The 106602-nt window shown below is 62.4% G+C and carries 125 protein-coding genes and 1 tRNA gene (1 of these 126 only partly in view); 75 read left to right on the top strand and 51 right to left on the bottom strand.

What is annotated here, in order from left to right:
- Positions 1-209: 209 nt before the first annotated feature.
- The 3 genes from NKJ28_RS23740 to NKJ28_RS23750 form a co-directional block, all read right to left on the bottom strand.
- Positions 210-632 carry a lysozyme inhibitor LprI family protein gene (locus tag NKJ28_RS23740; protein WP_352637179.1) on the bottom strand — a complete coding sequence of 141 codons (423 nt, stop codon included), beginning with the start codon at positions 630-632 and terminating at the stop codon, positions 210-212.
- 169 nt (positions 633-801) lie between these two features.
- Positions 802-1290: a GNAT family N-acetyltransferase gene (locus NKJ28_RS23745; protein ID WP_023678327.1), complete on the bottom strand. Its 489-nt coding sequence runs from the start codon at positions 1288-1290 to the stop codon at positions 802-804.
- On the bottom strand, positions 1283-2104 hold the full coding sequence (locus NKJ28_RS23750) for a lytic transglycosylase domain-containing protein (protein WP_023678328.1): 822 nt from the start codon (positions 2102-2104) through the stop codon (positions 1283-1285). Before NKJ28_RS23750 ends, NKJ28_RS23745 begins: the two co-directional genes overlap by 8 nt.
- 162 nt (positions 2105-2266) lie before the next feature.
- Here NKJ28_RS23750 and NKJ28_RS23755 point away from each other — a divergent pair, with 162 nt between their 5' ends.
- Complete coding sequence (locus tag NKJ28_RS23755) at positions 2267-2836, top strand: methylated-DNA--[protein]-cysteine S-methyltransferase (protein WP_352637181.1); 570 nt, start codon at positions 2267-2269, stop codon at positions 2834-2836.
- 52 nt (positions 2837-2888) lie between these two features.
- Here the strand turns inward: NKJ28_RS23755 and NKJ28_RS23760 are convergent, their stop codons facing one another.
- Positions 2889-3215 (bottom strand): hypothetical protein, encoded by a 327-nt coding sequence (locus tag NKJ28_RS23760; protein WP_352637183.1) that lies wholly within the window; start codon positions 3213-3215, stop codon positions 2889-2891.
- Positions 3216-3513: 298 nt separating this feature from the next.
- Between NKJ28_RS23760 and NKJ28_RS23765 the strand changes: the two genes are divergently transcribed.
- The 3 genes from NKJ28_RS23765 to NKJ28_RS33040 all read left to right on the top strand — a co-directional run bounded on the left by NKJ28_RS23765 (position 3514) and on the right by NKJ28_RS33040 (position 4454).
- Entirely contained in the window at positions 3514-3726 is a 213-nt protein-coding gene (locus NKJ28_RS23765) for a cold-shock protein (protein WP_023678332.1), read from the top strand.
- 276 nt (positions 3727-4002) lie between these two features.
- The gene (locus NKJ28_RS23770) at positions 4003-4203 is read left to right on the top strand and encodes a hypothetical protein (RefSeq protein ID WP_352637184.1); all 201 of its coding nucleotides are present in this window, start codon (positions 4003-4005) and stop codon (positions 4201-4203) included.
- An 86-nt stretch (positions 4204-4289) separates the two neighbouring features.
- The gene (locus NKJ28_RS33040; protein WP_502898318.1) at positions 4290-4454 is read left to right on the top strand and encodes a hypothetical protein; all 165 of its coding nucleotides are present in this window, start codon (positions 4290-4292) and stop codon (positions 4452-4454) included.
- A 114-nt stretch (positions 4455-4568) separates the two neighbouring features.
- On the opposite strand, the gene NKJ28_RS23780 is transcribed toward NKJ28_RS33040, so the two are convergent.
- The 3 genes from NKJ28_RS23780 to NKJ28_RS23790 form a co-directional block, all read right to left on the bottom strand.
- Positions 4569-5177, bottom strand: coding sequence for a glutathione S-transferase family protein (locus tag NKJ28_RS23780; RefSeq protein ID WP_352637187.1), 609 nt, complete (start codon positions 5175-5177; stop codon positions 4569-4571).
- A gap of 117 nt (positions 5178-5294) precedes the next feature.
- Complete coding sequence (locus NKJ28_RS23785) at positions 5295-6149, bottom strand: EAL domain-containing protein (RefSeq protein WP_352458413.1); 855 nt, start codon at positions 6147-6149, stop codon at positions 5295-5297.
- Positions 6146-7039, bottom strand: coding sequence for an EAL domain-containing protein (locus tag NKJ28_RS23790; RefSeq protein ID WP_352458412.1), 894 nt, complete (start codon positions 7037-7039; stop codon positions 6146-6148). The genes NKJ28_RS23785 and NKJ28_RS23790 overlap by 4 nt, the downstream gene beginning before the upstream one ends.
- A 203-nt stretch (positions 7040-7242) precedes the next feature.
- Here NKJ28_RS23790 and NKJ28_RS23795 point away from each other — a divergent pair, with 203 nt between their 5' ends.
- Positions 7243-8445 (top strand): pyridoxal phosphate-dependent aminotransferase, encoded by a 1203-nt coding sequence (locus NKJ28_RS23795; protein ID WP_023678337.1) that lies wholly within the window; start codon positions 7243-7245, stop codon positions 8443-8445.
- A gap of 6 nt (positions 8446-8451) precedes the next feature.
- Here the strand turns inward: NKJ28_RS23795 and NKJ28_RS23800 are convergent, their stop codons facing one another.
- Together NKJ28_RS23800 and NKJ28_RS23805 are read right to left on the bottom strand one after the other, a co-directional pair.
- The gene (locus NKJ28_RS23800; protein ID WP_023678338.1) at positions 8452-8847 is read right to left on the bottom strand and encodes a (R)-mandelonitrile lyase; all 396 of its coding nucleotides are present in this window, start codon (positions 8845-8847) and stop codon (positions 8452-8454) included.
- Positions 8848-8877: 30 nt separating this feature from the next.
- The gene (locus tag NKJ28_RS23805) at positions 8878-9474 is read right to left on the bottom strand and encodes a methyltransferase family protein (RefSeq protein ID WP_023678339.1); all 597 of its coding nucleotides are present in this window, start codon (positions 9472-9474) and stop codon (positions 8878-8880) included.
- A gap of 147 nt (positions 9475-9621) precedes the next feature.
- On the opposite strand from NKJ28_RS23805, the gene NKJ28_RS23810 reads away from it, so the two are divergent.
- From NKJ28_RS23810 to NKJ28_RS23820, 3 genes are all read left to right on the top strand, one after another.
- Entirely contained in the window at positions 9622-10488 is an 867-nt protein-coding gene (locus NKJ28_RS23810) for an alpha/beta fold hydrolase (protein WP_023678340.1), read from the top strand.
- A 163-nt stretch (positions 10489-10651) separates the two neighbouring features.
- Entirely contained in the window at positions 10652-12703 is a 2052-nt protein-coding gene (locus tag NKJ28_RS23815) for an elongation factor G (protein ID WP_023678341.1), read from the top strand.
- 819 nt (positions 12704-13522) lie between these two features.
- Positions 13523-14020 carry a methyltransferase family protein gene (locus NKJ28_RS23820; RefSeq protein ID WP_023678342.1) on the top strand — a complete coding sequence of 166 codons (498 nt, stop codon included), beginning with the start codon at positions 13523-13525 and terminating at the stop codon, positions 14018-14020.
- Positions 14021-14039: 19 nt separating this feature from the next.
- Here the strand turns inward: NKJ28_RS23820 and NKJ28_RS23825 are convergent, their stop codons facing one another.
- Positions 14040-14792 (bottom strand): SDR family oxidoreductase, encoded by a 753-nt coding sequence (locus NKJ28_RS23825; RefSeq protein WP_352586852.1) that lies wholly within the window; start codon positions 14790-14792, stop codon positions 14040-14042.
- Positions 14793-14913: 121 nt separating this feature from the next.
- Here NKJ28_RS23825 and NKJ28_RS23830 point away from each other — a divergent pair, with 121 nt between their 5' ends.
- Positions 14914-15558 carry a TetR/AcrR family transcriptional regulator gene (locus NKJ28_RS23830; protein ID WP_023678344.1) on the top strand — a complete coding sequence of 215 codons (645 nt, stop codon included), beginning with the start codon at positions 14914-14916 and terminating at the stop codon, positions 15556-15558.
- Positions 15559-15798: 240 nt separating this feature from the next.
- Entirely contained in the window at positions 15799-16572 is a 774-nt protein-coding gene (locus tag NKJ28_RS23835; protein ID WP_156937381.1) for a hypothetical protein, read from the top strand.
- On the opposite strand, the gene NKJ28_RS23840 is transcribed toward NKJ28_RS23835, so the two are convergent.
- Both NKJ28_RS23840 and trxB read right to left on the bottom strand, forming a co-directional pair.
- The gene (locus tag NKJ28_RS23840; RefSeq protein ID WP_023678345.1) at positions 16569-17465 is read right to left on the bottom strand and encodes a LysR family transcriptional regulator; all 897 of its coding nucleotides are present in this window, start codon (positions 17463-17465) and stop codon (positions 16569-16571) included. The genes NKJ28_RS23835 and NKJ28_RS23840 overlap by 4 nt on opposite strands.
- Positions 17466-17563: 98 nt before the next feature.
- On the bottom strand, positions 17564-18538 hold the full coding sequence (gene trxB, locus NKJ28_RS23845; protein WP_023678346.1) for a thioredoxin-disulfide reductase: 975 nt from the start codon (positions 18536-18538) through the stop codon (positions 17564-17566).
- 255 nt (positions 18539-18793) lie between these two features.
- Here trxB and NKJ28_RS23850 point away from each other — a divergent pair, with 255 nt between their 5' ends.
- A complete protein-coding gene (locus NKJ28_RS23850; protein ID WP_023678347.1) occupies positions 18794-19270 on the top strand; it encodes an Lrp/AsnC family transcriptional regulator in 477 nt (158 codons plus the stop codon).
- Positions 19271-19553: 283 nt separating this feature from the next.
- On the opposite strand, the gene NKJ28_RS23855 is transcribed toward NKJ28_RS23850, so the two are convergent.
- From NKJ28_RS23855 to NKJ28_RS23865, 3 genes are all read right to left on the bottom strand, one after another.
- On the bottom strand, positions 19554-20129 hold the full coding sequence (locus NKJ28_RS23855; protein ID WP_352586848.1) for a D-sedoheptulose-7-phosphate isomerase: 576 nt from the start codon (positions 20127-20129) through the stop codon (positions 19554-19556).
- A 7-nt stretch (positions 20130-20136) separates the two neighbouring features.
- The gene (rfaE1, locus tag NKJ28_RS23860) at positions 20137-21615 is read right to left on the bottom strand and encodes a D-glycero-beta-D-manno-heptose-7-phosphate kinase (protein ID WP_352637189.1); all 1479 of its coding nucleotides are present in this window, start codon (positions 21613-21615) and stop codon (positions 20137-20139) included.
- A gap of 139 nt (positions 21616-21754) precedes the next feature.
- Positions 21755-22387, bottom strand: coding sequence for a LysE family translocator (locus tag NKJ28_RS23865; RefSeq protein WP_023678350.1), 633 nt, complete (start codon positions 22385-22387; stop codon positions 21755-21757).
- A gap of 177 nt (positions 22388-22564) precedes the next feature.
- Between NKJ28_RS23865 and rfaD the strand changes: the two genes are divergently transcribed.
- The 3 genes from rfaD to waaC are packed head-to-tail and all read left to right on the top strand — an operon-like array spanning position 22565 to position 25475.
- The gene (gene rfaD / locus NKJ28_RS23870; RefSeq protein ID WP_352517064.1) at positions 22565-23515 is read left to right on the top strand and encodes an ADP-glyceromanno-heptose 6-epimerase; all 951 of its coding nucleotides are present in this window, start codon (positions 22565-22567) and stop codon (positions 23513-23515) included.
- Complete coding sequence (gene waaF, locus NKJ28_RS23875; protein ID WP_352637191.1) at positions 23488-24495, top strand: lipopolysaccharide heptosyltransferase II; 1008 nt, start codon at positions 23488-23490, stop codon at positions 24493-24495. The genes rfaD and waaF overlap by 28 nt, the downstream gene beginning before the upstream one ends.
- The gene (waaC, locus tag NKJ28_RS23880) at positions 24492-25475 is read left to right on the top strand and encodes a lipopolysaccharide heptosyltransferase I (RefSeq protein WP_352637192.1); all 984 of its coding nucleotides are present in this window, start codon (positions 24492-24494) and stop codon (positions 25473-25475) included. The genes waaF and waaC overlap by 4 nt, the downstream gene beginning before the upstream one ends.
- Before the next feature lie 207 nt (positions 25476-25682).
- On the opposite strand, the gene greA is transcribed toward waaC, so the two are convergent.
- Together greA and NKJ28_RS23890 are read right to left on the bottom strand one after the other, a co-directional pair.
- Entirely contained in the window at positions 25683-26156 is a 474-nt protein-coding gene (greA, locus tag NKJ28_RS23885) for a transcription elongation factor GreA (RefSeq protein WP_023719113.1), read from the bottom strand.
- 328 nt (positions 26157-26484) lie between these two features.
- Complete coding sequence (locus NKJ28_RS23890; protein WP_352637193.1) at positions 26485-27048, bottom strand: tetratricopeptide repeat protein; 564 nt, start codon at positions 27046-27048, stop codon at positions 26485-26487.
- A 235-nt stretch (positions 27049-27283) separates the two neighbouring features.
- On the opposite strand from NKJ28_RS23890, the gene NKJ28_RS23895 reads away from it, so the two are divergent.
- The 4 genes from NKJ28_RS23895 to NKJ28_RS23910 all read left to right on the top strand — a co-directional run bounded on the left by NKJ28_RS23895 (position 27284) and on the right by NKJ28_RS23910 (position 30423).
- Complete coding sequence (locus NKJ28_RS23895) at positions 27284-27709, top strand: DUF3775 domain-containing protein (RefSeq protein WP_023678354.1); 426 nt, start codon at positions 27284-27286, stop codon at positions 27707-27709.
- 427 nt (positions 27710-28136) lie between these two features.
- Positions 28137-28682, top strand: coding sequence for an extensin-like domain-containing protein (locus NKJ28_RS33045; protein ID WP_023678355.1), 546 nt, complete (start codon positions 28137-28139; stop codon positions 28680-28682).
- A 112-nt stretch (positions 28683-28794) separates the two neighbouring features.
- Positions 28795-29649, top strand: a complete 855-nt coding sequence (locus tag NKJ28_RS23905) for an extensin-like domain-containing protein (protein ID WP_352637194.1) — start codon at positions 28795-28797, stop codon at positions 29647-29649.
- 66 nt (positions 29650-29715) lie between these two features.
- On the top strand, positions 29716-30423 hold the full coding sequence (locus NKJ28_RS23910; RefSeq protein WP_352637195.1) for an LssY C-terminal domain-containing protein: 708 nt from the start codon (positions 29716-29718) through the stop codon (positions 30421-30423).
- A 41-nt stretch (positions 30424-30464) separates the two neighbouring features.
- Here the strand turns inward: NKJ28_RS23910 and NKJ28_RS23915 are convergent, their stop codons facing one another.
- A complete protein-coding gene (locus NKJ28_RS23915; protein ID WP_352637197.1) occupies positions 30465-31484 on the bottom strand; it encodes a zinc-dependent alcohol dehydrogenase family protein in 1020 nt (339 codons plus the stop codon).
- A 127-nt stretch (positions 31485-31611) separates the two neighbouring features.
- Here NKJ28_RS23915 and NKJ28_RS23920 point away from each other — a divergent pair, with 127 nt between their 5' ends.
- From NKJ28_RS23920 to NKJ28_RS23930, 3 genes are all read left to right on the top strand, one after another.
- The gene (locus NKJ28_RS23920; RefSeq protein ID WP_352637198.1) at positions 31612-32553 is read left to right on the top strand and encodes a LysR family transcriptional regulator; all 942 of its coding nucleotides are present in this window, start codon (positions 31612-31614) and stop codon (positions 32551-32553) included.
- 59 nt (positions 32554-32612) lie between these two features.
- Positions 32613-33923, top strand: coding sequence for a hemolysin family protein (locus tag NKJ28_RS23925; RefSeq protein WP_352456966.1), 1311 nt, complete (start codon positions 32613-32615; stop codon positions 33921-33923).
- 76 nt (positions 33924-33999) lie between these two features.
- A complete protein-coding gene (locus NKJ28_RS23930; protein WP_352456965.1) occupies positions 34000-34737 on the top strand; it encodes a class I SAM-dependent DNA methyltransferase in 738 nt (245 codons plus the stop codon).
- A gap of 133 nt (positions 34738-34870) precedes the next feature.
- Here NKJ28_RS23930 and arr read toward each other — a convergent pair whose 3' ends face one another.
- On the bottom strand, positions 34871-35278 hold the full coding sequence (gene arr / locus NKJ28_RS23935; protein ID WP_352456964.1) for an NAD(+)--rifampin ADP-ribosyltransferase: 408 nt from the start codon (positions 35276-35278) through the stop codon (positions 34871-34873).
- Positions 35279-35468: 190 nt separating this feature from the next.
- Here arr and NKJ28_RS23940 point away from each other — a divergent pair, with 190 nt between their 5' ends.
- Complete coding sequence (locus NKJ28_RS23940; RefSeq protein WP_352456963.1) at positions 35469-35762, top strand: hypothetical protein; 294 nt, start codon at positions 35469-35471, stop codon at positions 35760-35762.
- A 52-nt stretch (positions 35763-35814) separates the two neighbouring features.
- Here NKJ28_RS23940 and NKJ28_RS23945 read toward each other — a convergent pair whose 3' ends face one another.
- Complete coding sequence (locus NKJ28_RS23945) at positions 35815-36105, bottom strand: hypothetical protein (RefSeq protein WP_352456962.1); 291 nt, start codon at positions 36103-36105, stop codon at positions 35815-35817.
- A gap of 428 nt (positions 36106-36533) precedes the next feature.
- Between NKJ28_RS23945 and NKJ28_RS23950 the strand changes: the two genes are divergently transcribed.
- From NKJ28_RS23950 to NKJ28_RS23960, 3 genes are all read left to right on the top strand, one after another.
- Positions 36534-38531, top strand: coding sequence for an ABC transporter ATP-binding protein/permease (locus tag NKJ28_RS23950; protein WP_352456961.1), 1998 nt, complete (start codon positions 36534-36536; stop codon positions 38529-38531).
- Between the two features lie 258 nt (positions 38532-38789).
- A complete protein-coding gene (locus tag NKJ28_RS23955) occupies positions 38790-39263 on the top strand; it encodes a VOC family protein (protein ID WP_352450557.1) in 474 nt (157 codons plus the stop codon).
- 84 nt (positions 39264-39347) lie between these two features.
- Positions 39348-40127, top strand: a complete 780-nt coding sequence (locus NKJ28_RS23960) for a class I SAM-dependent methyltransferase (RefSeq protein ID WP_352637200.1) — start codon at positions 39348-39350, stop codon at positions 40125-40127.
- Between the two features lie 42 nt (positions 40128-40169).
- Here the strand turns inward: NKJ28_RS23960 and gcvA are convergent, their stop codons facing one another.
- Positions 40170-41063, bottom strand: coding sequence for a transcriptional regulator GcvA (gene gcvA / locus NKJ28_RS23965; RefSeq protein WP_352637201.1), 894 nt, complete (start codon positions 41061-41063; stop codon positions 40170-40172).
- A gap of 208 nt (positions 41064-41271) precedes the next feature.
- Here gcvA and NKJ28_RS23970 point away from each other — a divergent pair, with 208 nt between their 5' ends.
- The 4 genes from NKJ28_RS23970 (at position 41272) to NKJ28_RS23985 (ending at position 43444) form a co-directional block, all read left to right on the top strand.
- Positions 41272-41457 (top strand): DUF1127 domain-containing protein, encoded by a 186-nt coding sequence (locus NKJ28_RS23970; protein WP_352637203.1) that lies wholly within the window; start codon positions 41272-41274, stop codon positions 41455-41457.
- A gap of 72 nt (positions 41458-41529) precedes the next feature.
- Positions 41530-42015, top strand: a complete 486-nt coding sequence (locus tag NKJ28_RS23975) for a VOC family protein (protein WP_352456958.1) — start codon at positions 41530-41532, stop codon at positions 42013-42015.
- 34 nt (positions 42016-42049) lie between these two features.
- Positions 42050-42775, top strand: a complete 726-nt coding sequence (locus tag NKJ28_RS23980) for an SDR family oxidoreductase (protein WP_352567972.1) — start codon at positions 42050-42052, stop codon at positions 42773-42775.
- A 234-nt stretch (positions 42776-43009) separates the two neighbouring features.
- Entirely contained in the window at positions 43010-43444 is a 435-nt protein-coding gene (locus tag NKJ28_RS23985) for an FKBP-type peptidyl-prolyl cis-trans isomerase (protein WP_352456956.1), read from the top strand.
- On the opposite strand, the gene NKJ28_RS23990 is transcribed toward NKJ28_RS23985, so the two are convergent.
- The 3 genes from NKJ28_RS23990 to NKJ28_RS24000 form a co-directional block, all read right to left on the bottom strand.
- Entirely contained in the window at positions 43432-43995 is a 564-nt protein-coding gene (locus NKJ28_RS23990; protein ID WP_352637204.1) for a hypothetical protein, read from the bottom strand. The two genes, NKJ28_RS23985 and NKJ28_RS23990, sit on opposite strands and share 13 nt — an antisense overlap.
- Positions 43985-44299: a Panacea domain-containing protein gene (locus tag NKJ28_RS23995; protein WP_352637249.1), complete on the bottom strand. Its 315-nt coding sequence runs from the start codon at positions 44297-44299 to the stop codon at positions 43985-43987. Before NKJ28_RS23995 ends, NKJ28_RS23990 begins: the two co-directional genes overlap by 11 nt.
- Positions 44300-44360: 61 nt before the next feature.
- Positions 44361-44437, bottom strand: a tRNA-Thr gene (locus tag NKJ28_RS24000).
- Between the two features lie 289 nt (positions 44438-44726).
- On the opposite strand from NKJ28_RS24000, the gene NKJ28_RS24005 reads away from it, so the two are divergent.
- The gene (locus NKJ28_RS24005; RefSeq protein WP_352637205.1) at positions 44727-45524 is read left to right on the top strand and encodes a hypothetical protein; all 798 of its coding nucleotides are present in this window, start codon (positions 44727-44729) and stop codon (positions 45522-45524) included.
- A 2-nt stretch (positions 45525-45526) separates the two neighbouring features.
- On the opposite strand, the gene NKJ28_RS24010 is transcribed toward NKJ28_RS24005, so the two are convergent.
- Positions 45527-45757, bottom strand: a complete 231-nt coding sequence (locus tag NKJ28_RS24010) for an RNA-binding protein (protein WP_352637206.1) — start codon at positions 45755-45757, stop codon at positions 45527-45529.
- A 2-nt stretch (positions 45758-45759) separates the two neighbouring features.
- The gene (locus NKJ28_RS24015) at positions 45760-45945 is read right to left on the bottom strand and encodes a hypothetical protein (protein WP_352637207.1); all 186 of its coding nucleotides are present in this window, start codon (positions 45943-45945) and stop codon (positions 45760-45762) included.
- 156 nt (positions 45946-46101) lie between these two features.
- On the opposite strand from NKJ28_RS24015, the gene NKJ28_RS24020 reads away from it, so the two are divergent.
- The gene (locus NKJ28_RS24020) at positions 46102-46830 is read left to right on the top strand and encodes an HAD family acid phosphatase (RefSeq protein WP_352637251.1); all 729 of its coding nucleotides are present in this window, start codon (positions 46102-46104) and stop codon (positions 46828-46830) included.
- A gap of 49 nt (positions 46831-46879) precedes the next feature.
- On the opposite strand, the gene NKJ28_RS24025 is transcribed toward NKJ28_RS24020, so the two are convergent.
- Positions 46880-47860 carry a quinone oxidoreductase family protein gene (locus NKJ28_RS24025; RefSeq protein ID WP_352637208.1) on the bottom strand — a complete coding sequence of 327 codons (981 nt, stop codon included), beginning with the start codon at positions 47858-47860 and terminating at the stop codon, positions 46880-46882.
- Positions 47861-47958: 98 nt separating this feature from the next.
- Between NKJ28_RS24025 and NKJ28_RS24030 the strand changes: the two genes are divergently transcribed.
- Positions 47959-48351, top strand: a complete 393-nt coding sequence (locus NKJ28_RS24030; RefSeq protein WP_352637209.1) for a winged helix-turn-helix transcriptional regulator — start codon at positions 47959-47961, stop codon at positions 48349-48351.
- Positions 48352-48425: 74 nt separating this feature from the next.
- On the opposite strand, the gene NKJ28_RS24035 is transcribed toward NKJ28_RS24030, so the two are convergent.
- Complete coding sequence (locus NKJ28_RS24035; RefSeq protein ID WP_023678377.1) at positions 48426-49031, bottom strand: NADPH-dependent FMN reductase; 606 nt, start codon at positions 49029-49031, stop codon at positions 48426-48428.
- A gap of 91 nt (positions 49032-49122) precedes the next feature.
- Between NKJ28_RS24035 and NKJ28_RS24040 the strand changes: the two genes are divergently transcribed.
- Positions 49123-49491: a winged helix-turn-helix transcriptional regulator gene (locus tag NKJ28_RS24040; protein WP_023678378.1), complete on the top strand. Its 369-nt coding sequence runs from the start codon at positions 49123-49125 to the stop codon at positions 49489-49491.
- 49 nt (positions 49492-49540) lie between these two features.
- Here NKJ28_RS24040 and NKJ28_RS24045 read toward each other — a convergent pair whose 3' ends face one another.
- From NKJ28_RS24045 to NKJ28_RS24060, 4 genes are all read right to left on the bottom strand, one after another.
- Positions 49541-49861 (bottom strand): hypothetical protein, encoded by a 321-nt coding sequence (locus tag NKJ28_RS24045; protein ID WP_352456951.1) that lies wholly within the window; start codon positions 49859-49861, stop codon positions 49541-49543.
- A 143-nt stretch (positions 49862-50004) separates the two neighbouring features.
- Positions 50005-50400 (bottom strand): acyl-CoA thioesterase, encoded by a 396-nt coding sequence (locus NKJ28_RS24050; RefSeq protein ID WP_023678380.1) that lies wholly within the window; start codon positions 50398-50400, stop codon positions 50005-50007.
- Between the two features lie 138 nt (positions 50401-50538).
- Positions 50539-51201, bottom strand: a complete 663-nt coding sequence (locus tag NKJ28_RS24055; RefSeq protein WP_352637211.1) for a hypothetical protein — start codon at positions 51199-51201, stop codon at positions 50539-50541.
- Positions 51202-51326: 125 nt separating this feature from the next.
- Complete coding sequence (locus NKJ28_RS24060) at positions 51327-52280, bottom strand: LysR family transcriptional regulator (protein WP_352637213.1); 954 nt, start codon at positions 52278-52280, stop codon at positions 51327-51329.
- Positions 52281-52385: 105 nt separating this feature from the next.
- On the opposite strand from NKJ28_RS24060, the gene NKJ28_RS24065 reads away from it, so the two are divergent.
- The 7 genes from NKJ28_RS24065 (at position 52386) to NKJ28_RS24095 (ending at position 58419) form a co-directional block, all read left to right on the top strand.
- Positions 52386-53177: an alpha/beta fold hydrolase gene (locus NKJ28_RS24065; RefSeq protein ID WP_352637214.1), complete on the top strand. Its 792-nt coding sequence runs from the start codon at positions 52386-52388 to the stop codon at positions 53175-53177.
- A 127-nt stretch (positions 53178-53304) separates the two neighbouring features.
- On the top strand, positions 53305-53877 hold the full coding sequence (locus NKJ28_RS24070; protein ID WP_352637215.1) for a GNAT family N-acetyltransferase: 573 nt from the start codon (positions 53305-53307) through the stop codon (positions 53875-53877).
- The gene (locus tag NKJ28_RS24075) at positions 53877-54515 is read left to right on the top strand and encodes a hypothetical protein (RefSeq protein WP_352637216.1); all 639 of its coding nucleotides are present in this window, start codon (positions 53877-53879) and stop codon (positions 54513-54515) included. Before NKJ28_RS24070 ends, NKJ28_RS24075 begins: the two co-directional genes overlap by 1 nt.
- Before the next feature lie 153 nt (positions 54516-54668).
- Positions 54669-54845 (top strand): hypothetical protein, encoded by a 177-nt coding sequence (locus tag NKJ28_RS24080; protein WP_352637217.1) that lies wholly within the window; start codon positions 54669-54671, stop codon positions 54843-54845.
- Positions 54832-55452, top strand: a complete 621-nt coding sequence (locus NKJ28_RS24085) for an SMI1/KNR4 family protein (protein WP_352637218.1) — start codon at positions 54832-54834, stop codon at positions 55450-55452. The genes NKJ28_RS24080 and NKJ28_RS24085 overlap by 14 nt, the downstream gene beginning before the upstream one ends.
- Before the next feature lie 142 nt (positions 55453-55594).
- Positions 55595-57211, top strand: coding sequence for a GMC family oxidoreductase (locus tag NKJ28_RS24090; protein WP_352637219.1), 1617 nt, complete (start codon positions 55595-55597; stop codon positions 57209-57211).
- Entirely contained in the window at positions 57208-58419 is a 1212-nt protein-coding gene (locus NKJ28_RS24095; protein WP_352637220.1) for a mandelate racemase/muconate lactonizing enzyme family protein, read from the top strand. Before NKJ28_RS24090 ends, NKJ28_RS24095 begins: the two co-directional genes overlap by 4 nt.
- Positions 58420-58518: 99 nt before the next feature.
- Here NKJ28_RS24095 and NKJ28_RS24100 read toward each other — a convergent pair whose 3' ends face one another.
- Positions 58519-59457, bottom strand: coding sequence for a diacylglycerol/lipid kinase family protein (locus NKJ28_RS24100; protein ID WP_352586809.1), 939 nt, complete (start codon positions 59455-59457; stop codon positions 58519-58521).
- 737 nt (positions 59458-60194) lie between these two features.
- Here NKJ28_RS24100 and NKJ28_RS24105 point away from each other — a divergent pair.
- The 3 genes from NKJ28_RS24105 to NKJ28_RS24115 all read left to right on the top strand — a co-directional run bounded on the left by NKJ28_RS24105 (position 60195) and on the right by NKJ28_RS24115 (position 62442).
- Positions 60195-60629 carry a DUF4383 domain-containing protein gene (locus tag NKJ28_RS24105; RefSeq protein ID WP_023719157.1) on the top strand — a complete coding sequence of 145 codons (435 nt, stop codon included), beginning with the start codon at positions 60195-60197 and terminating at the stop codon, positions 60627-60629.
- A gap of 6 nt (positions 60630-60635) precedes the next feature.
- Positions 60636-61766: a hypothetical protein gene (locus NKJ28_RS24110; RefSeq protein WP_352637222.1), complete on the top strand. Its 1131-nt coding sequence runs from the start codon at positions 60636-60638 to the stop codon at positions 61764-61766.
- Between the two features lie 160 nt (positions 61767-61926).
- Positions 61927-62442 carry a hypothetical protein gene (locus NKJ28_RS24115; protein ID WP_352637224.1) on the top strand — a complete coding sequence of 172 codons (516 nt, stop codon included), beginning with the start codon at positions 61927-61929 and terminating at the stop codon, positions 62440-62442.
- 8 nt (positions 62443-62450) lie between these two features.
- On the opposite strand, the gene NKJ28_RS24120 is transcribed toward NKJ28_RS24115, so the two are convergent.
- Complete coding sequence (locus NKJ28_RS24120; protein ID WP_352637225.1) at positions 62451-64073, bottom strand: FAD-binding oxidoreductase; 1623 nt, start codon at positions 64071-64073, stop codon at positions 62451-62453.
- A 118-nt stretch (positions 64074-64191) separates the two neighbouring features.
- On the opposite strand from NKJ28_RS24120, the gene NKJ28_RS24125 reads away from it, so the two are divergent.
- Positions 64192-64686, top strand: coding sequence for a YegJ family protein (locus tag NKJ28_RS24125; RefSeq protein ID WP_352637226.1), 495 nt, complete (start codon positions 64192-64194; stop codon positions 64684-64686).
- Between the two features lie 15 nt (positions 64687-64701).
- Here NKJ28_RS24125 and NKJ28_RS24130 read toward each other — a convergent pair whose 3' ends face one another.
- Positions 64702-65673 (bottom strand): DUF3137 domain-containing protein, encoded by a 972-nt coding sequence (locus NKJ28_RS24130; protein WP_352637228.1) that lies wholly within the window; start codon positions 65671-65673, stop codon positions 64702-64704.
- A 61-nt stretch (positions 65674-65734) separates the two neighbouring features.
- On the bottom strand, positions 65735-66775 hold the full coding sequence (locus NKJ28_RS24135; protein WP_352637230.1) for a CapA family protein: 1041 nt from the start codon (positions 66773-66775) through the stop codon (positions 65735-65737).
- A gap of 143 nt (positions 66776-66918) precedes the next feature.
- Here NKJ28_RS24135 and NKJ28_RS24140 point away from each other — a divergent pair, with 143 nt between their 5' ends.
- The 4 genes from NKJ28_RS24140 (at position 66919) to NKJ28_RS24155 (ending at position 72548) form a co-directional block, all read left to right on the top strand.
- Complete coding sequence (locus NKJ28_RS24140; protein ID WP_352637232.1) at positions 66919-68172, top strand: hypothetical protein; 1254 nt, start codon at positions 66919-66921, stop codon at positions 68170-68172.
- Positions 68173-68285: 113 nt separating this feature from the next.
- A complete protein-coding gene (gene uvrB, locus NKJ28_RS24145) occupies positions 68286-71576 on the top strand; it encodes an excinuclease ABC subunit UvrB (RefSeq protein ID WP_352637233.1) in 3291 nt (1096 codons plus the stop codon).
- Between the two features lie 51 nt (positions 71577-71627).
- A complete protein-coding gene (locus NKJ28_RS24150; protein WP_352637235.1) occupies positions 71628-71963 on the top strand; it encodes a hypothetical protein in 336 nt (111 codons plus the stop codon).
- 12 nt (positions 71964-71975) lie between these two features.
- Positions 71976-72548 carry a hypothetical protein gene (locus tag NKJ28_RS24155; RefSeq protein WP_352637236.1) on the top strand — a complete coding sequence of 191 codons (573 nt, stop codon included), beginning with the start codon at positions 71976-71978 and terminating at the stop codon, positions 72546-72548.
- Between the two features lie 27 nt (positions 72549-72575).
- Here NKJ28_RS24155 and NKJ28_RS24160 read toward each other — a convergent pair whose 3' ends face one another.
- Complete coding sequence (locus tag NKJ28_RS24160; protein WP_352637237.1) at positions 72576-73037, bottom strand: hypothetical protein; 462 nt, start codon at positions 73035-73037, stop codon at positions 72576-72578.
- A 43-nt stretch (positions 73038-73080) separates the two neighbouring features.
- On the opposite strand from NKJ28_RS24160, the gene NKJ28_RS24165 reads away from it, so the two are divergent.
- From NKJ28_RS24165 to NKJ28_RS24180, 4 genes are all read left to right on the top strand, one after another.
- Entirely contained in the window at positions 73081-73470 is a 390-nt protein-coding gene (locus tag NKJ28_RS24165; RefSeq protein WP_352637252.1) for an ATP-binding cassette domain-containing protein, read from the top strand.
- Between the two features lie 104 nt (positions 73471-73574).
- A complete protein-coding gene (locus NKJ28_RS24170) occupies positions 73575-73748 on the top strand; it encodes a hypothetical protein (RefSeq protein ID WP_352637239.1) in 174 nt (57 codons plus the stop codon).
- Positions 73749-73876: 128 nt separating this feature from the next.
- Positions 73877-74305: a VOC family protein gene (locus tag NKJ28_RS24175; RefSeq protein WP_023678402.1), complete on the top strand. Its 429-nt coding sequence runs from the start codon at positions 73877-73879 to the stop codon at positions 74303-74305.
- 77 nt (positions 74306-74382) lie between these two features.
- Positions 74383-74736, top strand: coding sequence for a DUF1428 domain-containing protein (locus NKJ28_RS24180; protein ID WP_023678403.1), 354 nt, complete (start codon positions 74383-74385; stop codon positions 74734-74736).
- On the opposite strand, the gene NKJ28_RS24185 is transcribed toward NKJ28_RS24180, so the two are convergent.
- The 3 genes from NKJ28_RS24185 to NKJ28_RS24195 form a co-directional block, all read right to left on the bottom strand.
- Positions 74723-76378, bottom strand: a complete 1656-nt coding sequence (locus NKJ28_RS24185) for a tetratricopeptide repeat-containing sulfotransferase family protein (protein ID WP_352637241.1) — start codon at positions 76376-76378, stop codon at positions 74723-74725. The genes NKJ28_RS24180 and NKJ28_RS24185 overlap by 14 nt on opposite strands.
- A gap of 184 nt (positions 76379-76562) precedes the next feature.
- Positions 76563-76829, bottom strand: coding sequence for a DUF1488 family protein (locus NKJ28_RS24190; protein WP_023678405.1), 267 nt, complete (start codon positions 76827-76829; stop codon positions 76563-76565).
- A 10-nt stretch (positions 76830-76839) separates the two neighbouring features.
- The gene (locus NKJ28_RS24195) at positions 76840-77022 is read right to left on the bottom strand and encodes a hypothetical protein (protein ID WP_023678406.1); all 183 of its coding nucleotides are present in this window, start codon (positions 77020-77022) and stop codon (positions 76840-76842) included.
- Between the two features lie 367 nt (positions 77023-77389).
- On the opposite strand from NKJ28_RS24195, the gene NKJ28_RS24200 reads away from it, so the two are divergent.
- On the top strand, positions 77390-77656 hold the full coding sequence (locus NKJ28_RS24200) for a hypothetical protein (protein ID WP_023678407.1): 267 nt from the start codon (positions 77390-77392) through the stop codon (positions 77654-77656).
- Positions 77653-77898, top strand: a complete 246-nt coding sequence (locus NKJ28_RS24205) for a hypothetical protein (protein ID WP_023678408.1) — start codon at positions 77653-77655, stop codon at positions 77896-77898. Before NKJ28_RS24200 ends, NKJ28_RS24205 begins: the two co-directional genes overlap by 4 nt.
- A gap of 138 nt (positions 77899-78036) precedes the next feature.
- Here NKJ28_RS24205 and NKJ28_RS24210 read toward each other — a convergent pair whose 3' ends face one another.
- Complete coding sequence (locus NKJ28_RS24210) at positions 78037-78438, bottom strand: Kazal-type serine protease inhibitor family protein (RefSeq protein ID WP_352637242.1); 402 nt, start codon at positions 78436-78438, stop codon at positions 78037-78039.
- Between the two features lie 489 nt (positions 78439-78927).
- Here NKJ28_RS24210 and NKJ28_RS24215 point away from each other — a divergent pair, with 489 nt between their 5' ends.
- The 3 genes from NKJ28_RS24215 to NKJ28_RS24225 all read left to right on the top strand — a co-directional run bounded on the left by NKJ28_RS24215 (position 78928) and on the right by NKJ28_RS24225 (position 80181).
- Positions 78928-79140, top strand: coding sequence for a cold-shock protein (locus NKJ28_RS24215; RefSeq protein ID WP_006202520.1), 213 nt, complete (start codon positions 78928-78930; stop codon positions 79138-79140).
- Between the two features lie 227 nt (positions 79141-79367).
- Complete coding sequence (locus NKJ28_RS24220) at positions 79368-79580, top strand: cold-shock protein (protein ID WP_006202521.1); 213 nt, start codon at positions 79368-79370, stop codon at positions 79578-79580.
- Positions 79581-79770: 190 nt separating this feature from the next.
- Entirely contained in the window at positions 79771-80181 is a 411-nt protein-coding gene (locus NKJ28_RS24225; RefSeq protein WP_023678410.1) for a BA14K family protein, read from the top strand.
- Between the two features lie 69 nt (positions 80182-80250).
- Here the strand turns inward: NKJ28_RS24225 and NKJ28_RS24230 are convergent, their stop codons facing one another.
- The 3 genes from NKJ28_RS24230 to NKJ28_RS24240 form a co-directional block, all read right to left on the bottom strand.
- The gene (locus tag NKJ28_RS24230) at positions 80251-80892 is read right to left on the bottom strand and encodes an MBL fold metallo-hydrolase (RefSeq protein ID WP_023678411.1); all 642 of its coding nucleotides are present in this window, start codon (positions 80890-80892) and stop codon (positions 80251-80253) included.
- Between the two features lie 176 nt (positions 80893-81068).
- A complete protein-coding gene (locus tag NKJ28_RS24235; RefSeq protein ID WP_023678412.1) occupies positions 81069-81380 on the bottom strand; it encodes a hypothetical protein in 312 nt (103 codons plus the stop codon).
- Positions 81381-81525: 145 nt separating this feature from the next.
- Complete coding sequence (locus NKJ28_RS24240; RefSeq protein WP_023678413.1) at positions 81526-82419, bottom strand: branched-chain amino acid aminotransferase; 894 nt, start codon at positions 82417-82419, stop codon at positions 81526-81528.
- Between the two features lie 249 nt (positions 82420-82668).
- Here NKJ28_RS24240 and NKJ28_RS24245 point away from each other — a divergent pair, with 249 nt between their 5' ends.
- The 4 genes from NKJ28_RS24245 to NKJ28_RS24260 all read left to right on the top strand — a co-directional run bounded on the left by NKJ28_RS24245 (position 82669) and on the right by NKJ28_RS24260 (position 86597).
- On the top strand, positions 82669-83196 hold the full coding sequence (locus tag NKJ28_RS24245) for a MarR family winged helix-turn-helix transcriptional regulator (protein WP_023678414.1): 528 nt from the start codon (positions 82669-82671) through the stop codon (positions 83194-83196).
- Positions 83183-83902 carry a response regulator gene (locus NKJ28_RS24250; protein ID WP_023678415.1) on the top strand — a complete coding sequence of 240 codons (720 nt, stop codon included), beginning with the start codon at positions 83183-83185 and terminating at the stop codon, positions 83900-83902. Before NKJ28_RS24245 ends, NKJ28_RS24250 begins: the two co-directional genes overlap by 14 nt.
- Before the next feature lie 51 nt (positions 83903-83953).
- Entirely contained in the window at positions 83954-85369 is a 1416-nt protein-coding gene (locus NKJ28_RS24255; RefSeq protein WP_023678416.1) for an ATP-binding protein, read from the top strand.
- Positions 85370-85574: 205 nt separating this feature from the next.
- On the top strand, positions 85575-86597 hold the full coding sequence (locus tag NKJ28_RS24260; RefSeq protein ID WP_352568002.1) for a glycosyltransferase family 4 protein: 1023 nt from the start codon (positions 85575-85577) through the stop codon (positions 86595-86597).
- Positions 86598-86609: 12 nt separating this feature from the next.
- Here the strand turns inward: NKJ28_RS24260 and NKJ28_RS24265 are convergent, their stop codons facing one another.
- The 3 genes from NKJ28_RS24265 to NKJ28_RS24275 form a co-directional block, all read right to left on the bottom strand.
- A complete protein-coding gene (locus NKJ28_RS24265) occupies positions 86610-86969 on the bottom strand; it encodes a tRNA-binding protein (protein ID WP_352568003.1) in 360 nt (119 codons plus the stop codon).
- Between the two features lie 6 nt (positions 86970-86975).
- Positions 86976-87476, bottom strand: coding sequence for a type III secretion system chaperone family protein (locus NKJ28_RS24270; protein WP_023678420.1), 501 nt, complete (start codon positions 87474-87476; stop codon positions 86976-86978).
- A 331-nt stretch (positions 87477-87807) separates the two neighbouring features.
- Entirely contained in the window at positions 87808-88110 is a 303-nt protein-coding gene (locus tag NKJ28_RS24275) for an accessory factor UbiK family protein (protein WP_352469829.1), read from the bottom strand.
- A 131-nt stretch (positions 88111-88241) separates the two neighbouring features.
- Here NKJ28_RS24275 and lgt point away from each other — a divergent pair, with 131 nt between their 5' ends.
- From lgt to NKJ28_RS24305, 6 genes are all read left to right on the top strand, one after another.
- Entirely contained in the window at positions 88242-89093 is an 852-nt protein-coding gene (lgt, locus tag NKJ28_RS24280) for a prolipoprotein diacylglyceryl transferase (protein ID WP_352450498.1), read from the top strand.
- Positions 89090-90178 carry a class I SAM-dependent methyltransferase gene (locus NKJ28_RS24285; protein ID WP_352568004.1) on the top strand — a complete coding sequence of 363 codons (1089 nt, stop codon included), beginning with the start codon at positions 89090-89092 and terminating at the stop codon, positions 90176-90178. The genes lgt and NKJ28_RS24285 overlap by 4 nt, the downstream gene beginning before the upstream one ends.
- A 70-nt stretch (positions 90179-90248) precedes the next feature.
- The gene (pgeF, locus tag NKJ28_RS24290; protein WP_352586942.1) at positions 90249-91121 is read left to right on the top strand and encodes a peptidoglycan editing factor PgeF; all 873 of its coding nucleotides are present in this window, start codon (positions 90249-90251) and stop codon (positions 91119-91121) included.
- The gene (locus NKJ28_RS24295; RefSeq protein ID WP_023678425.1) at positions 91121-92272 is read left to right on the top strand and encodes a M24 family metallopeptidase; all 1152 of its coding nucleotides are present in this window, start codon (positions 91121-91123) and stop codon (positions 92270-92272) included. Before pgeF ends, NKJ28_RS24295 begins: the two co-directional genes overlap by 1 nt.
- Positions 92273-92326: 54 nt before the next feature.
- Entirely contained in the window at positions 92327-92947 is a 621-nt protein-coding gene (locus tag NKJ28_RS24300; RefSeq protein ID WP_352568005.1) for a hypothetical protein, read from the top strand.
- 253 nt (positions 92948-93200) lie between these two features.
- A complete protein-coding gene (locus tag NKJ28_RS24305) occupies positions 93201-94136 on the top strand; it encodes a ribose-phosphate pyrophosphokinase (RefSeq protein WP_023678427.1) in 936 nt (311 codons plus the stop codon).
- Positions 94137-94233: 97 nt separating this feature from the next.
- Here the strand turns inward: NKJ28_RS24305 and NKJ28_RS24310 are convergent, their stop codons facing one another.
- Positions 94234-95115, bottom strand: a complete 882-nt coding sequence (locus tag NKJ28_RS24310) for an AraC family transcriptional regulator (protein WP_023678428.1) — start codon at positions 95113-95115, stop codon at positions 94234-94236.
- Between the two features lie 128 nt (positions 95116-95243).
- On the opposite strand from NKJ28_RS24310, the gene NKJ28_RS24315 reads away from it, so the two are divergent.
- The gene (locus NKJ28_RS24315) at positions 95244-96494 is read left to right on the top strand and encodes an MFS transporter (protein ID WP_352568006.1); all 1251 of its coding nucleotides are present in this window, start codon (positions 95244-95246) and stop codon (positions 96492-96494) included.
- A gap of 121 nt (positions 96495-96615) precedes the next feature.
- Here the strand turns inward: NKJ28_RS24315 and NKJ28_RS24320 are convergent, their stop codons facing one another.
- Both NKJ28_RS24320 and NKJ28_RS24325 read right to left on the bottom strand, forming a co-directional pair.
- On the bottom strand, positions 96616-97806 hold the full coding sequence (locus NKJ28_RS24320) for a glycerate kinase family protein (protein ID WP_051406170.1): 1191 nt from the start codon (positions 97804-97806) through the stop codon (positions 96616-96618).
- A 1-nt stretch (position 97807) separates the two neighbouring features.
- A complete protein-coding gene (locus NKJ28_RS24325; protein WP_245274752.1) occupies positions 97808-99232 on the bottom strand; it encodes an SLC13 family permease in 1425 nt (474 codons plus the stop codon).
- A 206-nt stretch (positions 99233-99438) separates the two neighbouring features.
- Between NKJ28_RS24325 and NKJ28_RS24330 the strand changes: the two genes are divergently transcribed.
- Together NKJ28_RS24330 and NKJ28_RS24335 are read left to right on the top strand one after the other, a co-directional pair.
- Complete coding sequence (locus NKJ28_RS24330) at positions 99439-101043, top strand: sensor histidine kinase (protein ID WP_352568008.1); 1605 nt, start codon at positions 99439-99441, stop codon at positions 101041-101043.
- Positions 101021-101701, top strand: coding sequence for a response regulator transcription factor (locus NKJ28_RS24335; protein ID WP_023678433.1), 681 nt, complete (start codon positions 101021-101023; stop codon positions 101699-101701). Before NKJ28_RS24330 ends, NKJ28_RS24335 begins: the two co-directional genes overlap by 23 nt.
- Positions 101702-101913: 212 nt before the next feature.
- On the opposite strand, the gene NKJ28_RS24340 is transcribed toward NKJ28_RS24335, so the two are convergent.
- Positions 101914-102591, bottom strand: a complete 678-nt coding sequence (locus NKJ28_RS24340) for an ArsR/SmtB family transcription factor (RefSeq protein ID WP_031212133.1) — start codon at positions 102589-102591, stop codon at positions 101914-101916.
- A 95-nt stretch (positions 102592-102686) separates the two neighbouring features.
- On the opposite strand from NKJ28_RS24340, the gene NKJ28_RS24345 reads away from it, so the two are divergent.
- The 5 genes from NKJ28_RS24345 to corA all read left to right on the top strand — a co-directional run.
- Positions 102687-103181, top strand: coding sequence for a DUF2938 domain-containing protein (locus tag NKJ28_RS24345; RefSeq protein WP_023678437.1), 495 nt, complete (start codon positions 102687-102689; stop codon positions 103179-103181).
- Between the two features lie 244 nt (positions 103182-103425).
- Positions 103426-104070 carry a 50S ribosomal protein L25/general stress protein Ctc gene (locus NKJ28_RS24350; protein ID WP_023678438.1) on the top strand — a complete coding sequence of 215 codons (645 nt, stop codon included), beginning with the start codon at positions 103426-103428 and terminating at the stop codon, positions 104068-104070.
- Between the two features lie 23 nt (positions 104071-104093).
- Positions 104094-104819: an aminoacyl-tRNA hydrolase gene (gene pth / locus NKJ28_RS24355; RefSeq protein ID WP_023678439.1), complete on the top strand. Its 726-nt coding sequence runs from the start codon at positions 104094-104096 to the stop codon at positions 104817-104819.
- A 110-nt stretch (positions 104820-104929) separates the two neighbouring features.
- A complete protein-coding gene (gene ychF / locus NKJ28_RS24360) occupies positions 104930-106033 on the top strand; it encodes a redox-regulated ATPase YchF (protein WP_352637245.1) in 1104 nt (367 codons plus the stop codon).
- Between the two features lie 217 nt (positions 106034-106250).
- A protein-coding gene (gene corA / locus NKJ28_RS24365) for a magnesium/cobalt transporter CorA (RefSeq protein WP_352637247.1) crosses the window boundary here: on the top strand, positions 106251-106602 show its 5' end (the start). It continues 623 nt past the right edge of the window; the window shows 352 of its 975 coding nt (coding positions 1-352); it begins with the start codon at positions 106251-106253; its stop codon lies beyond the right edge, outside the window.

Genomic DNA, 106602 nt, shown 5'->3' on the forward strand with positions numbered 1-106602 from the left:
CCGATTTTTTTTGCGGCGGGCGGAAGAAGACCCCCTCACCCGTAGGCCCACCCGAATTGTGAAGGGCAATTCGGGGCAATCCGACCTCTCCCCGAGGGGAGAGGAGGTCGTCGGCGTTGATGCCAGCCTCTTCTCCCCGGCGGGGAGAAGGTGGCCGCGAAGCGGCCGGATGAGGGGGACCCCCATATGCGATTGCCAATCGCCCGACGCTACTGCGCCGGCACCGGGCAGCTGACCTCGCCTTCCGGGCAATTGAGATAGTTCTCGAAATCCCTCACCCGGTCGTTGGTGAGAGCCGTCTGGCAATCGTAGACGACCATCGGATACATGCTGCCGGCGCCCTCGCGCGGGCCGCCCTGGAAAGCGCATTCGGCGTCGCGGAAAGCAACCCAGTTGCGTTGAGCATCGACCAGCAGCTTCTTGGTCTCCGCATCGCCCTTCAGCCGCCCTTCGATCTGCTTGTAGGCATCGTTGAGCTTCTTGTCGGCCTTGTCGAACGCATTCCCTGCGCATTCGTTCAAGGTGCCCTGGTCCTGCGCATTGGCGCAATCGTCGGCCCGCGCCACGCCCGCGAACAGCGGAACGGCGAGGATCGAGGTGGCGAGGCCGGTTCTGGAAAGCAAACGCCGCATGTTTCTCCGGTTTCGTCAAAACCCCCGCGCGAATCGCAACGTCGCAGCTTGACGCCCGGACCGGCAAGACGCGACCTGCCGCCTTGGTGGCCATTTCCTTTCCGGATCCTGCGCTCGGTCCCTGCCCTCCACCATGGCTCCGGGCGTTCGTCGGCTTGTCGACCGCGCCTCACCCCGCCCAGTCGACTTCGAACATCCCCAGCCGTTCGTAGAGCCGGACGGCGGCGGCGTTCTCGACCGTGTTGGTCTTGAGATCGACATGCTCGGCGCCCCGCGCGCGAAACACCGCAAACGCGTGCCGCATCAGCGCCTCGGCGATGCCCTTGCCGCGCGCCTCCGGGTGGACGGCAAGATCCTTGACGAAAGCCCGCGTCCAGCAGAGCGCCGCGCCCGCCAGCCGGCCCTTGCCGTCGATGACCAGGAAACACAAAGCTGGGTCGAATTCCGCGTCGGCCGAAATGCGCGGCCACCATTCGTCGAACGGCCCGTCGGCGCCGTCGTCGAACACCGCGGTCAACAGCGTATGCAAAGCGAGTGCATCGGCGGCTTCGAAGCCGCGCATGAAAAAACCTTCGGGCCAGCGCGGCGCCAGAAGCGTGTCGTCGAGGATCTTGCGCAGGCGGATGTCGTTTGGCGCCGGCGGGCGCGGCTCAGGCATCGGGCTGCATGCGGCGGCGCAGGCTATCGCTGCCGAGGCCGGTTTCGCCCAGCATCCCCTTGCGCTTGGCGTCGTAATAATAGCCGCTCTGGTAGAGCCGGTCGGCGCGCTTGGGGTTGCCGCCTGAGACCAGCCAGGCGCCGCGCAGATATTTCACCGCATATTTCAAATTGGTCTCGGCATCGAACAGGCCGCTTGCCGGCCCGTCATAGCCCATGCCGCGCGCCGTCGCGTGCTTGATCTGCATCAGCCCCCAATGGCCGTGATTGTAGGCTTTCGGGTTGAAGGTGCTCTCGCGGTTGACGACATGGCGCACCAGATCGACCGGCACCTGGTAAAGCGCGGAATATTTCTCGATCAGCCGCTCGATCTCGCTGCGGCCGCCGGCGTTCGACTGCCCCTCGGTGGGGTCGGTCGCGGCCAGAACGGCCGGGTTCTGCGGCACCGTGTAGGAAACCGGCTGAACGCCGGGCATGGCCGCGGTCTGTTGGGTGACCGGCATGGCGACGGCTGGCGTCGCGGTAACAGGCTGGGCATTGGCGGTCATGACGGCAGGGGTGGTTGCCGCCAGCGGCGTCGGCCCGGCAAAGGCGGCGGCCGGCTCGATCGGCAGCGCCGCCGTCTGGACCACGCCGGACGGCTCCGGCAGCACCGAAACCGTGTCGGGCAGCGCCAACGTAAAGCCGGCATCGGTATTGGCCGCATTTTCGGTGAAGGCCGGCGTCGGGGTCACCGGCGAAGTCGAGGTGCAACCGCTGAGAGCGGCCACGGCCAACACCGCCGCAAGGACGGGAAAGAGGAATTTTGCTGGCAAGCGGCGCTCGGGTCCGGTTCGTCGGGTGTTAAGAAGTCCTTACACCAGCATCTTTCCTCGGGCAATCCGCGGTAGCCGGCGGTTTTCGGGTGGCGAGCCGGGCCGGGAAATGCGATATTGTTCTGGATTTGTACTTCGAAGGATTCCGGAAAGGAGCACGCCATGGACGCCTCTCATGCCACCGCCGGCCACGCGGTCTTCGAAACCGTGCTCGGCTTCATGGGCATCGCCTGGAGCGATGCCGGACTGACCCGGCTCTGCCTGCCGCAGCGCAATCGCGACGCGGTCGAGCGCCGGCTGCTACGCCATGCCGCCGCCGAGCAGCCTGCGAAGCCCGAACCGCAATGGGTTGCCGAGCTGATCGCGTCGATCAAGGCCTATGCCGCCGGCGAGGATATCGATTTCTCCAACGTGCCGGTCGATCTCAGCGGCGTCGACGAGTTCCGCCTGGCAATCTATGACGCGGCGCGAAAACTCGCCTTCGGCGAAACCACCACCTATGGCGAATTGGCCAAACGCGCCGGCCATGCCGGGCTGGCGCGCGAAACCGGTGCCGCACTCGGCGCCAACCCGGTGCCGCTGGTCATCCCCTGTCATCGTATCCTTGCCGCCGGCGGCAAGATCGGCGGCTTTTCCGCCCCCGGCGGCTCGGCCACCAAGGAAAAGATGCTGGCCATGGAAGGCGTACGCGTCGGCCCGCCGCCGCCGGCGCAGGTGTCGTTCGGGTTTTAAGTGTGCTGATATTCAGGCGAGGCCGGCACCCGGCGCACCATTTCGTCCCACTCTAATCCGGAAGCAGGCGCCGGCGGAAGCGCCGGTCGATCTCCACCCGCTTGCACTTGTAGACGATGCAGGAATTCGTGTCGGTGCTCGGCACCGAGGCCCGCGCCCTGACCTCGCCGATGTCGCAGAATTGCTGGCTCCGCACGTAGCGGTCGTAGAGCGCCAGGCCCGGCACGCGCGCCGATCTGTAGCGCAGGATGACCGCACCCTCGCGCGCGATCGTCGCCTGCACCTTGCCGCAGCTCATGCGGGTCGGGTCGTAGCGCGAGACCGCCTGCGCCTCGGCGGCCACCAGCGTCAGGCAAGCGGCAAGCAGAACGATTTTCATGGCCCCTCTCCCCAAAACCCGGTCGCGCCCGAAGCCGGCGCGATCCTCCCGCGTCAGGCGCGCAGCGACGACGCTCACGCGATTGGGGCGGCCGTTGGGCAGCGTTGCCGCCGCGCCATTTTCCGCCCTGCCTTGTTTTTTGCGCGAAAGCATATTATATGCGGTCCATTGATATTTCGGCCGATCGATCCGGGCCTCGCGATCTTCGCGTTTGCTGACGTTCTATCTCCAAAATCTCGATACAAACCGGCTGGGTTTCGGTCCAGTCAAACTAAAGCAAACGTAAAGGACTATCGAAATGGCTACAGGTACGGTCAAGTGGTTTAATTCCACCAAGGGTTTCGGCTTCATTCAGCCTGACAGCGGCGGCGCGGACGTTTTCGTTCACATCTCCGCAGTCGAGCGTGCTGGACTGTCGACCCTGGTCGAAGGCCAGAAGATCAACTTCGAGATCGAGCAGGACCGCCGCACTGGCAAGTCGTCCGCTGGATCTCTGAGCAAGGCAGCCTGATTTTGCGAATGGCGGGCGCCGGGCTATAGCGCGGGGCGCGCGGCAAGTCACGGATGTACTGGCGGTCGCGCGAGAAGCGCGCCGGAGCGAAAGACCCCGACAAGCCGAAGCAGCAGATTGCTGCCGGCCCGGCCAAAACGCTCCCGATCAGGCTACCAAGCATGGGAAGGCGGGATTTTGTCCCGCCTTTTTGCTGTCTGCTCTCCGGTGAACCGCCACCTTGGTCCTATGGGACCACTTTGTGGTGTTTTTACCCAGATATGGTACCATCAACCCATGAGCAAGCTTGAACAGATTGAGAAATCCGTCGCCGAACTAAGCCCCGAAGAGCTCAAGGCGTTTGCCGCATGGTTCGAGGCGCTGCAGGCCGACATGTGGGACCGTCAGTTCGAAGCCGACGCCAAGGGCGGCAGGCTGGACAAGCTTGCCGAGCAGGCCTTGGCTGATCATCGCGCCGGCCGGACCCGGCCTCTGTGAATCATTTTGCCACTCCCTCGTTTTGGGAGGCTTACGCAAAACTGCCCTCAGTGATCAGAGCTAAGGCGAACAGACGTTTCGCCAAATTGAGTTCTGACCCGTTCCACCCTTCGCTGCATTTCAAACAGGTCGGCCGCTACTGGTCGGCACGGGTTGATCTCAACTACCGCGCCCTGGCTGTCCGCGACCATGATGACGTGGTCTGGTTCTGGATAGGCATCCATTCCGAGTATGACCGCCTGCTGAAATAGCATTATCCGGATTTCACGCCACCGGCCGAAAGCCGCAAGCCCGACCGGGCGTCGCGCCTTTGGTGCGCCCGTCCCGGAGCGAGCCGCGAAGCGGTGATAAGCGTGAGGACAGAACTACCCCACCCACTCCAGCGGCACATGCCCCTTATCGGCCTCGACCCGTTTCAGCCAGGCGGCGACCGCCGGATAAGCGTCGAGCTGGAAGCCGCCCATCTCGGCCGTATGCGTATAGGCATAGAGCGCGATGTCGGCGACGCTCAGCGCATTGCCGGCGAAGAAGCGGCTCTCGGCCAGGTGCTTGTCCATGACGCCGAGCGCCTTGTTGCCGCGCTCGAGCGTCAGCGCCAGCCGCTCGGGCGTTGCGTCCTTGGCTCTTTCAGGGAAGGTCAGCAGCGCCCTGCGCACCGCGATATAAGGCTCATGGCTGTATTGCTCGAAGAACAGCCACTGATAGGCCAGCGCGCGTTCGTATTTGTCCGCCGGCAGAAAACGCGTGCCTTCGGCGAGATGGAGCAGGATGGCATTGGATTCGGCCAGCCGCCGGCCGTCGTCGAGTTCGAGCAGCGGCACCATGGCGTTCGGGTTTTTCGCGACATAGTCGGGCTTGCGCGTGTCGCCGGTGTGCGAGCTGACCTCGACATTGGTGAAAGCGATGCCGAGCTTGGCCATCAACAGGCGCGGCTTGTAGCAATTGCCGCTGTCGATCATTCCATAGAGTATCATCGGTACTGCCCCTTGCTCGCAACCACCCGTCTCAGGGCTTGATCCAGCCTCTATCGCGGCAGCGGCGGCTTCATCCAGTGATTTGTTTTGGCGTAACCATCAGCGCCGCTGATGCATTCATCCGAACAAGGGAATGACGTTGTTATCCCTGCCAAGCAGCCTGTCGATCGACAGAGGCTCCTCGTCGAACAGCGTACCGGCCAGCGCCGGCCGGGCAAGGTAAAAGCCCTGCAGCAGGTCGACGCCGCCATCCAGCGCGACGCGCAGATGCGTGGCGTTCTCGACGCCTTCGACCAGCACCTTGGCGCCACGGTCGTGCAGCGTCGAAACCAGCGGCCGGAAAAACCGCTCGGCGGCGGCATGGCGGCAGAATTCTGCGAACCAGGTGCCGTCGATCTTGACGATGTCGGGCTGCACCAGCGCTACCCTTTCTTCGGTCGAATGCCCGGTGCCGAAATCGTCGATGGCGATGCGGACGCCGTCGCGCCGCATCTCGCGCGCCAGGCTGACAAGCACCTTGTCGCCGGCCGCCTGCTCGGTAATCTCGCAGACCAGCATGCCGGGATGCAGGCCGAAATCCGTCAGATGCCTGGTCATCAGCCTGATTTCGGCCAGCGCCCGTGCGGGGTCATCGTTGATCAGCGGATTGTAGTTGAAGAAGAGGTCGAGCCCGTCGACGCCGATGTTGCGGAAGTTGCGCAAATGCAGCACCCGGCACATGGTTTCGACAAACAGCCGATCCGCTGCCGGCACGCCTTTGAAGAAGATTTGCGGTGCCACCGGCCTGCCTGCACGATGCGGCTCGATCAGTCCCTCGACCGCGACGGCGGCGAGAAACCTGCCGCGCGGCGCGAAGACCGGCTGGTAGGCGCTCCTCAGCCGGAATGCGCCGTAGACGCCATATTCAATGCCGACCTCGTCGGCAAAGATCGCTTCGCCGACCTTGCGCCGCATGTCGGCCCGCCCGGTCACGATGCCACCCTGCGGCCAAAGGCCCGCATCGGCCGCCGCGATGGCGAAACGGCCGCGGGAACTTTGTCCTTATCGGGCGACACCGCTGATGCTTGCCCGGCCTTGTCGAAGACGTGAAAGCTGGTCGGTGCAAGCTCCGGGCGTGCCAGCACGAAGCCTTGCACCATCGAGGCGCCCGACTTTTCGGCGAGCTCGAGCTGCCAGCCCGTCTCGATGCCCTCGAATACCGTACGGATGCCTTGCTCTTCGAAGCTTGTCACCATAGCGGTCAGCAAGGCGAAGCCGGCACCGGACTCCATCAGCGTCATGATCCAGTCGGCGTCGAACTTGACGATGTCTGGCCTGAGTTCCTTGATGCGATTGATGTCGGATTCGTCCGCGCCGTAATCGTCGACGGCAATGCGTAAACCATTGCCCCTGAGCGCCTCGACGAAATTGTAGAGCGTTTCCTGCGACGCCGATTTCTGCTCGGTGACCTCGCAGACGACGCGGCGCGGATCGATGTCGGCCTCGTGCAGCACCAGCCGCATGTCGCGCAGCGCCTTGTCGGCGATGCTGCGGTCGGTGAACACCGATGGATCGAAATTGATGAAGATGGAGGCGTCTCGCGGCAGGCAGGCGCCGGCGTTCAGAAGGTGCAGCGTCCGTGTCAGCGCCTCGATATGCAGGCGGTCGACCGCCGGGCAGCTGTTGAAGAAACTCATTGGCGGCTGCGGCTCGCCTTCGCGGAACGGCCGGATCAGCCCCTCGAACGCGACGACGGAAAGCTTGCCCTTGTTGAAGGCGAAGATCGGCTGGAACGCGCTTTGCAGCGTATAGACCCCCCAGACACCGCTGGCGGTGCCGTCATCATGGCGGATGATATGGGCAAGCCCGATGCTGCGTGTCACGGTTCCTCGCTGTGCGAGACTGGCGGACCGGCCACGGTCCTGCCGTTCAAGCTTTTACCGATCGTTGATGAATTTATTGTTGCCAGCATTGCGCGCTGGCTCATTCGACAATGCCTGCGCTGGGCTTGCGCTTGGCAAGACGATGCGACATGAGAGGCGCCGCGGCGCCTTCGCCGCGCCGGTCCTTTCTGGAGATATTTCTCATGGCCTTTCTTGCCGACGTCCTTTCCCGCGTAAAGCCTTCCGCGACCATCGCGGTGACGCAGAAGGCTCGCGAGCTGAAAAACGCTGGCCGCGACGTGATCGGGCTGGGCGCCGGCGAGCCGGACTTCGACACCCCCGACAACATCAAGCACGCCGCGATCGAGGCGATCCGCCGCGGTGAGACGAAATATCCGCCGGTATCCGGCATTGTGCCGCTGCGCGATGCGATCGCAAAAAAATTCAAGCGCGAGAACAATCTCGACTACCGGCCGGAGCAGACCATCGTCGGCACCGGCGGCAAGCAGATCCTGTTCAACGCCTTCATGGCGACGCTGAACCCCGGCGACGAGGTGATCATCCCGCGCCCCTATTGGGTCAGTTATCCCGAAATGGTGGCGATCTGCGGCGGCACCTCGGCCTTTGCCGACACCTCCATCGACAACGGCTTCAAGCTGACGGCGGCCGTGCTGGAAAAGGCGATCACGCCGCGCACCAAATGGCTGTTGATGAACTCGCCGTCGAACCCCTCGGGCGCAGCCTACACCGAAGCGGAACTCAAGAGCCTGGCCGACGTGCTGTTGAAGCACCCGCATGTCTGGGTGCTGACCGACGACATGTACGAGCACCTGACTTATGGCGACTTCGTCTTCAAGACCATCGCCGAGGTCGAGCCTAAGCTCTATGAGCGCACGTTGACGATGAACGGCGTGTCGAAGGCCTATGCCATGACCGGCTGGCGCATCGGCTACGCGGCAGGCCCGGTGCCGCTGATCAAGGCGATGGACATGATCCAGGGCCAGCAGACCTCCGGCGCCTGCACCATCGCCCAATGGGCGGCGGTCGAAGCGCTGAACGGCCCGCAGGATTTCATCCCGAAGAACAAGGCGATCTTCCAGGGCCGGCGCGATCTCGTCGTCTCGATGCTCAACCAGGCGCGCGGCATCACCTGTCCGTCGCCGGAGGGTGCGTTCTACGTCTATCCCTCCTGTGCCCAGCTGATCGGCAGGAAGACCAAGAGCGGCAAGGTGATCGACAGCGACGAAACCTTCTGCTCGGAACTGCTCGAGGCCGAGGGCGTGGCGGTTGTTTTCGGCTCGGCCTTTGGCCTCGGCCCGAACTTCCGCATCTCCTACGCCACGTCGGAGGCTCTGCTCGAAGAGGCCTGCACGCGCATCCAGCGCTTTACCGCCGCGCTGGTCTGAGACGTTTCAGCCGCCATACTGCTCGTCGTTCACCTTCTCCAGCCAATCGACATGCACACCCTCGAGCGCCTCCTGCATGGCGATGTGGGTCATCGCCGATTTGGGCGCGGCGCCGTGCCAGTGCTTTTCGCCGGCCGCAAAGGAGATGACGTCGCCGGCCCTGATCTCCTGCAGCGGCCCGCCCCAGCTTTGCACGAGACCGGCACCGGATGTGACATAGAGCGTCTGGCCGAGCGGATGCGTGTGCCAGTGGGTGCGAGCGCCGGGCTCGAAGCTGACCAGCGTGGCTCTGAGCCGCGCCGGCGCCTCTTTCTCGATGATCGGCGTCTGCAAAACCCGGCCAGTGAAGTATTTTTCCGGCGCAACAATCGTCGGCACGCTGCCGCAGGCAATAATCTTCATCGTCGCAAGTCCTCGATTCAATCCAGTGTCTTAGACCCTACCACTTTCGTCCGATGCCGGCTGCATCTCCTGCCGGCTGCGGGCAAAACGCGGCCAGAACAGACCGGTCCGCGTGCGGTAAGCGTCGTAGGCATCGGCCAACCTTGTCCGCGAAAATTTTCGCTCTTCGTCCAAGGCTGCGATCACGTAGATCGTAACGATGCCGGCGACCGGAACCACCGCCCAGACCGACCAGGTCGCGATACCCCATCCGATCCAGAAGATGATGTAGGACGTGTAGAACGGATGCCGGACATGGAGATAAGGGCCTTCGGTCACCAGGCTGTCGGGATTGTCAGGATCGAATGCGAACCGCAGCCGCGCCTTGCGGGAGACCGAGATCGCCCACCAGAACAGCGCCGAGCTTGCCAGTTCGATGGCGAGCCCGCCGATCTTCGCCGCCACCGGCTGCCGCTCGATCCACAGCAGCGCAAGAAAGAACAGCGCCGTGCCGACCACGACGGCCGAAATGATCATCGCGCCTTGAGACATGGTCTGCGACTGGAAATGCGCGCGCATCGACCAGGCATATTGCCCGAGCGTCGCGATGCTGCTGATCGAGAGGAGAAGGTCGAGCGTGGATTCCATCATCAGGGTCCCGGGGTTAGCTGTGGTGGATTCGTTCATCATACCCGGCGCAAGCCGAGAAATCATTTCTTAACCACCGTTCTAAACAACATGGTGACCTCGGCATGCGATGTTGACCTGGAGACAATCCCAAGGTCCAAACCAGATATGGCCGTTTCCCACCGCACGATCCGCACGCCGCAAGCGGATTTGCGCCTCAGCCAGTCGTCGGGACCCGGCATCCCGCTTGTCCTGATCCACGGCTCGGGCAGTTCGCGCGCCGTATTCGCCCGTCAGTTCGACAGCCCGTTGGCCGCTGCCCATCGGTTGATTGCTTTCGACCTGCCCGGCCATGGCGAATCGTCGGACGCCCGCGATCCGGCGACGGACTACACCATCGCCGGCCTTGCCCAATCGGCGGCTCAGCTCCTCGATGTTTTGGGGATCGGCCGCGCCGTCGTCTTCGGCTGGTCGCTTGGCGGGCACGTGGCAATCGAACTCGCAAGTTTTCACCGCGCCGTCGGCGGGCTGATGCTGACCGGCGCGCCGCCGGTATCGAAGGGTCCTTTCGGCATGCTGCGCGGCTTCCACGCGCATTGGGACATGCTGCTGGCGTCCAAAAAGACGTATTCCGAACGCGATGCCGAGCGCTTCGAGACGCTGTGCTTCGGCGACACCGCCGATCCGTCCTTTCGCCAAGCCATCCTGCGCACCGACGGCCGGCTGCGCGCCGCGGTGACGCGCGGCATGCTCACCGGCAAGGGCGCCGACCAGAGACAGGTGGTCGAGCAAGCCGCGTTTCCGGTCGCTATCGTCAATGGCGAGAACGATCCGTTCGTCCGGCTCGGCTATTTTGAGACACTCGCATACGGCTCGCTGTGGGAGCATTGCCACATCATCTCTAGCGCCGGGCATGCGCCTTTCTGGGAGCGTGCGGACCTGTTCAATCCGTTGCTCGCGCGCTTTGCCGAGACGGTGGCGGTGCAGCGCGTCGACGCACCCTCGCTGGCGTCGCGCCTAACCGGCACCGGCTGAACCGGCCCCAACTTCAAATCCCTTCAACCTCAAATCCCTTGCCCTCCCGGCCTGCCCGTGGGACGATGCCCTTTGGGTAGGTGGCAAATTGAAAAAAGCCTCGCCCGCGACGGCCGACAGGCCGGCCGCCGCTCACAGGGAAACGCCTGAGTGGAGGTCAGCCATGGGTACTCGCGCCGGAGGACGACGCACGGGACCGAAATGCATTGCCATAGTCGGTCCCTTCGCAAGCGGTAAGACGACACTTCTCGAAGCCATACTCGCCCGTACAGGCGCCATTCCCCGCCAGAATCCCGTTTCGTCCGGAAATACCGTTTCCGATCATTCGCCCGAGGCGCGCGCTCACGGCATGAGCGTCGAGGCGACCTTCGCCACCACCGATTTCATGGGCGAGCCGTTCACCTTCGTCGATTGTCCCGGCTCCATCGAATTCTCCTTCGAAGCCGAGCCGGTGCTGGCCGCCTGCGACGTCGCCGTGGTCGTTGCCGAGGCCGACGAGAAGAAGATCCCTGCCCTGCAGCTGATCATGCGCAAGCTCGACGATCTCGGCGTGCCGCGCATGCTGTTCCTGAACAAGGTCGACAAGGCGATAGCAGGTGTGCGCGACACGCTGAAGATGCTGCAGCCGGCAAGCTCGGTGCCATTGCTGCTGCGCCAGATCCCGCTGCGCAAGGACGGCGTCGTCATCGGCTCGATCGACCTCGCTCTGGAGCGTGCCTACATCTACCGCGAATATGCCGAGAGCGAGGTCGCCCAGATCCCGAGCGACGACAAGGCGCGCGAGCTCGAGGCGCGCTTTTCCATGCTGGAGACGCTCGCCGACCATGACGACCGGCTGATGGAGCAATTGCTGGACGAGATCGAACCGCCGAAGGATGCGATCTTCGACGATCTTGCCGCCGACCTGCGCGACGGCATGGTGACGCCGGTGCTGATCGGCACCGCCGAGAAGGGCAATGGCGTGCTGCGCCTGTTGAAGGCGATCCGTCACGACGCACCCGACATCGAGGCGACGCGCCAGCGCCTCGGCGCTCTCGATGGCAATGCCACCGTGGTCCAGGTGATGAAGACCATCCACACCGCGCATGGCGGCAAGCTGTCTGTGTCGCGCATCCTGTCCGGCCAGGTCGCCGACGCCGCCGAGCTGTTCCTTTCCAATGGCGAAACGGCAAAGGTCTCCGGCATCTACAAGATGCTCGGCAAGGACCAGGTCAAGCTGACTTCGGCCAAGGCCGGCGACACGGTCGCGCTCGGCAAGCTGGACGCCGTCAGGACCGGCCAGACGCTGAGCTCGACCAAGGGCGGCATCCAGCCGCTGGTCACGCTGGCGCCGCCGCAACCGGTCTTCGCCTTCGCGCTGCGGCCGAAAGAGCGCAAGGACGAGGTCAAGATGTCGGCGGCCATCCAGCGCCTGGCCGAGGAAGATCCCTCGCTCAACCTGCATCACAACCAGGATTCGGCCGAAACCGTGCTGTCCGGCCATGGCGAGATGCATCTGCGCGTCGTGCGCGAGCGGCTGGAAGGCAAGAACCAGATCCCGGTCGAAGGCCATGTGCCGGCCGTGCCCTACCGCGAGACGATCCGCAAAGCGACGCAGCAGCGCGGCCGCCACAAGAAACAATCAGGCGGCCACGGCCAGTTCGGCGACGTCGTGATTGAGATCAAACCGCTGCCGCGCGGGTCAGGCTTCCAGTTCACCGATACGATCACCGGCGGCGTCGTGCCGAAGACCTACATCCAGTCGGTCGAGACCGGCGTGCGCGATTACCTGAAATCCGGCCCGCTCGGCTTCCCGGTCGTCGATGTTGCCGTCAACCTTTCCGACGGCTCCTACCATGCGGTCGATTCCTCCGACATGGCCTTCCAGATGGCAGCGAAGCTGGCGATGAAGGAAGGCATGGCCGCGTGCTCGCCGGTGCTGCTCGAGCCGGTGATGAAGGTCGAGATCGTCACGCCGTCGGATGCGACGTCGAAGATCATCGCTCTGATCCCGCAGCGGCGCGGCCAGATCCTCGGCTACGACGCGCGGCCCGACTGGCCCGGATGGGACGTCGTCGAGGCGACCATGCCGCAAGCCGAGATCGGCGACCTCATCATCGAGCTGCGCTCGGCCACGGCGGGTGTCGCCAGCTACCGGGCCGTCTTCGACCACATGGCCGAACTCACCGGCCGGTTGGCCGACGAAGCGCTGAACGCCAACGGCAAGGCCGCCTGATCTGCCTTTGCGGCCCACCAGGAAACGGCGCCCGGATGATCCGGGCGCCGTTTCTTGCGGACCGTCTTCGTGGGAGGCGAAACGGCAGGTCCGCCGCATGCTTGCCGCCGGTGCCTGGCAGCGGAGGAAGGTTCGGACGCGGTAGCTGCCTGAGCCCGGGTCGTCCGAGTGATGCCCCCATCCCCCGGACGAGCCACACCGCGTCCTGTGCTCTGCTTAATCGATTTGGCGCGCCCGCGGCATGTTACCCGAGGTTACATGTCACTGTTACGCGACCGCTCCGGCCGATTTTCTGGCGATGTGTTGGTTTCGGGCAACAAAAAAGCCGGATCAATGAAGACCCGGCTGAGTTTGATTGGAAGTGCCTGTTAAGGCTAACCTCCAGAGGGGAACACTCGAGAGCGCTAATGGGAGGAGAACGCGCTCAGGAGATGATCTATATATGTGCTCTTCATGCCCAAGAAACAAGCATCTATTTTGCAACACTCACATGCAAAAAGGCGCCGGCTGTGGTCTAATCCGTCCCGAAGCGCAATAGGACCAGTTGAATCGCTGAAATACAGCCTACGGCAAGGCAAAAATCGATCCGCGGCCGCGAATCAGCAGCGATTCCTGCTCGGAAAGTCGAAAAACGCAGGATGACGTGGAATCGTGCAGCACGCGTTTGTTTTTTCGGCAGCCAGACCTTGCTGGTGCATGCCGCCCAAAAGCCCGCCATCGAGCTTGACCTGAGGGTGCAGCGGTTTGGGTTACATGCCGGACAAGACCTGAAGCGCGTTGCAGGAGACCGTTCAAGGCCGCGCCCGTAAGGAGAGCTATATGCGAGCCACTTCGGCGATCGCCGGCAGCGTCATCTTCCTTGCTGTAGCGCCCGGCGTGGTCGCCGGGCTGTTGCCTTGGCTGCTGACCGATCGCTATCGCCTGCCCTGGTCGAGACTGCCCGGTTTCGTTCCTGTGGGCTGGCTGCTGGTTGTCGCCGGCACAGCCATACTGCTGCACGCCTTTGCCCGGTTTGCCCTAGAGGGCCTGGGTACCCCCGCCCCGGTCGCGCCGACCGAAAGGCTGGTCGTCGGCGGCATCTACCGCCATGTGCGCAATCCGATGTACGTCGCCGTGCTGTCGATCGTCCTCGGCCAGGCACTGCTGTTTTCGAGCTGGACGGTCGCCGCCTATCTAGTCATCGCCGCGGCCGCCATGATCTCCTTCGTGAGACTATATGAGGAACCGACGCTTGCCCGCCGCTACGGCGACGAATACGAGGCCTACCGCCGTGCCGTACCAGGCTGGCTGCCCCGCCTGACACCTTGGCGCGGCTGAAGCAGGCTCCAACGCTACGTCACCACGGCAGCGGGCCGTCCTCGTTCGAGAACGTGCCCGTCGGACCGCTCGCGTCGAGAAGCGCGAGGCGCACGGGCTCCCGCGCGGCCTGTTCGACGGTGCGCGGACCTTCGAAGTTGTTCAGCTCCGTCGCGGTGTAGCCCGGGCACGCAGCGTTGACCTTGATGCCGGTCTCCTCGAGCTCGATGGCGAAGGCGAGCGTCATCGCGTTGACGGCCGTCTTCGACGGGTTGTAAACGGCGCCAAACGAAGTGCGGTACGGAAAGGCCGGATCCGCGTTCAATGTCAGCGAGCCGGCGCCGCTCGATACGTTGACGATACGCGCCGCCGGCGCCTCACGAAGGAGCCGCAGCATCGCTTGCGTGACGGCGACGATGCCAAACACGTTCGTCTCGAACACCGCGCGTACGTCGTCGAGAGAGGCAACACTCGGGCGGCCCGAGTTGATGATCTCCTCGAACAACGTGCCGGGCTTTCCCGCGTGGGAGATGCCGGCATTGTTCACCAGCACATCGAGGCGGCCGATTTCGATGCGGATGCGCTCTGCCGCGGCGGCGATCGAGGCCTGGTCGGTGACGTCGAGCTGCAGGGCGTGGGCATCCTCTCCGATGCTCTTTGCGGCTGCCTCGGCATGCTCGAGCCTGCGCGATCCTACGAGCACGGTAAGGCCGTTCGCCGCGAGGTCCTTGGCGATCTGAAGACCGATGCCCTTGTTGGCCCCGGTGACCAGGGCGACGGGTTTGTCCTGCATGGTAATCTCCTTTTGTGCACCGATGTGTGGCCAACACCGCCTTGCCGTGCTAGATACAAGTCAAACGGAACCACGTTCCACATATATCCGGAACAAGGTTCCGTTTGCAAGAGGTAATTTGATGGGCGAAAAAACGCCGAACGGCAAAACGGATCAAGGCGATAGTCTGGAACCCCGCGACCGCGCGGATCGGCACGTGCGCGCCGACGCACGGCGCAACATCGACGCGTTGCTCCGGGCGGCCATGGCGGTGTTCGCGACCTCCGGCGTGGAGGCTCCGGTGCGAGAGATCGCGGAAAAGGCTGGCGTCGGCGTCGGCACCGTCTACCGCCACTTTCCACAGCGCTCGGACTTGATCGTGGCCGTCTTCCGCAACGAGGTTGACGCCTGTGCGGACGCCGCGCCGATCCTGGCCGGAAAGCATGAGCCCGGTGAAGCGCTGGCCCTGTGGATGCAGCGCTATGTGGATTTCATCACGGCAAAACGCGGCCTCGCGGCAGCCTTGTACTCAGGCAATCCGGCCTTCGACACTTTGCCTGCCTATTTCAACCAACGGCTCCGGCCCGCGCTCCAAACATTGCTGGAGGCAGCGGCCGCGGCCGGCGAGGTGCGCGCCGATATCGAGCCGGGCGATCTGTTGGGGGCGGCCGCCAGCCTTGCCATGCCGGCACATGGCGGCGGCCCTGCCCAGGCGCGGCGCATGGTTGCCCTGCTGGTCGACGGTTTGCGCTACGGCGCCAGCACGCTGGCGGATACGCGTTCCTAAAGCGCGTTGCGTTCGACCGACCTGATGCGACGCGCTTTAGGTTCTTATTTGATGCATGTCCTTATCGCAAAACCGCTGCACGCTTTTGCGCGACATGCATTAGCAATCGCAGACCAAGTACGACATCAGACAAAAAGGCTGGTGCTGCCCCTTCTGGCTGCCGCTATCTTCTCCGTTATAGTGACGGGGAGAAGGACGCTTTCGCCGATCGCTGTTTGCAGTGTTGTAGGGTCGACATAAATGAGCTTTTCAGAATTTCAGCCACGCCATGTGCTCTGCATGCTGGGAAGGCAGGGTGGATATTCTGAGCTGTGTCGCTCAGTTCAGTCGGCAATCGACAATTTCGCCCGGGGGTTTGAAATTGATACGCACTTTTCGCAGGACGCGCCGGATGATCGCATGGTTGAGTCGTTCGATGTGTCTTGGGATCGGGTACATAAGGGGGGACGGACTAAAGAGGACGAAGCGGCCGTCCATGAGCACGGTTGCGTGATTTATGTACTTGGTCCCCATATGGATATCGAAAGTACCGTTGGGACGTCGGCAATCGCCCTTCGCTTAATCGTGCATGCGCTGAACAGTGATGCTATTGCCGCAAAAGGCGAGAGTGCTGGCATTGCGCACGGTGCGGCTCGATGGAAACAACTTGGCCGTGATGCGGAAAACGCCGAGGACGGCCCGAGTTTAGCACGTACTTGCCGCCTTGCCTTCAGCAAGCGGCCGTTAAGTGACGGAAAGTTCCTCTGTAGCGTCGGTTTCCATCTCGTCGGTCTGCCAGAGGTCTTCGCGCCAAGGAGTCTTTCCGACGATGAGCTGGTGCTCAGCTCGATAATCGACCGTGTTGCCGATGAGATGTTTACCGAAGGCGTCGGGCTGAGTTTAGTCCGTAACAATGGGATACTGCTACCCATCGAAGCGTACGAAGAAGACGACTTCAAATTCAACCCGTATGGTGCCGTCTACTTGGGCGATCACGGCAAAAAGGATACCTTGTCGACAGAATCTAGAAACTAAAACGACCAGCTGCGCGCCTTGGCGATGATGAAATCGCGGAAGACATGCAGCTTCGCCTGGTTCTTCATCGCGTCGGGATAGGCGAAATAGGTATCGAAGGACGGCACTTCGGTCTCGGGCAGCAACTGCACCAGCCCGGAATCCTTGCTGACCACGTAATCGGGCAGCATGGCGATGCCGGCGCCGCCCTGCACCGCCCGCTTGATCGACAATATGTCGTTGATCTGCAGCGTCGGCACCCTTTGCCCGCCTTCGAAATCGCCGACCGTCTCCAGCCAGTTCAGTTCCGACAGATGCGCCGGCACCGGCACGCCGAAGGTGACGATGCGATGGGTTTTCAGCTCGGCGATCGAATTCGGCTTGCCGTATTTGTTCACATAGGAGGGCGCCGCGTAGAGATGGAAATGCACGGTGAACAGGCGGCGCTGGATGAGGTCGGGCTGCTGCGGCTGGCGCAGCCGGATGGCGCAGTCGGCCTGGCGCATGGTGAGGTCGAGCTCCTCATTGGCCAGGATGAGCTGCAGGCTGACCTCGGGATAGAGCTCGATGAACTCTTGCACGCGCTCGGTCAGCCAGCCTGCGCCGAGGCCGACCGTCGTCGTCACCCTGAGCACGCCGGAGGGCCGGTCCTTGGTTTCGGTCAGTCGCGATTTGATGGTTTCGAGCTTCATCAGCACGTCGTGTGCCGTGCGGAACAGCATCTCGCCCTGCTCGGTCAGCACCAGGCCGCGGGCATGGCGATTGAACAGCGGCACGCCGACGTCATGCTCGAGCGCGCTGACCTGCCGCGAGATCGCGGATTGCGACAAATGCAGTGTTTCCGCGGCATGGGTGAACGACCCCGCTTCCGCCGCGGCGTGAAACACGCGTAGCTTGTCCCAATCCAACGCCATGATTTCCCCTCGTCCTGTTTTCTGGCGTCCGCCTGTTTTCGGCGTCTGAATGAAAAATCAGGCTTTTGCGCGGCTTTTCTCAGCCGCTTATCGAACAATCACTCCGCCGCTTCGCGGTGAACCTCGATCCCCGCCAGATATTTTTCCGCCTCGAGCGCGGCCATGCAGCCGAGCCCGGCCGCCGTCACCGCCTGGCGGTAGATATCGTCGGTCACGTCGCCGGCGGCGAACACGCCCGGCATGTCGGTGCGGGTCGAATCCGGCGCCGTCCACAGATAGCCGTTCGGCTTCTGCTTCAGCTTGCCGGCAAACAGCTCGACCGCCGGCGCGTGGCCGATCGCCACGAACACGCCGTCGACCACCAGATGCATCTCCTGCCCGGTCACCACGTTGCGCAGCTTCAGCCCTTCGACCGAAGGCGGCAGCGGCGCCTTGCCGGGCCTGCCGCTGATCTCGTCGACCACCGTGTCCCAGATGACGCGGACATTATCTTTCCGCAGCAGCCGCTCGCGCAGGATGCGCTCGGCGCGGAAATCGCTGCGCCTGTGGATGACGGTGACGCTCTTGGCCAGGTTGGAGAGATAGAGCGCTTCCTCCACCGCCGAATTGCCGCCGCCGATCACCGCGACATCCTTGCCGCGATAGAAGAAGCCGTCGCAGGTGGCGCAGGCCGAAACGCCAAATCCCATGAAGGTGTGTTCGCTCGGGATGCCCAGCCATTTGGCCTGCGCGCCGGTGGCGATGATCAGCGCGTCGGCGGTATAGATCGTGCCGGTATCGCCCTTGGCGCGGAACGGCCGCACGTTGAGGTCGACTTCGGTGATGATGTCGTTGACGATATCGGTGCCGACATGCTCGGCCTGCCTGAGCATTTCGCTCATCAGCCATGGACCCTGGATCGGTTCGGCGAAGCCCGGATAGTTTTCGACGTCGGTGGTGATCATCAGTTGCCCGCCCTGCTGCAGACCGGCGACCAGCATCGGCTTGAGCATGGCGCGGGCGGCATAGATTGCCGCCGTATAGCCCGCGGGGCCGGAGCCGATGATGAGAACAGGCGCGTGCTTGGTGATCATAAAAAACCTCTGCGGGGAGCAGCCATGGATTGTGGCATGAACTCTCGTCGATTGTTGCGCGTAATGTAAGTGTTGCCTGCGACGCCAGCAAGGCAAGTTGCCGTTCGTCCCCGGAAAGCTTCGGCGCCGGCGACGGCGACAAGCAACCCGCAGCAAGATGATGCGAAAATCCTCGATCCAGCGGATGGAATAGACAGCAAAGTCGTTTAATTACAAAGTCGCGAAAGATTCTTTCGCGTCACCACGGAAGCCACCATGCCGATCAAGGCCGATCTCGATGCCATCGACTGGAAGATCCTGCGCGAGCTTCAGCAGGACGGACGCATGACCAATGTCGAACTGTCGAGCCGCGTCGGCATTTCGGCGCCGCCGTGCCTGCGCCGCGTCAGGCGGCTGGAAGAGGCCGGCATCATCCGCGGCTACCGCGCTTTGCTCAACGCTCCGGCGCTCGGCCTCGACGTCGTCGCCTTCTGTCTGATCGGCCTGCATCACCAGGCCGACGCCGAACTCAAGACCTTCGCCGAGCGCACCCGCGGCTGGCCGATCGTGCGCGACGCCTGGATGGTGTCGGGCGAGTCCGATTTCCTGCTACATTGCGTGGCGAGCGATCTCGGCACCTTCCAGACCTTCGTCATCGAGGAACTGGCCTCGGCCCCCAATGTCGATACGGTGCGAACCGCGCTGACCATCCGCCGGGTCAAAGACGAAGGGCTGGTGGCGTTTTCGGCTTAAGAGAGCAGGCAAAGCGGCTGCGAAACAAAAACCCGGAAACAAAAAACCCGCCTCGGCGGGCGGGATCGTCGGTGGAAATCATCACCATACCCAAATTAGTAGCATAGCTGCCGGCACAAAGCAAGAACAAAATGTGGCTATGCGTCAAATAATAATCGCTACAGGCTAGGGCTGCCCCTCACCTTACCCTCTCCCCGTGAAGGACGGGGAGAGGGGTCGCCAGCGTTGCGGCTAGTCCCTTCTCCCCGTTGACAATTGACGGCCTCTACCCGGCCTGGCGCAATCACCCTGCGTCGCAGAGGCGCGTTTCGACCATTTCGCACAAATGGTGGTAGAGGCACAAATGCCCCTGCTGGATGATCGGCGTCGAGGTCGAGGGTACGTTGAGCAGGATGTCGGAGAGCGGCTTCAGCTTGCCGCCGGTGTCGCCGGTCAGGCTGACCACCGTCATGCCCATCATGCGCGCCTGTTGGGCGGCGGCGAGGATGCTTGGCGAATTGCCGCTGGTCGAGATGGCGAGCAGCACGGCGCCCGCCGAACCATGCGCCTCGACCTGGCGCGCAAACACCGTGTCGAAGCCGTAATCATTGCCCCAGGCGGTCAGCACCGCCGCGTTGGCCGGCAGCGCGATGACGTTGTAGGCCTTGCGCTCCCTGAGGAAGCGGCCGACCAGCTCGCCGGCGATATGGATGGCGTCGCTGGCCGAACCGCCATTGCCTGCTATCAGCAGCGCCTTGCCCTGCGAAAGCGCGGCGACGACGGCGCTGACCGCCCGCTCCATCTCGCTGGTCAGGTCGCGCTCGACCATCGCCGAAATCGCGGCCGCCGAGCGGGCCAGGTAATCGTTCAGTTCGGACATGAAACCCTCAGTTCCCGGCGCGCAACCTGCCGATAGTGCCGGTCGTGCTCTTGCCGGCGACGAGGTCGACCAGCACGACGCGCCCGCCGGCCTTCTGCACGACATCGGCGCCAACCACCTGATCGACCGTATAGTCGGCACCCTTGACCAGTATGTCGGGGCTCAGCGCCTCGATCAGCGAAAGCGGCGTATCCTCCTCGAAGATGACGACGGCGTCGACCGAGGCAAGTGCTGCCAGCACGCAGGCCCGGTCATGCTGGTCGTTGACCGGGCGCCCCGGCCCTTTCAGCCGGCGCACCGAGGCATCGCTGTTGAGGCCGAGCACCAGCCGATCGCACTGGCTGCGGGCCGCATGCAACAGGCTGACATGGCCGGCATGCAGGATATCGAAACAGCCATTGGTGAAGCCGACGCTCAAGCCCTCGTCTTTCCAGCCCGCCACCAGCCGCGCGGCGGCGGCGGCATCGAGGATCGCATCCAAGTGGGCGACCGGACCATGCGAGCGAAACAGCGCACCGGTGAGTTCCTCGATCGTCAGCCGCGCCGTGCCGCGCTTGCCGACGACAACGCCGCCGGCGGCGTTGGCGATCGATCCGGCCATGACGCGGTCGGCGCCTGCTGCAAGTCCCAGTGCAAACGTCGCGATCACCGTGTCGCCGGCGCCCGAAACGTCGAACACTTCGCGCGCCTGCGTGGCGATATGGCGGGCGTCGTCCGCACCGATGACGCTCATGCCCTTTTCGCTGCGCGTCGCGACGACGAAATCGAAACCGTGCGCCGAAATCAGCTGGCGCGCCGCCGCCTCGATTTCGTCGTCGGCAAACACTGCGCGGCCGACCGCCTCGCCGAGTTCCTTGCGGTTGGGCGTGATTGCCGTCGCGCCGGCATAACGCGCATAGTCGCGGCCCTTCGGGTCGACCAGCACCGGCTTGCCCGCTTCCCGACAGATCGAGATCAGCTCGCCGGCGGCGCCGTCGAGCAGCACGCCCTTGCCATAGTCGGACAGGATGACGATGTCGGCCCGCGCCAGCGCTTCGCGAAAATGCCCGACCAATGCCGCGCGCTCGGCATCGCCCAGTGGCTTGATTTCCTCTTCGTCGAAACGCAGCACTTGCTGGTTGAGCGCGCTGAAGCGGCTTTTGGACGACGTCATGCGATCGGCATCCTGCGCCAGCCCGCCGGTGTCGACGCCAAAGTCGCCGAGCATGCGCATGAGGTTCTTGCCGGCCTCGTCAGCGCCGATCACCGAGACCGGTATCACGGCAGCGCCGAGCGAAACGATGTTGGCGACGACATTGCCGGCGCCGCCCATCGCCAGCGTTTCGCCGCGCCCGTGCAGCACGGGGATCGGCGCTTCCGGCGAAATGCGCTCGATCACGCCGTTGACGAAACGGTCGAGGATGAAATCGCCGACCACCAGCACAGTGGCGCTGCCGAAGCGCGAGATGGCGCGGTGAAGGGGTTCGGGAGAGGGCAGCTTGATCATGTCAACGCGTGGGAGGGCCGATTTTCGGTGACGGGAAATTCGATGGGCAGGGCCGGCCGTTCATGGCGATGCCGATATACCGCAATTTCAGCCGACGCAACGGCAGGCCTTCGACCGATCGCCGCGGCGAGACAGTGCGTCAGCTTTTCTGCAACGCGACATGCACGCCCAGTCCGACAAGCACCGCACCGCCGGCGCGCCGCATCAGGCGCTGCGCCCGGCTCGACTGCCGCAGCCTGGCGATCACCGCGCCGGCCAGTATCACGCAAACAATGTCGGCCGACGAGAACATCAAATTGACGATCGTTCCAAGCACGACGAACTGCAGCCAGACCGGAAACGCTGCCGAGGCATCGATGAATTGCGGCAGGAACGCCATGAAGAAAATCGCCGTTTTCGGGTTGAGCACCTCGACGGCAACGCTCTCCAAAAACGCGCGGCGGGCGGATTTCGGCTGAATTCCCGGCAAGACAACGTCGCCTTGCGCCTTGGCGCGAAACAAAGAAACACCGAGCCAGACCAGATACAGCGCACCGACCAGCTTGACCGCCATGTAAAGCACCGGCACGGCATGGAAAAGCACCGACAGGCCGACAGCGGCGGCGAAGACATGAACGTAGCCGCCGAGATGGATGCCGAGCGCCGCCATCAGCCCGGACCAGCGGCCGCGCGCCATGGTTTGCGCGGCGGCATAGAGCATGGCGGGACCGGGGATATAGGCGAAGATCGCCGTGGTGGCGAAAAAGGCGACAAGCAGTTCGGTTGACGGCATTACCTTGCTCCTGTCACGCTTCGCCGGTGGTCACCGACTGAAGCGAGAGCTTTGCGGCGGCACTGTGGCGCTCATCCGGCCGCCCCGCCACCTGCTTTGTCGACAGCCCGGCCCGCCTCCCCTATAAGGCCAGAATCCCACAAGGGCTACAACCGGCACAAGGTACCAGAGGCTTTCATGATCATCGTCACGGGCGGCGCCGGCATGATCGGTTCCAACATCGTCGCCGCGCTCAACGCCGAGGGTTTCAGCGACATCCTCGTCGTCGACGACCTCACCGACGGCCACAAGATCGCCAACCTCGCCGATCTCGAGATCGCCGATTATCTCGACAAGGACGATTTTCTGGCGCGGATGGAGGCCGGCGACCTCGGCCGCATCGAGGCCGTCTTCCACCAGGGCGCCTGCTCGACCACCACCGAATGGAACGGCAAGTTCATGATGGAGGTCAACTACGCCTATTCGAAGCGCCTGCTGCACGCCTGCCTGGCCCTGCGCTTGCCCTTCCTCTATGCCTCGTCCGCTTCCGTCTATGGCAGCGGCGCCGAGTTCCGCGAGGAGCCGCAATACGAGCGCCCACTGAACGTCTATGCCTATTCGAAAAAACTGTTCGACGACTATGTCCGCCGCACTGTCTTCGATACCGACCACTCGCCGGTGGCGGGCCTGCGTTATTTCAACGTCTACGGACCGCGCGAGGCGCATAAGGGCGCCATGGCCTCGGTCGCCTTCCATCTGTTCAACCAGGTCGAGCAAGGCCAGAACCCGAAACTGTTCGGCGCCTATGGTGGTTTCGGGCCCGGCGAACAGAGCCGCGATTTCATCCATGTCGGCGATGTCGCCGACGTCAATCTGTGGCTGTGGAAACGCGGCTCGAGCGGCATCTTCAACTGCGGCACAGGCAAGGCCCAGCCGTTCCGCGCCATTGCCGAGACGGTGATCGATACGCTCGGCAAGGGCCAGATCGAATTCATCGAGTTTCCCGACCACCTCAAGGGCAGCTACCAGAGCTTTACGCAAGCTGATATGTCCCGCTTGCGCGCAGCCGGTTACAACGGCCAGTTCCGCACAGTGGAAACCGGCGTCAGAGATTATGTCGAATGGCTGAAAGCCCAACGATCCTCGTGATCGGCCCACGCTGGGTGGGCGACATGGTCATGGCGCAGTGCCTGTTCCAGGCGCTGAAGGAGCTTCATCCCAACGCCGCCATCGACGTGCTGGCGCCGGCGTGGGCAGCACCCCTGGTCAAGCGCATGCCCGAAATCCGCCAGCAGATCGACCTGCCGCTGCAATCCGGCGCGTTCGAATTCCGCGTCCGAAGGCGCTTCGGCCGCCTGCTGCGCGGCCGCTACGACATGGCCTTTGTCCTGCCGGGAAGCTGGAAATCGGCGCTGATCCCGTTCTTTGCCGGCATTCCGCGCCGTGTCGGCCATCTCAAGGAAATGCGTTACGGGCTGCTGACCGACATCGTGCCGTTGCCCGATCGCCTGAAACGGCGCACCGCGCAGGCCTATTTCAGCCTTGCCCGTGGTGGCGCCTTCCGGGCGCCGAAGCTTGCCGTCGATCAAGCCAACCAGGCAGCATTGTTCGGCCGTTTCGGGCTGACGGCGGGGAAATTCGTGGCACTCATGCCCGGCGCCGAATTCGGTCCGGCCAAGCGCTGGCCGAGCGAACGCTATGCCGGGCTCGCCCGCGAGATGATGGCGAAAGGGTTTGGCGTGGCACTGTTCGGATCGAAGAACGATGCTGGGGTGACGGCGGAAATCGCCGCGCTGGCTCCGGGCGCCGTCGATCTTGCCGGCCAGACGCGGCTCGAGGATGCCATCGACCTGATCGCGGCGGCGAGGCTCGCCGTCTCCAACGACAGCGGGCTGATGCATGTCGCCGCCGCCGTCGGCACGCCGGTAGTCGCCGTCTACGGCTCGACCTCGCCGCAGAACACGCCGCCGCTCGCCGAGCGCCGCGAACTGGTCTGGCTCGGCCTGTCCTGTTCGCCCTGCCACAAAAAAATCTGCCCGCTCGGTCATCTCAACTGCCTGAACACGCTGGAGGTCGAACGCGTCGTGGCGGCGGCGGAGCGGCTGCTGGAAATGCCGGCCGCCGCATGAAAGTGCTGATCGTCAAGACATCGTCCATGGGCGACGTCATCCACACCTTCCCGGCGATCGAGGACGCGCGCCGCGCTCGGCCGGATATCTCCTTCGACTGGTGTGTCGAAGAGGCATTTGCCGGCATCGTGGCGCTGCATCCAGCCATCCAAACCATCCACAGCGTGGCGATCCGGCGCTGGCGCAGGAAGCTGCTTCAGCCCGGCACATGGCGGGAAGTGATCGGCTTGCGCCGCGCCTTGCGCGATTGCCGCTACGGCCTCGTTCTCGATGCGCAAGGCTTGCTGAAATCGGCGCTGGTGGCGCGGCTGGCGGCAGCGCCGATCGCCGGTTTCGACCGTTCGAGCGCCCGCGAGCCTTCGGCGAGCCTGTTTTATGGCCATCGCTACGCCGTGCCGCGCGGCCTGCATGCCATCGAGCGCACGAGATGGCTGTTCGGGCTGGCGCTCGGCTACGAGCTGGATTTTTCCAGGCTTGAATCGGGCATCGTGCCGCCAGCCGGAAGATCGACTTTTGCCGGTGAAAAGACCGCCTTCCTGCTGCACGGCACCAGCCGCGAGGACAAGAAATGGCCGGTCGCGGACTGGATCGAAACCGCTCGCCTGCTGGTGGACAAGGGAATAACGCCGGTCACCACCTGGTCGAACGATCGGGAACAGGCGGTTGCCGAGGCGATCGCCCGTGCCATTTCGCAAACCGTGGTGGTTCCCAGGTCGCCGCTAGCCGAGATCGCCGCCGTCATCGGCGGCTCGGCGCTGGTCATCGGCGCCGACACCGGCCTGACCCATCTCGCCAGCGCTTTCGGCCTGCCGACGGTGGCGATATTCCTCGCTACCGAGCCTGGCCTGACCGGCCCGCGCGGGCCGTTCTCATCGACGCTGCTGGCCAGGCCCGGCCACAGCGTCACGCCGCCGGAGGTGATGGCGGAAGCCGAAAGGCTTGTGGAGCGCCAGACGCTTGGTCAGGCCGGTGGCCGCTGATTTGCTCAATCAATTCAATCAGAAAGGTCAGCGCTGCCCCTTCCCTTCTCCCCTTGTGGGAGAAGGTGGATTGGCGCGCAGCGCCAAGACGGATGAGGGGTGTTGGACGGAGTGCGGAGGGAGCCAAGCTGGAACACCCCTCATCCGACCTCGCTTCGCGAGGCCACCTTCTCCCACAAGGGGAGAAGGCAGAGCAGCGCCAATCCCCTAGATGAACTGCACCTGGACGATCTCGTAGCCCCTGGCGCCGCCTGGCGCATTGACCTCAATGGCGTCGCCGACTTCCTTGCCGATCAGGGCGCGCGCGATCGGCGAGGAGATCGAGATGCGGCCGGACTTCACGTCGGCTTCCTGGTCACCGACGATCTGGTAGGTCTTTTTCTCCTCGGTATCCTCGTCGACCAGCACCACGGTGGCGCCGAACTTGACCTTGTCGCCGCTGAGCTTGGTGACGTCGATCACCTCGGCCCGCGCGATCAGGTCCTCGAGTTCGTTGACCCGGCCCTCATTGAGGCTCTGTGCCTCTTTTGCCGCGTGATATTCGGCATTTTCGGAGAGGTCGCCATGCGAGCGCGCTTCGGAAATCGCCTCGATGATACGCGGCCGCTCCTGTTGCTGGCGCCAGCGCAGTTCTTCCTTCAATGACGCGAACCCCTCGCCTGTCATCGGGACCTTGTTCATAATGCCTGACCTTTCCTGCCGCCGCCCCCGCAATCGGGAGCGACCTTGTCGATGGTACAAAAAGAAAACGGTCCGGCAGCCTCGGGCTAACGGAACCGTGTCACCACAATTTCGCAAGATATAGCAATCTTCGCGGGTTTTTCACGTCCAAAAAGTCGGTTTTTGAAAAATCATCCACCGATTGCGCGGCTGACCCCACGTCAAGCGGGGGTTTCCAAGATCGTATCGTGTACCGTGATGCCAAATCTCGGTTGTGGCCAACATGTGCAGCACAGCAAAAAACCGGCTGCGATCGCTCACAGCCGGTTATGAGGAGCGTTCCGGAGGATCAGCTCCTCATGAAATGATCGATCTGCTCCGACAGCATGCCGTATTCGCGAGACCCCTTGCCCGTGCGCTTCTCGATCTCGCGGAGCTGTTCCTGGGCGCCGGCAAGATCGCCGATCTGCAGGTGCGCCTCGCCGAGATATTCGCGCACCAGCGTGTAATTCGGGTCGATGCGCAGCGCTTCCTCGTAATAGCCGAGGCCGACGGTGACGCGTCCGGAATGGCGGTGCGAATAGCCGAGATAGTTGAGGATGCGCGGATCCTGCTTGTTGGCGGCGAGGCTGAGCACGGCGATCGCCTCGTCGTAGCGTCCATCCATCGCCAGCGCGCGACCGGCATCGTAGATGCTGTCGTCGTCCAGCATGCCTTGCTTCGGCGAGACGCATTTCTTCTGTTTCTTGTCCCACGCCTCCCCCTTCTTGCACTGGGACTGGCCGCCGCCGCCGCCATTGCCGCCGCCGCCGCCACCACCACCTCCCCCGCCTTCACCAGCCGAAAACGCCGGAGCCGCAATCAGCGGCAGGGCGGCGATGGCCATGGCGTAAATCAGCAATCGTCTGCGCATCGAATTCTCCTTTGAACCTGACAATGCAACACTAACGCCGGCCCAACGCCGTTTCGTCCCGGAAAATGTCATCCTATCTCAAAACCGCGATCTCTCCCAGCAAGGCCATCTTATCCGGGAAGAGAGGGCATCGGAAATCATGCTTCACGATCAACGCCGCCGCGCAAGATAATGTGACGAGCGCTGCAAATCCGCTATCATCGGGCCGACCGAGCACGAAGCAGGGAGACGGCCGGTGCAGCAACGCGTTGAACGAGACTGGGAGCTTTCGATCGGTCCCGACACCGTGCGCCTGTTCATCCTGAAGGCGAAGGCGCTCAGCGCCGCCGTCAACGAAGACTATGCCGACGGCGCCGAGCACGAGGTAGAGCTCGACGGCAACGCGCACGACAACCACCATCATGACGGCCTTGCCGAGGAAAGCTCCGAAGATCTCACCGAAGAAGAACTGCGCGAGCTGATCGACGATCTCAATGTCGACGAAGCGGCCGAACTGATTGCGTTGGCCTGGGTCGGCCGCGGCGACTATGACGCGACGGAATGGACGGACGCGCTGTCCGCCGCCCGCGAGCGCGCCAACAAGCGCACGGCAAAATATCTGCTCGGCATGCCGCTGCTGGCGGACTGGCTCGAGGAAGGCTTGGAAGCGATCGGCGCGTGACGGCGCGGTTACCGATTGTGATCGGCCGCCCCCCTCGCTCAAGGCAACTTCCCTGCATTCTGGCCGTTGCGACGTAATGGCGGCGTTTGGCTTTTTCAGATTGGGCAGATTGCTGCTGGCCGTTGCGGCTACGCCGCTGGCGGGACCCGTTTTAGCCAAGGCACCCGACCTACCGCAAACTGCACCAGTTCCGCAGCTCAACCAGCAAGTCACTCCGCCGCCACCAACCGAGATCCCGGTCCCCGAACCGCGCCCGGAGGATGCTCCGGAGCCGCCGGCGATTGCACCGCAGCCGCCCGAAAAGCCGGCACGGGCTGAGCCGCCGGCAGGCCCACCAGGCGCGCCACCAAACCCGGCCGAGGCAGACGAGAAGGCGGAGCAAAAAATCCTTCCTGATCCTCGATCGGCCGCCATTGCCGGGAGAGAAATGCCGGCCGAGGAATTGGCCTGCCGCAGGCGGCTGAAGTCGATGGGCGTCGATTTCGAGGAGCGCAAGCCAGAGCATGATACGTCAGTCGGTTGCTCGATCCCCTACCCGATCGCGCTGAAGACGCTCGGCAAATCCATCGCCATCGGCCCGGAGCCCGAGCTGAATTGCCAGATGGCGGAAGCGGCCGCCCGCTTTGCTGCGTCCGTCATCCAGCCTGCCGCAAAGGCCGAGTTCGGCGCGGATATTAAATCGATCGGCCAGGCCTCCGCCTTTGTCTGCCGGTCGCGCAATGGCGGCGGCAAATTGTCGGAGCACGCCTTCGGCAACGCGCTCGACATCGCCAGCTTCAAGCTTTCGGACGGGAAGGAGATCGATGTCGGCCCGGCGCCGCCGGAAAAGGACGCGAAATTCCTGAACGCAGTGCGCAAGGCAGCCTGCGGACCGTTCAAGACCGTGCTTGGCCCCGGCAGCGACGCCGATCATTCGCAGCATCTCCACTTCGACCTCGAACCGCGCCGCAACGGTGGTACGTTTTGCCAGTGACCTTAGCCTATGGGGGCGCCGCAATTTGGCCGCAGGCGTGAACGGCGCCGCTGATTTTTCCTTTACCCTTGGCGATTAAACTCTGTGCCATCTGGGGACAGGATACCTGCCGATGGCCGGAACATTTCGCGCTGCGCTTGCCGCCGCGCGGCAAACAAGGCGCGCGCGTATGGCCGGCAGGCTTGCCGCCATGCTTGCCGTTGCGGGGGTCTCCGCCTGCAATACCGGCAGCGTGCTGTCGCTGCAGCCGGCCGTCGATGTCGGCAGCCAGACCGCTGCCGTCCCGCCCAATTCCGGCGCGCCCAATTCCGACCCACAAAGTTCCGGCCCGGAATATTCCGGCATGCAGCGCCTCGTCCCGTCCAACCCCTATATGACCGCCGCCTATCCGCGCATGGACAATCCGATGTCGCCGGCCGAACAGATGCCGGCCACCGAGATCGATTGCCGAAAGGAGCTGAAACGCCTCGGTGTCGTCTACACCGACGTGGCGCCGATCCATGAAGGCCAGTGCGGCATCGACTATCCTGTCAAGGTCTCGGCCATCGGCAGCGTCGAGATGAAGCCGGCCGCGACGCTGACCTGCGACATGGCCGCCACCTTTGCCGGCTGGACCAGGAACGAACTCGTCCCGTCGGCCCGTTGGCGCTATTTCTCGGGCGTCAAGACCATCCACCAGGGCTCGAGCTATTCCTGCCGCAGGATCGCCGGCGAAGGTGTTTTGTCCGAACACGGCAAGGGCAATGCGCTCGACGTGATGAGCATCGAGCTCAACAATGGCGACGACATCGACGTCCGCAAGCCCGGCCTGTTCGCCTTCCGCACCCGCGGCTTCCTCAACAATGTGCGCGCCGACGGCTGCCAGTATTTCACCACCGTGCTCGGCCCCGGCTACAATTACGATCACCGCAATCATTTCCATTTCGACATCAAGAACCGCAAGAACGCCTATCGCGCCTGCCGCTGATTGCGGCCCCTGCCCAAGACTTGCTGCGCCGGTTAAGATGTTGCGCAGACGCTTGGGTGGTGCCTCTTGAGCCAACGGAGCCTTCGACGACGTGCAACGACCTGGTTGGTGGCATGCTGTGCCGCTTATCTTTCGCTCGCCTATTTCGCCGCGCCTGAGTTCTGGACGTTGCGGGACCGCAATTTTCGCAATCAGCAATTCGAGATGATGACGCACACGCCGCAAGGCATTCCGGGCGATCCGATCAATGTCGGCCTTGTCGGCACCAAGAAGGAGCTTGTCCATGCTTTTGCCGTCGCCGGCTGGGATACGGCAGACGCCATCACGCTGAAGACTGCCATCGAGATCGGCGAAAGCGTGCTGTTTAACCGCCCCTATCCCGACGCGCCGGTCAGCCGGCTTTTGTTCGAAGGCCGCGTCCAGGACCTCGCCTTCGAAAAACCGGTCGGCGACAGTGCCGACCGGCGCCATCACGTCCGCTTCTGGCAGACCAATGCGACCGGAGACGACGGCCGGCCGCTTTGGCTTGGCTCGGCAAGCTTTGACCGCGGCGTCGGCCTCAGCCATGACACCGGCGCGATCACTCATCACATCGGCCCCGACATCGACGCCGAGCGCGATGGGCTGATGCGCGACCTCTCCGCCGCCGGCATGCTGATCTCGACCAGCGAGATACCAGGCGTCGGCGCCACGAAGACCGGGCGCAACGGCGAAGGCGATCCCTATTTCACCGACGGCAAGGCCATCATCGGCGTCCTGCTGCAACTGCCGTAGGCGCGCGATCAGCCTTCCCGTCTGACCCATTTCCGACCGGCTCAGGGCACGGTGATCACGATCTTGCCGAACGGTCCCGTCTCCAGACGCTCAAATGCCTGCGGCACCTCGTCGAAGCCAAACACCTTGTCGATTACCGGCTTGATGGCAAGCGTCTCGATCGCCTGGTTCATCCGTTCGAAAGCACGACGGTGACCGATCGATATGCCCTGGACGACGATCCGGTTGCGCATGAACGGCAAGATCGGAAAATTGAGCTCCATGCTGCCCAGCAAGCCGATAACCGACAGCCGGCCGTCGGCGCCCAGCGCATTGAGCGAGCGCCGCGCATTGTCGCCGCCGACCATTTCCAGCACATGGCTGACGCCGGCGCCGTTTGTCAGGTCGCGCGCGGCCTCGTCCCACGCCGGCCGGCTGCGATAGTTTATCCCTTGCCAGGCGCCGAGCGCCTTCGCCCGTTCGAGCTTCTCGTCGCTGCTCGAGGTGACGATGGCGCGCAGGCCGAAGGCGGCGGCGAACTGCAGCGCAAACAGCGACACACCGCCAGTGCCCTGGATGAGAACGGTCTCGCCCGGGATTGGCTTTGCCGCCTCGACCAGCGCGAACCACGCCGTCAGCGCCGCGATCGGCAGCGTCGATGCCTCGACGTCGCTGAGCGACGGCGGCGCCGCCACGGCGGCATCCTCATGAAAAAGCACATGCTCGGACAGCATGCCGGGCAGTGACGAACCAAGCGTATGCTTGTGCAGCACCGGCGGGGCGTCGCCGTCCGGCCAGTCGGCGATCACCTGGCCGAGCACGCGCTGCCCGATGCCGAAGCGGCTGACTTCGCTGCCGGTGGCGACTACTTCGCCTACCGCGTCCGATGTCGGCACGAACGGAAAGCTGAGGTCCGGTATCAGCACGCCATCGACGATCATCCTGTCCTTGTAATTCAGCGATACCGCTGTGACGCGTACCAGAAGATCATGCGGCCCGGGTTGGGGCAGCTTTCCATCAGCCGGCTTCAACCTGGACAGGCCGAAACCGTTCATCTGCCAGGATCTGTTTTCGGTGCTCATTTGGTTCGCGCTCCGTGGTTGATGATTGCGCGAGACATTTACGCCGTTTCACTATGGAGAAAAGTGCTTCCATGTGGCATGTTCTGCAACAGATTAAGGAGCAAAACTCTACAATAGGAGCGCTTCATTGGAATCGGCCAATTTGCAAGGCATCGTCGCATTCGTTCACGCGGTGGAGGCCGGCAGCTTCACCGGCGCTGGCGCACGGCTGCATGTCACCAAATCGGCGGTCGGCAAGTCGATCGCGCAGCTGGAACAGCGATTGGGCGTCCGCCTGCTCAACCGCACCACCCGCAGCCTCAGCCCGACCAGCGAGGGCCTGAGCTATTACGAAGCCTGCGTCAGGGCACTGGCCGAGATCGAAGCCGCCCGGTCGCTGTTGGCATCGCGCAAGCAGGTGCCTTCCGGGCGGCTGCGCGTCGACCTGCCTTTGGCCTTCGGCCGGCGGTGCGTCGCCCCGCTGCTGTTCGACATTTCCAAAAAATTCCCGGACCTGACGATGGAAATCTCGTTCAACGACCGGCGCGTCGACCTGATCGAGGAAGGCATCGACCTGGCGGTGCGTATGGGCGACCTCGACGACAGCTTGTCGATCGCCGCGCGCCGCATCTATGCCCAACGTTCGGCCATCTGCGCCGCCCCCGCCTATCTCGACGCCCATGGCAGGCCGCTATCGATCGAGGACCTGGCCAGGCACAGCCTCATCGGCTACGGCCGCGACGGCACGGTCCATCCCTGGACAGTCAGGCATGTCGACGGCCGTCTCGAAAAATTCGCGCCCAAGGCGCGGCTGGTGCTCGGCCACGGCGAACCGATGCTCGATGCGGTACTGGCCGGCTGCGGCATCGTCTATCTGCCGACATGGCTGACGGCCGACAGCATCAGGCGCGGCGAGCTCGAAATGGTTCTGTCGGACTGTCTTGTCGAAAACACCGTGGTGCATGCCATCTGGCCGGTAACACGCAATCTCGCGCCAAAGGTGCGCGTCGTCATCGACGCCCTGATCGAGCATTTTTCCGCGCCGCCCTGGGATGCGGCATGGGTGCCGCCTGATTGCCCGGCTCGCTAAATTTAAAAAGCGCGACCGTCCTATTTTCGAAAACCGCGCGGCAATGCTATGGACCCGGCATGCTTTATGCTGAAATTGCCATCGTGGTCGTCCTCATCTGCGTGAACGGCCTTCTGTCGATGTCCGAACTCGCCATCGTCTCGTCGCGGCCGGCGCGCCTCAAGACGATGATCGACCGCAACGTCAAGGGCGCCGGCCGGGCCCTGGCGCTCGGCGCCAATCCGGGAAAATTCCTGTCCTCGGTGCAGATCGGCATCACTTTGGTCGGCGTCTTGTCCGGTGCCTTTTCCGGCGCCACGCTCGGCGAGCGGCTGGCCACCTCCCTGGCGTCGGCCGGCATCCGCGAAAGCCTCGCCGATCCGCTCGGCGTCGGCATCGTCGTCGCCCTCATCACCTATGGCTCGCTGATCATCGGCGAACTGGTGCCCAAGCAGATCGCATTGCGCGACCCCGAACGGGTAGCCGTCAGGGTCGCCCCGGCAATGACCATCCTCGCCAGCGTCTCGGCGCCGCTGGTCTTCCTGCTCGATTTTTCCGGCCGCGCCCTCCTGTGGCTGCTTGGCCAGCGCGGTCAGAGCGAGGATAAGGTCACCGACGAGGAGATCAAGATGCTGGTCGCCGAAGCCGAGCACCACGGCACCATCGAATCCGACGAACGGCGGATGATCGCCGGCGTCATGCGGCTCGGCGACCGTGCCGTGCGCGCGGTGATGACGCCGCGCACCGAGGTCGACTGGATCAATCTGCAATCCGACGAGGCGGCCATCAGGAAGCTGCTGATGGACACCCAGCATTCGCGCCTGCCGGCCGGCGACGGCGGCGTCGACGCCATGATCGGCGTCGTCCAGACCCGCGACGTGCTGGCCGCAATGCTCGGCGGCCGCGCTCTCGACCCGCGCCGGCACGTGCGGGCCGCGCCGATCGTGCATGACCAGGCCGACGCGCTGGACGTGCTTGCGACGCTGAAGGAATCCGACGTGCCGATGGCGCTGGTGCATGACGAATACGGCCATTTCGAAGGCATCGTCACCCCGGCCGACATTCTGGAAGCGATCACCGGCGTCTTCCGTTCGGATCTCGACGCCGGCGAAGAGGAAAACGCCGTCAAGCGCGAGGACGGCTCATGGCTGCTCGCCGGCTACATGCAGGCCGACGAGATGGCAGAGGTCCTCGGCATCGACCTGCCTGAGAGCCGCGATTACGAAACCGTCGCCGGCTATGTGCTGTCGCATTTGCACCATCTGCCGGCGACCGGCGAATGTGTCGACGCGCAAGGCTGGCGCTTCGAGGTCGTCGACCTCGACGGCCGCCGCATCGACAAGCTCATCGCCACCCGCCTGCCCGGCCGCCACCGCGAGGTCGTGCGGTAACGATCGACGCGACTTATGGGCTATATGCTCGCGGCGACGCCGCTCGCACAGTCAAAGTTGATTGGGAATACCGCCTATGGTCGACCACCTTTTCGCCGACCCATATCTCGCTGCCGTCTACGACGCCTGGCACCCGAGATCTGCGCGCGACGACTATGATTTCTACCTGCCCCGCATTCTAACAGCAGACGCGGTGCTTGATGTCGGATGTGGAACGGGCACCCTCCTTCACGAGGCACGCCTGGCCGGACATTCAGGGCGGCTCTGCGGCATCGACCCAGCACCCGGCGTGTTGAATCGCGCACGAACGCGCGCGGATATCGAATGGGTTCTCGGCGATCTCCAATCGGCCGGCTGGACAGCCGAGTTTGATCTCATTGTGATGACGGGGCACGCATTCCAGGCCCTTGTCAGCGACGAAGACCTGAGGGATTTCATGGCGGCTGTCCGACACGCCCTTGTGCCAGGCGGATGCTTCGCGTTCGAAACGCGGAACCCTTCGGTGCGGGCGTGGGAGCACTGGACACCCGAAAATGCGGTCGTCGTTGAGCTGCCTGACGGGTCGCTGGTGCAGATCACAACAGAGGTGATCATGCGGTTCGATGGACAGACGGTGACATTCACCCACAGGTTCGGCGGAAAGCATCCGAGCCTTCCGCAAGTTAGTCGCAGCACCTTGCGATTCCTCGAGACGGACGCCTTATCGAGCCTGCTGGGGAACGCGGGGCTACGGATCGAACAGCAATTCGGCGGCTTTGACGGCAGCCCACTTGGCCCTTCGAGCCCAGAGATCATCACGTTCGCGACGAGATGAAAAGGAGCATCCGCTCTCCAGCCCTGCAAGCAACGACAACTCGCGGACCCATTGCGGACGTGGAGCCGTATTTCGCGGGGACTGCCGCCGACCGTAGGTCAGAGCCAAGCTTGGCAATCGCAGAACTCAGCGATCAATCGATTGCCTCGATACCTTGTGCCTTCAGCCGTTCGAGATGGTCCTTCATCTCTTTCAGCCGCTCGGGGGAGTGGCCCTGCCACTCGGTGACCTCGCCCGTGATCCTGAGCGGCTCGCGGCAGCGATAGGACTGCGTCGGATTGCCGGGAAATTTCTTGTCCGTAAGATTGGGGTCGTCCATGACCGGGCCGGTTGGTTCCACGATGTAGATCCTTTCGCGTCCGTCACCGGCGGCCAGTTCTGCACCCCAGATAGCCGCATCCAGAGTGCCGGTTAGATAGACCCAGGCTGCCTGCTTTCGCGCCCCGTAATTGGAGCTGTAACCGGCTTCGATCAGGTCTCCCGGCTTAAGATCGGCCCGGGTGCCGTGGTAGAATTGGCGCGGCTTGTCGGAGGCTGTCATCGGCTCATCCTCGCTGTCTCAGGCGTCATGGTGTCGTGGCGCGCACTATTTCATGCACGTCATCGAATCAACCGTCTGGCCGTTCGGTTATCGGACGTCCGCCCATTCCGGTCATCCCGCCCAAAGCACGCTTTCGGTCGGCTGCCGGTGCGGGTATTATTGGCGCTCTGCATCTTACCGAGGTGGAAAAATGGATCTGCAAGCCTTCAGGGATTCGATTGCGAAACCACAGCCGCCAGCCGGCTTGAGCCCTGCCCTGCAGGCGCTGTGGTGGGATGCAAAGGGCGATTGGGCTAAGGCGCACGAGTGCGCGCAGCAGCGCGACGATACGGCGGGCATGCACGTGCATGCCTATCTCCACCGCAAGGAAGGCGACCAGTCGAATGCGGAATATTGGTATCGCCGCAGCAAGGCGGCGCCGTCGACCTTAACGCTTGACGAGGAATGGCAAGAGTTGGCACGTACACTTTTGCAGCAAAGCTGACGCTTGCTCAGTCATTGTAAAATAGCCGGTCCTGCATCCACTCTCCGGGGTTTCAGCTGGCGCCCTGTGGCTTGTCCCTGCGGTTCCATTCCGCATTGCGCGCCTGCGCCTCTTCGGCGATCAGCTTGAACTCCCGCATCTTCGCAGCTTCGATGGCGAATGCGCGGCTTGGCAGGACGCCAGGGTCCTCCTGACTGTTCTGAAACTGAAAACGGGCCTCCAGTTCGGCCCATATTCGCTCGGGTGCCGTATCCTTGCTGGCAAGCAGCGCAACGACCAGCGCCAGAGTCTCGCGCTGGGCGTTCAGCCGCCCTTCGATCTCTTCATTCGGCAATTCGGACATGCGGGTCGCTTCCAGTTTCTGGCTCAACGGCAAAATCGCACCCTTGTTCCGGAACTCGGGGCTGGCGCGGTCCGGCTGGGCAGCAGATGCTCGCAATCGCAATCGAGATGATCTCTCCTCCTCGATCCTGTTGACTCGGGCCGATGGCACTTCTCGCGCCGCTTGCGTCCAGCCTCTTCGAATGCAGCATGCGGACAAATCTTGAGAGCCTGAAGCGAATTCTCGAGACCGCAGCAGGTGATGCTTTGTTGCAGACTGACCCGCAGCCGACGCTCGGCGGTCTGCCCCGCAACGATCAAAGCCTGTCATCGAGAACGACCATAGGCTGCTGCGAGCACCGGAACAGCTGAGAAGCCTTGGCGTTGTTGGCATCTGGGATCTCGAGCGGACGCTATGAAACCTTCTGATTTTTAAGCCGTTATCGCCGGATGCCCGAGGCTAAATTTAAGCTGAAATCGGTTGACGGCGCCCAATCGCGCGATGCCGAGAAGTCGCGCCGCGAGAAACAGTCGACTGTCGAAGTCGCGTCCGAGGTCGTCGGCGAGCCCGCGCCGCCGCCGGATGTCACCGAACCCGATCCTGAGCTGACACCTGAAGAGGCCGAGCGGGCGCGCAAGAGATACCTGCTTAAGCGCTTCTGGATCAGCGCGCGCGGTTACTGGAGCGGCAGTGGCGACAGGGTCGCCTGGCCGTTGACGATCGGGCTGTTGGTCCTGATCGTCGCCAATGTCGGCTTCCAGTATGGGATCAATGTCTGGAATCGCGCAATTTTCGACGCCATTGAGCAACGCAATGCCCACACCGTATATTGGCTGAGCGCCGTATTCCTGCCACTCGTGATCGGAAGCGCCAGCCTTGTGGTGGCACAAGTCTTCTTTCGCATGAGGATACAGCGCCGCTGGCGGTCCTGGCTCACCACCGCGGTCATCGCGCGCTGGCTCGCAAGCGGCCGCTACTATCAGCTGAACCTCGTCGGCGGCGATCATAGCAACCCCGAAGCCCGCATCGCCGAGGATTTGCGGATTGCCACCGAATCGCCCGTCGATTTCATCGCCGGTGTCATCGTCGCATTTCTGTCGGCCTCGACCTTCATCGTGGTGCTGTGGACGATCGGCGGCGCCCTGACCCTGACGATTGCAGGTTCGACGGTCACCATTCCCGGCTTCCTGGTCATCACCGCAGTGCTCTATTCCGCGATCACGTCCACTTCGATGGCGGTCATTGGCCGCCATTTCGTCCACCTCTCCGAGGGAAAAAATCAGGCGGAAGCCGAGTTCCGCTACACGCTGACGCGCGTGCGGGAAAACGGCGAGAGCATCGCATTGCTCGGCGGCGAGGAGGAGGAGCGCAGCGGCATGGACAAGACATTTGCCCATGTGCTCAGGCAATGGGCGCTCCTTGCAGGCCAGCACATGCGCACGGCGCTGGTGTCTCAGGGGTCGAGCCTGTTTGCGCCTGTCGTGCCGGTCTTGCTTTGCGCTCCAAAGTTCCTCGAAGGCAGCATGACACTTGGACAGGTCATGCAGGCTGCCTCGGCCTTTGCCATCGTGCAGGGCGCGTTCGGATGGCTGGTCGACAACTATCCCCGTCTCGCCGATTGGAACGCCTGTGCACGGCGCATCGCCTCGCTGATGATGTCGCTCGACGGGCTCGAGCGCGCGGAACAGAGCAACACGCTGGGACGCATAAAGCGCGGCGAGACCGGCGGCGATGCGATGCTCAGCCTGAACAATCTCTCCGTGTCGCTCGACGACGGCACCGCCGTGGTCAAGGAAACCGAGGTCGTGATCGAACCAGGCGAGCGGGTGCTCGTCGCCGGCGAATCCGGCTCGGGCAAGAGTACGTTGGTGCGGGCCGTCGCGGGTCTGTGGCCATGGGGTAGCGGCAGCGTCAACATCCGCGCCGACAGACGGTTGTTCATGTTGCCGCAACGGCCCTACATCCCGACCGGGACGCTTCGCCGCGCTGTCGCCTATCCAGGCGCCGCCGACAACTGGACGCTGGATAAGATCAAGGCTGCCCTCGACAAGGTGGGACTCGACTACCTCAACGACCGGATCGAGGAGGACGCGCCATGGGACCAGACCTTGTCGGGTGGCGAAAAGCAGCGCCTCGCCTTCGCGCGTCTTCTGCTGCACCGCCCCGATATCATCGTGCTGGACGAGGCAACGTCGGCACTCGACGAGAAGAGCCAGGACAAGATGATGGAGATGATTATTCGCGAATTGCCGAAGGTCACCATCATAAGCGTAGCGCACCGCGCCGAGCTGGAGGCCTTCCACAGCCGCAAGATCACATTGGAGCGGCACAAGGGCGGCGCAAAACTTGTCAGCGATATCGAACTCGTCCCGCGCAAGGACAGACGGAACTTGCTCATGCGCCTTCTGAGGCAACGGCGCGCCAACGGAAAGCCAGCGCGACCTTGAGCAAAGCGGCGCTGCCCTACGCAAAGAGTGAGGCCGCCGGTCGGAGCAGGCGGACCATCGCCGATTCGAGTCACTGCCCGCATCTGGTCCTGAAAGCACCAGCCGTGGTACCTTGATTCCGGGCAGCTGCTGCTGCCGGAACGTCGATGGCACGAGCGCATTTCCATGTCCGGTGCAACGCCGAGGCCAGCTGTGAAAAACCCGGGTTGATTTCAAAAGCCCCGATTGATTTCGAAAGCAAAGGGACCAGCAATGACAATCGCCAAGAACACGATCTGCCTTTGGTACGACAAGGACGCCGAGGCTGCGGCCCGCTTCTATTCCGAGATTTTTCCCGACAGTTCGGTGAAATCCGTCCACCGCGCTCCCAGCGACTACCCGTCCGGCAAGGCAGGCGACGTGCTGACGGTCGAGTTCACGGTCGCCGGCATCCCCTGTCTCGGCCTCAATGGCGGGCCCGCGTTTAAACACAACGAAGCCTTCTCCTTCCAGATCGCCACCGACGATCAGCAGGAGACCGACCGCTATTGGAACGCCATCGTCGGCAATGGCGGCCAGGAAAGTGCCTGCGGCTGGTGCAAGGACAAATGGGGCATCTCCTGGCAAATCACGCCGCGCGTGCTGACCGAAGCGATGGCCGCCGGCGGCGATGAAGCAAAGCGCGCATTCGAGGCGATGATGGAGATGAAGAAAATCGACGTTGCAGCGATCGAGGCGGCGCGGCGCGGCTGACAGTTCGGGGGTGGCCCGACGCGAAAAGATCAGGGCAGAGCGGCCGGAAATGCTGCCGGCCCATCATCTCCAGGCAGGCGTGCGATGGTGCTGAACTGCGCTGCGTTTTACGACGCCGAACTGCGACGGCACAACGAGGTCTTCAGGGCTGCGGTCAAGGTGGGAACGCGCGATCGCGTGCTCGATATCGGATGCGGTTCGGGACAATCCTCTCGTGATGCTGCCCGTGTCGCGGTGGAAGGCAGCGTGCTCGGCGTGGACGTATCGGCCGAGATGCTCGAGATCGCCCGGAAGTGTAGCGCGAAAGAGGGATTGCGAAACGTCGCCTTTGAGCGCGGCGATGCGCAATTGCTGGTATTTCCGCCTGCCGGCTTCGATCTGTGCATTAGTCGATTTGGAGTGATGTTCTTTGCCGATCCGGCGGCGGCGTTCGCCAATATCGCCCGGGCGATGCGACCAGGGGCACGTCTTGTGTGGATGGTATGGCGATGCCAGGACCGTAACGAGTGGGCAACTGCCATTCAGCGGGCAATTGCGCCGGCGACCGCCATATCGGGGGGCGCCGCCACCCCGTTTTCGCTTGGCGACCCCGCCATCACCGCGGAGATCTTGCGTGCATCCGGTTTTGTTTCGGTCGACTATGCCGAAGTGCATGAGCCGGTCTTCTACGGCCAGGACGTCGATGCGGCCTATGACGCTTTGCTTGGCCTGCAACTGGTCAAGGATCCGCTCGCCCGCGCGGATGTGGATGTCGACGCGGCGCTGCGGCGGTTGCGCGATCTGCTCGACGCACATTTGACCGCGGACGGTGTGCTTTTCGACTCGCGTGCCTGGATCGTCACCGCGTTTCGGGCGAGCGGATAGTAACCACTCGATGTAGACGATCCTGTTCTCTCGGCCTTCCCGTCAGTCCATTTGCGGCGCGACTTCTGAGAGCAGCCAATCCCGAAAAGCCTTGACTTTGCGCTGACGGATCGCCTCTGGCGGGTAGACGAAATAGAAGCTGGAGGGGGAATTCAGGGCGTGGCCGAAGGGGCGGACGAGTCGCCCGGCGGCAAGGTCGGCCGCAACCAGCATGGTCCGGCCGAGCACCACCCCCTCGCCTTGTGCGGCCGACTCCATGGCAAAGGTGGCAGAGTCGAAGGTAATCCCGCTCTGCGGGTCCACGCCCTCGACCCCGGCGCTTGCTAGCCAGGTCGCCCAGTCGATCGGAAAGCTGTCGCGGATCAGCGTGTGGTGTTTGAGGTCCTGAGGCGTGCGGAGCGGATGTGCACCCTCAAGAAGCTTTGGGCTGCACACTGGAAACACCTCCTCGCCGGTGAGGAACTCTGACGTGAGCCCCGGATAGTTTCCGTTGCCATAACGGACGGCGACATCGATGCCGTCGCCGAGGAAGTTGGTCAGCTTCCCGCTTGTCGAAACCCGCACATCGACGTCGCCATGCGCACGGTGAAAGCGATAGAGGCGGGGCACCAGCCATCTCCCCGCGAAGCCATCGGAGGTGCTGACGTTCAATGTCGAGCTCGAATAGCGGGCTGTTGCTGCCGCGGTGGCGGTGGCCAACTGGGCGAGCGCCTCGCGCACCGCCCGCGCATAGGGCTCGCCAACGGCTGTCAGACTCACCGAACGCGTACCGCGCTCGAACAGCTGCACACCGAGCTGATCCTCAAGATTCTTGATCGCCCGGCTGATCGCACCGTGGGTGACATGAAGTTCCTCTGCCGCCTTGGAGAAACTCAACAGGCGCGCCGCGGCCTCGAAACTTGGCAAGGTGGTGAGGGGAGGCAGCTTCCGGGGCATGGATCGATACCTGTACGTGTGAGTGATGCTCACAGATTGTCGCCGATAAGTCGTTTGTCGTCCAGGCCAGAAGCCGGCATATTTGCTCGCGTAATCAGTCATTCACCGCCGCTGCAAAAAGGAGAGTTTGATGTGACTGATACTCTCGCTGACGAAAGTCGCGGGGCAACTGCTGAAACCAAAACTGCCGCCACTCTGGGAGAGCACCATGAACGCCAAACGAGTTGAACCCATCGTCGACGTACTGACCGGCATGGCCGGCCGCATCCTCGCCTCGAGCAGCCGGCGCCGGACCGGGCGGCAGATTGCACGCTTCTCGACCCGCCGGCTCGAAGACCTCGGATTTGCCCGCGACTGGGACGGCTCGGTCTATCGGCCGTCGGACTACCGCTAGCCTGAACGAAAGCAACAGCGGACAGGCTCTTCGCAAAAGATCGCTGTCGCAAGGAATTAATGGAGAACGGACATGGCCACCATCCACCCATTCCTCTGGTTCAACACCGATGCGGAGCAAGCTCGCGATTTCTATCTCTCGGTCTTCAAGAACAGCAAAGCGCTCCAGACCATCGAATACACCGACTGGGTGTCCGGAACCAACAAGACGGTCCCGCATGCCACCTTCGATTTCGAGCTCGAAGGACTGCACCTTACAGCGCTCAACGCCGGGCCGCAGCCGCCTTTCAACGAGCGGCTCTCGCTCTACATCGAGACCAGGGACCAGGCCGAGACCGACTACTACTATGAGGCGCTCACCGCCGGCGGCGGCAGGGCACAACCCTGCGGCTGGCTCACCGACAGATACGGCGTCTACTGGCAGGTCATCCCGGAAATCCTGCCGCGGCTCAGTGCCGATCCGGACCGCGAAAAGGCCAACCGCGTCCGGCAGGCGATGTATGGGATGCGCAAGATCATCATCGCCGAGCTCGAAGCCGCCTACGCCGGCAAGGCCTGACCCTCACCGCAATCGCAACGAACGGAGAACCCTCATGACATCGCTCGTGGACAGGAAAGTCATCGTCGTCGGCGGTAGTTCCGGCATCGGTCTCGGCGTCGCGGAAGCTGCTCTCAACGGCGGAGCGAAGGTCGTGATCGTCGGACGCTCGCCCGAGAAACTGCTGGCTGCCGAACGGACGCTCAATGCGGGCCGCGTGACAAGCGTGGTCGCCGACATGACCGACGAAGCGGACGTCGCTCGCCTGTTCGACGAGGTCGGTCCCTTCGATCACCTCGTATCGACCGCCGGAACACTGCCGCCCGGCGATCCCATCGGCAGTACCGACATGGAGGCTGTGCGAGGCTTCGTCGATAACAAGCTGATCGGCGCCGTCTTGCTCTCCAAGCACGCTGTGCGCACCCTGAAAGCCGGCGGCTCGATGACCTTCACCTCGGGAATAAATAAGGATCGGCCGCCGGTGCCGGGAGGCTCGGTCGTCTCCGCGATTGCCGGTTCATTCAGCTACTTCGCCCGCGCCCTGGCGCTCGAACTGGCCCCGACGCGCGTCAATGTCGTGTCGCCCGGATGGGTCGACACACCGATGTGGGACATTGTTGGAGAAGCCAAATCCAGCTTCTTTGCCGACATGGCTGCCCGGTTGCCATCGAGAAAAATTCCGACCGCTGCGGACGTCGCCGCCGCCTACCTCTACCTCATGGAAAGCGACTTCACGACCGGCGAGACGATCCGCATCGATGGCGGCCATAACCTGATCTAGCCGCCATTTGCACGCCGCCTGAATGGGTTGAGCCGGCATGACCGCTAGTCCGGTGCACTGCTGCCGAAGGCGACGAACGCCGGCGGGTCATGCCGGCGTCGCTCAATCGGGGTTTACATCGGCGGCCAGGTCCCTAGTTTTAGCGTTTCGCGCCGCGCACCTAAGTGCGTGGATGATCGAGGACGGGACCGTGAGCTTTGGCCGGCCCCTCGAAACTTTCAAAGGATGGCTATCATGACACAGGCCAAGAATGGCGACACCGTGCGCATCAATTACAATGGACGCCTGGCAGACGGCACCCAATTCGATTCTTCCGGCAACGAACCGCTGCAATTCACGCTGGGTGAAGGACAAGTGATCCCTGGTCTTGAAACCCATGTCGAGGGCATGGAGGTGGGCGCGAAAAGCACCGTGACTGTTCCCGCCGAGGCCGCCTATGGCCCCCACCGCCCCGAAGCGGTCATGACCGTCGACCGCGCCCGCGTGCCAGACAACATCAACGTCGATATCGGCACTCGATTGCAGGTCAGAACCTCAGAAGGGCGCCCGATGCCGGTAACAGTCGTCGGCGTGGACGACACCAGCGTCAAGCTCGACGGCAATCATCCGTTGGCCGGACGGGATCTGGTGTTCGACGTTGAACTGGTCGAGATCGTTCAGGCGGCGTAGGGCACGGCCAAGGCCTTGTTGGCTATGAATTTCGGGTGACGCACTTCCGCCGGAGATTTCGGCGGTGCGTCACCTGTCGGAGGGAGAGACCGCGACGGCGGAAATCGTGTAGCTTGCAGCAACCCATAGATACATTCGGCATCTGGAATGTCCAATTCAGCGTCGCAGTCTCGAGGACCTGTGGAAGGGTAGTGTCTCAGTTTGAAATTTAAGCCGTCCCCGCCTTTGGCGACCATGCGGTCAAGGACGCGCCCGAGGATGGTAGCGATCTCTTCCATCCCCATTCTCTTGGCCAGCGGAATCAGGACGAGCAGTTCCAAAATCAACAGTGCGATTGGCCCGCCGAACGTCGGCATGAGCGTGAAGAAAACAACGTCCAGCAACATCACGGCTATGACGATGAAGACAAATCGTTCTTCAAGCCGAGCGTCGCGTTCATGCGCAAGCTTCGCCTGCAATTCTTCAATTTGTTTGTCTTTGGGTGATGGCTCGGACGATACCAGAGCGCCAAAGCCTTTGCCGACCACTGGCGGGTCGGCTTCACTCCCCATTGTCCAGTTCCCGATACTCGTTCAAGATATCCGCATTCGGGATTACGCAATGGCGCATCCCAGGAATGTAATTCTTAGCCCACGCGCCATCTTTCCGATGCGTGGCATTAACGAGCCGCCCCGGCCCCAATTTTCCAAGATCCCTGCAAGCCTCGTCTAGGATCGCCCTCTCAGGGCCCGGGTTTAAATCGCCAATCCCGTAGAAAATATTGTCCACCCGGTCTGCGCCAAATATCTTAAGGCGCTGATAGAGGTCAGGGTGGACGGGTCCGTACTCCCATGCCTCAAAGTGCCCATCGACCAGTGGCTCGCCAGTTCACAAACGGCTGTCACTATGTTAAGTAGCGACAGCCGTAGTGATTTGGTGGAGCGCTCGACAGGACTCGAACCTGCGACCGGGAAGCTACGAAACTCCAGCTCTATCCAACTGAGCTACGAGCGCGAAGCGGACGGCCCGAAAGCCGCCCGCCCGATGTTGCCGACCTAAAGCCGCTGCGTTTCCTGCCAGGGATCGCGCAGCGGCTTTTCTATTTGGAAGGGCCGCAGCCGCCGGTCGGCGTCACGCTTTGGCCCCGCACTCTTCTGGACATGACATCCTCCTTATGATTCTTGCATGGTAGTCGCCTTCTCGCCGCCGCGCAAGCCCCCTACTGAGTTAGCAGTTAGCGTTCTTCTCTTGATTTTTCTCTTTAGATGAGAGATAATGTCGATAACAAAACAGGAGAACGACAATGGCAAAGGTGCGCAGCCCGAACTATCCGAACACCGATTTGACAGCGGCGCTAGCGATGGCCCGCACGCTTTACGAAAAAGACCACCGGAACAAGGTTCCCCAGATCGTCGTTGCGCAACATCTTGGGCATGAGGGACTGAGCGGCCCGGCGCTGGGAAAGATCGGTGTGCTTAGGGCCTACGGCCTACTGGAAGGCAGCGGCGACGAACTCCGCCTCACCGACGATGCCGTTGCCGCACTGATGGCCCCACCTGCGTCGCCGGATAGGCGCGACGCACTGGAACGCCTTGCATGGCGTCCGGCTCTATTCCGGGAAATCCGAAAGGAGATGCCAGGCATGCCCAGCGAACCCAATCTGCGATACTGGCTTGCTAAACGAGGATTTGCCCCTGATGCCGTCGCGAAAGCCATAAAGGCTTACCTCGGAACTTTGCGGCTTGTACCGGATTCGGTGGGGAGTTATAATCCCCCGGAACAAGGTTCGGATGAGGAAATAGACATGCAGGTCGAAGAGACTCCCGCGCCAGAAACGACACGCAAGCAGTCATGGCTTCTAGAGGCGGCTCGACGGGCCGGCACCGTCGAAGCCAATCCCGGCACCCGAAAGGAAGTGATCACCCTTGACGAAGGCGACGTGACGATAGTTTTCCCTGAGAACTTGTCGTCAGCAAGCTTTGCCGATCTAGAGGATCATTTGAAGCTGTTCATTCGGAAGATGCAGCGCCGCGCCAGTACCGCCGCGCAGCAAGCATCACATGAACCGATGACGGACGAAGAAAAGGACTCCTACCAGTAGTCCTACTTTTTCCAACGGCTTGCAGCGGCCTTACGCGCGATCTCGGCGCGACGCTCTGGCGTCATGTTCTCGGCGCGCTTCTTTCCGCCCTTGGCACCAAGAGCTTTCGCGGCAGGGTCTTTGCCGTCGTCAATCACATCGTCGGCTTCCTCGCCTGTCGCGATGCGCATGACGCGGACGGCGTTGCCGATCACGTCGGCGGGGCGTTTCTGGCCTTTAGGTCCGGTAGGCATTTCTAGTTCTCCGCATGGCTAAAAACGACAGCGCCGTTGTCCTTACGAACTTCAACGGACACGATTCCATCGTCGCCCTTTCGGGTCTGGAACATGGAGGTAGCGTGGTCTTTCGCCGCCTTCTCGGCGTCGAAGATCACCTTATCGATGATGCCCTGTCTTCCATACCAGATGACAGTGTAGGCCACTTGTCGCCCCTATGCTTTCCGCTAAGCATATAGGCGCTTTCGCCTATGCGGGCAAACCGTGATAGGCGCTTTCGCATATTTCAAATTTCAAACTGAGACACTACCTGTGGAAGACCTCACTTGACAGCCGACTTCTCGTGACAGCAAAGTCTCGTGATGCGGGCGATTGGCTGGAATAGAATTGCGCGTGCCGGTGCAATCGGGCTGATGATCGGCACAAATGTTCCTGGGCCGGCGCGTTCCGACTCGCTCCTTCTCACAAGCCCGTCCCAGCCAGCCAATGTCGGCGATGCGATGCTGGCGGCCGCCAATTATCATGATTCCGGCGACTATGACCGCGACCTGGCCACCGTGGCGAAGCAGGCAGGCGACTGGGTCATCAAGCGCGCAATGGAGGTGCCTCGCCCCGCACTGGTGCTCGATATCGACGAGACGGCTTTGGCCAACTGGGAAGTGATCACACGTGACAATTTCGGCCGCCCGATCGGCGGCGCCTGCGACATCGCAATCGATGGTCCCTGTGGCTGGGCCGCCTGGGATCAGCTTGCGAAGGATCCGGCCATCGACGCCGTGCTGGAGGTCTTCCGGCAGGCACGAGCAGCGAAAGTCGCGGTGTTCTTCATCACCGGACGTCCGGAGGACCAGCGTCAGGCAACCGAACAGAACCTGCAGTCGGCCGGCTATGCCGGCTACGAGCACCTTTACATGGTCCAGCCTGGGGCCAAATACGGCTCCGCCGCAGATTTCAAGGCACCCATAAGGGCCGAAATCGAAAAGGCCGGCTACACAATAATTGCCAATGTCGGTGACCAGCCATCCGACCTGTTCGGTGGGCATGCCGAGAAGCTGTTCCTGCTGCCTAATCCGTTCTACCGGGTTCGCTGACGGCCAGAACGGCACAAGCCCGGATCCTCGGCTCCTTGCCGAGCACCTACTAAGGTATCAGGACAACTTTGCCGGTCGCGCCGCGCTCCTCCAGCAGGCGATGTGCGTGGCTGGCCTGGTCGAGCGGGAAGCGGCCACCTTTGGTCACCACAAGCTGACCACCACCGGCCAGATCGAAAAGCTCCAAAAGGCCGTCACGGAGACCGTCCGTAGACAGCAACTGCAGCAGGGCAAAACCCTTCAGCGACTGGTTGCGGCCGATCATCGCCTCCATCTCCGGGGCGCCGAGGGCGTATCTGCCAAGTGCTGCAAACACCAACTCTCCGCGAGGTGCCAGAGCCTCCAGCGCAACCGCCGTCAGCCGGCCGCCGACAATGTCGTAGATGATGTCGACGCCAGCGCCACCTGTCGCTGCCCGGACGTGCACCGGCCAATCCGTGTTGCTGTAGTCGACGGCAGCATCGGCTCCCAGCGACAAAGTAAGGTCGAGCTTGGCTTTGCTGCCGGCTGCCGCGATGACACGGCTCGCGCCGGCGCGCTTGGCAAGCTGGACGAGCAACGAACCGACGCCGCCCGCGGCAGCGGCGACCAGCACCGATCTGCCGGCCGGCGGGCTTTGCCGCGATAAATACAATGCCGTCAGTCCTTGCACCATCAATGCCGTCGCGTTTTCGAACGAGAGCGAATCCGGCAAGGGCACGGCCAGGCTTGCGTCGATCGTCACATACTCGGCATAGCCGCCAAACGGGCGGCTCGAGGCGAACAACGGCGCGGCGACGCGCGTGCCGAGCAAGGAAGCGTCCACCCCCTGCCCAAGCGCCTCCACGATCCCGGCGGCCTCGACGCCAGGGATCATCGGCAGTCGCGGCGTCACCGCATAGCGATCCGCGCGCATCAGCACTTCGAAGAAATTCACCCCGGCCGCATGAACGCGGACCAGGACCTCGCCGGCTTGCGGCTCAGGCTTCGGCACCGTGACTATGTCGAGAACGTCGGGCCCGCCGAAGCGGCTCAGTTGAATGGCTCTCATCGCATGCACCGATCGCTGTTGGCATCGGCCGCTGTTTGCCACTATCTGCCTGGCTTCGACTACACACCAATTTGTCCGCTGCTGACCGGGAGGTGACCATGGCCAAGCCGATTAAGAGACTGCCGATGCTGCCGGCGGAGCGCGCGCTGAAAGTGATTTCGGGCCGCTGGAAGGCGGTCATCCTGTACCATCTCTTCGACGGGCCCCGGCGGCTGTCGGCGCTGCAGGCGCTGATGCCCGATATCACCCAGAAAGTGCTGATCCAGCAGCTTCGCGAAATGGAAGAGCACGGCCTCGTCCGCCGCGAGATCTTTGCCGAGATACCTTCGCGCGTCGAATATTCGGCGACGCGGCTCGGCCTCAGCCTCGAGCCGATCCTGCTGGCACTTTGCCAGTGGGGCCAGCATCACGCCGACGAGCTGAATGAGATGGACCGCCTTGCCGATTGCATCATCAGACCACGGCAAGCGCAGGACGCCCATGCCGTGTGAACAAAAAGGGCGGCGCATGCGCCGCCCCAATGCTTGGGAGAATTAATCCTTGGGAGGACTGCTCGAACCTGTGCTCAGGCCGCCTTGACTTCCTCGGCGACGGCATCGGCCTGACGCGCCGTCTTCAGCACCCTGGCCCACCATGCAATGTCGTTGACCAGCGCGGTTGCCGCCTGGTTGAGGTGCTCGAACTCATCGAGCTTCTTGTCGCCTTGCTTGACCGCAAGGAAATCGGCCCAGGCGATGTGTACGGCGGACTTCACCGGCGCCATCTGCAGCTCGACCGCATGCAGCCTCAGCTGCTCGACCGCGCGCGCGCCACCGACGCTGCCATACCCGACGAAGCCGGCCGGCTTCTTGTTCCACTCGTTGGCGGCGTAGTCGATGGCGTTCTTCAGCACGGCCGTCGGGCCATGATTGTATTCGGCGGCGGTGAAGATGAAGCCGTCGAATCCGGCGACCTTCTTTTGCCAGCGCTGCGCCACTTCGTTCTGCGACGGCACCCAGGCGGAGGATGCGACCTCATCGAAGAACGGCAGCGGGAAGTCGCGCAGGTCGACGACTTCGACGTCGATGTCGGCGTGCGACTTGGCTATCTTGGCAATCCATTGGGTCGGGACGTCGGCAAAGCGGGCCGCGCGGGTTGAACCAATGATGATGGCGATTTTGGGTTTTGACATAGAGGGGGCTCTCCTTACGGGAATACTGGTATCGTTTAGATACCTGAGCTATATGAGTAACTGGCCGCTCAATGTGCAAGGAGGCACTTTTTTGTTACCAAGGCACCCGCACCGCACCGAGGACTGCCGCGCCATCTCGGAAATCCTGCAGCGCGTCGGCGACAAATGGACGGTGCTCGTGGTCGGCAAGCTTGGCAACGGGCCGCTGCGTTTCAACGAGTTGCGCAGCGCGGTCGGCGGCATTTCGCAAAAGATGCTGACCACGACCTTGCGCGGGCTCGAGCGCGACGGCTTCGTTACGCGCACCGTGTTCCCGACCATCCCGCCGCGGGTCGACTACGAATTGACCGATCTTGGCTACGAACTGCTGGTGCCGGTCGATGCGCTCGGCGAATGGGCACGCAAGAACACCGAGCGCGTCAAGGCGGCGCGCGAGAAGTTCGACGCCATGCACAGCTGAACCCTTGTGCTGCAAGGGTTTGAACCTGTCGGGATCCTCCGGACGAGCGCTACTGCTGTAACTGCATCTTGCTCTTCGGCAGCTTCTCGATCCGGTTCCATTTCGGGTTGGGACTGACCACCTTGCCGCCAATCGTGCAGGTCGTGGTCGTCTCCTTGCGGCAATTGCTCACCGTCGTGCCGCTGGTGTCGCATTTCGTCGCCGAGCAGATCTCGCACTTGGCCGCTTGCCCGTTGATGGTGCGGTTTTCCGACGTGCAGGTGGCGCCTGGATCGCCTTTTTTGACCTCGGCCAAAGCGCTTGCGGACGACAGGCAGAGCAAGGCTGCAAAGGCACCCGCCAGGGCAGCGTTCAGCATGTGTTGACGCATTGTCTTTCCTCCCAAGATCCCGTCGGTCGCGCTGCAGGCGCGCATGCGGGAACCCGTTAGCCAAAGACCACGCGGGATCGCTGTCCGCGTCCCCCGCGCGGGAGAGACGGCTGTTTAAATCCGTCTTCTGGAATCAGGCCGGGTCAGCCTTCGGCCGGAACCGCCTTCGGTTTGCCTTCGCCGTCCAGCGCCACCATGACGAAGTCGGCATGGGTGACCTTCTCCATCAGGTCGGAGAGATAGCGCTGCGCCCAGGCCTCGACCTTGAGCGTCATCGAGGTGCGGCCGACGCGTTCGACATGCGTATAGATGCACAGCGTGTCGCCGATCTTCATCGGCTTGGCGAAGGACATTTCCTTCACCGCCGCCGTCACCACGCGGCCCTTGGCGCGCTCGGCGGCGCGGATGCCGCAGGCGAGATCCATCTGCGCCATCACCCAGCCGCCAAAAATGTCGCCTGCCGCATTGGCGTCGGAAGGCATGGCCAGCGTCCTGAGCGTCAGATCGCCGATCGGCCGCCCGTCCGCGTAATGCACCATGCTGAAAAAACCTTTGCGATCGATTGTCCCGATCCGTATCGGCGGGACGATGATACGTCAACGCGCTCTCCGCACCTGGGTTGCCGGTATGGTGCGCGGCGCACGTACTAACGATAGAGTGCGTAATCGATGGACTTCTCACTTGCTTCTAGGGCGATACACCCCGCCATCACGTGCGAAAGGCTCTATATCTCGACAATCAGGAGGGGCTTTAACGGCGGCCATCCTTGCCAACAGGTACGGGACTCGAAACTCATCCATATTATTTTTTTGCATTTTCTCCACAGCGTTCGAACTGACAGAGTAATCGGGGCAAGTGATGAACGCTTGGAGATATCCACCCCATGCCACCGCCGCTGCATAGATTTTGTACTGTGAACTGCCACGCGGCGCCGCATTGAGTAGACTTAGCATCTCGTCGCGGGGATTCGAGGTTCCAATATCTAAATCTAGAATTTCATAGCTGAGGTCATCGCACTCTGTTCCGGGTACCCCGCCGCCTTTGGCGCTCCAAGTGGTTTGTGCGTCGGAGTAGTGCTTTTGTACTAGTGCGAGGTCTGAAGGACTAAGGCTCCAAGTCAGCTTTTTGTAGTAATTTTCGAACGCCTTAATATCTATCAGCGGAGCCAAATCGCATTTGTCGTCAAATTTCTTGTGTCTCGTCAGCGCGTTCATCATGCGGCCGAGTATGTCGGCGCGAGCCAATGAATCTTGGCTGGCCACGTTGTGATAGACCTCCTCCGCCAAAACGGTCGACGACGCGAGAGATGCGAGAAGCGGCAATAAAAAGATGAGGCGCATTTGAGACTCTTCACGTGAGCGTCGCCGATTTTGTCAGATGCAGCAGACCCTAATGAAGGACTGAGATAACAACAATATAGGAATTACGGTTCTACCTACCGATAGACTGAACGGCCTCGAAGAATTCACTCGATGCCGAGCCCTTGCTTTGCGTGCCGGACAGGTGTCCGACGTTCGAGCGCTCGGCGCAACGTCGGCGCCTCTTGCTCGATATGATCCCACAGCCGGTTCGAGATCGGCCCGTGCGGCCGGTCGCGGCGGCGCGCCACCACCAACTCCTCGGTACGGCCTGGCAGATGACGGCCGGCAACGGATTGCAGGCGTCCGTTGCGCAGCTCTTCCTCGATCAGGAAGCGGGGCATGTGGCCCCATCCGAGGCCCTGCAGGATGATTTCCTTCTTCATCCCCTGATCGGCCACCATGCATTGAGGCGCACCCTCGATCATGAAGTAGTCTTGTTGCGGTGAATGGCGGGCCGTGTCGCGCATGACACATCGGGTGAACGCGTGCATCTGATCCGGCGTGATGGGGTGCTTGATGCGTTCCGGCAGAAAGCCCGACGCTACTACTGGGACGAAGGGCACCTTGCACAGATCGATCCATTCCACCCGCGGATCGCTCTTGTCGATCCAGTGCAGGATCAAATCGGCTTCGTCATCGAAGAGGCGCTCCCACGGGCCGCCCACCGCCTCGAAATGCAGGTGCAGGCGTGTGCCCGGACACTGGGCGAAGAACCGTCCGAGCATGCCCAATGCCTGCGGGCGCGGGCAAAGGTCGCCGATCACCACATGGATCTCGCTTTCTTCGCCCATTGACAGCTGAGCAGCATGAAGCCGCAAGCCCTCGAGCTCGCGCAGCAGCGATTGTGCCCTGCGATGGAACGACAGCCCTGCCTCGGTGGGGCGCACGCGATAGCCGCTGCGATCCAAAAGAACGAGGTCGAGTTGCCGCTCCAGCTTTGCAATGGCTGCGAACACAGCCGGGTGCGAGCGATGCAGCATGGCCGCCGCAGGCTGAAAGCCGCCGCAGCGGACCACGGCATCGAAGCATTGCAGGTCGTGCAGGGTGAATTCGGCCATGTCAGCTTACATTACAGAGATAGTCCTATCTTTGTAATATCATCAAAAGCGCGCCGCAGCTAGGCTTTGCCACATTCAACGCTCCAGAAGGAAGGTGTATTCACCATGAATGAGCTGGATTTCGTGACCGTCGGCGATGGCACACGCATCGCCTACCGCATCGACGGCGACGCCGGGAACCCCGTGCTGATGCTGTCGAATTCCATCGCCACCACACTGCGGATGTGGGACATGCAGGTCAATGAGCTGTCGAAGCATTTCCGTGTTCTGCGCTATGACTTTCGCGGCCACGGAGGGTCGAGCGTTCCGGCCGGCGCTTATTCGCTCGACCGGCTTGGCCGCGACGTGATCGAGTTGCTCGACGCCCTGGGCATTGAACGCGTACACTTCCTCGGTCTGTCGTTGGGCGGCTTCGTCGGGCAGTGGCTCGGCATCCACGCGCCCGAGCGGATCGAACGATTGATCCTGAGCAACACCTCGTCCTGCCTCGGACCGGCAAAGCAGTTTGACGAGCGGATTGCCGCCGTGCTGCAGGCGCCGGATATGTCCGAAACCGCCGAGATGTTCCTGGGCAACTGGTTTCCTGCGCGTATGCTGGCGGCCAACGAGCCCGTCATCGAAGAATTTCGCACCATGCTGCTGGCCATCGACCGGCAAGGCTTGGCTGGTCTGTTCGCGGCGGTTCGCGATGCGGACCTTCGCCGAACCATAGCGCTGATTTCCAGGCCAACGCTGGTGATCGCCGGCCGGCACGACACTGTGACAGCCGCCAGCCATAGCGAGCTGATCGCGGCGACGGTGCCCGGCGCGAAACTGGTTGTCCTGCCCGCGGTCCACTTGTCGAACATCGAGTACCCCGCCGAATTCATCGAGGCCGTGCTCGGTTTTCTGCGCTGAGTTGGTGCATGACGGGGATGCTGAGTGAAACCCCGGTTTGAACATCCCCGCATGGACCGCAACCTATGATGCGCTAGCGCGCAGTGCAGGCTAGAATGAGCAACATCAATAGCGGATGACGGCTGACATGGAACTTGGCTTTCGCCCACTAACGCCCGATCTGTGGCCGGCGCTCGAGGACCTGTTCGGTGACAGCGCCGTCTGCAGTCGCTGTTGGTGTATGTACGGACGGATCGGCAGTTCTTACCGAAAGCGACCCGGCGAGGAAAACAAGGCAGCGTTCCGGCAAGCCGTCCAGCATGGTCCGCCTCCGGGTTTGCTTGCTTTCGACGGCGATACGGCTGTCGGCTGGTGTCAGGTGACAACGCGAGATGCCCTGCCCTGGCTCGATCGGCTGTGGCAGCTCAAGCGTGTGGATGATGCGCCGGTCTGGTCCCTGTCCTGCCTCTACGTGCGAAAACAATACCGCCGACGGGGCGCAACATCCCAGCTGATTGCACAGGCCCTGGACGTCGCAAGGCGCGCAAATGCGCCTGCACTCGAAGCCTATCCTTTCGACGCCGAAACATCGCCGTGCGCATCCGGCAGCGGATATGCCACCACCTTCACGCGCGCCGGGTTCAGGATCGTCGCCCGCAGGACGCCGGCCCGGCCGATCATGCGCTATGATTTCAAGCAGATTGCCGATCTTCGTCTGTAATGCTTGGATCGCTTGTCGAGGAAGCGCAGGCACTTCGAAATGAAGCCGGATCGTTTTCAACTTTTGGTCAGAGGCACAACGTGGATTGGTTCACACGACGCAAACCGTTCTCGGGCGCTGCGAAGTCAGCTTTCCCATTCAGCATGTTGACCACCATGGCAGAGGAGGAGTTGACGCCCTTTGTCGACGACACTTACCGAACGACGTCCCGGCATCTCATTTCTGATGGAGCGGGCATCTATATTCCTTATCGGTTACATTTTCTGCCAAGCGTGCGAGAGCATCACCTTGGCTTTTCATTTCCGTCGCATTGCCTGCTGACACGATCGACAGATGGCTTTTTGCGGCAGAAATCAGCCAGGGTGATCCTTTCGCTGAATGAAAGTTGGAGCATCGCCTTCGTCGTTCTACTGTTAGGCGAATATGTTGTCGAAATTGCCGAAGACATCTACGCCGCAGTACCTGATCTGGACGCATCAGCCTATGCCAGTTTTGTCCGACAGAACCGAGACGTAATGCGTGCGATGCGCAGCAAGGCCACAAGCTATTGGAATGCCTATTACAGGCGTGCTTATCCCAACCGAAAATCCTATCCAGCCATTGCTGTCCTCAATCGACTCGACGCGTGGGCAAGCTAGGTTCTTTTCAAAAAAATCTTCTTGGCGCTGAAAGTCGAAATTCAAACGAAGTTGCCAGTCGCTTTTTTCACATCGGATGCCGGAAGACCCGGCGACGCCGCGTCGCGCCCAAGCCTAGGTTAGAGCCGAATTCCGGAGCCGCCCGCAGCCACCATGCAGACCTATGATTTCATCATCGTCGGCTCCGGCTCGGCCGGTTCGGTCCTGGCCGAAAGATTGTCGGCTTCCGGCCGGTCGCTAGAGCCACTAGGTAAAGTTTTCGATGCGATGGATGCGTTCGACAGGTTAGACCTTACGAACCCGTCGAACTGGGTAAATGGAGCCTATTAAGGAAATGCCTGGGCAGGAAGAATGGTCGAACGAAGAAGACGCTCGTGCATACAGAGAAATCCGAGCATCGGTCGATAAATGGAAAAGTCTCGGTTATAAGACATATCCGGATGGAACAGAGTGGATCGGCCATACGCCGCATCGAGCGCCTGAAGCGTATTTGCATCAACTGTATGCGCCGCTTGATGCCATCGGAGTTGGGCAGATGGAGTCTGAAATTTCGTGCCGACTTCCAGATAATTTCCGTTGCTTTCTCATGCTCCACAACGGGATAGGTCTGTTTGCGAATTATATAAACGTCTATGGGCTGCGACGCAGCTGGTCACGCACAAATTTAGTGGAGGCGGGTCAACAACCCTTCTCCATACTGGAACCGAATGTACAGAGACGGCCAAGCAATGCACCAGACGATGTTCTCTTTATTGGTTCACTCGGGGATAATAGGAATTTAATTGGCATGAATCCGGACGGGAGGGTCTTTCGCTGGGAGAGTGATGATCCTCTGTCCGGTTCGATCAAGTCCTACACGAGCGTGTTCACCTTCCTGCTGGAAGAAGCCAATGAGGTGGCGGCCCTGTTCGACCCGGATGGGCGCGAACACGACTGAACTCGGGCAGCAGGCAACAAGCGGCCATTCAAACCGAATATCACCAGTCGCTTTTTTCACATCGGATGCCGGAAGACCCGGCGACGCCGCGTCGCGCCCAAGCCTAGGTTAGAGCCGAATTCCGGAGCCAGCCGCAGCCACCATGCAGACCTATGATTTCATCATCGTTGGCTCCGGTTCGGCCGGCTCGGTCCTGGCCGAAAGATTGTCGGCTTCCGGCCGCTTCTCGGTGCTGGTGCTGGAAGCCGGCGGCAGCGACCGCCGCTTCTACGTGCAGATGCCGCTCGGCTACGGCAAGACCTTCTTCGACCCGGCGGTCAACTGGAACTACAAGGCCGAGCCGGACCCCGGCCTCGCCGGCAATGTCGACCACTGGCCGCGCGGCAAGCTGCTCGGCGGCTCGAGTTCGATCAACGCCATGGTCTGGATCAGGGGCGCGCGCGAGGATTTCGATGCCTGGCGGGATGCCGGCAATCCCGGCTGGGGCTTCGACGACCTGCTGCCTGCGTTCAAGGCGCTGGAGGACAACCAGGCCGGCGCCGATCAATGGCGCGGCGTCGGCGGGCCGCTGCATATCACCGACTGCTCGACCTCCGTCCATCCGCTCACCAAGCGCTATCTCGCCGCCGCCAACCAGGCCGGCCTGCCGCTCAACCCGGATTTCAACGGCGCCTCCCAGGAAGGCGTCGGCGTCTACCAGATCACCACGAGGAACGGCCGCCGCATGTCGGCGGCGCGCGCCTTCCTGCGCCCGGCGATGAAGCGCAAGAACGTCCGCGTCGAGATCAACGCGCTGGCGACAAAAATCCTGTTCGAGGGCAAGCGCGCCGTCGGTGTCGAGTACCTCCAGAATGGAGAGACGAAAACCGCCCGCGCCGGCCGCGAGATCATCCTGTCGGGCGGCTCGGTCAATTCGCCCCAACTTCTCCAGCTCTCCGGTGTCGGTCCATCGGCGCTTCTTGCTGGTCTGGGCATTCCTGTCGTTCACGCCAACGAGAATGTCGGGGCAAACCTGCAGGACCATGTCGGCATCAACTACACTTTCAAGGGCAGGCTGCCGACGCTCAACCAGATCCTGCGCCCATGGTGGGGCAAGCTGCTGGTCGGCATGCAATATGTGTTTTTGCGGTCGGGCCCGCTGTCGCTGTCGATGAACAATGCCGGCGGCTTCTTTCGCACCGATCCGGCCGCGGCGCGGCCCAACATGCAGCTCTATTTCCAGGCGTTTTCGACCGTCATTCCGAAGAGCGGCGAACGGCCGATCCTAACGCCCGATCCATGGCCGGGCTTTTCCATCGGGCTGTCCAATTGCCGTCCGTCGAGCCGCGGCGAAATCATGATCCGTTCCGCCAATCCGCGCGATTATCCCAAAATCGTCGCCAATGCCTTTTCGACCGAGGCGGATGTCGCTGAAATGCTGGCGGCGGTGAAATTCGTCCGGAAGATCGCCTCGATGCCGGCGATGGCCGAGATCATAGAGGAAGAGGTTTTGCCCGGTCCCTCGATCACCTCCGATGCGGATCTCATTCAGGATTTCAGGAAGCGCTCGGGCACCGTCTACCACCCGGTCTCGACCTGCCGCATGGGGCCGGACGCGGCGCACGCCGTGGTCGATCCGCGCCTCAAGGTACACGGCCTCGACGCGTTGCGCGTTATCGACGCCTCGATCTTTCCCGACAACATAACCGGCAACACCAACGCCGCCGCGATCATGACCGGATGGAAGGGCGCCGAACTGGTTCTGGAGGATCAGAAATGAAAATCACCGACGTCAAGACCTGGGTAGTGGGCAATCCGCCGCCCGGCATCGGCGGCAAGTATTTCATCTTCGTCAAGCTCACCACCGATGGCGGCGTCGTCGGCTATGGCGAAGCTTACAACGCCACCTTCTCGGCTCATGTCACGGCGAAAATGGTCGAGGACATGGCCGAGCGTTATCTGATCGGCCGCGACCCGCACGATGTCGAGACCTTCTTCCGCCGCGCCTATTCATCCGGCTTCACCCAGCGCCCCGACGTGTCGGGCATGGGCTGTTTCTCGGCGCTCGAAATCGCCTGCTGGGACATTATCGGCAAGGAGGCCGGCAAGCCGGTCTATAAGCTGCTCGGCGGCCAGGTGCACGAAACGCTTCGTTCCTATACCTACCTCTACCCGCACAGCGGCAGCGTCCACTCCGAGGACGCGCGCGGCAAGAACGTCTACAACGATCCCGACCTGGCTGCTGCCTGCGCGCTGGAATATGTCGAGCAGGGTTTCAATGCGGTCAAGCTCGACCCGGCCGGCCCCTACACCGCCTTCGACGGCCACCAGCCGCGCCTCGTCGACGTCGACCTCTCCGCCCGCATGGTCAAGGCGATCCGCGAGGCGGTCGGCACCCGCGCCGATATCCTGTTCGGCACGCACGGTCAGTTCACCGCATCGGGCGCGCTGCGCCTGGCTCGCGCCATCGAGCCCTATGATCCGCTGTGGTTCGAGGAGCCGGTGCCGCCCGACATGCCCGAGGTCATGGCTCAGGTCGCAAGGGGCACTTCGATCCCCATCGCAACAGGGGAGAGACTGACCACGAAATTTGAATTTGCCCGCGTCATCGAGAACCGTGCGGCGACCATTCTGCAGCCGGACCTCGGCCGCTCCGGCGGCATTCTCGAAACCAAGAAGATCGCCGCCATGGCCGAGGCCTATCACATCCAGGTCGCGCCGCACTGCTATTGCGGGCCGATCGTCGGCGCCGCCAACATCCAGCTTGCGGTGACGCTGCCCAATTTCCTCATTCTGGAATCGCTGAAACAGTGGGACGGTTTTCACGCGAAGCTGCTCAAGAAGAAGATCGAATGGCAGGACGGCAACGTCATCCCGTCGAAGGAGCCAGGCCTCGGTGTCGAACTCGACGAAGCCGTCTGCGAGGCGCATCCCTGGACCGGCAAGGACCTGCATTTGCAGATGATGCAGACGCCGCTGATGCCGTGACCTGTCGAGCGGGCGACAATGTCACGCGATTTCAACGCGTTGGACGCAGGATCGGAATCACCGCCGAAAGAACTTGAATCAATCCCTCAACGCCTTGATTCAATATCTCAGCGTCAATGCCCCGGGCAGGATTTCGAAGGTCGCCGGTATGCGACCTGGCGATTCGCCGTCTATGTCGATCAGCGCGGCGTTCTTTTGCACATCGCCGAGCGGCTCGACAACCACTTTCTTGCCGCGCAGGATGGTGATCGCCGGATGGTTGCGGTGCCGCCCGCCATAGAGCAGGCGAATGTCCCAGATCAGCTTCAGCTTGCCGGCGGCGCGCAGGATGACGATGTCGAACTCGCCGTCATTAAGCTCGGCGTCGGGCGCGATCATCATGCCGCCACCGAAGAATTTTCCGTTGGCCACCGCCACCAGCGCCATGCGCACCTCGACCGGGGCACCGTCGTCGATGGTGATCGCAACGTCCTGGAAGCGGTAACGGAGGAATTCCCAGACCGTGCGCCAATAGAACAGCGCCTTGGCCGAAACCTTGCCCTTGCGCTTGTCGGCGTTGACCGCGCGGTCGGTGGCGCCGGAAAGCCCGAGGCTGGCGATGTTGATGAAATGGCGGCTGGCCAGCGCGCCATGGTCGTCGACATAGCTGATGCAGCCGGCATCGACCTTGCGCCCCTTGGCCTCGGCAATCCGCTTCAGCGTCAGATCGACGTTGTTCGACAGGCCGAGCCCGCGCGCGAAGTCGATGCCGCTGCCGCACGGCAGCAGCCCGAGTTCGGCCGTCCGGCCGCTTTCCCGGAAAGCCTTCAGCAGGCCGTCGGCGACTTCGCTGGCGGTGCCGTCGCCGCCCGCCGCGATCACCAGTTCGAAGCCGATGGCGGCAAGGTCGAGCGCCAGCCGTTCGGCATCGCCCTCGGCCTGCGTTTCACGCAGTTCGAAATCACCGAAATGTCTTTTCAGCGAAGCCGCAACCTCGGGCCAATGCCGCTTGAGCCTGCCGCCGCCGGCGATCGGATTGAGAACCACCGCGACCTTCAAGCCTGCCTCCCCAAGGCCATCGAACACGCCTTCCAATCATTTGCCGGCATTGAAGCCCGCGCCGGGCCGCGGGGCAAGGGGCGATTACCCGACAATGCGGGTTCGGCATCGAGGCGGCAAATCCCGACCGGCGGCGGCAGAGATCGGAAAGTCGCTATTTTGGCAGGGTCAGTCCCCGATAATCCCGCTATCCACAGGCCTGCGGCAGTTCCGCCAAACGCTTATCCGACGTACGTTAAAACCCATCTCAGGCGACTACCGATCGCCACGCCGAAAGGCAAAGCGGAACGGCGGATTTCCTGAGGCCCGTACGGCCCTGAACGAGAACAGGCTTGCTTGTTGGAGGGATGGACGCCGAGACCTACGGGGCCGCGGAAAGCGTGCGAACGCCGACGGCGGATCGATGCTGCCATGAAGGACGGCAAAAACCTTCGATGGCGCGCTGGGCAAAGCTCGCAAGAGCGGAGACCGGCGTGGTCCGGAACGGACGCTGCCCTCGGGTGGCGACTGGCAGGACCGTCAAAATCAAGGCCGGCATGGCGCGACATCTTTCGGGAGTTGCTGCCGCGACCGTGTCCTGATCTGACAGGGAGGCGCTGGGAGAAATCCCGGCGCCGACTGTCTTTGTGGCCCCGCCTGACGATTTTGCCGGCGACGCTTCACGCTGCGCCAAAATCAGCTACTATCCATTTGCCGTCGGGGGCCGTTTAAAAGGGCTGACGGCAGGGGGACATTTCATGACGCTCATCCAGAAGCTTGCTGTTGCCTATGCTTTCCTGTTCTTCGGCGTTGTTGCCATCGGCTATGTGCCGGCTTTCAACGACGCCGGCGGCAATCTGTTCGGCCTGTTTTCGCTGCAGTGGTACGATGATTTGCTGCACGCCTTCTCCGGCGTCTGGGCGCTGGCCGCCGCTTTCATCTCGCACCGCCAGGCGGTGTTCTATTTCAAGCTGTTCGGCTCGGTCTATCTGTTCGACGGCGTGCTCGGCCTGGTCACCGGTTCCGGCTGCCTCGATGGCGGCATTTTCATCAACGGCTTCCGCTCCCTGAACGACATCGAATTCCCGGCCCGCTTCTTCGCCAACCTGCCGCACATCGTCATCGGCGGCTTCGCCGTCTACGTCGGGTTCTGGCTGTCGAAACGTGTGTACGACCATTTCGCCACGGCCTGACCGGCCATGTTCCTGTTTCGCTGGCTGAAGCGCATCATCAAGGCGATCCTCTGGCTCGTCGTCATTGTCGTGTTGATCCCGATCGCCGGGCTGGCCTACGGCTTTCTCACGACGCCGTCGTTGGACGCAACACCATTGCCGGGCGTCACCGAGGGTGCCCCGCCGAAGGCGCTGGCCGACAAGATCGGTGCCGAGATTCCCGGCTACCAGCGGCCGGAGGAATCGACCTTTCTCACCTATCCGGAATGGGCCATCGTCTACGCCGCGCGTGAATATGCCGGCTTTGTCGACAAGAACCAGCCGAGCGGCTTCCCTTATCTCTCCTATATCGGCCGCTTCTGGCAGGATTACGCGATGGTCACCCGCGCCAGCTCCGCCTACAAGTTCAACCTCGACAACCACCAGATGCTGGTGATCATCGGCACCAGCCACACGATCGAGCACGCCATCCAGTGGGCCTATGAAAATACGGTCGGCCGCATTACCGAAGCGACAGCCGGCAAGCGCACCACCGTCGACATCTACCAGGCCAAGGTCGCGGCCGACTACGCCGGTTTTCTCGATCAGGTGCCGTGGTACCAGTTTCCCTATGCCGAAAAACGTGCCGGCCTGTTAGCCGTCCAGCCGGCGCCGGACGACAGCGCCGTCCGCACCGGCGAACGCAAGCTCGCCTTCGGCCTCGCCGACACGATCAAGCAGGGCTATGCCGATCTGATCAAGTCGGCGCTCGCCGCCACCACCGATCCCGCCTTGCTCGACATTCATGTCTGGGCCAAGGGTCCGGTCGGGGAAGTGACGCGCAACGAGCCCGACACCTTGCTGGAGCGCGATCTCGGCGCCGACGGCACGGTCTTCGTCACCAGGCGCTATCAGGTGTTCACCGACATGATCCCGCGCCTGATCGACAAGGGCGTCTCCTTCGTCGAGATCGGCGGCAATGACGAGATCATGGTCACCATGCTTTCCAATGACGAGATCAATGTTCCCGAAGGTGCACGCACCTTGTTCAGCTACCCGCTTCCGGCGGAACCCTCCACGCGCCGCACCGGGCTGACCGTCGCCGTGCGCAAGCTGCACATCGTGCTGCCGGCGCTGATGACGGCGGGCGCCAGGCTCGAGCATGTCTACGATTACTGAGGCCTTTCGGTCACAGCCGGCCTCGGCAAGACGTTGCGTGATGCTCCGCCACGCTCATTCCACAATCGCGGCCAAATCCCGCCTTGTTCCGCAACGATTGATGATGCCGTAGACACGTTGTCTTGCGCACATGTGCCAGGCAACTCGGAGGGACAAGACTGTGATCAAGACCGCCCTTGTCGCCATGACCATCGTCGGCTGCGATTGCGACGCCAAGCTTTGCGAATATATCGGCGAGACGCCCGCCAAATGGTCGACCATCGCCGAATGCGAAGCGGCGATGAAAAGCCAGATGCTGCACGAGCGCAATTTCGACTATCCGCTGGTCTCCGGCATCTGCCGGACACAGAACTCGTCTTCGTCATCGCAGCTCGCTGCGACCGCTTCCGAGCCTGAATTGACGACGGCCAGCACCGCAGCGACAGACCCGCTGCCACCGGAACTGAGCCATCGGCCCAGTGCTGCGGTCGGAACGCAGGCCACGGCGACGGAAACGGAAGCCGTCCGGCCGGTCGCCTATGAAGCGGCGGTCGATGGCGGCAGCGCCCTGCTCTACCGCACGAAGGCCGGCTACGCCGTGGTCAAGACCGATCTCGGCCGCGCCGCATCGGCAACGATCGGCATCGCCAGGCGTTCGGCGAACTGGCTGACGGCGAAGCTGCCTGACGGTCTGTAGCCGCCGCTTCAGGCCGTGCCGATCAGTGCCTTGACGGCGCGATAAAAAATCGACGAAAACAGCTCGCCCGGATCGTATTGCAGCTTCTTCGCCAGGAAGGACGGCAGTTCCGGATAGGAGGCAAGCAGTTCCTTGCCTGTGTAGTGGAGCTGGTAGGGCAGGAAAAAACGCCCGCCATGCTTGATCGTCACGTCGATCAGCGCCCTTGTCAGCGCCCGCATCCTGGCATTGCCGTCGGCGTCTGTCGGCTGATTGATGTAGAGCACCAGCGAATAGGCCGGCTCCGGCGCATAATTCAGCGCCACATCCTCCTTGTGGACGATGCGTACCGACGCGTTGAGCACCGGCAGGGTCTGGTTGCGCAGGATCTCGCGCGCTTCCGCGATGAACGGGTTATAGGCCGCCCGCGGGATGAAATACTCGTGCAGGATGTCGGTCTCATCGAGCAGATCGTTGAACAGATAGGGCACTGAATCGTGCATCGGATTGTTGCGCGTGACGAGGCAGGCCTCGCCCTCGCCCATTGCCGTCGTCCGCGCCACCGTGCAGCTCTCGAATTGCGGCTCCAGCGTCTTTTCGGTGAACCATTTCAGCTCCTGGAACAGGCTGCCCCATTTCGCCAGGTTGATGATCACCCGCTTGAGCCCGACCGAACCCGGTTCACCGATTGCCGGCTGGTCGGCCGGCGGCTGGTCGGCCACCTTGTCATAGCGGTAGACGATTATATCCTCGAGGAAATTGCCCGGCGCAGTCGACAGATGCCCATAAAACAGACCGATCGCCCTGTTTGGCTCCAGAACCTCGGCGAAGAACGTCGGGAAATCGTCCGATTTGATGATCTCGCGCGAGGTCCGGTAGACGGCGTTGTCGACGATGTCGAGTGTCGCCTCCAGCACCACGCCGAACAGGCCGTAGCCGCCGACGACGTGGCGGAACAGCTCGGTATTTTCGGCCGGTGAGCAGGTCGTCACCGAACCGTCGGCCAGCATAACCCGCATCGATCGGATCGAGCCGGCGACCGAGCCGGCCTGGTGGTCCATGCCATGCGCGTTGACCGACAGCGAGCCGCCGACCGAAAAGATGTCGGTCGACTGCATCGCCTTCACCGCGAAGCGCGGGTGCAAAAGGTTCTGGATGTCGTGCCAGCGCGCGCCCGGCTGCAAGGTGATCGTCTTCGCCGTCGGGTCGACACTGACCTTGTTGAATTTGCGCATGTCGAGGACCAGCGCGTTGTCGTCGAAGGCGTGGCCGCCCATCGAATGGCGCACCGCCGCGACCGAGACCTTCAGGCTATTGGCGCGGGCAAGGGCCAGCGCGCTCGCGATGTGGTCTTCCTCGCTGACTTCGATAACGCCGTAGACCGGTGTCATCGACAGGCCGCTGGCATCGTTGATGTTGCCGCCCTTGGTCAGCCATGGCAGCGCCGGATCGTAGGCTGGCGGGCCCTCCAGCGGCTTCTGCGCCAGGTCGATCCCGTCAATGTCGGCGATGCGCCCGGAATTCTTCTGCCCCGACGGACCGCGCGCCAGCCGCGCCACGGTCGTGCCGCCCCAGAGCATCGCGCCGCCGACCACCGCCGCACCCAGCAGCAGCCGCCGCGACAGGCGAAACCCCTTGCGTTCTTCGACCATAGCCCCACCCCACTGTCCCTGGAATAGCGCCTGATGGAGACAAAAACCAGTTGCCAATCAGACGTTCGGCGAAAGATGATCCGGTTTGTCTGGCGAAAATGTCGAAAGCAGTCGCATCATGAAGCTTGCAGCCCGTATCGCGCTTGCCCTGTTGCTTGCGTTTGCTCCGGCATCAGCCGACGCGCAGACTCCTGGTCAAGGCGACGACAAGGTCGTCAGCGTAGCTGGCGACGATCCGGAGATGGCGGCCGCTATCGAGCAGGCGCGTGCCAGTCTCGACGACTTCCTGGTATTGGCCGACGCACCGCCATCCGGAACGGCCGACTTCCAATTGAAAGTCGTGGTCAGGGACGGGGACGCCACTGAACATTTCTGGGTCTTTCCCTTCCACCGGACGGCGGCCGGATTTGCAGGAACCTTGGACAACGAGCCGCAGACCGTGCACAACGTCGTGGCAGGCCAGGAGATCGAATTCAGCCGGGACGATATTTCCGACTGGGGCTACATGAAGAACGGCCGCCGGGTGGGAAGTTTCACTGTCTGCGTTCTCTTCAAAAAGATGTCGAAGGAAGAGGCCGACTATTATCGCCAGAACTATGGCTTCGATTGTTGACGGCTGAATTCTAGTTCAACCGGCCTCTACATCCTTCACGCCGATCTTTCGCACCAGCGCCGCTGTCGCCAGGATCGTGGCCATGTCGGCGATCATCGGCGCGACATGCTTGGTGTAGTCGAGGCGCGTGGAGATATCCGGCAGCTCGAAGAAATTCCTTTCCTGCGGCAGCAGCAGGAAACCGTCGCTGCCGCTGAGCGCGACGCGCGCCGGATCGTTCGGCCGGGTTTCGCCGAGCCATTCCAGTGCCTGCGCCAGCCGGCCGGTTACCAGCGTCCGCGCCGCCTCGATATTGTCGGTGCGGAACTCGTAGGCGGCATCGAGCTCCGGCACGCCGCTGGATAGTTCCTGCATCTTGCTGCCGAAGATGCCGCGGAAGAAGCCGAGTACTTTGTTGGTCCGGCGCGCGGCCACCAATGTGCCGGGGAACGGCACGATCGTCTCGAAGGCGATGATGACGCCCTTGAACACTGCCGTCGTGCTCTTGCCCGTTCCTTCCCGGAGATTTGCCTCGTAAAGCTCGAACGGAAATCCTTCGTACCGGCCGGAAAAAACATCGTCGAAAGACTGCTGGTTGAACGGACCAACCGTCTCGCGCGGCAGCCGGTCGAACGAATTCGGCTTGACGTTGTGCCGGTACTGCATGTCCTCGATGAAGCCGAAGATGATCGGCAACAGCGTGCTGCGGAACGACTGCTGCAATTTGCGCGCTGGCTTGATCGCCTGGAAATAGAGCAGGATCGCAGCCAGGAATCCGCCGATATAGAGGAACACATGCGGGGTCGAGAACCACTGCTCGTTGGGGTCGGCAACGCCATTGAAGAGCCAGGCCACAAACGCCACGAACACCAGCACCAGCCCGATGAAAAGTGGCACCCGCCAGCGTGTCCGGCGATGGGCCGAAGCTCGTTGCGCCTCATAGGCCTCGATGTTCTTCCTGAGGCCGGCGATCACCGCTTCGTTCGGCATGAAATCCGCAGTTTCCATCACCCACCCGCCGCCACAAGCCTGCCCGCGCTGGGCATGATAGCCGGTTTGGTGGACTGCGTCAGCGCACGGCACCGAAGACCGCATCGAGGCGGGCTAGAACCCTTTGCCTGGATTTTCCCGCCAGCGTTTCAACCGGGACCAGCCGCTCGTGATCGCCGGCGCGCAACCGCATGAAGGCATGCAGCCGGTAGGCGGCGATGGCCCCGCGCGTGCCGGGATCGTCGCTGATGTCGACGACGAGAATGGCGCCGATGCGGCTGGGCCATGGCTGCCGCGCGAAGGCGGTGCCGATGAAATCGCCGAGCCCATAGGCAACGAGCGTCTTGCCGATCCGCTCGATCGGCTGCACGACATGGGCATGATGTCCGGCGATCAGGCCGACGCCATGTTCGGCCAGAAGTCGCGCCATTGCCCGCGTCTTCGCACGTGGAAAATGCCGGAATTCCCAATCCCAATGCGGCACCGCGCAGAGGAGGTCGACACCCGAAGCGGCAGCGTGCGGCCATTGCGTCGGATCGGCTTGCATCGAGACTCGGCCCGCGAACTGAGCCTCGTCGGTATTGCGCCACAAGGTAAAGGCGGCAAGGCCTACCGTCAGCGAACCAACCGCAAACCGCTCGACCGGAGCCGCAGTGCCGATCGTGCGGATGCCTAATTGCTCCAGCGCGGCGACGGTCTCGTCGAAGCCGGCAATACCCTGGTCGAGCACATGGTTGTTGGCCAGCGACAGCACCAGTTTTTCACGCGAAATGCCGGCGGCGGCCAGCGCCTCGGCAAGGAACCGCTCGCTCATCGCATGGTGCGTGCCAAGCCTGGTGCCCAAAACAGCGCTCGGCCGCTCCACCACCGGGCTTTCGCAATTGCCGACCACCAGATCGGCCGAGGCAAGCAGTGCCGCAATCGCCGGATCGCAGTCCGGCACGCGGCGATTGGCCACCGCCGAGATATCGCCGACGAAAGCCAGCCGCACCATCCGCGCCGGCAGTGGTTCGAGCAGGGCTGCGGCCGCCGGAGCAAAGCCGCGCGCGTCGCCGTCGAGCGAAGGCCGGAGGAAGCGCGGCAGCCACGACAGTTTGTAGGAAAGCGGATAGTTCGACACGCGACGCCCAATCGTTTGCCTTGTGTAGACCGTCCGCCGGATTGATTGAAGCGTCGACTGTTGTGGGTGAACCACAGGGCCACAGGCGCAGCGAACCAAATGCGTGTATGATCCACTGCGGAGCGACAAAAGGGGCGATCACGATGAAGCGTTTTTCCAGGCTGGTGGCGTGCGCCATCATTCTTCTCCTGCCGCTGGCTTTACCCAGCGCCGCGGCTCCCGAAGCGGCGGCCCTGTTCGAGGCAAAAATCGTAGCCGAACGCGACAGCGCTCTTGCCGCTCTGGAAGCCGCCGCGCCAGGCGATCCGGCTGCCGCCTATGCCGCCGGCGCCGGCGAATTCTTCACCGCGCTGGAGATCCTCGCCGGCGGCCTGCACCGCCACGGTTTCGACAGCCCGCAATCGTTCATGCTGCCGCTGATGCGGCTGCCGGTGCCGGACAATGCCAATCCCGAGCCGCTGACCTACGAACAATTCCGTGCCATTCTCGTCGCCTTCCGCGACCGGTTGGAGAAATCCGCAGCCACGCTCGCTTCGGTACCCGCCGAAGCCGATATCGGCATGGTCATCGACCTGACCCGTCTCGGCATCGATCTCAACGAGGACGGCCAGATCGCGCCGGACGAAAGCGCCGCCGCGGTCATGGCGTCTCTGTCACGCGGCGGCGGTGCGCCAGACGCGGCCGCACCGGCCCTCACCTTCCGCTTCGACCGCGCCGACGGCTACTGGCTGCAGGGCTATGCCGAATTCTTGCTGGCGCAGGCCGATTTCTGGCTGGCGCATGACTTCAGCAACACCTTCGACGGTTCGTTCCATATGCTGTTCCCGCGCGCCAAACTGCCGCTGCAGGACACGCTCGTGCCGCCGGACGGCGGCATGAGCGGCGGCATTCTGTCGTCCGAATGGCGCATCGCCGATTTCATTTCGCTGGTCCATCTCATCAACTGGCAAGTGGTCGAGCCGGAGCGCCGGCAAGCGGCGCGCCGCCATCTCATGGAAATGATCCGGCTGTCGCGCGAGGACTGGAAAGCCATCCGCGCCGAAACCGACAATGACCGCGAATGGCTGCCTGGGCCGCAGCAGAAAGGCGCCAGCCCGCTGACCGGTCTCGAAGTTGGTGAGCAGCAGGTACAGGCCTGGCTCGCCGCCCTTGATATGGCCGAGGATCTTCTGGAAGGCCGCACCTTGCTGCCGCATTTCCGCATCGCCGACAAAGGCATCAACATGAAGCGCTTCTTTGATGAGCCAAAAACCTTCGACCTGGTGCTGTCGATCACCGGCCCGGCCATCGCGCCCTATCTCGAGCGCGGCAAGATTCTCACCAGCGAGGAGTTCAACCAGATCCAGCGCCAGTTCGGCGGCGCCGGGTTTCTGACGTTCGCGCTTTGGTTTAATTGAGCGGCGCACTTCGACGCTACTCCTGACAGCCTGCTGTCAGGAGCCAAATTGCGCCTCGCGCCACCGGCCACTCCGCTCTTTCCATTTTGGCCGATACCTCCCATATTCGGGCCATGGCCAGACTCCCCGACAAAAAAACGCCGCCGCCGGCGAATGACGAGCGCGCTTCGCCGCCCAAGCGGCGCAGTCCGCTGACCGATTTCCTCGATGCCTCGGAGCCCCTGTACAAGGGCGGCTTTGCCGAGGCGCCGCAGGCCGAGTTCACCGGCGCCCCGCTGACCGGCTCGATCGCTGACTGGGCCGAGCAGATAGAGCAGGAAGCCGAGAAGGAAGGGCGCCAAATCTCCCCCCTCGAGGGGGAGATGTCGCCGAAGGCGACAGAGGGGGTCGCCGGAGGCAGCGCGGGACGCAAAGGAACGTCGAGTACTGCCGCACCGACCCCACCCGGCGGCTCCGCCGCCACCCTCCCCTCGAGGGGGAGGGAAGGCGCCAAGTCTGCCAAGAAAATCCCCGAGCGCTCCTCTTCCCCCGGCCGTACGGCACGCGGCACCTCGATGGGCGGCGCGGCTTCGGCGCGGGAGCGCACCGCGGCCGGTCTCAACCCTGTCGCCGGCCTCGATGTCTCCCTGGAAGAGGCCGAGACCATGGCTTCGGGCGGCGTCACCGCCACCGTCGCGGCGCTGTCGGCGCTGATCGAATCCGGCAATCCGCTGCACAAGGACGGCGTGCTGTGGACGCCGCACCGTCCCGCCCGGCCGGAAAAATCCGAAGGCGGCATCGCCATCAAGATGGTCTCGGATTTCGAGCCCGCCGGCGACCAGCCGACGGCGATCAAGGATCTCGTCGAGGGCGTCAGCAGCAACGACCGCACCCAGGTTCTGCTCGGCGTCACGGGCTCGGGCAAGACCTTCACCATGGCCAAGGTGATCGAAGAGACGCAGCGCCCCGCTCTGATCCTGGCGCCCAACAAGACGTTGGCCGCGCAGCTCTATTCCGAATTCAAGAAATTCTTCCCGGAAAACGCCGTCGAGTATTTCGTCAGCTACTACGACTATTACCAGCCTGAGGCCTATGTGCCCCGGACCGACACCTACATCGAGAAGGAATCCTCGATCAACGAGCAGATCGACCGCATGCGCCATTCGGCGACGCGCTCGCTGCTCGAGCGCGACGACGTCATCATCGTCGCCTCGGTGTCCTGCATCTACGGTATCGGCTCGGTCGAGACCTATACGGCGATGACCTTCCAGATGCAGATCGGCGACCGGCTCGACCAGCGCGCGCTGCTCGCCGACCTCGTCGCCCAGCAATACAAGCGCCAGGACATCAACTTCGTCCGCGGCTCGTTCCGGGTGCGCGGCGACACGATCGAGATCTTCCCGGCCCACCTCGAGGACCGCGCCTGGCGCATCTCGCTGTTCGGCGACGAGATCGAGGCGATCACCGAATTCGACCCGCTGACGGGCCAGAAGACCGGCGAGCTGAAGAGCGTCAAGATCTACGCCAATTCGCACTATGTGACGCCGCGTCCGACCCTCAATCAGGCCATCAAGTCGATCAAGGAAGAACTCAAGCACCGGCTGGTCGAACTGGAACGGGCGGGTCGGTTGCTCGAGGCGCAGCGGCTTGAGCAGCGCACCCGCTTCGACCTGGAGATGCTGGAAGCGACCGGCTCCTGCGCCGGCATCGAGAATTACTCGCGCTACCTGACCGGCCGCCAGCCGGGCGATCCGCCTCCGACCTTGTTCGAATACATACCCGACAATGCATTGGTCTTCGTCGACGAAAGCCACGTCACCATACCGCAGATCGGCGGCATGTATCGCGGCGACTTTCGCCGCAAGGCGACGCTGGCCGAGTATGGGTTCCGCCTGCCGTCCTGCATGGACAACCGGCCGCTGCGCTTCGAGGAGTGGGACGCCATGCGCCCGCTTTCCGTTGCGGTTTCGGCAACGCCCGGCGGTTGGGAGATGGAGCAGTCCGGCGGTGTCTTCGCCGAACAGGTCATCCGCCCGACCGGCCTGATCGATCCGCCGGTCGAGGTGCGCCCGGCCAAGACGCAGGTCGACGATGTCGTGGGCGAAATCCGCGAGACCACCAGGGCCGGCTACCGCACGCTGGTCACCGTGCTGACCAAACGCATGGCCGAGGACCTGACCGAGTATCTGCACGAGCAGGGCATTCGCGTGCGCTACATGCACTCCGACATCGACACGCTGGAGCGTATCGAGATCCTGCGCGACCTGCGCCTCGGCGCCTTCGACGTGCTGGTCGGCATCAACCTGCTGCGCGAAGGCCTCGACATTCCCGAATGCGGCTTCGTCGCCATTCTCGATGCCGACAAGGAAGGCTTCTTGCGCTCCGAGACATCGCTGATCCAGACCATCGGCCGCGCCGCCAGAAACGTCGACGGCAAGGTCATCCTCTACGCCGACCAGATCACCGGCTCGATGGAGCGGGCGATGGCCGAGACCAACCGCCGCCGCGAAAAGCAGATGGAGTGGAACGCGGCCAACGGCATCACCCCGGAATCGGTCAAGTCGCGCATTTCGGACATCCTGGACTCGGTCTACGAAAAAGATCATGTCCGCGCCGATATCTCGCAGTTCACCGACAGCGCCGGCGCGATGATGGGCAACAATCTGAAGGCGCATCTCGACGCCCTGGACAAGCAGATGCGCGACGCCGCCGCCAACCTCGATTTCGAGAAGGCCGCCCGCATTCGCGACGAGATCAAACGGCTGCGCGAGATGGAGCTGTCCATCTCCGACGACCCGTTGGCCAAGTATGCCGACATGGAAAGCCCGGTCTCGGGCCGCGAGAAGGGCAAGCACAACAAAGGCGTGGCCAAACATCGCACATCAGAGGAACAGGAGCGTTTCCGCAAGCTCGACGAGGCACGTGCCGCCGAAGAGGCGGCCCGGCCCAATCTCTTCCGCAAGCCGGCGCTCGACGAAATGGGTGCCGATGGCGCCGTGCCGGTGAAGAAGCCGCTGTTTTCGAAGCCCTCGCTCGACGCCATGGGGCCGGGCACGGATATGCCGACCCCGGCCGGCGCAGTGTCGCGTTCGCTGTTCAAGAAGCAGTCGGCCGAAGAGGCGCACGGCTCCGATTTCGGCATCCCGGGCGAACCGACCAAGCCGCTGTTCAAGAAGAACTCGCTCGACGAGATGACCGTGCGGCGCACCGAGAAGCCGGTCGAGGGAAAGGTGCCAGCGAAACCACAGCCGATCTCCCCCCGTGTGGGGGAGATGCCCGGCAGGGCAGAGGGGGGCGCGAAGGATCGCGACGATTTTGCAAAACCCATTGTCCGCCAGCGCAGTGGTATCGGCTCCTACGAAGACCCCGCCGACGCCCGCCGTGAAAAGCGCCGGCCCGGCAAGACGGGTCGGCCGGGGCGGTAAACGGGCTGCATACCTGTTGCGAGCATTCTCAACCGGTGTCTAGAATGCTTGATGGTCGTCACTCGCAGACTTCAGGAAGACGAATTCAAGGCTTGCTTCGCGGAGCCTATGACGAACGTCACCGCCACGGCAGAGGCTGCAGTAGACATATGGCCATATGTCGAGGCGCTGGATCTGGATGAGATCGGGCTGCCATATTTGAACGACGTCCACTATGTCTACCGAGACGCCCAAAACCGATTTGATCAGGTTTTGATTGGCACCGGCAGGTTCAACGCCCTTCTTGTGATCGTTGTCGATCTCGGCAGAAGCTCGGTGTTCGGACATTTCCTGCTGGATTTGAACAAGGAATACGGAGTAAGCGGTGGCCACTTGAGGTCCGTGTGACAGTCCTGCCGAATGCCAACCGTCATTGCCATTGCCTCCGGCAATCCGCCGTGGCGCTCCTTTGAAGCCACAGCTATTCTCATGCCATCGCTTGGGTGGGTGCAGATGATGACGCGTCGTTTCTTTGGACTTCTCGCAGCCGTCGCCGCAGCTTTCCTGCCGCCCCGCGCGGCGTCTCAAACGACGAACGCGCCGCGGCGCTTGCAGGATGACATTCCGATAGCCGCGCAGTGGATATCCAAAGCACTGCAAAGTTCGGGCTATGACGCGAATTTCACACCACGGAGCATATCGGAGGTGGAGCGCTTCTTTCGCGAGCAGACGAAGGACGGGGAGCCCATCTCCGGCGGTTTGATGTCGCAAGATATCGGGCCGCGCTTGTTTGCGTTGGGCAGCTATTGCGGCGAGGTGCTCCGCAGGGAACTTGGTGGGCATTGGCTGACGAATGATGATGATCCCGAAGGGGAAATCAACGCGGCTCTCGAAGTTGGAAGCGGCGTTACCTGCTGGCCCATGCAACGCGTGATGAAGCGACTGCGCAGCGGCGAGGACGACCTGGTGGCTTGGGCCGCAGGGATCAGGTGAGGCTGAAAGGCGCGGCGAGGCTCTGCCCTAACCTGCTTCGTATTTTCGGATGAATGGAACACCATTGAACGTTTGTGTACAACAGGAACAGCTTGGCTTCATGTCTTCCAACCTGAGTTCGGGATCGACCAGCGCCAGGCGATTGTCCTGATCCAAGTACAGGCCACTGTAATATGAATTTTCTCCCACTCGGACGAACGAGTGCTTGTCGGCATCGTTGAGTGCAACGATCCAGAAAATCGGGTCCGGTCGATCCAGTCGCGCCACTGCCTGACTGTGAACATCGGACCAATCCTGTCCAACTTTCGAAAGCAGGAATCTGAACAACGGCGTGTAGTCGCGGCCCCATTGTTTTTCGCCATGCATGGAGCCGCGGCTCGTCTTGTCCTCTTTCTTGATATGCCGGGAAAATTTGTAGTCGCCGCCGCCATGGCGAACGCCGTGGGTTCGCGTGTTTCCCCGTCGGTAGAGTGGTTCTCTGTGTCGCATCCAGAAGATCCGCAGCCGCGTAACACCACGCTGGTCCGGCAGTATTTTTGCCGAACACCCCAATGGGTGCAAGAGGACGTCGGCTTCTCAGGTACCATTCATCGTTGACTGCATAATGCTCGTCGACATGCAGGAGCGCAGGATCGGCGTGCTGTCGGGCGGACAGAAGGCGCGGCTGATGATGCTGGCGCTGAGGCTCGCCAATCCCAATTTCTATTTACTCGACGAGCCGACCAATCATCTCGATATCGATGGTCAGGAAGCACTGGAAGCGGAATTGCTGGAACATCAAGCGAGCTGCCTGCTTGCCTCGCACGACCGCTCCTTCATCCGCGCGGTTGGCAACCGCTTCTGGCTGATCGAGAAACGGCGATTGACCGAGATCGACAGCCCGGAGGAGTTCTTCCGGGAGGTTGCCGAAGCCGGCGGCTGAAGGCTTGCGGAAAAAAATTCCGGCGCTCTGTCGGATGATGATCGCATGCCACGTCCTTGGGTTGCCGACACGGTGATGCCGGCGCCAATCGAGGAGAAAGCATCATGTCTATTCTGTCATCCATAGGTCACGCCGTGACGCGTTACTCGGCGGCTCGCGCCCGTTATCGTAGCGAACGCGCCATCCTTTCATTGCCGATCGAGCTGCGCAAAGATATTGGCTGGCCGGAAATCGTCGTCGACGCGCAAAACAGCCCGCGGATTCACATCGAAGGTTGAAAGGTGGCAGTTGGCCGTCGCGGCAGGCGCCATTTCGAATCCAAAAAACCATCGGCCGTGTAGGATCGTCGCCGTTCCGTTCGTCCTGTGGTTCGCAAAGGCAAACCAGACGCAAAGAGGAGCATGACATGAATGACCAGCCGCAGACCCAGCCCGCCGCCAAAGTGCTTGGCGGATTGACGCCCTACCTTCAGCTGGACGGCGCTTTCAAAGCCGCAGAATTTTACCAAAAGGCCTTCGGTGCCGAGCAGGTCTTTGCCTATCCGCCGGACGAACAGGGCCGCACCATGCATATCCATCTCCACATCAACGGTTCGACCCTGATGCTTTCCGACTTCTATCCCGAGCATGGAATGGCCGCTGTGAAGCCGCAGGGCTACACCATGCAGCTCCATCTCGGCAGCGACGACATCGACGCCTGGTGGCAGCGAGCCGTCGAGGCGGGCTGCAAGGAAGTCGTGCCGTTGCAGGTGATGTTCTGGGGCGATCGCTGGGGCAATATGCGTGATCCGTTCGGCGTCGAATGGGCAATGAACGCACCGGTGAAAGCAGCTTAGCATTCCACACAGGCTGTGTCTGAAATCACCTCTCCCGCTCCAGAGGGAGAGGAAAACGATCGCATGGAGGAAATCAGATGTCCTATGTCGACGGTTTCGTACTTGCCGTACCGAAGGCAAAGCTCGATGCTTACAAGAAGCTGGCGGAAACCGGCGGCGCCGTCTGGAAGGAGCACGGTGCACTTGCCTACGTCGAATGCGTCGGCGACGACGTCCCTTATGGCGAGCTCACCTCGTTCCCGCGCGCCGTACAGGCCAAGGACGACGAGGTCGTCATCTTCTCATGGGTGGTCTACGAATCGCGCCAGAGCCGCGACGCGGTGATGGCCAAGGTGATGGCCGACCCGCGCCTCAAGTCGGACTGGGAGACCATGCCGTTCGACGGCAAGCGCATGATCTTTGGCGGTTTTCAGCCCTTCATCGAGCTGTAGGCGCCCCTCGATCAAGTTTGTCGTGCAGCGGCTTCAGCCGGTCGCCATAGCGCTTCCACAGGTCGACCGAGCCCTGATACATCGGCTGGCGCACTTGCGCAGCCGACGCCGTTCGCACCGGCCGGTCGGTCTGGTGGAACGACAGCACGGCGTCGTCCCACGGCAGACCGAGATGGGCGATCAGCGCCCGCGACTGGCCTTCCTGGTCGGCGACGAAATCCTCGTAGCGAACGTCGTGCACGACATCAGGCAGCACGGCGTGCCAGTGCGCCATGATGTCGGTGTACAGATTGTGGAAATCGGCGAGCTCGTCGAGATCGTAGCCGTAGCGATGGCTGTCGCCGCGGAAGTGCACCTTGTAGATCGACAGGCAGGTCGCCGCCGCATCGCGCGCGCAATGGATGATCTTGGCCTTCGGCAGCATCAAATGGATGAAGCCCACCAAGAGGAAATTGCCGGGCATCTTGTCGGTGACGTGCCGAGAACCCGGATAGCGGGCGTGCAGCATGTCGAGATAGGCCTGGCCGGCCTCGGCATAGGCCTTGTCGGGCATGCCGGCGATGCCCCAGGGAAAGCCGCCCTTCATGCTGAGCGGAAACTGCTTGCCGACCGCCGTCTTCAATATGCTGAGCTCGCCGGCGCCATAGACCTGCGGATGGCTGGCGATGATCTGCTCGACCAGCGTGGTGCCGGAACGCGGCATGCCGACGACGAAGATCGGCGTGTCGTCGGCTATCCCGCTCGGCCTGTGCCTTTCAAAAAAGGCCTTGTCGAACACCGCCTTCATCGCCTCGAACTCGCCGCGCGTCTTGCCGGCGTCGTAGTCGATGCCCTGGCGGCGGATCGCGTTGCCTTCGGCGAAATAGTCGAAAGCGCGGCCATAATCCCTGAGGTCGTCATTGGCCTTGCCGAGGCCGAAGGAAAGCTGCATGCGCGCCAGGCTGCCTTGCGGCGCCTTGGCGTGCTCCGCCTCCATGCGGGCAAGCTCGGCGTCGCGCTCCTTCTGGCGCTTGACCTGGGTAAGCATCAGCCAGGCCCTCGCCATGCCGGGGTCCACAGCCAGCGCCTGCCTGAAAAGATCCGCAGCCTCGTCGAGATTTCCCTTTTCCATCAGCCCGACACCCAGGCCGTGCAAAAGATCGGCATCCTTCGGCCGGATCGTCAGCGCCTCGCGAAAGACAGCCAGTGCCTCATCCAGCCGGCCCGCTTCCTGCAGCGTTTCGGCAAGCCCGACGCGGGCGCGGACATGGAACGGGTTACGGCCGATCGTGCCGCGATAAATATCCTCGGCGCCTTCGAATTGGCCGAGCTGCTTCAGCGACGAGCCGAGGTTGTCACGCGCCGCCAGCTGGTCCGGCCGAATCGCCACCACCTTGCGGAAGAGATCGGCGGCGGCCGCGACCCGGCCGAGGTCGCGCAGCACGGTGCCGAGATTGTTGAGGAAATCCGGATTGTTCGGTTGCAGACGCACCGATTGTTCGATCAGCGCCAGCCCCTCGGCACTGCGCCCGGTCTGGTGCAGCAGAAGCCCGAGGAAATGCGCAGCAGCCGGGTGGTTGGCCTTTTGCGCCAGCACCTGTCGGTAAAGCGCCTCGGCTTCCTGCCGGCGCCCGGCCTGGTGCAGCTGCAGCGCCTGCTGCACGTGCTGGTCGAGCCCCAGCGGCGGCTGTCCGCCTGAGCCGTAACGTGCGCCTGCCGGTTGTCTCGGATCTCTGTTGATGGGAAACCTGCCGTGTTGTCCGCCTGCCGCGATCTAGGCCATCGCTGCGGCGCGTGCAAGAGCAGACGGCGGTCGCTACGAAGCAAAACTTCGAACCCGGGGGAGCCTACCGAAAGTCGGCCGGCGTCAGCACATACATGTTCCTGCGGCCGTGCGAGTAGGCTTGGCGCGCAATCTCGTGGATCGACGAACGCTTGGCGTCGAAGGCGCTGAGAAATTCGGCCTCGGCTCCGCTTGCTGCCGGGTTTGCCGCCGAAAGTGCCGCGACCTCGACAAAGAACGGGACTTCGAGCATGCCGTCATGGCCGACGAAACGAATGCGCTTGGCCGCCGCGTCATAGGAGCGGCTGGGATTGGGAAAATTGAGCGTCATGGCTTGCGCGTCAAATCAGGCGGTTGCTTTCGGCAAGCTGGCGCGCCCGCCGCGCCGTGCCGTCGGTGTCGGCAATCCTTCGCCTTGCCGCCTCGTCGCTTCTTATCGTGAGACGCGGCGACAAGACCTTTATCGGCTTTGCGACAGGACTGACTGCAACTGTCGGGACATCCGGTGTTCTTGCGGAGTTCATGACTCTCTTCCTTCCATTGCTAGATAAATACAAATGCCGGAGGAATTTTTTCGGAAGTTCTTCAAACAATTTTTGAGGTGCACCGGGACCGTATCATCGTTCTGCGGATAACTATAGAAAAGTAATTTGACGTTGGTAGGGGTAAGAGGCCGAAAACTTCTTGAATAAGCCGTATTTTCAGACTATTGGTATGAAACCGTTTTGGGCCATGCTTGGCCCCGCGGTGTCAGGGATTCTCGGCCCGCCAAACTTATCCAAATCGCCGACACCTGGCACCGCAATGCAGGCTCCGCTTCCGGGGCAGGCCGGAAAGAAACTTCAAGGCACGAGAACTTCAAGGCACAAGCGAGAACTTCGAGGCACAAGAATGTCTGCTCGCACCACCCATTCCATAGCGCATTTCGCGGCACCTTTCGTGCTTGGCGGGCTGGATGGCGTGCAGCCGGCCGGCGACTATGACATCGACCACGACGAAGAACTGATCGACGGCATGTCCTGGCCTGCCTGGCGCCGCGTCGCCACTTTCATCCATCTGCCGGCAAGGACAGTGAAAAGCGCGACCAGCCAGCTTGTCGCCATTGACCATGCCGAGCTCGACGCAGCGCTTCGGCACGACCAGGAGAATGTCACATGATCCGCTTCCAGCAGAATGCGCGGCGCACGGACACGCCGGCGCATATCTTCACCGTCGGCCAGACCGTCCGCATGAAGAGCCGCACCGGCCTTGCCCAAAAGACCGCGGAGCTGTTCCAGATCAAGAGCCGGCTGCCGGTCAAGGACGGCTCGCCGCAATATCGCATCCGCAGCGATCAGGAGACCTATGAGCGGGTCACCACGGAAGACAATCTCGAACCGGTCGACAACCCGGCCAACTGAGCCGACGCGCCACAACGCTGCTTCACATGCTGATGATGCCGCAGATCCGCGTCGCCTGCGCATCTCCAACGGGAACGGCGCTGAGCTCTACGCCGGCCCCCAGATGGTGCTTATCCGGCCAGGCTGTAGGTCGGTGCGCTAGCAGGGCCCGTCATCGACGACGCGATAATCCGCCGCGCGGGCTTCGCATTCGTTGGGGAATGTGCGCAGTTCGCCATGGCGACGGGCACAGACTGGGCGGTATTCGCGGGTGCAGAATGTCTGCTCCTCACCGCCACCACCACCGCCGCGGCACTCGCCCTCGCGAATGATGCGGTATCCGGCCCGTTCGGCAAGGCAGGCATTGGCGAAGGTCTGGCGGTCGCCGCCGCGCCGGGCACAGACCGGGTCATATTGCCTAGTGCAGAATTGCGGCCCCGGCCGTGGCGGGCGCGGCCCCGGCCCCTCATCATCCACCACGACGGTGCAGGCTGCGAGAATTGCCAACAGGAACAGGATGGAAAAAACCTGCCGCGGAAAGATTGCCGCAAGAAACCGCATGAATGTTCCCTCCTCGAAACTCCTGCCTGCACAAATGGTGCCTGGGTCAGGCCGATCCTCGTCATTCCGCTGCCAGATGCAACCCCTGTTTGCAACTGGCGAGCCAGGGCGGTATGGCGGCGCAAGCCAAGACAGCACCTGCCCCGCTTGCTGGACCATGCCTGGGTGAAGTCTGGCCGATGACCGCGCAGAGAACCGGGACTATCGGTGCGATGCGTCGGGATGCGCCTGTTGGGGCCGCCCGCGGCTGTGTCTTGCAAGCATCACGTTTCCGTGCGATAAATTTTGTGTTCGGGCATTTGCGACCCGGAGAGCGGAACGTTTTGGACGACCTTTCCCCGATACTGTGAATCTCTGACAGCCCCGTTTTCGGCGGGGGGTTTTACCATGCGCCAATGCATGACTGCCGAAGCAACCACCGGGACTTGCCCACGGCGCCAGGCGGCGGGCGGAACCACCAAGACTGACACGGGTGAAGGAGTTTCCCCAATGGCCCAGACCGGCACCGTTAAATTCTTCAACGCTACCAAAGGCTTCGGCTTCATCACGCCCGATGGCGGCGCCAAGGATGTGTTCGTCCACATCTCGGCGATCGAGGCTTCCGGGCTGCGCACGCTCGTCGACGGTCAGAAGGTCACCTTCGATGTCGAGCCCGACCGTATGGGCAAGGGTCCGAAAGCGGTCAATCTCCGCGCTGCCTGAAACCACAGCGTGCCGCGCGTCCTTTCGGGGTGAGGATGCTGCAAGGCTTTTGGAGTGAACTTGAATTCTGTAAAGGCGCGGCGGTTTTCGTCGCGCCTTTTGTGTTCCGGGATGCTTGCCCGCACCCGCAAAACTTTCTCTTGCCGATGGCACTAAAATAAAGGACAAATTTCCGTCCGGGCATTTGCCGGCCCGAGACTGGACTTGTGGGATCAAAGGAGCTTCCCATGCCGCAGACCGGCACCGTCAAATTCTTCAATCACGCCAAGGGCTTCGGCTTCATCACGCCGGACGACGGGGCAAAGGATGTCTTCGTCCATATTTCGGCCGTGCAGGCGTCGGGTCTTCCCGGTCTTGAGGATGGGCAGAAAGTGACATTCGACACCGAGCCGGACAAGCGCGGCAAGGGTCCGAAAGCCGTCAACCTGTCGATCGGCTGAACCACCCCCGGACAGAATGGACGTGGGCCGGTCTGGCCTGCGGTGTTTGCCGCACGCTTGAACCGCCCAGTTAGATGAGCCGCCTGGTCAAATTTCGTTCAGCCCCCGTTCAGCCACGGTCGCATATTAATCTTCGTTAAAGCCGGACCGCATCCCGAAAACGACCCGGTCCGGCACGAAGGAGACCGACATGAACCGAATTTTCAAGACTGCCATCCTGTCCGCCGCGGTCGTTGCGACCACGCTGGCGACCTTGCCCGCGGCCAATGCCGACGAATGGCGCCATCACCGCCGCCACCACGGCCACGGCGACGCCGTTGCGGCCGGCGTGCTCGGCCTTGCGGCCGGTGCCCTGATCGGCGGTGCGCTCGCCAGCCCGCAGCCCCGCTATTACGACCCGGCCTATGATGATGAATACTACAGGCCTGCCCCGGTGCGCCGTTATTACGTGCAGCCGCGAGTGGCCTATGCCGAAAGCTATGCGGAGCCGTGGACCCGCGGCTGGTACGAATACTGCTCGGACCGCTACCGGAGCTTCAACGCCCGTACCGGCACGTTCACCGGCTATGACGGCGAACAGCATTTCTGCACCGCCAATTAGCGGAGGCAGTTTCCCGTCGGAAAAAAGCGCGGTCGCACAGGCCGCGCTTTTTGTTTCCGGCAAGCGGTTTCAGACCAGAAAAGGATTGCTCCGCCGCTCCTCACCAAAACGGCCGCCGGGACCATGGCCGCAGATAAAGCCGATGTCGTCGCCCAACGGCAAAAGCTTCTCCTTGATCGAGGCGATCAGCGCGGCGTGGTTGCCGCCCGGCAGATCGGTGCGGCCGACCGAACCGCGGAACAGCACGTCGCCGACATGGGCGAACTTCGCAGCCCGGCTATAGTAGACGACGTGGCCGGGTGCATGGCCCGGACAATGGAGCACCTCGAACTCGTGTGAGCCGAACGAAACGGTCTCGCCTTCGGCAAGGAACCGGTCGGGGACACAGTTGCGCACGGGATCGGTGATGCCGTAGCGCTTTGCCTGGTTCTCGAGATTGGCGAGCAGCGGCCGGTCGGCGGCATGCGGACCGATGATCTCGATACCGAGCGCCTCCTTCAGTTCCATGGCCCCGCCGGCATGGTCGATATGGCCATGCGTAATCCAGATCGCGCCGGCAGTGATCGCATTGTCCTCGAGCGCCGCCAGCACCTTGTCGATGTCACCGCCCGGATCGACGACAACGCCTTGTCTGTCGTCCATGTCGAAGAGGATGGTGCAGTTCTGCTGGAACGGCGTGACCGGCACGATGCCGGCGTTGAGCTGACCCATATTCGTCCTTTCACGCTGTCGGAGTGCTGCGCGTCCCCTCGAACGCGTCAGGAGATCTCCAACCTTGAACCAGGCCCTGATGTAGAGACACACGCGAACGGCGTCCACCGCTCCCACAAACGGCAAACGAAATGGGCGGCCGAAGCCGCCCATTTGACAACCTGAAACGTCGAAGCTTATTTCTTCATCGCGTTCATGACCGCACCGATGATGCCGGTCAGGATGGCGCCGCCGCCGGCACCGCCAACGATATTTGAAATGTTCAACGCGCTGCCGGCCCCTGCCGCCGTGGCGGCTGCTGCCGGATCGACCGCGCCACCCAGCAGACTGTTGAGGATGGCCGCACCGCCGACGCCGCCGACAGCGCCACCCAGGATTTTGGTAAGCTGCCCCATCGCCGCACTCTTGATAGCCGCACCCACCGCCTGGCCACCGATGATGCCCGTAATCACCTGAATAATGATCGGAAGAAGCGTGTTCATATCCATATTTCCAGTCCCTCCATAGCTGCCAGCCTCCCAGGCCGACGCCATCATGAGACGCCGAATTGAATGAAAGTCAAATGCGCAAACGCTTAAATAAAAGGGGCGGCCCGAAAACCGCCCCTACTTGATAAAAAACCTGTGACTTTCGTTATTCTGCAGCAATCGCGTGGTTGGGTTGAACCGCCGCAGAATAGTCGTTCATCAATGTCTTGGCGATATCGCCGACCTCGAATCGGTACGGACCGATCTCCGAAACCGGTGTCACCTCGGCCGCCGTCCCGGTGAGGAAGCACTGGTGGAAGCCTTCAAGCTCCTCCGGCATGATGGCGCGCTCGATCACCTCCACACCGCGGTCCTTGGCAAGGTCGATGACCGTGCGGCGGGTGATGCCGTCAAGGAAGCAATCAGGCTTGGGCGTATGGATCTTGCCGTCCTTGACGAAGAAGATGTTGGCGCCTGTCGCTTCCGCCACCTGGCCACGCCAGTCGAGCATCATGGCGTCGGCATAGCCCTTGGCCTCGGCGGCATGCTTGGACATGGTGCAGATCATGTAGAGGCCGGCCGCCTTCGATTTCGACGGTGCGGTGCGCGGGTCGGGGCGGCGCCATTCGGCCATGTCGAGCCGGATACCCTTGAGCTTCTGCGCCGGGTCGAAATAGCTTGGCCACTGCCAGATGGCGATGGCGCAGTTGATCCGGCTGTTCTGTGCGGAAACGCCCATCTGTTCACTGCCGCGCCACGCGATCGGCCGGACATAGGCGTCTTGGAAACCTTGCTTCTTCAACAGCGTGCGGCAGGCGTCGTCGATCTCGGCGACCGAGTAGGGTATCTTGAAGCCAAGCAGGCGCGCCGATTCATGCAGGCGTTCGGTGTGGTCGGTCAGCTTGAAAATTTCGCCCCCATAAGCGCGCTCGCCCTCGAATACCGCGCTGGCGTAGTGCAGCCCGTGGGTCAAGACGTGGATCTTGGCGTCGGCCCATTTGACGAATTCGCCGTTCATCCAGATAAAGCCGTCCAGTTGGTCGAAGGGAACGGATGCCATGGTAACCTCCCGCGGGCGGCGGCCCGCACATCATTGCGTCGTTGCGTGTTTCGTTTCGGCCGCTGTGGGCGGCCATTGTCTCAAAGCGTAGGCGGATATTTAAGGTCTGGCAAACTCAGGAAGTTCCGGAAAAAACGGCTTCGCTTGCCTTTTCGTTCGCAATCCGCCGAAAAGCTTGCCAAAAATTACCATCGCGCGGAAAATACGTCAATAGTGCTGACATAATTTCCTGCTTCACACGGAGAAAAGATGACGAGCCACGCAGCCGCAGAACCGATCAGGACGGCGATCACCGACGAGGACGGCATCGATTTCGCCATCATCGAGTTGTTTTTCTTCGCCTATCGCGACTTTACCTCCGATCCGGACCAGATCCTGGCCGAATACGGTTTTGGCCGTGCCCATCACCGGGTTCTGCATTTCGTCAATCGCCGGCCCGGGCTGACGGTCGCCGAGCTCCTCGACGTGCTCAAGATCACCAAGCAGAGCCTGGCGCGCGTGCTCAAGCAACTGATCGACACCGACCATATCGTGCAATTGCAGGGCCCTCGCGACCGCCGCCAGCGCGAACTCTACCCGACGGCCAAGGGCCGTGCCCTGGCGCTGGCGCTGGCGCGGCCACAGTCGCGCCGCATCCATGCTGCATTGGAAGATTCCGGAGCCACCGAACGCGCCGTTATCGAACGGTTCCTTGAAGCGATGGTCAATCCGGAACTAAGGGCGCAGATCGACATTGTGCCCGCAAAGATGTCAGGGAAAAACCATGGAGACCATTGAGAGGGTTGATCATCCGACAGCACCGGAAGACGACGCGCCGCATCTGCTGGTGGTCGACGACGACACCCGTATCCGCAATCTTCTGAAACAGTATCTGACCGAAAACGGCTTTCGCGTCACCGTCGCCGGAAATTCCGGCGAGGCGCGGCGCAAGCTCGCCGGCCTCGACTTCGATCTGATCGTGCTCGACGTCATGATGCCGGGTGAAAGTGGCGTCGACCTCACCAAGGCGCTGCGGGCGGAGAAAAACGTGCCGATCCTGATGCTCACCGCACTGTCCGAAACCGACAGCCGGATCACCGGGCTCGAGGCCGGCGCCGACGACTATCTGCCTAAACCGTTCGACCCGCGCGAGCTGATCCTGCGTATCAACAATATCCTGCGCCGCGGCGGCCCCGCGACAACGCCTAAGGTCGAACAGCTGGTCTTTGGCCCCTATACGTTCCAGATCGCCAGGCGTGAGCTGAAGCGCGGCGGCGAGGCGCTCAAGCTGACCGACCGCGAGCAGGAAATCCTGGCGATCTTCGCTGCGCGTGCCGGCGAAACGATACCGCGGCATGAGCTTGTCGGCGATGAATCCGAGGTCGGCGAGCGCACGATCGACGTCCAGATCAATCGGCTCCGCCGCAAGATCGAACGCGATCCGTCCAATCCGGTCTGGCTGCAGACAGTGCGCGGTATTGGGTATCGGCTCAGCGTGGAATAGAATGTCGCCGACAGCGGTCCTTTGCCGGGCCGCCGGTGAGCGAAAAGACGAATGGCGACCACGCAACTCGAACGGCCGGGAGATGGCGGCTTGAGCGCTCGCGCGACGCGGGCGCTCAAGGCCGTGCCGCGCGCCTGGAACCGTTTCTGGCGCCTGGTGTCGCTTTACATGCCGAAGCGGCTCTATGCCCGTTCGCTGATCATCGTCATCGCGCCGATGATCATGCTGCAGTCGGTCGTCGCCTTTGTCTTCATGGAGCGCCACTGGCAGACCGTGACGCAGCGCCTGTCGCAGGCCACGGTGCGCGACATCGCCGCCATCATCGACCTGATAGAGACCTATCCTCACGACGCCGACTACGCCAACGTCATCCGCATCGCCCAGGATCGCATGCAGCTGAAGGTCGACCTCCTGCCGCCCGACCCGCTGCCGCCTCCCGGGCCAAAGCCGTTCTTCTCGATCCTCGACGAGATCCTTTCGTCCGAGATCACCCGCCAGATCAACCGTCCGTTCTGGATCGATACGGTCGGCAATTCCAATATCGTCGAGGTCCGCGTCCAGCTCGAGAACAAGGTGCTGCGCGTCTTCGTGCGCCGCAGCCAGGCCTATGCATCGAACACCCATATTTTCCTGATCTGGATGGTCGGCACCTCGCTGGTGCTGCTGATGATCGCCATTCCCTTCCTGCGCAACCAGATCCGGCCGATTCTGACGCTGGCCGAGGCGGCCGAGAGCTTCGGCAAGGGCCGGCCGATGCCGCGCGATTTTCGCCCGCGCGGAGCCGAGGAAGTCCGCCGCGCCGGCTTTGCCTTCATACAGATGCGCGAACGCATCGAACGCCAGCTCGAGCAGCGTACCGCCATGCTGAGCGGCGTCAGCCACGATCTGAGGACCATCCTCACCCGCTTCAAACTGCAATTGGCGCTTGCCGGGACCAAGGCGGCCGATACCCAGGCACTCGACCAAGACATCGACGACATGCAGTCGATGCTGGAAGGCTACCTTGCCTTTGCACGCGGCGAAGCTTCGGAAGACGCAGGTCAGTTCGATCTCGAAGCCTTCTTCGACAAGCTTCGCGAGGAAGCCGCGCTGCGCAAGCGCAAGCTGTCGACCGTGCTTGTCGGCGATCCGCATGTGCACGTGCGCCCCAATGCCTTTGCCCGGCTGCTGTCCAACGTCGTCGGCAATGCATTCCGCTATGCCAAGACGGTGGAGATCAATGCCAATCATGGGCGCGGTTCGCTGCTCGTCACCATCGACGATGACGGTCCGGGCATTCCGCCCGAAAAGCGGGAGGATGTATTCAAGCCGTTCGTGCGGCTCGACGAGGCCCGCAACCTCGACGCCAGCGGCACCGGCCTTGGCCTCTCCATCGCACGTGACATTGCCCGCAGCCATGGCGGCGACATCGTCCTCGAACGCAGCCCGCTCGGCGGCCTTCGGGCGGTGATCAAGGTCCCCGCTTGACGGCAGCGACACCCGGCCTTCATCGGCCCGTCATGAAACCATGGTGAAGAGCGCCAATGAAGCGCGCAATCCTGATTGATTCGGCCCTGCGGCCTCATTTCGACCCCGCGCCTGCCCGGGTGCGCTGGTGCGACGCCAGAGCTGCGGCGTGGTCGCCGTTCAGGCATCGCGGCAAGCCAATCAAGCTTGCCGCCAAGGGACCGCCATGCGCATCCTGATGGTCACCGACGCCTGGCGCCCGCAAGTCAACGGCGTCGTCCACACGCTGGAGCGCCTCTCGGAGACCCTGAAATCCTTCGATATCGAGACGGACTTCCTGACGCCGAATATCTTTCGCACCCTGCCTCTGCCGACCTATCCCGATATCAGGCTGGCGCTGACGACGCCGCACCGCGTGGCGCGGCTGATCGAGGCGCGCAAGGTGGACCACATCCATATCGTCACCGAAGGACCGCTCGGCATTATGGCCCGGCGCTACTGCCGCAACGCCGGCCGCCCGTTCACGACCAGCTATCACACACGTTTTCCGGAATATCTGAGCGCACGCCTGCCGGTGCCTGAAGCATGGGCCTATCGCTGGCTGCGCGATTTCCACAATTCAGGACAGGGCACGCTGGTTGCCACACAGTCGCTTGCCAACGATCTTGCGGCGCGCGGTTTCACCAAGCTCCGGCCGTGGACGCGCGGCGTCGACACCGATCATTTTCGGCCGGACAAAAGAAAGGACCTGGGATTCCCCGGACCGATCTTCCTCTGCGTCGGCCGCGTCGCGATCGAAAAGAACCTGCCGGCCTTCCTCGACCTCGACCTGCCCGGCAGCAAGTTGGTCGTAGGCGAAGGGCCGGAATTGGCGAAGCTGAAGGCCAGATATCCCGATGCCCATTTCCTCGGCCATCGTCCGAACGACGAACTGGCCGAGATCTACGCCTCGGCCGATGTTTTCGTCTTCCCCAGCCGTACCGACACGTTCGGCAACGTCATCATCGAGGCGCTGGCCAGCGGCACGCCGGTCGCAGCCTATCCCGTCACCGGACCAATCGATATCGTCGGCGACGGCATCGGCGGCGCGGTGTCGGACGACCTGCGGCAAGCAGCGCTCGCCGCCCTTCACGTCGACCGCGCCGAGGCGCGGCAACGCGCGATGCGCTACAGCTGGAAGGCCTGCGCGGAAATGTTCATGGAAACGGTCGAAGAGGCGCTGGGTACCAGGCGTAAACTGGCTGCGTGAACAACAGCGCAGCTAGAACAACCTGCCGCCGTCCGGCACCTTGCGCTCGATCGCGCCAAGGACGACGGCGCCCTCCTCGTCAGGAAAGCCGAGCGTCAGCACTTCCGACATGAATGGCCCGATCTGACGCGGCGGGAAATTGACCACCGCGAACACCTGCCGGCCGATCAGGGTTTCGGGCGTATAATATTTCGTGATCTGGGCCGAGGATTTCTTCACCCCGATCACGGGACCGAAATCGATTTTCAATTTGATCGCCGGCTTGCGCGCCTCGGGAAAAGGCTCGGCCTCGACGATCGTGCCGGCGCGGATGTCGATGCGGTCGAAATCGGCAAAGCTGATCTCGGGTTTTCGCGCGTTGCTCGAACTCATCGACGGTCAGGCGTTTCCGTAGGTTTCGAACAGCACGCCGGCCAACGCATCCTTGGCCGAAGTGCCTGACCAGACGACGAACTGGAACGCCTGGAAATAGCATTCGCAGGCCTCCAGCGCCGACGACAGCAGCACCTCGACCTGCTGGCTCGACGGCTCGACCCCACCGGCCAGCAGCAGCGACTGGCGGAACATGATGGCGCCTTCCTGCTCCCAGAGGTCGAAATGGCCAAATAGCATCTGCTCGTTGATCAGCGAAAGCAGCCGCATCACCTCGAGCGCGCGCGCCTCCGGGACCTTGATGTCGAAGGCGCAGGCCAGGTGCAGCGCCTCATAGTCCTCCATCCAGGAGAATGAAACGTGGTAGTCGGTCCAGCTTCCGGCAACAGAGATCGAGATCTCGTCGTCGCCGGCCCGCTCGAAGGACCAATCGTTGTTGTGCGCCACCTGCTCGATAACATCCACCGGATGGATTTCGCGGGAGAATTCGAGTTCGAGAAGTTCCATGAAATGCTTCCTGTCGTTCTGGGAGCGCCACCACACGCTCCGCTGGAGAGGCACACTCGAACAATTCTGCCTAGAACTCGGACGGCCAGGACTTCGTCAACGCAAAGACCCCGGACCGGACCCCACCGCCCGGCGCATGACCCTGCTCCGAATCATGCAACAAATTCAGTCTATTGATCGGGAGTCGCGTGACCAGCCAAATTTTTCGCACTGCGTCATTCGCATGTGGAAAGGCGCTGTCACAAAGATTCACGCAGTACCGGTAAGCGATTCACGACAAAGCGCTTTTTGCGATCCGGCTTTGTGGAAAAGTTTAACGATTTATTTCTTGTTATTTTTTTGCACGCGGCTTTGACGCAGCCGCAGGCGCTGGTTGACCGGTCAATTCGGCAAGCCTGGCCTCAAGCGCCTCGATGCGAGCGGCGAGGCGGGTGTTTTCTTCCCTGGCCTTCGCCGCCATGTCGCGAGCGGCCTCGAATTCCTCGCGCTGCACCACGTCCATGGAGTTGAGTATGCGCTCGGCCTGGCCCCTGAAGGCGGTCTCCACCTCGCGCCGCACGCCTTGCGCGGCACCGGCTGCATCGGTCATCAGCTTGGCGAATTCATCGAGAATGCGGTTCGGTCCGGTCGCCATGGCAAATCCTCGCTTGGTCGAATTGACGTAGTGGCGCGCGATTCGGAATGCAAGCATATGCTTGCCTTGACCGCGCCAAAAGCCTGCCGCATGGTCCGCGCCCGAACCTGATTGGGAACCCGGAGACCCTGTTGAGCGAATATTTGCTGCCGCTGGCCGCCCTGCCCTTTCCCAACATCGACCCGGTCATCGTCCGGATCGGACCGCTGGCGGTGCATTGGTACGGCGTCGGCTACATCGTCGGCATTCTGTTCGCCTGGTGGTATGCCAAGCGCCTCGTCACCAACCCAAAACTGTGGCCCGACGGCACCCTGCCGATGAAGCCCGTCGACCTCGATGACTTCATCGTCTGGGCAGCCATCGGTGTGGTGCTCGGCGGACGCACCGGCTACGTGCTGTTCTACGACCTGCCGCGCTACATTGCCAATCCGCTCGATATCGTCGCCGTCTGGCAGGGCGGGATGTCGTTTCATGGCGGCCTGATCGGCGTCATTCTCGCAATGACGCTGTTTTCCCGGTCTCGTGGCATCCGCACATGGTCGCTGTTCGACGTGGTTGCCGCCGGCGTGCCGGTGGGGCTTGGCCTCGTTCGCCTGGCAAACTTCATCAATTCCGAACTATGGGGCCGGCCGACCGACGTTCCATGGGCATTCGAATTCCCCAATGGCGGCCCATTTGCACGCCATCCGAGCCAGATCTACGAGGCGCTGCTCGAAGGGCTGGTGTTGTTCCTTGTCCTGCGCTTCCTCACCCATTCGCGGCTCAAGCTGAAGGCGCCGCGCTTCGTCGGCGGCGCCTTCATCGCCGGCTATGGCGCCTCGCGCATCTTCGTCGAATTCTTTCGCGAGCCCGACCAGCAGCTTGGCTACCTCCTTGGCACGAGCTGGCTGACCATGGGAATGGTGCTGTCACTGCCGATGGTGCTGGCCGGCATCTGGGCGATGGCTACAGCCAAGCCGGTGACAAAACCGCAGCCGGCATGACGCGGCTGAAGACCCGCATCGCCGAGCTGATCGGTGCCGTGGGACCGATCCCCATCAGCGAATACATGGCGCTCTGCCTGTTCGATCCGCAGGACGGCTATTATACGACACGTGAGCCGTTCGGCGCCGCCGGCGACTTCGTCACCGCGCCGGAGGTCAGCCAGATGTTTGGCGAGCTGGTCGCCATCTGGCTCTATCAGGCGTGGCTGGCGATCCACCGGCCGACGCCGGTCGCCATCGCCGAAATAGGCCCCGGCCGCGGCACGCTGATGAGAGATATGCTGCGCACGCTTTCGCGGCTCGATCCGACGCTTACCGCCAGCGCATCGTTCGCCTTGATCGAGACCAGTCTGCGGTTGACCGAGGTCCAGAAACGAACGCTTGCCGGGACGTCGGCCACCATCGCCTGGCATGAGGCCGTCGACACACTACCGCAGGGGCCGCTTCTGATTGTTGGTAACGAGCTGTTTGACGCGGTGCCCATCCGCCAGTTCGTCCGCGCTGGGGCCGGCTGGCGCGAGCGGATGATCGGTCTCGACGATGCGAACCGGCTGCGCTTTTTCGTCGGCGCTGGCTCGCTTGACCCGATGCTGCTGCCGGAGGGTGCCGAGAATGCGCCGCAAGGTGCCATCGTCGAGGTGGCGCCAGCCCGCGCCGCCCTGATGGCGGCCATCGCCGGGCGACTTGCCGGATTTGGCGGCGCCGGCCTGTTTCTCGACTATGGTCACCTCCAGCCCGGGATCGGCGACACCTTGCAGGCCTTGCGCAAGCATGGTCATGAGGACGTGCTGGCCAATCCGGGGCAGGCCGATCTCACAGCCCATGTCGATTTCGCTGCCCTCGCGGCAACCGTTCGGGCACACAGCCTCGATGCCCACCTCTCAACGCAAGGTGAATTCCTGCTCAAGATGGGGCTTCTCGAACGAGCTGGCCGGCTCGGCGCCAATGCCGATGAGGCAGCTCGCGAAAAGATCGCGGCCGACGTCGAGCGCCTGGCCGGCCCGCTGGCCATGGGCGAACTCTTCAAGGTGCTTGCCGTCCTCCCCGCCGGCATTGCCGTTCCGCCGTTTCCAAGCACGGATTGACTTTTCGCTGCCGCCTCTCTCACTCTCCCGTCTCCGACTAGCGCCCGACATCAACTGCGCCAGCCTTCAACTGACCAGCCTTCAACTGACCAGCCTTCAACTGCGCCCCTTCAACTCGCTTGACGAAATCACCCATACGGACAACAAAGCCGCCATGCTGAATCAGACCAAACCGGATCCCGTTCGGTCGCCCTTGCTGGAAACGGCGCAAGGCATCCGCTACGGCTACTTCACGCGAGTCGGCGGCATTTCCAGCGGCATCTACCGGGGCCTCAACATCGGCACCGGCTCGAACGACGACCAGACGCTGGTGCGCGAGAATCGCCGCCGGGTCGCCGAATGGATGGGCGTGCCTGCAAACCATCTGCTGACCGCTCACCAGGTTCATTCGCCGGACGTCGTCATTGCCAGGGAGCCTTTTGCCGGCGAGCGGCCCAAGGCCGACGCCATTGTCACCGACCGGCCGGGCATTGCCGTCGGTGCCTCGACCGCCGACTGCGGACCGGTCCTCTTCGCCGACGCCGAGGCGCGCATTATCGGCGCCGCCCATGCCGGCTGGAAAGGCGCTTTCACCGGAGTGCTGGAAAACACCATCGCGGCAATGGAAAGCCTCGGCGCCCGGCGCGACCGCATCGTCGCAGTGCTCGGTCCTTCGATCGGCCCACGGAATTACGAAGTCGGACCGGAATTCGTCGCCCGTTTCGTCGACGCCGATGCCGGCAATGCTCGCTATTTCGCGCCCTCCGCAAATGCCGGACACGCGATGTTCGATCTCAACCGCTACACGGTCGACCGGCTGACCAAGGGCGGCGTCAACGCCGAAGGACTTGGCCGCTGCACCTATGCCGAGGAAGAGCTTTTCTACTCCTATCGGCGCAGCACGCATCGCAACGAGCCCGACTACGGGCGGCAGGTTTCGGCAATCGTTTTGGAGGCTGACTGATGGCGCTGCATTTCGAACGCTCGGAATTCGACGCGCGGCGCGATCGACTGATGATCGAGATCGCCGAAAAGAAGCTCGACGCCGTCCTGCTGTTTGCCCAGGAAAGCATGTATTGGCTAACCGGCTACGACACCTTCGGCTTCTGCTTTTTCCAGTGCCTGGTGGTCAAGGCCGACGGCTCGATGGTGCTGCTGACGCGTTCGGCCGACTTGCGCCAGGCGCGCCACACCTCGATCATCGACAACATCGTTTTGTGGACGGACCGCAACGGCGCCAATCCGGCGGTAGATCTGCGCAATCTGCTCAACGAGCTTGACCTGCTCGGCGCCCGGATCGGCGTCGAATACGACACCCACGGCCTGACCGCCTATAATGGCCGGCGCCTCGACGAGCAGTTGCAGACCTTCGGGCAGATCGCGGATGCCTCCGGCATTGTCAGCCGGCTACGGCTGTTCAAGAGCCCGGCAGAAATCGCCAAGGCGGAAAAAGCCGCAAATCTGGCCGACGACGCGCTGGACGCAGCACTGCCGCTGATCAAGCAGGGCGGCGATGAGGCGCTGATCCTCGCCGCCATGCAAGGTGCGATCTTTGCCGGCGGCGGCGATTATCCGGCCAACGAGTTCATCATCGGCTCCGGAGTCGACGCCCTGCTTTGCCGCTACAAGGCCGGTCGCCGCAAGCTCACCAAGAACGACCAGCTGACGCTCGAATGGGCCGGTGTCTTCCACCACTACCATGCGGCAATGATGCGCACGGTGTTGACCGGCAAGGTATCGAAACGCCACCAGGAATTGTTCGATGCCGCCCGCGCCGCGCTACTTGCAGTCGAGAAGGCGATGACGCCCGGTAATACGTTCGGCGACGTGTTCGACGCCCATGCCCGCACCCTCGAAGCCCACAATTTGACCAAGCACCGGCTCAATGCCTGCGGCTATTCGCTCGGCGCCCGCTTCACCCCGTCCTGGATGGATATGCCGATGTTCTATCAGGGTAATCCCGAACCGATTGCGCCGAACATGACGCTGTTCGCCCATATGATCATCATGGACTCCGAAACCGAAACCGCGATGACGCTTGGCCGCACCTATCTGACCACCGAATCCCAGCCGAAGCCGCTGTCCCGCCATGATCTCGACTTGATCGTGCAGTGAATCCATAATGGAAAGAGTGTGAGGGGCGTTCGTCGCCAAGGAGTTTTCAGGCTAATGAGACGATCGCATGTGACGACCGTGTCATTGCTCGTGGCGCTGGCACTGGCGGCCTGCACCAATGCGAAGGACGTTCTCGAACCCTCGGCCATTGCCCCGCAATCGACGCAATCGCTCTCCGGAGCCGGAGGTGCCGCAACGCCCCCCGCAACTCCGGCTCAGCCTGCCGGCACCGCGCAAACCGCAGATACAGCGCAGCCTTCCGCTGCAGCAGCCGTGCCGCCCGCCAAAAGCGCGGCTGCCATTGCGCGGACCCGGCTGCAGGTGGCGCCGATCGTCGGCGCCTCAGTAGAAGCCGCGACACCGCTGACCGCCGAGCTTCAGACACGCGCCAGGCAGCGCGGCATCACCTTGGCCGGCAGCACCGACCAGACCCCTACGCATGTGCTCAAGGGCTATTTCTCGACCATGACGGAAGGCAAGGACACCACCGTCATCTACGTCTGGGACATCTATGACCCGGCCGGCAACCGGCTGCATCGCATCAACGGCCAACAGAAGGCGCCCTCTGTTGGCGGCGGCGAAGGCTGGGCGGCGGTCGAGCCGGCGACCATGCAGGCAATTGCCGACCAGACAATCGACCAGTTCGCCACCTGGCTTGGCGGCGGCGCCGGCTGACCTGGAGCGTGATTCCGAAAAGTGGAATCCGGTTTTCGGAAAAGAGCATGCTCAGACTGAAAGTTAGAAGCTATCCCGATTCCGTCGGCATGGAACTGGCTCTATCGCCGCATGCTCAAGCCGTAAGCGTTTATTGAGATTAGCCGGCGGATTCCCATTCACGACGCTTGCAATACCGGCGCGGGCCGCTAAAAGCCCGACTAAGAGGCTGGAGTGCTATCGGAGTCTCTCAATCCTTCGCCAGGAACGGTGCATGAAGCTCTTCGCGGGCAATTCCAACAGGGTGCTGGCCGAATCAGTCGCCCGCTACCTCAACATTCCGCTGGGCAAGGCCAGCGTCAGGCGCTTCGCCGATCAGGAAATCTTCGTCGAGATCCAGGAGAATGTGCGCGGCGAGGACGTCTTCATCCTGCAGTCCACCTCGTTCCCGACCAACGATCATCTGATGGAACTGCTCATCATGATCGACGCCTTCATGCGCTCTTCGGCCAAGCGCATCACTGCGGTTATTCCTTATTTCGGCTATGCCAGGCAGGATCGCCGTGCCTCGGGCCGCACACCGATCTCGGCCAAGCTGGTCGCCAACATGATCACGAGGGCGGGCGTCAACCGGGTGCTGACCCTGGATCTCCATGCCGGCCAGATTCAAGGCTTCTTCGACATCCCGACCGACAATCTGTTTTCCGTGCCGGTCATGGCCCGCGACGTAAAAGCGAAATACAAGCAGCTTGCCAATGTCATGGTGGTGTCGCCGGATGTCGGCGGCGTGGTCCGCGCCCGCGCGCTCGCCAAGCGCATCGACGCCCAGCTTGCCATCGTCGACAAGCGCCGCGAGCGCCCCGGCGAATCGGAAGTCATGAACGTCATCGGTGACGTGCGCGGCAAGGATTGCCTGTTGATCGACGACATCATCGATTCGGGCGGCACGCTGTGCAATGCGGCCGATGCGCTGCTTGCCGACGGCGCCACCAGTGTCACCGCCTATACTACCCATGGCGTTTTGTCCGGCGGCGCCATCGCCCGCATCGGCGCCTCGAAACTGCAGGAACTGGTCATCACCGATTCCATCCAGCCGACCCAGGCAGTGCTGGACGCCGCCAATATCCGCGTCATCTCCATCGCCGAATTGATGGGCGAGGCGATCTCGCGCACGGCGACCGAGGAATCGGTGTCGAGCCTGTTCGATTGATGCGTGTCGCGCAAAGTGCAGCGGTTTTGCGATAACGACATGCATAAAATCAAGAACCCAAAGCGCCTCGCATGAGGCCGGTCGAACGCGACGCCCTTCAGGGCTGCGACTCAGGCCGAGCCGGACCGCTTATTCGTCGCACACCTTCGCCAGCATCACGGGCGCCCCGCATGTAACCGCGTGGCGAGGCTCCCAGCATGCGCTTGAACATGGTGATGAACGCCGGCACGCTGTCATAGCCGAGATCGAGCGCCACCCTCGTGATCGGCTCGCCGTCGGCCAGCCGTGGCAGCGCCGCGAACAGACAGGCCTGCTGACGCCAGGTCGACAGCGACAATCCGGTCTGGCGGTGGAACGCGCGGGTGAAAGAGCGGCGGCTCATGCCGACGATAGCGGCCCACTCGTCGATCGTCGCATGCGGTGACGGTGCCGAGACGAAGCGCCGGCACAGCGTCGCCAGCCTTGCATCGGACGGGAACGGAAGGCCGAGCGGCCGTTCCGGCAGGTTCGGGATTTCGTGCAGCAGGAGCTTCATGATCAGCCCGCCCCGCCCCTCCAGCTCGGCGCCTTGCGGCAGCTTTTCCGATTCCACGATCAGGCTGTGCATCAGGTCGGTGATGCCGACGACACGCAACCCGTCCGGCAGGCCGGGAATGGCCTCCGGCATCACATAGACGGACCGCATGCTGACGTCGCCCAGCATCTCGACGGAATGTTCGGTGCCGGCGGGGATCCACATCGCGTGGTCCGGAGGCACCATCCAGCGCCCATGCCGCGTCGTCACCAGCACGACACCGACCAGCGCGTGCAGCAACTGGCTGCGGCTATGATGGTGCCGTGGCACATGGTAGCCGTCCGGATATTCGGTCGGCAGCGCCACTGCCGGCCCTACGGCCTGCTCCAGCCATTGCCAGCGACGCTCATGCAACAGCCCGAGATCGGTGTCGCCCGCTCTGAACATTTCCCTGCCATGCGGCATCAGCTATGGCCCACTTGCGAAACTATTGGACCAAACCACGAAAGAAGTCGCGTGACAAGCAACGTATAAGGCTGCGGCGTATAAGACCGCCTGCGGAAGCGCCCGCTAAAAAGACCACGGAGCCTGCCTTGACCGATACCACAGCAACCGCCGACGCCAAGCCGGCAGCGGCCAGCCACATTTCAGCTCAGGCGACGGCCTTCACCGTCATCCTGGCGGTGAGCTTCTGCCATTGCATCAACGACATCATGCAGTCGCTGCTGTCGGCGATCTATCCGCTGCTGAAGGACAATTACGGTCTCGATTTCTGGCAGATCGGCCTTTTGACTTTCACCTTCCAGGTGACGGCATCCTTGCTGCAGCCGGTGATCGGCATGATTACCGACAAGCGGCCGATGCCTTATTCGCTGCCCTACGGCATGGCTTCTTCGCTGATCGGGCTGGTCGTGCTGGCCTATGCCGGACATTACTCGCTGCTCCTCATCGGCGCCTCGCTGATCGGCATCGGCTCGGCGATCTTCCACCCGGAATCCTCGCGCATCGCCCGCTTCGCCTCTGGTGGCAGGTTCGGTCTGGCACAGTCGCTGTTCCAGGTCGGCGGCAATTTCGGCCAGGCCATGGGTCCGCTGCTGGCAGCTTTCATCGTCGTGCCCTTCGGCCAGACCAGCATCGCCTGGTTTGCCGGCGGCTCGCTGATCGGCATCATCGTGCTGTGGCAGGTTGGCGGCTGGTACAGCCGCCTGCGCGCCGCACAGGGCACCCGCAAGGGGGCAGGCTTCGTCTCGCCTTTCCCGCGCCGCAAGGTCCTGGGCGCGCTGGCGATGCTGACCTTGCTGGTATTGACCAAGAACGCCTACATCGCCAGCCTGTCCAGCTACTACACCTTCTATGCCATCCATAAATTCGGCGTTTCGGTGCAGATGTCGCAAGTCATGCTGTTCCTGTTCCTCGGCGCCTCGGCCCTGGGCATCCTGCTCGGCGGCCCGTTCGGCGACCGCTACGGACAGAAGGCGATGATCTGGTTCTCGATCGTCGGCGTGCTGCCCTTCACCCTGGCCCTGCCCTACGCCAATTTCGAGTGGACAATGGTTCTCACCGTGCTGATCGGCCTGATCCTGTCCTCGGCCTTCTCGAACATCGTCGTCTTCGCGCAGGAACTGGTGCCCGGCCGCGTCGGCATGATCGCCGGCATCTTCTTCGGCTTCGCCTTCGGCATGGGCGGCATCGCCGCCGCCGTGCTTGGTGTCGTCGCCGACATGAAGGGCATCGATTTCGTCTTCCAGGTCTGCTCCTATTTGCCGCTGCTCGGGCTGCTGACGGTTTTTCTTCCCAACATGAAGGAGGCGAGGAAGCTCAAGGCGGGGACCACGATCGGGTGAAGTTTGGGTTGGACTTCGGCTTCCCCGCCCACCGGGCAGCGCGAAATTCGGTTCGACATAGACTTCGAGCCGGTCAGGGCCGCCGCGTAGCGACATCGCGGCCATTGGCTGACACGCTCCGTCATCTGAACTTGAAAGCACGCGTCGCCCGCATCAGCCGGAATGCCTGCTCGGCAGCGTTCGCCAGCAGCGTGTCGGCGTCACGGATCGCGTCTTCGAGGGAACACGGTCGGCACAGAATGCTGAAGAAGGCATCGATGCCGATGTCGTGGGTCGCCTCTGCACCTGCTCCGATCGTTCCGGCCAAGGCGATGACAGGCAGATTGTGACGTTTCGCGCGCCGGGCAATCTCGGCTGGTATCTTTCCAAAGCTCGTCTGACCATCCAGGCCACCCTCGGCTGTCATGACGATGTCGGCGTTTGACAGCCGATGATCGAGATCCATATACCGCAGAATCAGGTCGAAGCGCGGATGCAGCCGGGCCCCAGCAAAGGCGTGAAGTCCGGCGCCGAGTCCCCCGGAAGCTCCTCCGCCGACAAGCGGCGTCACGTCGACGCCGAGGTCGCGGCGAACGACGTGAGCGACATTTTCCATGCCCTGCTCGAGCAAAACCACCTGGTCAGGTGTTGCACCCTTTTGCGGGCCGAACACCCGGGCGACGCCTCTCTCGCCGAGCAGCATGTTGTAGGGATTTACCGCGACGTCGATACGAACATTCGAAAGGCGATGATCACGACTGGAAAGATCGACACGAGCTAGCGATGAGAGGGCCGAGCCGCTCCCCGAAATGGGACGGCCGCCGCCATCGAGCAGACGCACGCCTAATGCTTGGGCCATGCCGGTTCCTGCATCGTTGACACCCGAGTCACCGCAGCCGATCAGAATTCTTTCCGCGCCAAGATCGAGCGCAAAACGAATCAACTCACCAACCCCATAACTTGTAGTGCGGGTCGGGTCACGCATGTCCGTGGGGACGAGCCGGAGCCCGGCAGCCGCCGCGATTTCCAGAACTGCTGTCCGTTTCTTTCTTCGCCCGAGAAAACCGACATTGGCCGCCACGGGTTGTCCCACCGGTCCCGTCACTGTGACGGAATGCAGCTCGCCATCAGACAATTCAACAAGGGTCCGCGTAAAATCCTCGCCGCCATCCACCATTGGAAGGCCCAGGATCTTTGCTGTCGGAACGGCATTGCGAACGCCCCGCGCCAATGCAGCGATGACATCACGAACCCCGAGGCTCTCCTTAAAGCCGGAGGGTGCGACCAATACTCGAAGCCGTCTTCGTTTCGTCAATCCTTTCTTTTTCGACATTCTACGGCTCTCCAGGAAGTTGCAGATGGAGCGTGTTGAGCAGGGCTCCGGTGGCTGGCCACACGGCGACCGCGAACACGACGATGAGGATGAACTGCATCGGCAGCAGGATTGAGCTGAGCAAGGCGAGGTCTTTCGGGCCGTAGCCTTCCTCGTCGACCCCCGCGAAAAGCGCCACCGGTTTCGCGCAGATCGCGAGGGTTTGGCAAAAGCCAGTCGCCGAGACGAGGACAAACATTGCAAGGAGAGGGTCGAGCCGCGCTGTCGATGCGAGCATTAGCGCCGGGGGCAGCAGCACCGAGACACGCGCCGTGCGACTGTGGATCACGAGATGACTGAAAAGCCCAAGCAAGGCTAATAAGGAGATAAGCGCCAACGGGCCCAAGCCGGTGCCGCGCAGTGGATCGACCGTCGTCTCGATCAACCACCGATTGAGGCCTGATGCCGTCAGGCCGTCTGCCAAGCAGATCGTCGCCGCCAGAAACAAGAGCAGCTTCCACTCCGCACTCTTGATTGCATCGCCAAACGCCACGGAGCCGACTCCAGGAAGCGTGGCCAAGAGAGCGCCGCCAAGAGCGATAACGGTGGCATCAAGTCCGTGGACAGGTTCGGTCAGCCACGCGATGACAACCCCGCCGGCGATCCAGAGTATCGGCTGCCGTGCCAATCCGGCACCGCCACTAGTCACCGTCGTTGGCTGCAAAAGGGTCATCCGCCGTTCGACCGGCGACAGGAAAAGCCGGAGCAGGCATTCGACCGAAAGGAAGGTGCTCACGGCCGCAAACGGCAGGCCGAAAGCGATCCATTCCAGATAGCTTACTTTCACACCCCAGAGGCGGCCGACCATTTCGATCGCCAGCAGATGGGCACCGGCGCCGACGGGCGATGCAATGGCCGAGAGCAGGATAACAGTGGGGAACAGCAGCGCGAAGGCCCTTCGCAACCGGGCGCTTCCACAGCGTCCCGCGATCGCCTGATAGGCGGGGATCATCAAAGCTGCGCGACCTGAGGTCGACGGAATGACGAAGGCTGTGGCGATCATGACGGCCGTCAAGGAATAGGCGATTGCGCGAACCGATCGCATGCGCCCCGTCACGAGGCCGAGAACGCGATCTGCGACTCCACTCGCCTTGATGGTGGCCGCCAATATGAAGGAGGCAAGCAATAGCCAGATCAACTCATCGCCAAGCGCATGAAACAGCGCGCCTGGATCACGGTTGACCAGCAGCGCCATTGCCAATCCGGCGGCGATTGCAACGAAGGCATCGTCGAACCGCGTTAAGGTCCACCCGATGATCGCGACAAGCAGGATCTCGAGCGCTCGCCGGGCGTCGGACGGGAGCGCGGGGAGGCCGAATTCAATGATGGCCACACACAGGGATACACAGGTTCCGATCAGTGCGGCTCGCCATATCGGCCAGAGCACCGGCGATGTCCTTTCCCGAAGGGTGGCGTCACTGTCGGTCCGAAAATCTACTTGTGCCAACCGAAACCTCGTCTAGTTCGTCGCCAACGGCGATGAGGGCGTCGCACACCCTCCGCTCGAACTTAGGAGGTTCCGATTAGACGCTTGGGAGAGCTCCGGTTAGAATTTGGTGAGAGGCATTATCCGATCGCCGGCAGGATTACCGCATGACCGTTCGAGGCCGCATCTTCCTATTTCAAATCGTCATTCTCGCCCTTGTCGGACTGATTTCAGGACTGGCATTCGCAACACTCCAGCTGACAGAGGAATTCGTCCGCCGAATCGACAGCGTCCACGGGCGGTTCGAGGCGCTCGCCGAACTCAATGGGCATGCCAACAATTACACCGAGCAACTCGCTGAAGTCTTGCTGCTTGGGCCCGAGCAAATGCCGGATTTCGAAGCGGCACGAGAAGCAGTGAAATCCGGATTCTACAAGCTGGAGGGCGCCACTCGCGAGGAACTCGGCGCTCTCGGATATTGGAGCGATAGACACCAGGAGGAGGCCGAACTCAGATTCGTCGGCCGCATCAACGCGCTGTTTGAGGCGATCGATCGGGCCGCCCAGCGACTGTTTAGCCAGCGAACAAAGGGGGATCCAAAGGGCATCGTAGACGCCTTCCGCAACGATGTGGAGCATCGACTGGAGAACGATCTCGAAGAAATGATTGAAGCCGCTTTGCACGAGGAGCGCAGGGAGGTTGGAGAGGAACTCGCCGGCGTCCGTGGCGCACAATGGCGACTGCTACTGCTGACCGGCGGCTTCGCTACGTTGCTCATGCTAGGCAGTCTGGGGTTCGGCCTCGTCCTGCGACGATCAATCGCCACACCTGTGCGTGAACTGAACGAAAGCGCCAAAGCCATCGCTGCAGGCAAGCTCGACCATCGCGTTTCCGCGACCGGACGCGACGAGTTCGCTTCCCTCTCGCGAAGTTTCAACAGCATGGCCGAGGCTCTCGAGATCGAACGTGCTGCTCTGATTTCGGTACAGGACCGCTTGGAGGCGGAGGTTCAGTTGCGCACCCGTGAACTGCGGAAAGCCAATGAGCAACTGAGAGCGATCGATAGCCGACGCACACAATTTTTTGCGGAGGCAAGCCACGAACTCCGCACGCCGTTGACGATTCTCCGCGGAGAGGCCGACGTTGCCCTCCGCGGCCAACCGCGTGTTCGACCTTACCGCGAAGCTCTGAGCCGAATCCGCAATTGCGCTGAAGATATGGCTCGCAACCTGGGGGACCTTCTGGCATTCGCCCGCTCCGAAGCTGAAAATTTCAGGTTCTCCTTGCACAACATCGATACCGGTGAGGTTGTGAAGGCGGCCGTTCAGGAGGCTTCCGTACTCGCAGGTCCCAAGCAGATATCCGTTAATCTGTCGCTCAACACAGATCATTGCCTCATTCGGGGTGACGCCCTGCGCCTAAAGCAAGCGCTGCTGATCGGCTTCGACAACGCCATAAAGTACTCAAAGCCATATCAGACGATAGCAGTCGAGATGGCTGAGCGTCATGGAATGCTTGAGATCGCCATCCGCGACAACGGTTCAGGGATCGATGCCAACGATCTCCCGTTCGTGTTTGACCGTTATTATCGCGGGCGTGTCGGCGGGAGGTCCGCAGCCGATGGCCTTGGTGTTGGCCTCGCGATCGCCAAGGAGATTATAGACGGGCACAATGGCACAATCGGCCTTGAAGGAATTGAGCCTTCGGGAACCCTCCTCAGAATCAGACTGCCGCTGGTACATCGCACCCATGATTCGAATCCTGATCGTTGAAGACGACCGGCGTGTCTCCGACTTTCTCCGCCGGGGGTTGGAGGCCGAAGGCTTCCACGTGAGTGTCGCGGAGGATGGTCGCGAGGGACTAGCCATTATTCGTACGGATCCATTCGATCTCGTGATCCTGGACCGTCTGCTTCCCTACCTGGACGGCCTTGAGCTGTGCCGGATCGTGCGATTGGAGCAGCGGCCGGTTCTCATCCTGATGCTGACCGCGAAGGAGACAATTCAGGATCGCGTAGATGGGCTCAAGGGCGGTGCCGACGATTACCTGACGAAACCGTTTGCGTTTGATGAACTGGTGGCCAGGATTGACGCGCTGCGCCGACGCCGTCAGGGTGCAGTGGATCGGCAGTTGCTTCGAGTGAGCCGCCTCAATCTCGACAGGAGCGCTCGTCGTTTTACGGACGGCGACCGGGAAATCAGCCTTACCCGACGCGAATTCGACCTTCTGTATTTCCTCATGCTCAATGCGGGGAAAGTGGTTAGCCGCGAGCGCATCCTCAACAATGTCTGGTCATACAGCTTCGAACCCGGGACGAAGATCGTGGAGGTATACATTCGCTATCTACGTGCGAAGCTCGGGCCGGATGCATCGGCTAGCATTCAGACGGTTCGTGGGATCGGCTACATGCTGGTCGAGCGGAAGCCATAGAAGGTAGAGCGAACCTCTTTATCGCACCGTTCTCGCCACTCGCTGGAAGCCTTCCCTTCCGCAACGCCGCTTCCACCGACGAATAGGTGTTCATTGGCCTCCCTTCCATGCTTCCGGCGAGCGCCGTCCAGCCACCGTGGGCATTGCCCCGCCGGGGTCCCAGCTTTCCATTTATATTCGGGCCCGGCCCGGCGACGCCGATTTGGCGGCCGTTAACCGCTTTCGTAATTCACGCCCTCTACCCCCAGGCCTGCAGCCGCCCAGTCGGGCAAGCCGCCTTCGAACCGGCGCGAGGCCCAGCCTCGTGCCCTGAGGATTGCCAAGGCGTCGGCCGACAGAACGCACTGGACTCCACGACAATAGGCGACAACGACCTTCTCCCGTGGGAGCGCCGCAAGCCGCTGCTCCAACTCGTCGGCGGGAATGTTGATCGCACCCGGCAAATGCCCCGCTACGAATTCGTTCTGCGGCCTGACATCGAGCAGCACGACTTCGTCGTTTCGCATGCGGCGCACGAGTTCCTCGCGCGAGATGTTTTCCAACCTGTCCGGCTGGCTGATCCTATCGTTGATAAACTCACGGATCTGCTGGCGTCTGTGGTTTGCAAGATTTCGCAGCGCCGCAAGCACGTTTTCGATTGGGCCATCTGCAAGCCGGTACAGAACGCGTTTTCCGTCTCGCCGGGTCTGCACCAAGCCCGCTCGCTTGAGGTGCTGAAGATGCTGCGACGTATTCGCTAACGCGATCCCGGAAAGTTGCGTCAGTTGTTCGACGGCCAGTTCGCCATCGGCAATGTGACGCAACAGAACCAGCCGGTGGGCATGCCCCAAGGTGCGGGCGAGATCCGCTATTTCGTCGAAGATTGGGTGGTGAACGTCCGCGCTTTTCATGTGACATGGCTAGCATCACTCAATCAATCAATCAATATGTTGAATGATTGATTCTTTCTGGCTAGTGTCTGACAGGTGAAACAGGAGATGCCAAAATGTTGGAGTTCGTTGTCCGTGCGGCCGTCATTGGAATCGGCGCGACAGCCCTGATGGATCTCTGGGGATGGTTTCTGAAGCGAATGTTCGCGATTCCACCGCTTGATTACGCCTGGGTCGGCCGCTGGATCGGGCACTTTCCACATGGACGTTTTGCACATGCGAATATCGCACAAGCTGCCCGCGTTCGCGGCGAAACCGCCATTGGATGGAGTGCGCATTACGCGACCGGCATCGTATTTGCCGCAGCGCTGATTGGAGTGTGGGGCCTCGACTGGGCACGGCACCCGACAGTGCTTCCGGCCCTGTTGATCGGCGTCTGCACCATCGTCGCCCCGTTCTTCGTGATGCAACCGGCTTTTGGGATCGGCATCGCGGCTTCGAAAGTTCCCAATCCGCGCACTGCGCGCCTGCGCAGCCTTATGGCCCATCTGTCTTTCGGGGTTGGGCTGTACGTTGCAGCATTGCTTTCGGCACTGCTACTTCCGGCCTGATGGGACACGGTCCATCCCTGGCGCCCTTCCGCCCGCTTGCACCTCGCGCCGCCTTCCGCTATAGAGCCGCCACCCGCGTAGACACCCTTGGAGGCAACGCGGCGGAAGGCCGCCTTCCCGCATGATCCCGAAAAGTGGATTCCGGTTTTCGGACCAGGTCATGCGTTAGCTATGTCGGCTTTCGACGTTTACGGCCCAGCCACGCTGACCGTGAGCGCTCCAGAACAACGCGAAAGGAAATGCCATGAGCCACGATACTTACGAGCTCAAGGCCGAAGCGCGCGAACAGGTCGGTAAGGGGTCCGCCCGTGCAGTTCGCCGCAACGGTAAAGTGCCTGCAGTGATTTACGGCGACAAGCAGCCTCCCCTGGCGATTGCGCTGACCTACAAGGACATCTACTACAAGATCCATGGCGGCGGGTTTCTGACCACGGTCGCCACGATCGATGTCGACGGCAACAAGATCCAGGTTCTGCCCAAGGATTTTCAGCTCGACCCGGTCAAGGATTTCCCTGTCCATGTCGATTTCCTGCGCATCGGCAAGGATACCGAAGTCAATGTCGACGTGCCCGTGCACTTCATCAATGAAGACAAGTCGCCCGGTATCAAGCGCGGCGGCGTGCTCAACATCGTGCGCCACGAGGTCGAGTTCCACTGCCCGGCCAATGCGATCCCGGATTTCATCACCATCGATCTCACCGGTACCGATATCGGCGATTCGATCCACATTTCGGCCATCACCTTGCCGGCCGGCGTCAAGCCGGTGATCTCCGACCGCGACTTCACCATCGCGACCATTGCCGGCTCCTCGGCGATGAAGCCGGAGGCCGCGGAAGAGACGACTGAAGCGGCTGAGCCCGAAGCGGCTCCTGCCGCCGAAGAGAAGTAACCCCTTCCCGCCCGGAGGCGACGATGCTTGTCTTTGCAGGCCTCGGCAATCCGGGCGCGAAATACGCCAACAACCGGCACAATGTCGGCTTCATGGCGGCGGACGCGATCGCCCGCCGCCATTCCTTTTCGCCCTGGTCGAAGAAATTCCAGAGCCTGATCGCCGAAGGCACGCTTGCCGGCGAAAAGGTGATCCTGATCAAGCCGCAGACCTTCATGAACCTGTCCGGCCAGGCGGTCGGCGAAGCCTTGCGCTTCTACAAGCTCGACCCTTCGGCACTGACTGTCTTCTATGACGAGATCGACCTTGCCGCCGGCAAGGTGCGGGTCAAGGTTGGTGGCGGTTCCGGCGGCCACAACGGTATCCGCTCGCTCGACCAGCACGTCGGCAAGGATTTTCGCCGTGTGCGCATCGGCGTCGGTCACCCCGGGGTCAAGGAAATGGTGCATGGCCATGTGCTCGGCGATTTCGCTAAGGGCGACCGCGAATGGTTGGACGTGCTGCTCGACGCAATCGCCGATGGTGCCGGATTGCTTGCTAAGGGCGACGACAATTCCTTCATGAACCGCGTGACGCTGGCCTTGCGCGACAAGCTCACGCCGACGGGCGACGACGATCGCCCGCCGCCCAAGGCGCCAAGAGCACAAAGCCACGTCCGCCAGGCGCGGCCGCAACAGCCGGCGGCCAAGCTGCCCGAAACCGGCCCGATGGCGGCTATGCTGAAGAAGCTTTTTGGCGGCAAGGACTGAGCCATGGCGCCGTCAGCGCCGCGGGCATGAGTGCTCAGGGCTTGACGATCATCGGCGCTTTCGCCCATAGCCCTGATCAAATTTCGATTTCCCGATAGGACCAGACAAAAATGGGTTTCAAATGCGGCATCGTTGGCTTGCCCAATGTCGGCAAGTCGACGCTCTTCAATGCGTTGACCAGGACGGCGGCGGCGCAGGCCGCCAATTATCCGTTCTGCACCATCGAACCGAATACCGGCGAGGTGGCGGTGCCCGACCCGCGCCTGCAGAAGATCGCCGCGATCGGCAAGTCGAAGGAGATCATCCCGACCCGCATCTCGTTCGTCGACATTGCCGGCCTGGTGCGTGGCGCCTCCAAAGGCGAAGGGCTTGGCAACCAATTCCTCGCCAACATCCGTGAGGTCGATGCCATCGTCCATGTGCTGCGCTGCTTCGAGGATGACGACGTCACCCATATCGAGGGCCGCATCGATCCTGTCGCTGATGCCGAGACCGTCGAAACCGAATTGATGCTTGCCGACCTCGACAGCCTTGAGCGCCGCATCGTGCAGATCCGCAAGCGTGCCGCCGGCAAGGACAAGGAAGCAGCGACCGTACTTCCGATGATGGAAGCGGCGCTTGAACTGCTGCAGGCCGGCAAGCCCGCCCGCATCCTGCTCAACGGCATCTCGGCTGAGGATCTGCGCATCCTGCAGGGGCTGAATCTCTTGACCTCACACCCGGTGCTTTACGTCTGCAACGTCGCGGAAGCCGATGCCGCCACCGGCAACGCGCATACCAGGGCGGTCGAGAAGTTGGCCGCCGCGCAAGGTGCCCGCACCGTTGTGATTTCCGCGGCGATCGAGGCCGAGGTCGCCCAGCTCTCGGACGAAGAGGAAATGGAATTCCTGGCAACGCTCGGTCTGGACGAACCCGGCCTGAACAAGGTCATCCGCGCCGGCTACGAGCTGCTCCAGCTCATCACCTACTTTACCGTTGGCCCCAAGGAGACACGCGCCTGGACCGTGCACAAGGGCGCCAAGGCGCCGCAGGCGGCAGGCGTCATCCACACCGATTTCGAGCGCGGCTTCATCCGCGCCCAGACCATCGCCTATGACGACTTCGTCAGGCTGGGCGGCGAAGTCGCGGCCAAGGAGGCCGGCAAGGCGCGCGACGAAGGCAAGGAGTATATCGTCCAGGACGGCGACATCATGCTGTTCAAGTTCAACACCTGAACCGGCGAGGAAGCCCAATGGTCACCATTGCCGTCGCTCGATGACAAACTTCAAAGCAGGGTGTCGCAGTGCCTCTTGCGCTGCTTGACGGGCCATCGTGCGGGGTCTAAGGGGCCTCTGCACCGGCCTCGCGCCTCGCCTGCCCGTGTCCGTGCGATGTGACTGACGCGCCCCCTCCAAACGAACGCTCTTTGGCAACAGCAAGGGAGACCCGGCGATGATCAAGGCCTTCGTCGTCGACAATGATCGCCTGCGCCTGGTCGACGATCTCCTGCAAAACAGCGACACTGTCGTCTGGGTCGACCTCTTCAACCCGACAAAGGAAGAAGAGACGACAATCGAGACCTGGCTCGGCATCGCCGTTCCGACCCGCGAAGAGATGGAAGAGATCGAGATCTCGAGCCGTCTCTACGTCGAGGACGGCGCCTACTTCATGACCGCCATTCTGCCTGCGCAGACCGAGGTGAACGATCCGTTGATGTCGCCGGTTACCTTCGTGCTCGCCGGCAGCAGGCTGATCACCGTGCGGTACCACGAACCGAAGGCGTTCAAGACCTTTCCGCTGCGCG

Origin of the sequence: Mesorhizobium sp. M0145, assembly GCF_040322355.1 — a bacterium.
In the GTDB taxonomy this organism is placed as follows: Bacteria; Pseudomonadota; Alphaproteobacteria; order Rhizobiales; family Rhizobiaceae; genus Mesorhizobium.

Coding starts and splice junctions, on each gene's coding strand:
- NKJ28_RS24295 (WP_023678425.1), top strand. CDS start 91,121: ATGGCGCTGCATTTCGAACGCTCGGAATTCGACGCGCGGCGCGATCGA.
- NKJ28_RS24050 (WP_023678380.1), bottom strand. CDS start 50,400: ATGGTGCATTACGCGGACGGGCGGCCGATCGGCGATCTGACGCTCAGG.
- NKJ28_RS33045 (WP_023678355.1), top strand. CDS start 28,137: ATGCCGGCCGAGGAATTGGCCTGCCGCAGGCGGCTGAAGTCGATGGGC.
- NKJ28_RS24090 (WP_352637219.1), top strand. CDS start 55,595: ATGCAGACCTATGATTTCATCATCGTTGGCTCCGGTTCGGCCGGCTCG.
- NKJ28_RS23865 (WP_023678350.1), bottom strand. CDS start 22,387: ATGCCGTCAACCGAACTGCTTGTCGCCTTTTTCGCCACCACGGCGATC.
- NKJ28_RS24175 (WP_023678402.1), top strand. CDS start 73,877: ATGAATGACCAGCCGCAGACCCAGCCCGCCGCCAAAGTGCTTGGCGGA.
- NKJ28_RS23820 (WP_023678342.1), top strand. CDS start 13,523: ATGCGAGCCACTTCGGCGATCGCCGGCAGCGTCATCTTCCTTGCTGTA.
- NKJ28_RS23850 (WP_023678347.1), top strand. CDS start 18,794: ATGCCGATCAAGGCCGATCTCGATGCCATCGACTGGAAGATCCTGCGC.
- NKJ28_RS24160 (WP_352637237.1), bottom strand. CDS start 73,037: ATGCGACACAGAGAACCACTCTACCGACGGGGAAACACGCGAACCCAC.
- NKJ28_RS24180 (WP_023678403.1), top strand. CDS start 74,383: ATGTCCTATGTCGACGGTTTCGTACTTGCCGTACCGAAGGCAAAGCTC.
- NKJ28_RS24345 (WP_023678437.1), top strand. CDS start 102,687: ATGTTGGAGTTCGTTGTCCGTGCGGCCGTCATTGGAATCGGCGCGACA.
- NKJ28_RS23795 (WP_023678337.1), top strand. CDS start 7,243: ATGGCCTTTCTTGCCGACGTCCTTTCCCGCGTAAAGCCTTCCGCGACC.
- NKJ28_RS24095 (WP_352637220.1), top strand. CDS start 57,208: ATGAAAATCACCGACGTCAAGACCTGGGTAGTGGGCAATCCGCCGCCC.
- NKJ28_RS23855 (WP_352586848.1), bottom strand. CDS start 20,129: ATGTCCGAACTGAACGATTACCTGGCCCGCTCGGCGGCCGCGATTTCG.
- NKJ28_RS23835 (WP_156937381.1), top strand. CDS start 15,799: ATGAGCTTTTCAGAATTTCAGCCACGCCATGTGCTCTGCATGCTGGGA.
- NKJ28_RS23765 (WP_023678332.1), top strand. CDS start 3,514: ATGGCTACAGGTACGGTCAAGTGGTTTAATTCCACCAAGGGTTTCGGC.
- NKJ28_RS24105 (WP_023719157.1), top strand. CDS start 60,195: ATGACGCTCATCCAGAAGCTTGCTGTTGCCTATGCTTTCCTGTTCTTC.
- NKJ28_RS24190 (WP_023678405.1), bottom strand. CDS start 76,829: ATGACGCTCAATTTTCCCAATCCCAGCCGCTCCTATGACGCGGCGGCC.
- NKJ28_RS24020 (WP_352637251.1), top strand. CDS start 46,102: ATGCGGGCGATTGGCTGGAATAGAATTGCGCGTGCCGGTGCAATCGGG.
- NKJ28_RS23960 (WP_352637200.1), top strand. CDS start 39,348: ATGGTGCTGAACTGCGCTGCGTTTTACGACGCCGAACTGCGACGGCAC.
- NKJ28_RS23740 (WP_352637179.1), bottom strand. CDS start 632: ATGCGGCGTTTGCTTTCCAGAACCGGCCTCGCCACCTCGATCCTCGCC.
- NKJ28_RS24080 (WP_352637217.1), top strand. CDS start 54,669: ATGCAGACCTATGATTTCATCATCGTCGGCTCCGGCTCGGCCGGTTCG.
- NKJ28_RS24075 (WP_352637216.1), top strand. CDS start 53,877: ATGCTTGGATCGCTTGTCGAGGAAGCGCAGGCACTTCGAAATGAAGCC.
- waaC (WP_352637192.1), top strand. CDS start 24,492: ATGAAAGTGCTGATCGTCAAGACATCGTCCATGGGCGACGTCATCCAC.
- NKJ28_RS24240 (WP_023678413.1), bottom strand. CDS start 82,419: ATGGCATCCGTTCCCTTCGACCAACTGGACGGCTTTATCTGGATGAAC.
- NKJ28_RS23755 (WP_352637181.1), top strand. CDS start 2,267: ATGGACGCCTCTCATGCCACCGCCGGCCACGCGGTCTTCGAAACCGTG.
- NKJ28_RS24205 (WP_023678408.1), top strand. CDS start 77,653: ATGATCCGCTTCCAGCAGAATGCGCGGCGCACGGACACGCCGGCGCAT.
- NKJ28_RS24195 (WP_023678406.1), bottom strand. CDS start 77,022: ATGAACTCCGCAAGAACACCGGATGTCCCGACAGTTGCAGTCAGTCCT.
- NKJ28_RS24030 (WP_352637209.1), top strand. CDS start 47,959: ATGGCCAAGCCGATTAAGAGACTGCCGATGCTGCCGGCGGAGCGCGCG.
- NKJ28_RS24150 (WP_352637235.1), top strand. CDS start 71,628: ATGGTCGTCACTCGCAGACTTCAGGAAGACGAATTCAAGGCTTGCTTC.
- NKJ28_RS23975 (WP_352456958.1), top strand. CDS start 41,530: ATGGCCACCATCCACCCATTCCTCTGGTTCAACACCGATGCGGAGCAA.
- NKJ28_RS24310 (WP_023678428.1), bottom strand. CDS start 95,115: ATGCCGCATGGCAGGGAAATGTTCAGAGCGGGCGACACCGATCTCGGG.
- NKJ28_RS24335 (WP_023678433.1), top strand. CDS start 101,021: ATGATTCGAATCCTGATCGTTGAAGACGACCGGCGTGTCTCCGACTTT.
- NKJ28_RS23925 (WP_352456966.1), top strand. CDS start 32,613: ATGCTTTATGCTGAAATTGCCATCGTGGTCGTCCTCATCTGCGTGAAC.
- NKJ28_RS24270 (WP_023678420.1), bottom strand. CDS start 87,476: ATGGAACTTCTCGAACTCGAATTCTCCCGCGAAATCCATCCGGTGGAT.
- NKJ28_RS24060 (WP_352637213.1), bottom strand. CDS start 52,280: ATGGCCGAATTCACCCTGCACGACCTGCAATGCTTCGATGCCGTGGTC.
- NKJ28_RS23840 (WP_023678345.1), bottom strand. CDS start 17,465: ATGGCGTTGGATTGGGACAAGCTACGCGTGTTTCACGCCGCGGCGGAA.
- NKJ28_RS24215 (WP_006202520.1), top strand. CDS start 78,928: ATGGCCCAGACCGGCACCGTTAAATTCTTCAACGCTACCAAAGGCTTC.
- NKJ28_RS23990 (WP_352637204.1), bottom strand. CDS start 43,995: ATGGGGAGTGAAGCCGACCCGCCAGTGGTCGGCAAAGGCTTTGGCGCT.
- NKJ28_RS24045 (WP_352456951.1), bottom strand. CDS start 49,861: ATGCGTCAACACATGCTGAACGCTGCCCTGGCGGGTGCCTTTGCAGCC.
- NKJ28_RS24125 (WP_352637226.1), top strand. CDS start 64,192: ATGAAGCTTGCAGCCCGTATCGCGCTTGCCCTGTTGCTTGCGTTTGCT.
- NKJ28_RS23760 (WP_352637183.1), bottom strand. CDS start 3,215: ATGAAAATCGTTCTGCTTGCCGCTTGCCTGACGCTGGTGGCCGCCGAG.
- NKJ28_RS24035 (WP_023678377.1), bottom strand. CDS start 49,031: ATGTCAAAACCCAAAATCGCCATCATCATTGGTTCAACCCGCGCGGCC.
- NKJ28_RS23985 (WP_352456956.1), top strand. CDS start 43,010: ATGACACAGGCCAAGAATGGCGACACCGTGCGCATCAATTACAATGGA.
- NKJ28_RS23825 (WP_352586852.1), bottom strand. CDS start 14,792: ATGCAGGACAAACCCGTCGCCCTGGTCACCGGGGCCAACAAGGGCATC.
- NKJ28_RS23945 (WP_352456962.1), bottom strand. CDS start 36,105: ATGTCCGAATTGCCGAATGAAGAGATCGAAGGGCGGCTGAACGCCCAG.
- NKJ28_RS23940 (WP_352456963.1), top strand. CDS start 35,469: ATGGATCTGCAAGCCTTCAGGGATTCGATTGCGAAACCACAGCCGCCA.
- NKJ28_RS23970 (WP_352637203.1), top strand. CDS start 41,272: ATGAACGCCAAACGAGTTGAACCCATCGTCGACGTACTGACCGGCATG.
- NKJ28_RS24070 (WP_352637215.1), top strand. CDS start 53,305: ATGGAACTTGGCTTTCGCCCACTAACGCCCGATCTGTGGCCGGCGCTC.
- NKJ28_RS24265 (WP_352568003.1), bottom strand. CDS start 86,969: ATGAGTTCGAGCAACGCGCGAAAACCCGAGATCAGCTTTGCCGATTTC.
- NKJ28_RS24330 (WP_352568008.1), top strand. CDS start 99,439: ATGACCGTTCGAGGCCGCATCTTCCTATTTCAAATCGTCATTCTCGCC.
- NKJ28_RS23780 (WP_352637187.1), bottom strand. CDS start 5,177: ATGATACTCTATGGAATGATCGACAGCGGCAATTGCTACAAGCCGCGC.
- NKJ28_RS24025 (WP_352637208.1), bottom strand. CDS start 47,860: ATGAGAGCCATTCAACTGAGCCGCTTCGGCGGGCCCGACGTTCTCGAC.
- NKJ28_RS23805 (WP_023678339.1), bottom strand. CDS start 9,474: ATGGAATCCACGCTCGACCTTCTCCTCTCGATCAGCAGCATCGCGACG.
- NKJ28_RS24245 (WP_023678414.1), top strand. CDS start 82,669: ATGACGAGCCACGCAGCCGCAGAACCGATCAGGACGGCGATCACCGAC.
- NKJ28_RS23815 (WP_023678341.1), top strand. CDS start 10,652: ATGGGTACTCGCGCCGGAGGACGACGCACGGGACCGAAATGCATTGCC.
- greA (WP_023719113.1), bottom strand. CDS start 26,156: ATGAACAAGGTCCCGATGACAGGCGAGGGGTTCGCGTCATTGAAGGAA.
- NKJ28_RS24010 (WP_352637206.1), bottom strand. CDS start 45,757: ATGCCTACCGGACCTAAAGGCCAGAAACGCCCCGCCGACGTGATCGGC.
- rfaE1 (WP_352637189.1), bottom strand. CDS start 21,615: ATGATCAAGCTGCCCTCTCCCGAACCCCTTCACCGCGCCATCTCGCGC.
- NKJ28_RS23915 (WP_352637197.1), bottom strand. CDS start 31,484: ATGAGCACCGAAAACAGATCCTGGCAGATGAACGGTTTCGGCCTGTCC.
- NKJ28_RS24255 (WP_023678416.1), top strand. CDS start 83,954: ATGGCGACCACGCAACTCGAACGGCCGGGAGATGGCGGCTTGAGCGCT.
- NKJ28_RS24005 (WP_352637205.1), top strand. CDS start 44,727: ATGGCAAAGGTGCGCAGCCCGAACTATCCGAACACCGATTTGACAGCG.
- NKJ28_RS23800 (WP_023678338.1), bottom strand. CDS start 8,847: ATGAAGATTATTGCCTGCGGCAGCGTGCCGACGATTGTTGCGCCGGAA.
- NKJ28_RS24065 (WP_352637214.1), top strand. CDS start 52,386: ATGAATGAGCTGGATTTCGTGACCGTCGGCGATGGCACACGCATCGCC.
- NKJ28_RS24250 (WP_023678415.1), top strand. CDS start 83,183: ATGGAGACCATTGAGAGGGTTGATCATCCGACAGCACCGGAAGACGAC.
- NKJ28_RS24200 (WP_023678407.1), top strand. CDS start 77,390: ATGTCTGCTCGCACCACCCATTCCATAGCGCATTTCGCGGCACCTTTC.
- NKJ28_RS24300 (WP_352568005.1), top strand. CDS start 92,327: ATGAGACGATCGCATGTGACGACCGTGTCATTGCTCGTGGCGCTGGCA.
- NKJ28_RS24320 (WP_051406170.1), bottom strand. CDS start 97,806: ATGTCGAAAAAGAAAGGATTGACGAAACGAAGACGGCTTCGAGTATTG.
- NKJ28_RS24235 (WP_023678412.1), bottom strand. CDS start 81,380: ATGGATATGAACACGCTTCTTCCGATCATTATTCAGGTGATTACGGGC.
- NKJ28_RS23930 (WP_352456965.1), top strand. CDS start 34,000: ATGGTCGACCACCTTTTCGCCGACCCATATCTCGCTGCCGTCTACGAC.
- NKJ28_RS23890 (WP_352637193.1), bottom strand. CDS start 27,048: ATGCGCAGACGATTGCTGATTTACGCCATGGCCATCGCCGCCCTGCCG.
- trxB (WP_023678346.1), bottom strand. CDS start 18,538: ATGATCACCAAGCACGCGCCTGTTCTCATCATCGGCTCCGGCCCCGCG.
- NKJ28_RS24110 (WP_352637222.1), top strand. CDS start 60,636: ATGTTCCTGTTTCGCTGGCTGAAGCGCATCATCAAGGCGATCCTCTGG.
- NKJ28_RS23950 (WP_352456961.1), top strand. CDS start 36,534: ATGCCCGAGGCTAAATTTAAGCTGAAATCGGTTGACGGCGCCCAATCG.
- gcvA (WP_352637201.1), bottom strand. CDS start 41,063: ATGCCCCGGAAGCTGCCTCCCCTCACCACCTTGCCAAGTTTCGAGGCC.
- NKJ28_RS24055 (WP_352637211.1), bottom strand. CDS start 51,201: ATGCGCCTCATCTTTTTATTGCCGCTTCTCGCATCTCTCGCGTCGTCG.
- NKJ28_RS23905 (WP_352637194.1), top strand. CDS start 28,795: ATGGCCGGAACATTTCGCGCTGCGCTTGCCGCCGCGCGGCAAACAAGG.
- NKJ28_RS24130 (WP_352637228.1), bottom strand. CDS start 65,673: ATGGAAACTGCGGATTTCATGCCGAACGAAGCGGTGATCGCCGGCCTC.
- NKJ28_RS24225 (WP_023678410.1), top strand. CDS start 79,771: ATGAACCGAATTTTCAAGACTGCCATCCTGTCCGCCGCGGTCGTTGCG.
- waaF (WP_352637191.1), top strand. CDS start 23,488: ATGGCTGAAAGCCCAACGATCCTCGTGATCGGCCCACGCTGGGTGGGC.
- NKJ28_RS23810 (WP_023678340.1), top strand. CDS start 9,622: ATGGCCGTTTCCCACCGCACGATCCGCACGCCGCAAGCGGATTTGCGC.
- NKJ28_RS24210 (WP_352637242.1), bottom strand. CDS start 78,438: ATGCGGTTTCTTGCGGCAATCTTTCCGCGGCAGGTTTTTTCCATCCTG.
- NKJ28_RS24350 (WP_023678438.1), top strand. CDS start 103,426: ATGAGCCACGATACTTACGAGCTCAAGGCCGAAGCGCGCGAACAGGTC.
- NKJ28_RS24085 (WP_352637218.1), top strand. CDS start 54,832: ATGGAGCCTATTAAGGAAATGCCTGGGCAGGAAGAATGGTCGAACGAA.
- pth (WP_023678439.1), top strand. CDS start 104,094: ATGCTTGTCTTTGCAGGCCTCGGCAATCCGGGCGCGAAATACGCCAAC.
- NKJ28_RS23980 (WP_352567972.1), top strand. CDS start 42,050: ATGACATCGCTCGTGGACAGGAAAGTCATCGTCGTCGGCGGTAGTTCC.
- NKJ28_RS23745 (WP_023678327.1), bottom strand. CDS start 1,290: ATGCCTGAGCCGCGCCCGCCGGCGCCAAACGACATCCGCCTGCGCAAG.
- NKJ28_RS24260 (WP_352568002.1), top strand. CDS start 85,575: ATGCGCATCCTGATGGTCACCGACGCCTGGCGCCCGCAAGTCAACGGC.
- NKJ28_RS24155 (WP_352637236.1), top strand. CDS start 71,976: ATGCCAACCGTCATTGCCATTGCCTCCGGCAATCCGCCGTGGCGCTCC.
- NKJ28_RS23770 (WP_352637184.1), top strand. CDS start 4,003: ATGAGCAAGCTTGAACAGATTGAGAAATCCGTCGCCGAACTAAGCCCC.
- NKJ28_RS24305 (WP_023678427.1), top strand. CDS start 93,201: ATGAAGCTCTTCGCGGGCAATTCCAACAGGGTGCTGGCCGAATCAGTC.
- ychF (WP_352637245.1), top strand. CDS start 104,930: ATGGGTTTCAAATGCGGCATCGTTGGCTTGCCCAATGTCGGCAAGTCG.
- uvrB (WP_352637233.1), top strand. CDS start 68,286: ATGGCCAGACTCCCCGACAAAAAAACGCCGCCGCCGGCGAATGACGAG.
- NKJ28_RS24120 (WP_352637225.1), bottom strand. CDS start 64,073: ATGGTCGAAGAACGCAAGGGGTTTCGCCTGTCGCGGCGGCTGCTGCTG.
- arr (WP_352456964.1), bottom strand. CDS start 35,278: ATGACAGCCTCCGACAAGCCGCGCCAATTCTACCACGGCACCCGGGCC.
- NKJ28_RS24285 (WP_352568004.1), top strand. CDS start 89,090: ATGACGCGGCTGAAGACCCGCATCGCCGAGCTGATCGGTGCCGTGGGA.
- NKJ28_RS23830 (WP_023678344.1), top strand. CDS start 14,914: ATGGGCGAAAAAACGCCGAACGGCAAAACGGATCAAGGCGATAGTCTG.
- NKJ28_RS24220 (WP_006202521.1), top strand. CDS start 79,368: ATGCCGCAGACCGGCACCGTCAAATTCTTCAATCACGCCAAGGGCTTC.
- NKJ28_RS24230 (WP_023678411.1), bottom strand. CDS start 80,892: ATGGGTCAGCTCAACGCCGGCATCGTGCCGGTCACGCCGTTCCAGCAG.
- NKJ28_RS24275 (WP_352469829.1), bottom strand. CDS start 88,110: ATGGCGACCGGACCGAACCGCATTCTCGATGAATTCGCCAAGCTGATG.
- NKJ28_RS24170 (WP_352637239.1), top strand. CDS start 73,575: ATGTCTATTCTGTCATCCATAGGTCACGCCGTGACGCGTTACTCGGCG.
- NKJ28_RS24140 (WP_352637232.1), top strand. CDS start 66,919: ATGAAGCGTTTTTCCAGGCTGGTGGCGTGCGCCATCATTCTTCTCCTG.
- NKJ28_RS24340 (WP_031212133.1), bottom strand. CDS start 102,591: ATGAAAAGCGCGGACGTTCACCACCCAATCTTCGACGAAATAGCGGAT.
- rfaD (WP_352517064.1), top strand. CDS start 22,565: ATGATCATCGTCACGGGCGGCGCCGGCATGATCGGTTCCAACATCGTC.